Source organism: Flavobacterium sp. 21.1 (assembly GCF_057801535.1).
The window spans coordinates 401,925-517,267 of sequence record NZ_JBYNXA010000002.1; the positions used below are offsets into that span (position 1 = coordinate 401,925).

A 115,343-nucleotide genomic window follows, 5' to 3' on the forward strand; every position below is an offset into this window, starting at 1 on the left:
GCGTGACTGGTAAATTACCTGACGGTAAATCAGTTGTTGATAAAAAATCTTTCCGTATCAAGAATATTCCTGCTCCAATGGGTGCTATCGGAGGAACTACTGGTAGTGCAAAAGGTGCTAAATCTAGATTGGAAGTATCTCAGATTTCTGCTAAGCTTGAAGATTTCGCATATGACTTACAATATCAAGTTACTCAGTTTACATTTAAAGCTCCTGGACAGGCTGCTGTAATTGTAAATGGTGACAGAGTTAATGCTCAGTGTAAAGCAGCTATGTCTAAAGCAGGTAGAGGTGATGTGATTACTATCTCTGATATTAAAACTAAGATTATTGGTGTTTCTGGGATTATACCTCCTAGAGTTTCTCCAGTAGTTTACGAAATTCAATAATCATTTAAGTACAGTAACTTAAATAACTTTAATTTTAGAACATGAAATTGAGAAATTTTTTAGTAGTCTTTTTTGCAATGGCAGGAAGCTATGCATCTTTGGCACAGTCTAACTTGTTGAATGCTAAAACTCCAGCTGAAATAGGGAAGAAAACTGCTGCGCAAATGAATGCCGATAACGATAAGCCATTGCCTTACGGGTATGTGCACGATCGCGATATCTTAATGGGTAAAGCAATCTGGGAAGTGATTGACCTTGATGAAAGGGTTAACTTTCCTTTGTATTATCCTATTGACTCGGTAAACATTGGTAGCGACAGACGTTCTCTTTTTGATGTTCTTTTAAAAGGTATTAAAACCGGTAAAATTACAGAAGTTTATACTGATGACTACTTTAATACTAAGAAGACATTAAAAGATATGGCTTCGTCTTTCACTTACATTGATACTACGCAGGCAGGTCGTGATGAGATCAATACTTATTATGATGACTATTTTCCGAAAGCGAAAACTGTTAAAAAGAAAGTTGACGGTAGATGGGTAACTGAAACGGTTCCTGGAACTCCAACTAAAGTTTTGGATCCTCAGTATATCGATAAGAGAGAATTGACAGGAATTGATATTTCCGGTTACAAAATTAAAGGTTACTGGTATTTTGATAAAAGACAGGGTGAATTGAAATACAGAATGTTGGGTATTTGTCCAGTGGCTCCGGAAGCGAGAGAGATTGGTGCAGAAAACCCTGACGTGATCGAATTGTTCTGGGTATACTTCCCGTCAATCCGAAATGAATTACATGAAGCCAAAGCTTTCAATGACAAGAATTCAGCTATGCCGCTTACGTTTGACCACTTGTTAAATGCACGTCGTTTCAGCGCCGTAATTTATAAAGAAGAGAATGTATACGGAGATAGAAAAATTGAAGACTACATGAAAGAGAACTCTCAGATGCAATTGTTAGAATCTGAGCGTGTAAAAGAAAAAATCCGCAACTTCGAACAGGATATGTGGAACTACTAGTAGTAAATTCTTTTTAATTATATAAAAACTCTCACCATAACGGTGAGAGTTTTTTATTTTTGTACCATGATAGATTATTTAATTGTTGGGTCCGGTATCGCCGGAATTTGTTTTGCCGAAACGGCGCTTCAAAATGGTAAATCATTCCTTGTTGTAGAAGATTATTCCTCTTCCTCTTCAAATGTGGCAGGGGGGCTATATAATCCGGTTATTTTAAAGCGTTTCAGTCAGGTTTGGCAGGCAAATGAGCAATTGGAGTATGCACTGCCGTTTTATGCTAAAATCGAAGATCGACTCCAGGTTGTTTTTGATTATAAAATACCGGTTTATCGCAAATTTGCTTCCATTGAAGAGCAAAACAACTGGTTTCAGGCTGCCGATAAACCTTCACTGTCACCTTTTCTGTCTACAAAACTCATTCAGAAACAATACAAATCGATTTCATCTGAATTTGGATTCGGGGAAGTTTTGCATACAGGTTATGTGGATACAGCCACTTTTATAACCTCTTATGTCGAATATCTGCAAAAGAATAATCTGATCGTAAACGAAACGTTTGATTATGCTCAGATAGACATTCTTGAGGAAGCGGTGAAGTATAAAGACATCGAAGCGAAGCATATTATTTTTGCTGAAGGATTCGGATTGCGTAACAATCCCTATTTTAATCAATTGCCTTTAGACGGTACAAAAGGAGAATTGCTGATAATCAAAGCGCCGGAATTGAATCTGGATGTGGTTTTGAAGGCCAGTATTTTCATATTGCCAATAGGGAACGATTTGTTCAAGGTGGGTGCGACGTACAATTGGGACGATAAGACCGATACGCCAACCGAAGAAGGAAAGCAGGAATTAATAAATAATTTAAAAGAACTAATTGATTGTGATTTTGAAATCATAGATCATTTTGCCGGGGTGCGTCCAACGGTAAACGATCGTCGACCATTAGTGGGAACGCATGCAGAATTTAATAGGTTGCATATCCTGAATGGACTTGGAACCCGAGGCGTAATGCTCGGTCCTTTTTTAGCAAGGGAATTGTACAGTCACATTGAAAATGGCAAAACATTGGACATGCAGATCGATATCAAACGGTTTGTAAAAAAGAAGAGATAATTACTTATTGTTTTTCCAGTCTTTGTCGAAATGGATGAAGATGTTGATCCAAATGTTTCGGGACAACCTCATGATGACCGGCATAAAGCCAATTAATGTGGCAATTATAGCAATGAAAGAGGTCTTAAGATTTGCATGTAAGAATAGGTGCGTGATTACAAAGGATGCAACTCCAAACGCAATTCCAACACCGTAACTCACATACATCGCGCCATAAAAAAAGGAAGGTTCGATTTTATATCGCGTTCCACAATGGCTGCAGGTCTCATGCATTTTTAGAGTATTCGATAAATGGTACGGGTTTTTGTCAGAATACATGCTCTCTTCCTGACATTTAGGACAACTTCCTGTTAAAATGCTGTTTAGTTTGGATCCTTTTTTTAACATTTGCAAAAAAATTTATGTAAAGGTAAATCATTTGTTGATTTGCCTTGGTAACATCAGTACTATATTATGCTTAATATTCACAATTTGTCGGTTTCTTTTGGTGGGACTTTTCTGTTTGAAGAGGTAACTTTTCGTTTGGGCGCCGGAGACAGAGTAGGTTTGGTTGGTAAAAACGGAGCCGGAAAATCCACTATGCTTAAAATTTTGTCCCGTGATTTACAGCCGGATTCCGGAAGTATTGCCACAGAAAAAGAGGTGAAGATCGGTTTCCTTCGTCAGGATATTGATTTCGTTAAAGGAAGGTCCGTTTTGGAAGAAGCGTATCAGGCTTTTGAGGAAATCAGAAATGCCGAATTAAAAATCGATGAAATCAATCACCAGCTGGCTACAAGAACGGACTATGAAAGTGCAGGCTACTCGGAATTGATTGAGCAATTAGGTGATGTTACCCATCATTACGAAATTTTAGGTGGATACAATTATGTTGGTGAAACGGAAAAAATCTTATTGGGATTAGGATTCAAGCGCGAAGAGTTCAATAACCAGACCGATACTTTTTCAGGAGGTTGGAGAATGCGTATCGAATTGGCTAAACTGTTACTTCAAAGCAATGATATACTATTGCTGGATGAGCCTACCAATCACCTTGATATCGAAAGTATCATCTGGCTGGAGAGTTTCCTTCGAACCTTTCCGGGCGTAGTGGTGATTGTTTCCCACGATAAAATGTTCCTGGACAATGTGACCAACCGCACGATTGAAATCTCCTTAGGAAAAGCATACGACTTCAACAAACCGTATACGGAATATTTGGTATTGCGTCAGGAAATCCGTGAGAAGCAATTGGCTACCCAAAAAAATCAGGCCAAGAAAATAGAAGAAACGGAAAAACTGATCGAGAAATTCCGAGCCAAAGCATCCAAAGCTTCTATGGCACAATCCTTAATTAAGAAATTGGATAAGGTGGAACGCATCGAAGTGGACGAAGACGATAATTCGGTCATGAACATTTCGTTTCCCGTTTCAATTACACCGGGACGTGTGGTTGTGGAAGCGGAGCACGTAACCAAAGCATATGGTGAAAAAACCATTCTAAAAGATATTAACCTGTTGGTGGAACGCGGAAGTAAAATCGCTTTCGTAGGTCAGAACGGACAGGGGAAATCTACTTTCATGAAAGCCATCGTAAACGAATTCGAATTCGGAGGAAGCATAAAATTAGGGCACAATGTGCAGTTGGGGTATTTTGCCCAAAACCAGGCCGAATATCTGGATGGCGAAAAAACCTTGCTGGATACAATGATCGAAGCGGCTACCGATACGAACCGTTCCAAAGTGCGCGATATGTTAGGGGCTTTTCTTTTCCGCGGGGATGATGTAGAGAAAAAGGTAAAGGTGCTTTCTGGAGGCGAAAGAAACCGTTTGGCGTTGTGCCGACTGTTATTACAGCCTATAAACGTACTTGTAATGGATGAGCCGACAAATCACCTGGATATTAAGTCGAAAAACGTTTTAAAGGCCGCTTTACAACAATATGAAGGGACTTTGTTGTTGGTGTCTCACGACCGTGATTTCCTTCAGGGGATGTCAAATATCGTATACGAATTCAAAGATCAGAAGATCAGGGAGTATTTAGGTGACATCAATTTCTTCTTAGAGCAACGTAAAATGGAAAACATGCGGGAAGTGGAGAAGAAAGATGTTGTGGTAAAAGAAACACCCAAAGAAAATAAATCACTTTCCTACGACGAACAAAAAAAGAACAAATCACTGCAAAACCGTCTGAGTAAAATTGAAAGTCAGATTCAGCAGTTGGAAAAAAATATTCAGCACGACGACAAGGCTTTGGCGGATAACTACGACAAACACGCCGGAGATGCTAATTTCTTTGCGGCGTACGAAAAGAAAAAGAAAGATTTGGATCAGTTGTTGGAAGAGTGGGAAAACGTTCAAATGGAACTGGAAACGATATGAAATGTTTTCGGAGCGAATGGCTTGGGCTAAGAATATACCATTTTCCCGCTGTTCGCTCTATCTTTTTTTGCCATTTATCAAAGCAAAAAAAGGATGCCGCTTCCATCGGGGCTAGAGAATCACTTGGGGTATTCTTTGATGGTTTTTTAGCTGCAAACTGTTACTTTCTGACCACTGCTCCTGAATACTGCGTTCTGCAACCTGCCTTCTATTTAAAAGGGTTCCGTTCCTGCCAAATCGTTTCCGGTTCGAGTGATTTGAAAATCCTGCCGGCAAAACGGTTAATCAGCGGATTCGAATGCTGAATAAAACCAACCATTTCATAAGGCTTCGCGCCTACAGAACTTTTAATTTCCAAAGCCGTTCGGGCAAAAACAATTCCTTTGTATTGTTTTTTAATGGAATAGTTGATCATATCGTAAAGCATGTTCAGATAGACCATCATTTCCTTTTGATGCTCGTCATCATATCCTAAAAAATAGGTGTCAATAACGCTACCATTTTTAATTAGTGTGTTGAACCCGATTAATTTGTCTTCCAGAAAATAGCCGTAAAAAAGGAAATTATGGCCCAATTGCTTTTTGAGTTCGTAAAAATGGTTTTCCGATAAAAAGAACGTGTTGAAAGGCGCATTCTTGGCTACATTGTGATAAAGTGCATTGAGCGTTGCGTTGTGCTGCTCAATTTCGGCCAGATTCATTTTTCGCTTTTCAATCCCGTCCAGTTTTTTATGGGCTCTTTTGTACTGGTCGCGGTATTTTTTGCTTAAAGCGCCAATGTAATCTTCTTCGGTTTTCCAGTTATCGGCTATCGAGAAAATCATATTCGGTTGGGTCGAGAACTTGTAAAACGACTGGAATTCCGGCGCTTCTAAAACATCTTTTTCGTGGGTGAAAAAATCCTTAAACGTAGTCAGGTGGACTTTTTTGCCTTTTTTCTTAAATCGGGACTGAAGTTCCAGAGCTGCTTCATGCAATAGTGTAACGCCTTCATTTGGATTAAGCTCTTTTGCGAAAATAAACGCGTTTTGACCGGTAAGCATATTGTTACCCATGAATAAGACATGAGAAGTAAAGTTTCGGAATACAAAATTTCGAACCGAAGTTTTAATGCAATTGTCGCGTTCTCCGAAAGAATCCACTAAGTTCAGATCCAGAAACTGGGAAAGGGCGATGCCTATAAGTGTCTTATCGTTAAATAAGCCAATGTAATGACAGGTCATGTTTTTTGGCGCTGATTGGTCCAATGCTTTGAGATAATCAGTCGAAAGAAAAATATTGGAAACAGCCAAAGCATCCCATGAATCAGGAAGTTCTGTTGCTGAAGAAAATATTTTATAATGATAAGGCAGCTTCATAAAGACAAAAATCGCCCTACAAATGTAGAGCGATTGTGCTATAATAAAATGTTAATTTTTATTTCCATCCGCAGATGATTGCGCCCATGATAGTTAGGGAAACAATCCAATAGCCGGCGTTAATCAACATGTATTTCCAGGATTTTTGTTCAAACAATCCATTAACGGAAGTGATTGGTAAAACAATAAAGAGCCCTGATAAGAAACCGTGAAGTGCTCCATGCTTAAATGTGCGGAAGGCATCACCATAATCCGCCATAAAAGCAGCGTAAGAGGGAAGGGCCTTGTCTGCATAAGCTGGTCCGCCTATCATCGCGAATGCTCCCATCTGATGGATTACCAGACTTGGGACAGCTGAAGAAAGCAGTAATGAATAGAAGATTGTTAATCCGAAAATTTTAAGCATGTTTCCCTGTTTGGCTTTTTCTTCAGTCATTCCCGTTTCTTGCATCCAGATCGTTCCGAAAACTTTTGGGTTGTACCATACAAATCCGACAAGCAAAGTGACCAGCGAGGCTACCAGTACTGCTGCAAAGTTAAATTCCATAAAATGTTGTTGTTTTTGGTTGATTTTCAAATCTAGTAATAAAAAGCCAAATAAAAAAACCACCAACTTTCGTTGATGGTTTTGATGTATTGTAGAAATGAATTTACTCCGCTGCGACTAACTTGCTTGCGCTTCTGTAGGTAAATTCATTAAAGATATGGCGTTTTGCAAAACGATTTGGTGATTCTGCATTGATCATTTTGATGTACGTGTTTTTCGGAACCCCAAAATATTCAAACTGATTACCGTCCAGGAAACTGATGTATAAAACCCCATTGTCCATGTAGAATTCCAAAATATTGGATGTAGTCGTAGTTTTGATGTATTCTTCCTTGTCTTTCTCAAGGGTTTCCGGTGCGATGCTTACTAAAAAGTGATAGGCTTCTATGACTAGTTTGCTTCTTTCTTCTGCCGCTAAACGTTCAACAGGGTCGGCAATGGTGTCCGGATGGTCTTCCTTCATGCTTTTTCTGTAGATTGTTTTTAATTCTTTTAATGTTGCTGTTTTAGTAACATCCAGTAATTTTCTGTATTCGGCAATTTTTTTTGTATTCATAAAGTAAAAAATAAAAGCGATTCTTTAGTGAAACGTTTTGATTAACAAGAAGATAAATCTTAAAATATAAGAAATAAGCAACTTCAGTTTATTTAAAAAAAAAGAGAACCAAAATGATTCTCTTCTTAGTAGCGGGAACAGGACTCGAACCTGTGACCTTCGGGTTATGAGCCCGACGAGCTGCCTACTGCTCTATCCCGCGATGTACGGTTTGTATTCTCAATATTTTCTTAGTAGCGGGAACAGGACTCGAACCTGTGACCTTCGGGTTATGAGCCCGACGAGCTGCCTACTGCTCTATCCCGCGATGTTTCGAGTGCAAAGGTACACCGAAATTTGACACATACAACAAAAAAGATAAAAAAACTTTAAAATTTCTTCTATTCGCTTGTTATGACTACCTTTGTAGGCTAAAATTTTTACTATGTCACACAAAGCAGGTTTTGTAAACATCATCGGAAATCCAAATGTTGGAAAATCGACACTAATGAATGCTTTCGTAGGGGAACGCCTTTCAATCATTACATCTAAGGCACAAACCACCCGTCACCGTATTCTTGGTATCGTAAATGGAGAGGATTTTCAGGTATTGTTTTCAGATACCCCGGGAATCATCAAACCGGCCTATGAATTGCAGAATTCAATGATGGATTTTGTAAAATCGGCTTTTGAAGATGCTGACGTTTTGGTGTACATGGTGGAAGTAGGTGAAAAGGAACTGAAAGACGAAGCCTTTTTCAACAAAATCATTCATTCCAAAATACCGGTGCTTTTATTATTGAATAAAATCGACAAATCCAATCAGGAACAATTGGAAGAACAGGTAAACCTGTGGAAGGAAAAAGTGCCTAATGCAGAACTTTACCCGATTTCGGCATTGGAAAATTTTAATGTGAAAGAGGTTTTTAACCGTATACTGGAATTGCTTCCCGAGTCACCGGCCTATTATCCGAAAGATGCGTTAACGGACAAACCGGAACGTTTCTTCGTAAACGAAACCATCCGTGAAAAAATCCTTTTGCATTACGATAAGGAAATCCCGTACGCCGTAGAAATCGAAACCGAAGAATTTATTGAAGACGAGGATATTATCCGAATTAAATCGGTAATCATGGTGGAACGTGATACACAGAAAGGAATTATCATCGGGCACAAGGGGTCGGCGATAAAAAGAGTAGGAATAGAAGCCCGCCAGGATCTGGAAAAATTCTTTGGAAAACAGATTCACATCGAAATGTTCGTGAAAGTCAACAAAGACTGGAGAAGCAATGCATATCAGTTGCGCCGTTTCGGGTACAATCAGAAGTAAGAAATTAGAAAATAGAGTCAGGAGACAAGAGATAAGATGTTGGAATTCACTCGAATTTCGCGTCTTAAATTATAAAAGCGTACTTTTGCGCAAAATTTAATAGAAATGAACAATATCGTAGCCATTGTAGGAAGGCCAAATGTTGGAAAATCAACCTTTTTCAACAGGTTAATTCAAAGAAGAGAAGCTATCGTTGACTCGGTGAGCGGAGTAACCCGTGACCGTAATTACGGAAAAAGCGAATGGAACGGAAAAGAGTTTTCGGTCATAGATACGGGCGGATATATTAAAGGTTCAGATGATATTTTTGAAGGCGAAATCCGTCGTCAGGTAGAATTAGCCATTGATGAAGCGGATGCTATCATTTTTATGGTAGATGTAGAAGAAGGAATCACGCCAATGGATGCCGAAGTGGCAAAATTGCTTCGTAAGGTTACCAAGCCAATTCTTATCGCGGTTAATAAAGTGGATAATGCGATGCGTGAAAAAGACGCGATCGAGTTTTATAATCTAGGGTTAGGTGAATATTTCACCATTGCTGGTATGAGCGGTAGTGGAACCGGAGAACTTTTGGATAAACTGGTAGAAGTGTTGCCGGAATTGCCGGATGCAATGGAAGAAGAAAATCCATTACCGCGTTTTTGCGTGGTAGGACGTCCTAACGCCGGAAAATCATCTTTTATAAATGCTTTGATTGGAGAAGATCGTTTTGTGGTTACCGATATCGCAGGAACAACACGTGATGCCATCGATACCAAATACAATCGTTTCGGATTTGAATTTAATTTAGTGGATACGGCAGGAATTCGTCGTAAAGCGAAAGTGAAGGAAGATCTTGAATTTTACTCGGTTATGCGTTCGGTTCGTGCCATTGAGCATTCGGATGTCTGTATCCTTATGATTGATGCTACCCGTGGTTTTGAAGGTCAGGATCAGAATATTTTCTGGTTGGCGGAGAAAAACCGCAAAGGAATCGTGATTTTGGTGAACAAATGGGATTTGGTGGAGAAAGATACTATGTCAGCACGTGATTATGAGGCGCAAATCCGCAAAGAACTTGAGCCGTTTACTGATGTGCCGATTCTTTTCGTATCCGCACTTACAAAACAGCGTTTACTTAAGGCCTTGGAAACTGCTGTTGAAGTTTTTGAAAACAGAAAACAGCGTATCACTACGTCTAAATTCAATGAAACGATGTTGCCGATCATCGAACGTACTCCGCCACCGGCATTAAAAGGAAAGTACGTAAAAATCAAATACTGTATGCAGTTACCAACGCCAACACCACAATTCGTGTTTTTCGCCAACCTGCCGCAATATGTAAAAGATCCTTACAAAAGATTCATAGAAAATCAACTGCGCCAGATCTATAATTTTTCGGGAGTGCCTATAGATATTTACTTCAGACAGAAATAGTGTGTTAAATTTTATACAATAAATAAAATTCTTACATAATAAAAACTTTATTTTGCGGTTTTAATGAGAAATCATTTTAACCGCAATTTTTATTTAATGTCCAAACAAATTTTCATTTTCGTTCTTTCGCTGTTTTCAGTGTGTGCTTTCTCCCAGAAATCCTTTTATATCAAAGGAAAAATCATTGAAGAAAATACCAAACTTCCCCTGGAGTCCGCAACGGTCTATCTTTCGATGGCCAAAGATTCTTCTCTGGTAGACTACACGATTACCGATAAAAACGGAAATTTTTCATTGCCTGTTAAAAAGATAACACAACCCGTTTTCTTAAAAATATCTATGGAGGGTTTTGAAAGCTATAAGAAAAGTTTCGATGAACTGCTAAAGACTACGGATTTTGGCTTAATTACTTTAAAAGAACAATCCAAAATGTTAGAAGAGGTCGTGATTAAAGCGGAGGCACCTCCTATCCGTATTAAAAAGGATACATTAGAGTTTAATGTGGCTTCTTTTAAGGTAAGACCCGATGCTAATGTTGAAACGTTGTTAAAGCAGTTACCCGGTGTAGAGATTGACGCAGAAGGTAAAATCACGGTCAACGGGAAAGAAGTGAACCAGATTTTGGTCAACGGTAAACCATTTTTTGATAAAGACGGAAAGGTGGCATTGCAGAATCTTCCATCGGATATCATCAATAAAGTACAGATTTCGGATACTAAAACGAAACAGGAAGAACTTTCCGGTAAGTCCGCCAGTTCCAATAACGCCAGTATCAATTTGACTATTGATGAAGACAAAAACAAAGGATTATTCGGGAAATTTATGGGCGGATACGGAACGGATGACCGTTATGAGGTCAGCGGACTGGCGAACTATTTCAAAAATAAAAGAAAGTTTAGTGTTTTGGCGTCTTCCAATAATATTAACTCGGTTGGTTTTTCCATGGATGAAATATTCGATAACATGGGAGGCGGTCGAAGCCGTTCGGGATATTACAATGATAACGGGTCATTCGGGGTCAACGGAATGCGTTTTGGCGGCGGTAACGGGATCACACAATCGGATATTGTGGGGGTTAACTATTCCGACGAATGGATTAAGGATTTTGAATCTTCGGGAAGTTACTTTTTTTCGGATCAGCATACCAAAAATAACAACAGGGTAAAACAGGCTAACTTTTTGCCTACAGGAGGAATCATAACCGAAAGTAATTCACAGACGACTTCGGATCGCTTCGGACACAATGCGAATTTTGAATTTGAATATAAGATCGATTCCACAACGTCTGTGGTTTATATGCCGAAGTTTTCAAAATCACACGGAAAAGACAGGGATAAATCGTTCCAGTCTTCAACAGATGAAAATAATGTTCTTTTGAATGAAAGCACTTCCAATACTTTTGATGAAAGCGATGGGAACAGTTTTAAAAACGCACTCTATTTCAATAAAGGCTTCAAGAGAAAAGGGCGCTATCTGAATGCCTCTCTTGATACTGAGAATAATAAAGACGAAATAAATTCCACCAATACATCCACCACCATTTTTTATGAAGGGGCAGAGCCTGACGATATCAGGGACCAGTTAAAAAAGAACAGAAATCTGAAGGATAGGTACAACGTTGGGATAAACTATTCGGAACCTGTGGTTGATTCGTTAAGTGTGAATATCGGTGTTGGAAATGAATGGAACCGAACTTCCCAAGACCGTGAAGCCTTTGATTTTGATGCCGTGTCGCAATCTTATTCTAATCCGAATGCGATCTTGACAAACTACATGTCTCAGTCCGTGAAAACAATTCGTCCAAATGCGGGATTTAGCTTGGAAAAGAAGAAAATTACCTTCAGTATGTCCGGTGGTACGGCAATTGCGCATTTTGACAATCATTCCTTTTATCTGGGAAATACAACCGATCTGAATAAAAATTATATGATTCCTTTTGGAAGTATGTATCTTAATTACAAGTTGAGTAAATCAAAATCGATTTGGGTAAATTATAATTTTGAATTTGATTTTCCTACAGCCAGCCAGGTATTGCCGGTAGTGGATTCTTCCAATCCGTTGAATACTTTTGTCGGGAACCCCAATTTGGAGCTGACTAAAAACCACAGTGTCTATCTGAATTTCAATAACTACGATTACGCTACCCGCTCAGGGGTATATCTGTACGCAGGCGGGGATTTCTTCGAAAGTCAGATTGTGTCTTATACGTTGTATGGACAGGGAGGTCAGCGCACGACTACCTATGTGAATGTTTCGGATACATATTCTTCTTATGGAGGCGCAAGTTGGAGCAAGACTGTTAAAAAGGAAGCTCATAAATACCGCTTCGGATTAGGCGTCAATTCCAATTTCGGACTGTCAAAAGGATTTACAAACGGAGAAATGTATGATGCCAAAGCTTTACGTCTGACACCAAGAGTGTTCTTTAATTATGATTATGGTGAATTGTTAACGGTTTCTCCTTCTTATAATTTCTCGTATAACGAAACTAATTATACTAATTATACGATCAGTTCTTCGGTTAACAGGATACACAGGTTCAATCTTCAGACTACAAATTACTGGCCTAAGAACTGGGTTTTCGGAAATGATTTCGGATATACCTACAATTCCAATATTTCAGATGGTTTTAAAAAGGATTTCTACCTGTGGAATACCAGTTTGTCCTACAGTTTTTACGACAAAAAGTTTACGGCAAAAGTCAAAGTGTATGACATGTTGAATCAGAATCAAAGCGCTACAAGAACGATATCGGCAACGACTATCAGAGACGAAGAAAACACGGTGCTGAAACGTTATGCCATGTTTTCCCTTACCTATAAAATTGAGAAGTTTGCCGGTAAAGAAAAACCATCCCGCGGTGGATTCCGCTAAAAAAAAAGAGACTGCTTTGGCAGTCTCTTTTCAATTAATCGAAATTTTAGTTGCTTATTTTATGTTGACAATTCATGTTTTTCTGGTTTGTCGCTATACCAATCTTTAAACTTTTTAGTGGTTTTGTAATTGTCTGTAAGCACGGTGTAAACCATATAAGGTACAAGAAAACTACCCAAAATAAATAAACTGCTTATCAATGGCAAAGGTATGTTTGTCTGACATAAGCCAGCGAAAATAAACACAAACGCCGTGGTAAACCAAACCAGTTTAATTGCATAATTTTTCATGACCTTTATAGTTTTAATAAAGGTACGCTGAATCATCGAAGTGTTGTGTTAAGGATACTACAATGAGTTCTTAATGGCTTTTAGTACGGTAAATAAGGTGAAATAAAAAAGAGATTGCAGGTGCAACCTCTTTTTGTTATCTGTTTACTGCAATCTGCCGACTGTGTTTACCAGCTTCCTCCAGCTCCTCCTCCGGAGAAGCCTCCTCCTCCAAAGCCGCCACCGAATCCGCCTCCGCCAAAACCACCTCCGGAGCTTCCGCCTCCAAAGCCTCCGCGGCCCAAGCTGCTCAGAATGATGATGTCGCCTAGGCTGGGACCGGAAAAACGACCACCGCTGCTGCCACCGCCACGCTTGTTTCTGGAAATGATCGCGATGATGATTATGAAGAGAATGACAAAGAAAATAATTTTTCCTCCGCCGGTTGATTTATCGCCTTTTCGTTCTCCTTTGTATTTTCCTTTTAAGACATCGAAAATAGCATCAGCACCTTTGTTTAAACCATTGTAATAACTTCCGGCTTTAAATTCAGGAATGATGACGTTACGAACCAGTTCACCGGTGATTCCGGCCGTCAGTCGGTCTTCAACGCCATACCCCGGAGCAATCCATATTTCTCTGTCGTTTTTGGAAAGTAAAACCAAAACACCATTGTCTTCCTTGGCCTGCCCGATACCCCATTCATGGGCCCATTTTGGCGTCAGAATACCAATGTCTTCCCCCTTTAGGTCTTCAATGGTGATGACCACAATTTGTGTCGTGGTCGAGTCCGAATACCTAACCAGTTTGTCTTCCAGTTGTTTTTTTTCCGTGGAACTTAACAAATTAGCGTAATCGTAAACACTAGTCTGAAAACTTGGTTTTTCAGGAATTGTAAACTGCGAAAAAGCAAAGCCGCTGGTAAAGAGTAAGGAAAAGAGAAGGATGACTTTAAAAATCCTTATGGAATTTGAAATTTTCATGATCTGGATTTTTTAGTAACTATCCTTTGGATATTTCGTTTGATAATTCGTCAGCGTCATCGTCCCTAAATGGAAAATGTTTTTTTAAGCTATCTCCCGCCTTTAGGATTCCTTCTACCAAACCTTTTTTAAACTGATTGTTTTTAAAATGGGCGATGACCAGGTCTTTGGTAGCGTTCCAGAAATCATCTTCAACGACATCGTCAATTCCTTTATCGCCCAAAATGACAAAGGAATGGTCCTGCACACCAACATAAAACAAAACACCGTTTTTGGCTTCGGTTTTATCCATTTCCAATGCGTGAAAAACCTCCTTAGCTCTTTCCATCGGAGGTTTTTCAGCATGTGCCTCTATATGAACTCTGATCTCGCCGGAAGTGTTTTTTTCGGCCAATGAAATCGCATTTACAATTTCTTTTTCGTCTTCCGGGGTTAGAAAATCTTCGGTTAACGACATTGCTTATTTGTCAAAATTAAATTCTACGTCCACTGGTTTTTCAGCTCCTGCAACGGCATCGAAGAATGGTTTTTCTTTGTATTCGCCCAAGAACCAGTTGTTAGGGATTTTAAGGATATAGTTGTTGTAGCTCTGAACTGATTCGTTAAAACGTGTTCTTGCAGTTAAGATCTGGTTTTCCGTGCTTGCTAATTCGTCCTGTAATTTCAGGAAGTTAGCATTTGCTTTTAAATCGGGATATTGTTCAACAGTTACCAATAATCTTGATAAAGCCGAAGAAACGCCACCTTGTGCCTGTTGGAACTGCGCCAGTTGCTCCGGAGTAACGTTAGAAGGGTCAATGGTTACCTGAGTAGCTTTTGCTCTTGCCTCAATAACGGCTGTTAAAGTCCCTTTTTCGAAATCAGCAGCCCCTTTTACGGTTTTAACTAAGTTACCGATAAGGTCGTTTCTTCTTTGGTAAGCCGTTTCCACATTACCCCATTCTTTACCTACTGCCTGATTTTCGCGAATAGCTCCGTTTTTGATTCCGATGTACCAAAACCCGATAATGGCCAGAATGACCACAATGATTAATATTGGTGCAAATTTTCTCATGATTTTTGATTTTAGTTGATTTTTGTTATTAGTCGATTGTTTGGTGAATTGTTACTTACAATTCGTTTTTAATATTGGTTAACTGTACTTTAATAGTTTCCAGTTTTCGTATGATTTCGAATTTGTCCAGCGTTTTTTTCTGGCCTTCTTTCAAATGGACTTTTGCTCCGTCCAATGTAAATCCGCGCTCCTTTACCAAATGATAGATCAGTTGCAGGTTTTTTACGTCTTCGGGAGTGAACATACGGTTCCCTTTAGCATTTTTTTTCGGTTTCAGAATATCGAATTCCTTGTCCCAAAAACGGATCAGGGAGGCGTTTACGTCAAAAGCCTTGGCCAGTTCGCCGATGCTGTAATATCTTTTTTCTGGTAAGTCTAAATGCATTTTTTTGTATGAGTTATGAGTTTTTCTCCAGACTCCTCTCTTTTCTATATTCTTTGTTCTATACTCTGTTTTTCTTCAGCTTAATCCAACGACTGGTTCTCCTGATTAGCAATCTGTGAAATTAAAACATATTCTTTGGCCGAAATCGAGCCGTAATAAAAATTCAGCGGATTGACCACTTTTCCGTTTTGATATACTTCATAATGTAAATGCGGCGCTTCACTTCTTCCGGTGCTGCCCACATATCCGATGACATCGCCTCGTTTAATTCGCTGGCCCGGTTTTGCCTTGTATTTGCTCAAATGAGCGTAGAGCGTTTTGTAACCATAGCCGTGGCGTATTTCAATATGATTCCCGTAGCCCGAAAGTGAGGCATCCGCTTTTTCCACGACACCGTCACCGGTAGCATAAATCGGAGTCCCGGTTCTTGCGGTGAAATCCATCCCTTTGTGGAACTTTCGCACTTTGGTAAACGGATCGCTTCTATACCCGAAACCGGAAGCCATCTGCCTTAATTCTTCATTTTTTACCGGTTGAATCGCGGGGATTGCCGCCAACAGTTTTTCTTTCCCTTTTGCTAATTTATGAATTTCATCTAACGATTTCGACTGAAAAACCATCTGGTTCGAAATAATGTCCAAACGCTTCGTGGTCGATATCACCAAATCCGAATTATTATAACCTTCCAGTTGTTTGTATCGGTTTGCACCCGGCTCTTCTCCTTTTCGTTTTTCCGCATCAATAGGCGAACTGTTGAAATAGGCGCGGTACACATTGTTATCCCTTTCTTCCAGATCACCCATCGTTTCGTTCAACTGGTCCACGCGCTTGTTCAATAGCTCATAATTGATTCGCATGTTTTCAACTTCGCGGGCCAGAATTCGGTCTTTCGGTGTTTCAAAATAGGAAGTATTCAAAAGCACTACAAAGCACAAAAAACCAAACAATGCCGAAGCTACCAGAAACAGTGCAAAATAGCCTAGCTTTCGCCCTTTTTTCGGTTTGATTTTCCGATAGGCTAATTTTTCAGGGTCGTAAACGTATTTTACCTTCGACATGTTCTAAAATATACTATTTTTGCAGCTTGTAAAATGGTGCTGATGAATCGGTTGTAGGGGTTATACGAACAAATTTAAAAAATGTTTCAAATTAATTGTTTTTTGAAGCGAAACATTTGGTTAACCATTTTACCTTTTGTAATCGAAATTGAAAATTAGTGGATTTGTTGATTTTGAGAATTTGTTGATTTGTGAATTTCCAAATAACCGAACAACCAAATAATCGAATATCCAAATCACCACATAACCAAATAAAAAAAATGAAATCACAAGACATTCGTAAGGCTTACCTTGATTTTTTTGAGAGCAAAGGACATTTGATCGTTCCTTCTGCGCCGATCGTTTTAAAAGACGATCCGACTTTGATGTTTAACAATTCCGGGATGGCTCAGTTCAAAGAGTTTTTCTTAGGGAACGGAACACCGAAATCGCCAAGAATCGCCGATACGCAAAAATGTCTTCGTGTATCGGGAAAACACAACGATTTGGAAGATGTAGGTTTTGATACGTATCATCATACCATGTTTGAAATGTTGGGAAATTGGTCTTTTGGCGATTACTTCAAAAAAGAAGCATTAGCTTGGGCTTGGGAATTCTTAACGGAAGTTTTGAAATTAGAAAAAGACCGTTTGTATGTTTCCGTATTTGAAGGTAATCCGTCTGAGAATGTTCCTTTCGATCAGGAGGCTTTCGATATCTGGAAGCAATATGTGTCAGAGGACAGAATCATCTTAGGGAATAAAAAAGACAACTTCTGGGAAATGGGCGATCAGGGACCATGCGGACCTTGTTCTGAAATCCATATCGACTTACGTACTGCAGAAGAAAGAGCTGCCGTTTCCGGTCGGGATCTGGTAAACGCCGATCATCCGCAGGTAGTGGAAATCTGGAATAACGTATTCATGGAATTCAACCGTAAGGCGGATGGTTCTTTGGAAAAATTACCGGCACAACACGTTGATACCGGAATGGGCTTCGAGCGTTTGTGTATGGCGATGCAAGGTGTGACTTCCAACTACGATACGGATGTGTTCACGCCGCTTATCGAAAAAGTAGAACAAATCACAGGTAAAAAATATACTAATAACGAAATTAAGGACATCAGCGAAGAGCAAAACAAAACCAATATTGCCATTCGCGTAATTGTAGACCACGTTCGTGCAGTAGCCTTCGCTATTGCTGATGGTCAGCTGCCGTCAAATGGTGGTGCTGGTTATGTAATCCGTCGTATTTTACGTCGTGCGATTCGTTACGGGTTTACGTTTTTAAATACAAAAGAGCCGTTTATCTATCAATTGGTTGAGGTTCTGGCAAATCAAATGGGGGCTTTCTTCCCGGAGATTGTAGCTCAGAAAAATTTGGTAGCTAACGTAATCAAAGAAGAAGAAGCTTCATTCTTAAGAACATTGGACCAAGGTTTACAGTTGTTGGAAAATGTTGTTGCTGAAACGAAAGGAAACGAAGTTTCAGGCGAAAAGGCATTCGAATTGTACGATACTTTCGGATTTCCTAAAGATTTGACTGCTTTGATCCTAAAAGAAAAAGGCATGTCCTTCAGCGAAAGCGAATTCGAGAAATCGATGGCAGAGCAAAAAGCCCGTTCACGTGCAGCTTCGGAAGTTTCTACGGAAGACTGGACTGTTTTGATCCCGGGTAATGTTGAAACCTTCGTAGGTTATGATCAAACGGAAAATGAAGTGAAAATCACCCGTTTCAGAAAAGTAGATTCTAAAAAAGACGGGAAATTATATCAGATCGTTTTAGATAACACACCGTTCTATCCGGAAGGAGGAGGACAGGTTGGTGATAAGGGAACTTTGGTTTCCGCAAATGAAACTATCGAAATTATTGATACCAAAAAAGAAAACAACTTAATTCTGCATTTCGCGAAAAACCTGCCCGAAAATGTAAACGGTACTTTGGTGGCAAAAGTAAATGCCGATTTACGTAACCATACAGCGAGCAACCACTCGGCAACCCACTTATTGCACCAGGCATTGCGTTCGGTTTTAGGAACGCATGTGGAGCAGAAGGGGTCATTGGTAGCACCAAATTATTTACGTTTCGATTTTTCTCATTTCGCAAAAGTGACGGATCAGGAATTGAAACAGGTGGAAGATTTCGTAAACGCGAGAATCCAGGAGCAATTGCCATTGATCGAAAGAAGAAGCATTCCGTTTGCACAGGCGATTGAAGAAGGTGCAATGGCATTATTCGGAGAGAAATACGGTGATAATGTGCGTGCTATCAAATTTGGTCAGAGCATGGAATTGTGCGGAGGAATCCACGTGAAAAACACAGGTGAAATCTGGCATTTCAAAATTACAAGTGAAGGTGCGGTTGCGGCCGGAATCCGTCGTGTGGAAGCGATTACCAACGATGCGGTGAAACAATTCTTCGCGGCTCAGGAATCGGCTTTGAAAGAAATTAAAGAGACGTTGAAAAATCCGCAGGATGTGATTAAGTCGGTTGTTTCTTTGCAGGATGAGAACGCAAAACTGAAAAAACAGATCGAACAGTTGTTAAAAGAGAAAGCGAAAAACCTGAAAGGGGAATTGGCTTCTCAATTACAAAATATTAACGGCGTTGATTTCTTAGCAGTTCAGGTGGATTTGGATGCTAACGGTGCTAAAGATCTGGCTTACGAGTTAGGACAGAACAAAGACAACCTGTTTTTGGTTTTAGCTACTGCAACGGATGACAAACCAATGTTAACTTCCTATATTTCAAAAGAATTGGTGGAAAGCAAAGGTTTAAATGCAGGACAGGTGGTTCGTGAATTAGGGAAATACATCCAGGGTGGTGGTGGAGGACAGCCGTTCTTCGCGACAGCCGGAGGAAAAAATGTAGGAGGAATTGCTGAAGCTTTGGAAAAAGCGGTTGAATTTGTGAAATAAAATATTTCAGGTTAATATTTAAGAACCCAAAATCATTTCGATTTTGGGTTTTGTTTTTTAAAACAATGACAATCAATAAATTATAATTTATTTAAGATTTTACTTCTGCAATAAAATTATCTTTGGAAACTTTCTTAAAAATCTTAATGGAGGAAGGCTCTTTTTAATCAGATTTTTACCTAACTAACTGATAGTTAATCGATTAAAGTCAAAAAAAATCGTTAAAAAGCACTTTTGTTACATTTTTTTTTATTCCTTTGCTAAAGTTTAATCAAAAAATCAAAAATTTATGAAAAGATTTAGTAGTGTTTTGGGGATGATTGCGATAGCGCTCCTGGCTTCGTGTTCTAATGATGAATTTGTGGATACTATTTCTGATTCAGGAAACGATGCAAAATTAAATCCAAATCTGGCACTTGTAAAACGAATAGTAGGAACTACCAATTCGGGAGCCACTGTTTCAACGGACGTTTATACTTATAGCGGAAGCAAACTGATCAAAGTAACTTCTTCGGATGGACGACATGTCAATTATACATATACAGGAAATCTGATTACCGAAAGAGATTATTATACCGACAACGTTTTGAATTCTAAAGAATTGTATGAGTACGATGCAAACAATCAGTTGATCAATTACCGAAGAACAAATGCTTCCAATACGGTTACTTACAGAGCGACTTTCAGCTACAATAGTGACGGAACCATTTCCGTTGGTGGTTATCGTGGTGATGTAGTTTCACAAACGGCCCAGATAGTAAACCGAAAAGTTTTCCTTACCAGCGGAAGAATTTCCCGTATGGAAACTTACAGAACGGTTAACGGCTCTGCTGTTACTGAAGTAAACAGTTATACTTACGATACCAAAAATTCTCCTTATAGAGGTATCCTGGGATTTGATAAGTTAACCTACCACGATGCAGCTACAAATGGTAACATGAATAATATCACATCGATTGTAACCACCGGGCTTTCGGCAGTAAATAACACAACAGACCAGATCCAGTATACGTACGATAGCAGCAATTATCCTGTAACGGCAAGCAGAGGATCAATAGTATTCCAATACTATTATTAATAATAATTGCTAAGTTTGCATAAATCAAGCTTAGTATGCATTTCAGAACCCAAATACCTGTTCCTAAAAGTAATAATCCCATTGATTATGCTTCAAGAATAGTGTCTTTGGGTTCTTGTTTTGCTCAAAACATCGGAGAAAAATTCGAGTACTTCAAATTTCAGCACACAGTCAATCCCTTCGGAATCATTTTTAATCCAGTTTCCATCGAGAAACTGATCCGGAAGTCGGTTGCAGGTAAACTGTTTTCAGAAACCGACATCTTCTTTCATAATGATTTATGGCATTCTTTTGAGGTGCATTCCGAATTGGATGCGCCGGATAAGGAAGCCTTGCTCCGTAAACTAAATGCAATTGCAGAAGATTTTCGCAAAGATTTAGCACAGGCAACTCATGTGTCTCTTACTTTGGGAACGGCGTGGGTGTATCGAAATAATAACGATGATGAAATAGTGGCCAATTGTCATAAAGTCCCGCAAAGGGAGTTTACCAAGGAATTGCTTTCTGTGGATTCGATTGAAGATAGTCTAAAAAACATCATCGCATTGGTTTCGGATATAAACCCGGATTGTAAATTCATTTTTACCGTTTCCCCGGTGCGGCATATCAAAGATGGTTTTGTTGAAAATCAGTTGAGCAAATCCCATCTTTTGACCGCTTTGCACCGAATACTGTCTACTGAACTCTGCTCACTGAACTCTTCTTATTTTCCCAGTTACGAAATCCTTATGGATGAACTCCGGGATTATCGTTTTTATGCGGAAGACATGCTACATCCCAACCAAACGGCAATCGATTATATCTGGGAACGTTTTTTTCAGACGATGATAGCCGAAGAATGTTACCCGGTTATGGAAACCGTAGCTTCGATTCAGAAAGCATTGCAGCACCGGCCTTTTAATCCGGATTCGGCACAACATCAGAAATTTTTAAAAAATCTGGATCAGAAAATAGCGGTGCTTCAACTTCAATTACCTCAAATTTCATTCTGAAAATAGGGCAATTGCCTTATTGTTCTGTTCTTCGGAAAACCGCATCTTTACAGTAAATATCCTGCAACAAATGTTACTGATACTTAAAAAGATGAAGGACGAAGTGATGAAATACGGAAACTTTAAAATCGTAATAGCGCTTATTGTGCTTTTGGTTTTATTCTGTCTGATTCTCAATCTTTATTTCATTTTTATGAAATGAAAATATAGAAGTAAAGCCTTTTCTCTAACGGATTGGACAAATGGTTAAGGCTTTTTGTGTAATTTTAGCGAAACATCCCATTATGCTGTTGCGACCTTTTTTTTACTGCTTGCTTTTTTTTATCATTGGTCCGTTAGTTTTTGCCAATAAAACTCAGGGTAAAAAAGAAATCGATTCCATCAACAACCTTCCTTTTGATTATAAAATTGCCAATACGTCCAAGACCATAAAACTGACTTTGGGAAACATTGAACATGCCCGAAAAATAAAGTATCCGAAAGGAATGGCGGACGGTTATCTCAGTTTGGGTCTGATGTATTACTACCAGGGCAAATACGATAAAAATACATTTTACATGTTAAAGGCAATTCGCGTTTACGAACAGCAGCAGGATGTAGTTTCGTTGATCAAAGCCTATGGTGATTATGGTTATCAGTTGAAAAGAAGAAGCATGCCTCAGGCACTTTCGTACATGAACAAAGCGATTAAGCTGGGGGAACAAGGCGATCATAAAACCGAACTTCAAGCTGTGTACGACAACTACGGCGTTTTAAAAGAGATGGAAACTGATTTGGACAGCGCTTTGTATTTCTACGAAAAAGCACTTCACTTTAAAGAAGCCTCCAAGGACGAATTGGGAATTCCCTACAGTCTGAATAAAATTGCCATGGTGAAAATCATGCAAAAGAAGTTCCCTGAGGCAAAGGAGCTTTTTGACCATGCTTATGCCATAAGAGTAAAGGAAGATGATAAGATTGGAATAGCAGAAAATCTGAATTTCTACGGGTATTATTATAAAAGTATCGGGGATGTAAAGGCAGCCATAGCTTATTTTACCAAAGCGCTTGAAAGGAGCAAAAAGTACGATTACATAAATCTGGTTCAGGAAAATTATCAGGCGCTTTCCGAACTTTATGAGATGAATAAGGAGTATGAGAAGGCATTAGCGCTTTATAAGAGTCACATCCAATATAAGGACAGTATCCAGAATTTGGAAATACGATCCAAACAGGCGGAACTGGATATTGAATATGAAACCGAGAAGAAGGAGCAGGAAATCCTTGACCATAAAAGCATATTGGCTGAAAAGAATTTATACCTGCTGGAAGTCGGAGCCCTTTTGATTATTTCTATATTGTTAGGTTATCTGTTTTTTAACTTCCAGAAAATTAAGAATAAGCAAATGGTAAGGGAAAACGAATTGAAACAAGCGCTTCAGTTGATCGAAACCCAAAACAAACTGCAGGAACAACGGCTTCTTATATCACGGGATCTGCACGATAATGTGGGTGCTCAATTAACGTTTATCATTTCCTCCATCGATAACCTGAAATACGGATTTACCATTGAAGACGAAAAATTAAACGACAGGCTTTCGGGGATTGGGAATTTTACCCGAAGTACAATCATGGAACTTCGCGATACGATTTGGGCAATGAATAAAGACGAGATTGCCTTTTCCGATTTAAAAACCCGAATTGCAAATTTTATTGAGAATGCTAAGGCTGCCTCCCACGGAATCTCGTTTGAATTTGATATTGATCCTGATGTTGCTGATGATTTTACCTTTTCCTCTTTAAAAGGAATCAATCTTTACAGGGTTATTCAGGAAGCGGTAAACAACTGTCTTAAATATGCCGAAGCTACAGAGGTTAGAGTGAAAATCGAAAAAGTGAATGATCAGTTTGCAGTTATTATCTCGGATAACGGAAAAGGATTTGATGTCAATCAGGTGACATTTGGAAACGGAATCAACAATATGAAAAAAAGAGTAGCTGAAGCTGGTGGGGAATTTGCCATAAATTCAATTCGGGATAAGGGTACAGCGATAAAAGTATTCATTTCTTAAAGTGTAATTATGAGTCAGAAAATAAGAATAGCCATTGCAGAGGACAACACCTTTTTGTTAAAAGCCATTTTCGAAAAATTGTCTTTTTTTGAGGATTTGGATGCACGATTTCATGCGCATAACGGAAAGGAACTATTGGATAAATTCAGGGAGAACAATGCGGTCGATTTGGTTTTGATGGATATCGAAATGCCGGAAATGAATGGGATAGAAGCCACGGAATTGCTTAAAAAGAAATACCCTCAGATTAAAGTGATCATGCTGACAGTTTTCGATAACGATGAGAATATTTTCAAAGCCATTAAAGCCGGAGCTGACGGTTACCTGCTGAAGGAGATTGATGCCAAGGAACTTCATGACGGGATTGTGGAAACCTTAAACGGGGGTGCGGCCATGACGCCATCCATTGCTTTGAAAACGTTACGTTTGCTAAGAAATCCACTGGATATAAATAATATTAAAGTTGCCGATGAGGTAAAGTTGTCGGAAAGGGAAATCGAAGTTTTGGAGCAGTTAAGCAAAGGCCTGAGTTATACCAATATCGCAGAAAATCTCTATTTATCGCCCAGCACCATTAGAAAACATATTGAGAATATCTACAAAAAACTACAGGTCCATTCCAAAATCGAAGCGATTCAGAAAGCAAAGGATAATAATCTGATTTAAGTTTTTGCTACCTTTATAGGAAATTTAGTAAACTATGGCTACCCGAAGAAATTCGTCCGCAGAAACCGACTTAAAAAATATGCTTGTGCCTTTGGTTCAGGTTTTAGGCCGTTCCCGTAAGTTCATCTGGTTGATCATCCTGGCGGTTGTCGGCGTAGTTCTGTTTAAGTACTTCACATCCGAAAAACCTACGGAAACAACGGAATATAATACGGATTTAATCGAACAACAGATAAAAAATGTTGGGAAATTGGTTGTTACTGAAGGTCATTATTCTCAGGTGATGACCTATAAAGATCAGCAGAAATACATGATGAACCTACTGACGTTTGAGAAAAAAGCGCTTATCATCATCAATGCCGATGTTACGGTTGCTTACGATTTGAGCAAGGTGAAATACGACATCGACGAAAAAAACAAAACCATTAACATTGTCAGTATTCCCAAGGAAGAAATAAGAATCAGTCCGGACATCCAGTTCTATGATGTGGATCAAAGTACCTTAAATCCTTTTACCGGCGACGATTACAATAAAATCAATAAAAAAGTAAAAGCTGATCTGGCGAGAAAAATTGCAAAGTCAAAATTGAAATCCAATGCTGAAAACCGCTTTGTGAGCGAATTGGCAAAAATTCTGATCGTCACCAATGCGTTAGGCTGGAAACTAGAATACAAAAACCAAGTTATCCAAACGGAAAATCAGATGAACAAGACCATCAAATTATAAAAGAAAATCCCGCCAATGAAGCGGGATTTTTTAAAAAATTATAGTTTGCGTTGTAAACTTTCCCAACCGCCGCCGTTTATAGCTTCGATTCCGTTTTGTTTTAATAGGGAAGTAGCCTGACCACTTCGCATTCCGGAACGACAGCACGCAATTACCGGGCTGTTTAATTTTTTGATTTCCTCTATTTTTGATGCAATCGTATCTAACGGAATGTTTTTGGAGCCTTTGATGTGTCCCGCAGAAAATTCACCGGTTGTTCGCACATCGATAATCACGGCTCCTTTGGTGACAAATTCCTGAATTGCCTCCGATTTGTTGCCTAATCCTAAAAGATCTAATAATCCCATGTTGTTCTAATTTTAAACAAATGTACGACCGGGCGCCGAATTAATTTGTAGCAAATGTTACCAAACCTGAAATAAATTCTAATTTTGCATCCGATGAAATCACTGGACAGAAAAACTGAAATAGTAACCATAGCCGCTAAGCTTTTTAAGGAAAAAGGATATAGCGCCGTAACCATGCGTGATATTGCGCAAGCGATGGATATTAAGGCGGCCAGTCTGTACAATCACATCAAATCCAAACAGGAAATCCTGGTATTGATCATCATTGAAATTGCCGAAGAATTCACCAATGTGATGCAGGAAATTGTTCTTTCCAACGAAACGGCCATTCAGAAAATTGAAAAAGTGATTCAGCTGCACATTGATATTACGGTTCGCGATTCCGATGCATTGGCATCTTTGAATGCCGACTGGATGCATTTGGCTGATGCGGAGCTGGCCTATTTCATCAAAATGCGTGAAGAATACGAAGAGAATTTTCGCAAAATAATCGTGAAAGGCATGGATGACGGGGAGTTAAAAAAACTCAATCCCGAATTGATCAGTTTTTCCATGCACTCCACATTACGAACGCTTTACCTTTGGTATGGTAAGAAAAAAAGCCTGAATGCTTCGGTTTTGAAAGCCGACATGACACAGGTTCTACTCCACGGAATCGTTTAAGGTTTCATCAGAATTGGCTGTTCAAATTCGACCATTCTGTTAAGATTTTCCATTTAATTCCATTTTTTTAATCCCGTTACGATTACGTATTGAAATATTACTTATTTTTGCACTACAAACTAACAAGTGTTAGTTAAAATTAACAGGTATTGCAATGACTAAATTTCACAGTATAAAAGTTTCGGATATTTATAAAGAAACTAAAGATTGTTCTGTTATTTCATTTGAAATTCCGGAAGAATTGAAACATGATTTTGTATTCAAACAAGGGCAGCATCTTAACGTAAGAACTATGATCGACGGTGCTGAAGTACGTCGTTCATATTCATTATGTTCGAGCCCGGTAGAAAATAAATGGCAGGTTGCAGTTAAAAGAATTAATGGAGGTTTATTTTCGGGTTTCGTTAATGAGACATTAAAGAAGGGAGATTTTCTGGATGTAATGGCACCGGCCGGAGTTTTTTATAAAGAGGTCAACCCGACAGTTGCCAAAAATTATGTTGTTTTTGCTGCCGGAAGCGGGATCACGCCTATTTTATCAATCATCAAAACGCACCTTGCTTTAGAGCCTGAAAGTACTTTTCAATTGTTTTATTTGAACAGAACAGTAAAATCAATTATCTTTAAAGAGGAAATTGAAGCGTTGAAAAACAGATACTTAGGTCGTTTTGAGATTTATTACTTCCTTTCCAAAGAGTTTCGTAATGTGGAATTGTTCAACGGACGTTTTACAAAAGAGAAACTACAGGTTCTTACCTCTAAAGTTATTGATGTTCCCTCGGTGGATGAATGTTTTATCTGTGGTCCGGAAGAAATGATCTTCCTCATTCGGGATGAAATGGTTGCGGCAGGTTTGTCAAAGGATAAGATTCATTTCGAATTGTTCCACACCGGAAATTCCGAAGCAGACAAAGAGCGAACCAGCAAGATTTTAGAGAAAAAAGTGGAAGGTACCGAAGTGACCATTCTGGATGGTGGAAAAGAATTCCACTTTACAATGGATGATGATTTCGATAATATTCTGGACGGAGCATTAGCTGCAGGTGCCGACTTGCCTTTCGCATGTAAAGGAGGAGTTTGCAGTACATGTAAGTGTAAGGTTTTGGAAGGATCGGTTGAAATGAAAATCAACTATGCTTTGGATGAAACCGAAGTGGAGAAACACTATGTGTTAAGCTGTCAGGCGGTTCCGACTTCCAAAAAAGTAGTGGTCGATTTCGGCGTATAATAGAAAATAAACAGTTTTCAGTCGCAGTTATCAGTGAAAAATCTAAAATCTGCACTATAAATAAAAAAGTTATGTCAGAAAAGGAAATAAAAAACTTAGAAGAAATCTTCGATTTGCGCATTGCAAACGATGAGAAAATCGAGCCGAAAGACTGGATGCCGGAGAAATACCGTCAGACGCACATTCGTCAGATTTCACAGCATGCCCATTCTGAAATCGTGGGTATGTTGCCAGAAGGAAACTGGATTACCAGAGCGCCTTCTTTACGTAGAAAAGTAGCCTTACTGGCAAAAGTTCAGGATGAGGCCGGTCACGGTCTGTATTTGTACAGCGCATGCGAAACCCTTGGTGTGTCCCGTGAAGAATTGTATGAGCAATTGCATTCCGGAGCTGCTAAGTATTCAAGTATTTTTAACTATCCGACCATAACCTGGGCAGATATGGGTGCTATCGGATGGTTAGTGGATGGTGCTGCCATTATCAATCAGGTGCCGTTAACTGCGACTTCTTATGGTCCTTATGCCCGTGCGATGGTACGTGTGTGTAAAGAGGAAAGTTTCCACCAACGTCAGGGATTTGAAATCATGATGACATTGGCAAACGGAACTCCGGAGCAGAAAGAAATGGCACAAGATGCTTTAAACCGTTGGTGGTGGCCGTCTTTAATGATGCTAGGACCAACTGATGCCGCATCGGTTCACACAGAACAGTCGATGAAATGGAAACTGAAACGTAAAACCAATGACGAATTGCGTCAGCAGTTCGTAGACCAAACCGTGCCGCAAGCCGAATTAATCGGGCTTACAATTCCGGATCCGGATTTAAAATGGAACGAGGAAACCAAACGTTATGATTTCGGTCCTTTGGATTGGGACGAATTCTGGCAAGTGGTAAAAGGTCATGGTCCATGTAACAAGGTAAGAATGTCGGCAAGACAAAAAGCCTGGGACAACGGAAAATGGGTACGTGATGCCGCTATGGCTTACGCCGAAAAAAAGGAAACTAAGAATTTAGAACAAGCAATTTAAAATTTAGTTTTCAGTGGCAGTTTACAGTTTTCATGCTGTAGACTGTTAACTGTGAACAGTAAACTATAAGATTATGAAAAACTGGCCACTTTGGGAAGTATTTATAAGAAGTAAAAACGGATTGGAACACCGTCATTGCGGAAGTCTTCACGCCAGCGATGCAACAATGGCTTTGGAAAACGCACGCGATGTGTACACCAGAAGAAATGAAGGTGTAAGTATTTGGGTAGTTCCATCAGCACAAATTACAGCATCTGATCCGGATGACAGCGAAGAATTATTCGAACCTGCAAAAGACAAAGCATACCGTCATCCGACTTTTTACGAACTGCCTGACGAACTAAAACATATGTAGCATATTACCCTGCAGGTTTTTAAAATCCTGTAGGTCTTAATAAATATTCAAATGAATAACAATTTAATTCAATACATATACGGAATTGCAGATAACGCTCTGATCTTAGGTCAGCGTCTTGGCGAACTTTGCGGTCACGGTCCTAGTTTGGAAACCGACATCGCAATGACCAATATGGCATTAGACTTATTGGGACAAACCAGAAGTTATTATCAGTATGCTGCAACTTTGCTTGGCGATAATGCAACCGAAGATACCATAGCTTTCCTAAGAAGAGAAAGAGAATATAAAAATGTATTATTGGTAGAACAACCGAATACAGATTTTGCGTATTCGATCGCCAGACAGTTTTTATTCGACATCTTTCACCTTTTGCTTTTGGAAGAATTGCAAAACAGCAACGATGAAACTTTAGCGGCAATTGCTAAAAAATCGATCAAGGAAGTGAGTTACCATACACGTTTTTCTTCCGATTGGATTCGTCGTTTAGGAGACGGAACGGAAGAAAGTCACGAGAGAATTCAAACTGCCATTGACGATTTATGGGTTTACACTGATGAGTTATTCCATCAAACGGATGCTGATAAAGCGATGGTAGCGGAAAATATCGGAGTGGACGTAACCAAATTAAAAGAGGCTTTCTACAAAAAAGTAAGTGCTATTTTGGAAGAAGCTACTTTAACAACGCCTGTTGTACAATATTTCCAAAAAGGCGGAAAGCAAGGTATTCATACCGAGCACATGGGGTATTTGTTAGCCGATATGCAATTCATGCAACGCGCTTATCCAAACATGAACTGGTAAAAGAAGGTATTGCTTACATCATGACAGAACAACTTCAACATATCGATAGAAAAATACTGGACATCCTGGGAACGGTTTCCGATCCTGAAATTCCTGTGCTTTCTATTATGGATATGGGGGTGGTGCGTTCCGTACAAGTTGTAAATGATATCATCGAAGTAGCGATTACGCCAACTTACAGCGGCTGCCCTGCGATGGATGTTATTGGCGATGACATCAAAAAAGCATTCAAAGAAAAGGGATTGGAAGCTAAAATCAGTTTGGTGCTTTCACCAGCCTGGACAACCGATTGGATCACCCCAAAAGGAAGAGCTGAACTGGAGAAATATGGTATCGCTGCCCCGTTGGATGCAGATGCTGATAAAGAAGCGCTGCTCGGGAATAAAAAACTGGTTAAATGTCCGCAATGCGGTTCGTTTAACACGAAATTGATCAGCCAATTCGGTTCGACGGCCTGCAAGGCACTGTTTCAGTGTGAGGATTGTCTGGAGCCGTTTGACTATTTTAAATGTTTAAAATAAATACAACCCGCAGGGTTCTTCCTTGCGGGTTTTTAAATAAAATTAGGTATGAGCTCAAATTCAATTGAGGTTAAGATTGAAAACAATGTTGCGTGGATTGCACTCAACAGACCTGAAGTATTCAACAGTTTCAACAGAGAAATGGCGTTGTCGCTTCAGGATACGCTTGAAAATTGTGCTGCTGACTCAAATGTTCGCGCCATCGTACTTACCGGAAACGGAAAAGCATTCTGCGCCGGACAAGACTTAAAAGAAGTAACAACCCCGGAAATTAACCCAGGGTTCAGAAAAATACTGGAAGAGCATTACAATCCGATCATCCAGAAAATCAGAACGATTGAAAAACCGATTGTAGCTGCCGTAAATGGTGTGGCTGCAGGTGCGGGTGCTAACATTGCTTTGGCTTGTGATATAGTTGTAGCAGTAGAATCGGCAAGTTTTATTCAGGCTTTCAGCAAAATCGGATTGGTTCCGGATAGCGCGGGAACGTTTTTCCTTCCACGATTAATCGGTTTTCAAAAAGCATCAGCCTTAATGATGTTGGGTGATAAGGTTTCAGCCGAAGAAGCGGTAAATATGGGAATGATCTACAAAGCCTTCCCAGCTGATACTTTCGAAACAGAAGTGAAAAAAGTAGCCGAGAATTTGGCGCAAATGCCAACATTGGCTTTAGGCTTGACCAAACGCTTACTTAATCAATCCATGACAAATTCACTGGAACAACAATTGGCGTTAGAAAGCGATTTGCAGATTGAAGCAAGTTCTTCATCTGATTACAATGAAGGCGTAAACGCTTTTGTGGAGAAAAGAAAACCGGAATTTACAGGGAATTAATTTAGAATCAGAAATCAGAATTCGGATTTTAGATTTTAAAATTTCGGATTTCCAACAAAATAAAATGAAAGTAGCAGTTATAGGCTCAGGAACAATGGGAAGCGGTATTGCACAAGTGGCAGCCACAGCAGGATGTTCCGTAAAATTATACGATACCAATCAGGAGGCGCTTGCAAAAAGTGCTTCCAATCTTGAAACTACCTTGTCCAAAATGGTGGAGAAGGGGAAAATTGATGAGGTAGAGAAATCAAGAATTATCAATGCCACGTCTTATGTAAGCGCATTAAAAGATTTGGCGGATTCGGATTTGGTTATTGAAGCCATCGTCGAAAATCTGGAAATCAAAAGAAAAGTGTTTTCGGAATTAGAAACTTATGTTTCAGCCGAAACGGTTTTAGCGTCAAACACTTCTTCGTTATCCATCGCTTCGATTGCCGCTTCATGCCAGAAACCGGAACGCGTTATCGGAATTCATTTCTTCAACCCGGCGCCATTGATGCAGTTGGTTGAGGTAATTCCGGCTGTTCAGACAAGCGAAGCAGTGACTCAGAAAATAACGCAGACCATTTCCGATTGGAAAAAAGTGGTAGCGGTTGCTAAAGATACACCGGGGTTCATTGTGAACCGTGTTGCAAGACCTTTCTATAGTGAAGCATTACGTCTTTATGAAGAAGGTTTTGCGGATTTCGCTACCATCGACTGGAGTATGAAAACTATCGGAGGTTTCAGAATGGGGCCTTTTGAATTGATGGATTTCATCGGACACGACGTAAATTATACCGTTACGGAAACCGTTTTTACATCCTTTTATTTCGATCCGAGATACAAACCATCGTTTACGCAAAAACGTTTAACCGAAGCCGGTTTCTTAGGTAGAAAATCAGGAAGAGGATTCTACAATTACAGCGAGGAAATGCCAAAACCAACCGAAGATACGGCGATGGCTAAAATTATTTTCGAACGCGTAATCGTAATGCTTATCAATGAAGCGGCCGATGCTTTATTTTTAAACATTGCGTCTGAAAAAGATATAGACAATGCCATGACTAAAGGGGTGAATTATCCGAAAGGGTTATTGGCTTGGGCAAACGAATTAGGTATCAACTGGTGCGTTGAAAAGTTAGACGAACTGTACAACGAATACCACGAAGACCGTTACCGTTGCAGCCCGATCTTACGAAAATTGAACAGAGAGAATAAAGTATTTAGTGTGTAATAACTGATGGAAGAGATTCTAAATTCCAAATCAAAAATGCAAGGAGAAAAAATACCTTTTAAAATGCTCTCACTCGATCCGTTCAGTCAATGGCTGGGTATCGAGATTCTGGAATGCGAAATCGGAAGATGCAAGTTGGGTATGACCGTCCGCAAAGAAATGCTGAACAGTATGGGCAAAGCGCACGGCGGAATTACTTATTCGTTAGCGGATACTGCTTTTGGGTTTACCGTAAATACAAACGGAAGATTTGCCGTATCCATCGAAACATCGATTAACCACATTGAAGCGTTGGAAGAAAACGATTATATAGTAGCCGAGGCCAGTCTGGAAAGCCTGAAAAATAAGTTGGGTTTTTACATTGTTGAGATTAAAAAAGGAGATCTTTTGGTGGCGCTTTTTAAAGGCGTAGCCTTCCGAACTCCGAAAGAATGGGAAGAATAAAATATTCTGGAGCAAATGTCACGATAGCTATCGGGATGGTCATTTTTAATAGAAATAAAAGTTTTAAACAAACATAAAATATAAATAGAGGTCAGTTTTCAGAACCTGAAATCTGCAATCTAAAATCTGTAATCTGAGTATGGAAGCATATATCATAGACGGAGTACGTACTCCAATAGGAAGTTATCAGGGAACCTTAGCAGCAGTTCGTCCGGATGATTTAGGAGCTTTGGTAATCAAAGCGGTAACGGAAAAAAATCCAAATATCCCAACAGACGCTTATGACGATGTTATCTTGGGATGTGCCAATCAGGCGGGAGAAGATAATCGTAACGTAGCGCGTATGTCGTTGCTTTTGGCTGGGTTGCCATATACTGTTCCGGGAGAAACCGTAAACCGTTTGTGCAGCTCCGGATTGTCAGCGATCATCAGTGCAAGTCGTGCTGTTAAAGCAGGAGACGGACACGTTTTTATCGCAGGTGGCGTGGAAAACATGACCCGCGGACCATTAGTGGTATCGAAACCATCGGCAGCATACGGAACCGACAGTAAAATGTACGACAGCAGCTTCGGATGGCGTTTCGTAAACCCGAAAATGCATGCGATGTACGGTACCGATGCGATGGGGGAAACGGCAGAAAACTTAGTGGATAAATATTCGATTTCCAGAGAAGATCAAGATGCCTTCGCGTTGAACAGTCAACAAAAAGCTGTTGCGGCACAAAACTCAGGTCGATTGGCAAAAGAAATCGTAACCGTTGAAATTCCACAAAGAAAAGGTGAACCAATCCAGTTTTCGAAAGACGAGTTTGTGAAACCGTCAACGTCAATGGAAGGGTTGTCTAAATTGCGTCCGGCTTTCAGAAAAGACGGAAGCGTAACAGCAGGAAATGCATCGGGATTAAACGACGGTGCGGCTGCGACCATCATAGCTTCTGATGAAGCGGTTAAAAAATACAACCTAAAACCGTTAGCACGTATCGTAAGTTCAGCGGTAGTTGGTGTGGAGCCAAAAATCATGGGTATCGGACCGGTTGATGCGACTAACAAAGCATTGGAAAAAGCAGGTTTGACTTTAGATCAAATCGATATCATCGAATTAAATGAGGCGTTCGCGGCACAAAGTATCGCTTGTATACGTGAATTAGGATTAAAAGATAACGATCCGCGAATCAATCCAAACGGAGGTTCTATTGCAATCGGACATCCGCTGGGTGTTACCGGTGCAAGAATCGCTTATTCTGCGGCATTGGAATTACAACTGACAGGTAAACGTTATGCTTTAATTACCATGTGTATCGGAGTAGGCCAAGGGTACGCAGTAATTATTGAAAGAGTATAAAAAATCAAACTTAGCGTCCCGATAGCTATCGGGATTGCGGTTAAATAAAATAGGTATGAGCAAAATAGAAAATTACATTTTAGGAAATTGGACATCCGGTTCCGGAGAAGGGGTACCTTTATTTGACTCGGTAACGGGTGAAATTATCGGTAATGCATCGACTCAGGGTATTGATTTTGCCGAAGTGCTTCATTACGGAAGAACTAAAGGAGGCGAAAAACTTCGTAAAATGACATTCCAGGAACGTGGAAACATGATCAAAAGCCTGGCGATGTATTTAAACAAACGCAAAGAACAGTTCTACGAAATAAGTTACAGAACAGGAGCAACGCGTGTAGACAGCTGGATCGACATCGAAGGTGGATTCGGAAATCTGTTTGCCAATGCTTCGTTACGAAAATTATTCCCAAACCAACCCTATCATGTAGAAGGAGATCCGATTGATTTATCAAGAGGAGGCCGCTTTATGGCGCACCACATCTTGGTTCCGAAAAGAGGTGTTGCAGTGCATATCAATGCCTTCAACTTCCCGATTTGGGGTATGCTGGAAAAGTGTGCGGTTAACTGGATGGCAGGTGTTCCGGCGGTTGTGAAGCCAGCGACATCGACGTCCTATTTAACCGAAGCCGTTGTTAGGGAAATCATCAAATCCAATATTTTGCCGGAAGGCGCGCTGCAGTTGATCTGTGGTTCGGCTCACACATTACTTGATACGATTGAAAGTCAGGACGTGGTAACTTTTACAGGTTCGGCATCAACCGGACGTATGTTGAAATCGCATCCGAGAATCATCAGCGAGGCAGTTCCGTTCAATATGGAGGCCGATTCATTAAACGCTTCCATCTTAGGAGAAGACGCTGTTCCGGGAACTCCGGAATTCGACTTGTTTATCAGTCAGGCGAGAAGCGAAATGACCGTGAAATGCGGACAAAAATGTACGGCTATCCGTCGTATGATCGTTCCAGAAAGCCTTGTGGAGGATGTTCAGATTGCCCTTGGAAAAGCATTAGATAAAGTAACTGTTGGAGATCCGAGACTTAAAGAAGTTCGTATGGGATCTTTAGTGAGCAAAGACCAGGTGCAAGAAGTAAAAGACCGGGTAAAAGAAATTGCAAAAACAGCTTCAATTGTATACGGAGATTTCGATAAGTTAGACCTTGTGGGCGCTGACGATAAAGGCGCTTTCATTACGCCGATGTTACTTCGCGAAGACAATCCGTTTGAAAACCTTACGGTGCACGAAACGGAGGCTTTTGGTCCGGTTTCAACTATTATGCCATATAAGAATATAGACGAAGCTATTGAACTGGCTCAAATGGGTAAAGGTTCCCTGGTTTCTTCTATTGTTACGAATTCCGATGAAATTGCAAAAGACTATGTAATCAACGCTGCGACTCACCACGGTAGAATCTTAGTGTTGAACAGAGAAAATGCAAAACAAAGTACGGGTCACGGTTCGCCGCTGCCTTTATTGGTTCACGGAGGTCCGGGTCGTGCCGGAGGTGGAGAAGAAATGGGTGGTGTACGCGGAATCAAGCATTATATGCAGCGTTGCGCTGTTCAGGGATCGCCAACAACCTTAACGGAAATTACCGGTATTTATCAGCCAAATTCAAAATACAAAGAGACACCACAGCATCCGTTCCAATACCACTGGGAGGATATTCAACCGGGGATGTCGCTTAAAACACACAAGCGTACGGTTACCGATACGGATATTATCAATTTCGCCAATTTAACGTGGGATCATTTCTACGCGCACACTGATATCACTTCTTTGAAAGGAAGTATTTTCGAAAAGCGTACCGCTCACGGGTACTTTATTTTGGCAGCAGCAGCAGGATTATTCGTTTATCCGAACAAAGGACCGGTAGCTGCAAATTACGGATTGGAAGAATGTCGTTTCGTTCGTCCGATCTATCACAATGATACTATTTATGTTCGTTTAACGTGTAAACAGAAGATAGAGCGTGACAGCGTAGGAAAAGAATTGCCATGCGGAATCGTGAAATGGTTTGTAGAAGTATTCGACCAAAATGACGAATTAGTGGCAATCGCGACAATTCTGACGATGGTTCAGAAGAAATCACCGTTCGTGCAGATCGACAGAAGTAACATCCAAAACTACTTAGCGAAATTAACCGAAAACGCTACGGCTAAATGGGGAATGATGAAGCCGCAGCACATGGTGGAGCACCTTGAAAAATCTTTGAGAATTGCCTCAGGTGAGATTCAGGATTTTGAAATTTCCACGCCGGAAGAACATTTGGCGAAAGTAGTCGAAATGGTATTCAATCATAAACCAATGCCGAAAGATTTCAAACATCCATTAATGGAGAAAGAAAGTACAGATGCTTTGATTCATCCGGATTTGGCTACAGCGAAACAAAAACTGATTGAAGCTTATGATGCTTTTGAATTGTATTTCAAAGAAAATCCGGAAGCGACAACTAAAAATGCCGTATTCGGGATCTTGGATAAATTTGAATGGGATTTAATGAATGTTAAGCATTTTAATCATCATTTTGAACAATTCGGAATTTTGTAATAGCCCACAGATCGTAACGGATTAAACGGATTAACACAGAATAATTCGTAAAAATCTGCTTAATCCGCGTCATCTGCGTGCCATTTAAATGAAAAAATAATATGACAGAAGCATACGTAAAACACGACATACAAAACGGAATCGCTACTATAGAGTTTTTCCACCCGGAGCAAAATTCATTGCCGGGAACTATTTTAGCACAATTAGCTGAAACGATTACCACTGTTGGAAACAACAACGAGGTAAAAGTAATTGTTTTAAAAAGCGGTGGCGACAGAACTTTCTGCGCCGGAGCCAGTTTTAAGGAATTAATCACTATCAACGATGAACAAACCGGGAAAGTATTTTTCTCAGGTTTTGCAAACGTAATCAATGCCATGCGCAAATGCCCGAAATTCATCATCGGAAGAATTCAGGGGAAAACCGTAGGAGGTGGAGTAGGTATTGCCGCTTCAACCGACTATTGTATGGCGACTCAATTCGCAGCGGTAAAACTAAGCGAACTTAACGTAGGTATCGGTCCGTTTGTGGTAAGTCCTGCGATCGAAAGAAAAATGGGAGTTTCCGCTATGTCGCAAATCGCTATTGATGCTAATTCGTTCTATGATGCATCGTGGGCGAAAGACAAAGGATTGTACGCGAATGTATATGAAAGCATCGAAGCTATGGATGAAGCAGTTCAGAAGTTTGCAGAACATCTGTGTACTTACAATCCGGAAGCTATGCTGGAAATGAAAAAAATATTCTGGAGAGGCACAGACGACTGGGATACGTTATTGGCAGAAAGAGCAGCCATAAGCGGAAGACTGGTACTGTCGGACTTCACTAAAGAAACACTGAAGAAATTTAAGTAAAAGAAAATAGAGCAAAGAGAAAAGACAATAGACAAAATCGAAAAGTCTCTTTTCTATGTTCTATCATCTATATTCTGAAGATTATGGTTTACGAATTCAAAGGTTTTATACCGGTTGTTCACGAAAGCAGTTTTATCCATCCGCAGGCCGCGGTTACGGGGAATGTGATTATCGGGAAAAATGTATATGTAGGACCGGGTGCTGCCATTCGCGGAGACTGGGGTGAAATTATCATCGAAGACGGTTGTAATGTACAGGAAAATTGTACGATTCACATGTTTCCAGGAAAAAGTATGGTACTGAAAGCCGGTGCGCATATCGGTCACGGAGCCATTATCCACGGAGCCAATATCGGTGCGAACTGTCTGGTTGGAATGAACGCCGTAATCATGGATAATGTTGAATTGGGCGATGAATGCATAGTAGGTGCTTTGGCGTTTATAAAAGCAGATACGAAAATCCCCAACCGAAAAATGGTTGTCGGAAATCCGGCTACGATCATTAAAGATGTAAGCGATGAACTGATCGAATGGAAAACTAAAGGAACGGCTTTGTATCAGCAATTGCCTAAAGAGTGCTACGAGACTTTAAGAGCAGTAGAACCTTTACGCGAAATTCCGGCGAACCGACCAACGCAGGAGGAATTTTATAAAACATTAGGAGAATTTAAAAAGAAGTAATTAGTCGTTAGAAATTAGTCGTTGGTTTTTTTGACTTTCGACTTTCGACTTTCGACTGTAAGACTAAAATATGTCAATAGTAGAATTCAAAATGCCCAAAATGGGTGAAAGTATATCGGAAGCGACCATCATTAGCTGGCTGAAAAATGTTGGTGATACCGTGGAAGCAGAAGAAACCCTGTTGGAAGTAGCTACCGATAAAGTGGATAGTGAAGTTCCGGCGCCTTGTTCGGGGGTTATCACCGAAATCCGTTTTCAGAAAGACGATGTGGTGGCTGTTGGTGAAGTGCTGGCATTGATTTCATCGGACGGAAAATCGGAAGTAAAAACACAAAAGAAAGAAGAAGTAAAAGTTAATGCTCCGCAGTCGTCAGCTCCGCAAAGCGCTCCAAAACCTTTGCAGTTAAAGAGCAATCCGGATGCTTTTCTTTCTCCGTTAATTATCAGCATAGCTCAAAAAGAAAATCTGTCCTTGGAAGAAGTACAGAGTATTCCGGGTTCGGGTGCTGAAGGAAGAATACAAAAAAGTGATGTTTTCAACTATCTGAAAACCCGAAAATATCCGCTTCAGCGCAATTCGCAATTCGCAGCGCCTAGCACGCCTGCTTCGACTTATCCTAAGCCGGTAATCAATTTCGTGGAAGGCAAAGACCGCATCGTGGAAATGGACCGCATGCGCAAAATGATTGCCGATCACATGGTGTATTCCAAACAGACTTCACCTCACGTAACGTCTTACATCGAAGTGGATGTTACAAATCTGGTGAGCTGGAGAAATGAAGTTAAGGATAAATTCCAGGAAAAATACAACGAGAAGCTGACGTTTACGCCCATTTTTGTGGATGCGGTGGCCAAAGCGATTCAGGATTTTCCAATGATCAATGTTTCGGTTGACGAGAAGAAGATCATCGTTCACAATGATATCAATATCGGAATGGCTACAGCTTTACCAAGCGGAAACCTGATAGTTCCGGTGGTGAAAAACGCTAATGAAAAGAGCTTGTCGGAATTGGCAGCATCTGTAAATCATCTGGCGGACAGTTCCCGAAACAATAAATTAAAACCGGATGAGGTTCAGGGAAGCACGTTCACGATTTCGAACGTAGGTACCTTCGGAAGTTTAATGGGAACACCGATTATCAATCAACCGGAGGTAGCTATTTTGGCTCTTGGAATCATCAAGAAACGACCGGAAGTAATTACTACTCCGAAAGGAGATGAAATCGCCATCCGCAGCATGATGTATCTGTCGCTTTCGTTCGATCATCGTGTGGTAGATGGATTCCTGGGAGGATCATTCCTGAGAAAAGTGGGTGATTATTTAGAGCAATTTGATGCAAATACAGCAATATAAATTAGAAAAAAACAGACTATGTCTTACACTATAAAAATAAATCAAGTGGAGTCCTCAAACGTGAGCGAAGTGGATATCAACAACATCGCGATGGGGAATGCTTTTACGGATCACATGTTTATTTGTGATTATGAAAACGGAGCGTGGATCAACCCAAGAATCGAGCCTTTAGCAGCTATTGCAACGCATCCTGCTGCGATGGCATTGCATTACGGGCAAGCGATTTTTGAAGGAATGAAAGCGACTTTAGGTAAAGATAATGTGGCTTTGTTGTTTCGTCCGATGGAAAATGCAAAGCGTTTGAATTTCAGTGCCGACAGAATGGGGATGCCGTCATTTCCGGAAGATTTGTTCGTGGAAGCATTAAAGCAATTGGTTGCTCTTGAAAAAAACTGGATCCCATCTGAAGAAGGGGCCGCTTTGTATTTGCGTCCTTTCATGTATGCGGATGAAGCGTTCATCGGAATGCGTGCGGCTACAAGATATAAGTTTATCGTTATCGCATCGCCTGCAGGACCGTTTTTCAGCAAGCCGATCAAATTATACGCAGAAACAAAATACATCCGCGCCGCTATCGGTGGAACGGGAGAAGCTAAAGCAGCCGGAAATTATGCCGGAGCAATCCGTCCAACGGAAATCGCCAAAGCAAAAGGCTACGATCAGGTACTTTGGTTGGATGCTAACGAATTTGAATACATCCAGGAAGTAGGAACAATGAATGTTTTCTTCAAAATAGGAGGAAAGTTCATTACTCCGGATTTAAGCGGATCGATTTTGGCCGGAATTACAAGGATGTCAGTAATCGACGTGCTTCGCGATAAAGGTTTTGAAGTAACCGAAAGACCGATCAAAATCTCTGAAATTATTGAAGCATCGCAAAACGGAACATTGGAAGAAGCTTTTGGTGCCGGAACAGCGGTTGGAATTGCGATGATTGAAGAAATCGGGTATAAAGACATGAAAATAACCTTTCCAAAAGAAAATCCGGTTTCACATGAGGTGAATGGTACGTTGAACGCTATCAAAACTCAAAAAGCGGAAGATAAATTCGGTTGGATAGTGCCGGCGGTTAAGAACTAGCCTTGTTAATAATGCTGAAGAAAGAAATAATGAATACGATAGATATGCCAGTACTTGTAGATAAATCAACCCTTAAAAAAGCATTTTCGACAATGGCTGCTGCCAAGGCGATGGCCACTTTGTATGAAGAAAATTTTAAAGTGGTTTCCAAATACGTTCACGCTACGTCACGCGGACACGAGGCGATTCAGATTGCTGTGGGAATGCAGTTGTTACCACAGGATTATGCGTTTCCGTATTACCGTGATGATGCGATGATGTTGGGAATCGGGATGCAGCCTTACGATATGATGTTGCAGTTGATGGCAAAGAAAGACGATCCTTTTTCGGGGGGAAGAACCTACTACTGTCACCCAAGTTTGCGCGATGCCGACAAACCTAAAATTCCACACCAGTCCTCAGCGACGGGAATGCAGGCGATACCGGCAACGGGTGCAGCTATGGGATTCTGGTATAAAGAAAATGTAGGTCTCGATGATACGACAATAAATGAAAAACCAATTGTGGTTTGTTCGCTTGGAGATGCTTCCGTGACCGAAGGTGAAATTGCTGAAGCCTTCCAGATGGCGGCGTTGAAACAATTGCCGATTCTGTATCTGGTACAGGACAATGGTTGGGATATTTCGGCAAATGCTGCTGAAACACGTGCCCAAAATGCATTTGAATATGCGAAAGGATTCCACGGAATTGAAGCAATTACAATTGACGGAGCTAATTTTACGGAAAGTTATTTAGCGATTCAAAAGGTGTTGAAAACCATGCGTGAAGAGCGTCGTCCTTTTTTGGTTCATGCGAAAGTTCCGTTGTTGAATCACCATACATCGGGTGTGCGAATGGAATGGTATCGTGATGATTTGGAAGAAGCGCATTCAAGAGATCCATACCCTGTTTTGTTGAAGCAAATGATTGATGCCGAATTCACTTTGGATGAGATTGCAGAAATGGAACATGCGGCTACAGAGAAAGTAAAAAGAGATTACGAAAAAGCCTTAACAGCAGAAGATCCTCAGCCGGAAGATTTATTCACGCACGATTTTGCCCCAACCCCTATCACTGAGGAAGCAGGTGAAAGAAATCCGGAGCGTGAAGATAAAGTGGTGATGGTGGACTGTGCTTTGTTTGCTGTGGAAGAACTGATGCGAAAACATAAAGAATGTCTTTTGTACGGTCAGGATGTTGGAGGACGATTAGGAGGTGTTTTCAGAGAGGCCGCTACGTTAGCACAGAAATTTGGAGACGAGCGTGTATTTAATACTCCGATTCAGGAAGCTTTCATCGTTGGTTCTACCGTAGGGATGTCGGCTGTAGGTTTAAAACCAATTGTAGAAGTACAGTTCGCCGATTATATCTGGCCGGGATTGAATCAGTTATTTACTGAAGTAAGCCGTTCTTGTTATCTTTCTAACGGAAAATGGCCGGTGAGCATGATCTTGCGTGTGCCAATCGGTGCTTACGGAAGTGGTGGGCCTTACCATTCTTCTTCCGTGGAAAGTGTCTTGGCAAATATCCGCGGAATTAAAATTGCTTATCCAAGTAACGGAGCTGATTTGAAAGGATTATTGAAAGCTGCTTATTACGACCCAAATCCGGTAGTGATTTTAGAGCATAAAGGATTATACTGGTCTAAGGTAAAAGGAACGGATGAGGCGCGTACAAATGAACCGAGCGAAGATTATGTTTTGCCTTTCGGAAAAGCGAACATCGTTCAGGAAATTTGGGAACAGGAAACAAGAGAAACTATTTCTGTTATTACTTACGGGATGGGAGTACATTGGGCTTTAAATGCATCGACAAAAATCAAAGATCAGGTGGAAATTATCGATTTAAGAACGATAAATCCTTTGGATGAAGAAACGATATTGAAATCGGTTAAAAAGACTAAGAAATGTCTTGTGGTGACCGAAGAGTCTATCAATAATTCTTTTGCAAGAAGCTTAGCCGGAATGATTCAGGAAAAATGCTTTAAGTATTTAGACGCTCCAGTGATGACGATTGGTTCGGAAAATATGCCGGCCATTCCGCTGAACAGTGTTTTGGAACAGACTATGATTCCTTCTTCTGAAAAAGTGAAGGTAAAAATAGAAGAGTTGTTAGCGTACTAACGATTTTTAATTGAGATAAAAAAAGAACCGTGTCATATAGCACGGTTCTTTTTTTTATTTGTTTTCAGCCATTAGCTGCTGATTTTTGCTGGCCCTGTCTTTTAGGATGTTGAGGTAGCGCAAGGCGAGTCTGTCTCCGTAGTCGCTGTAGGATTTCGAAGCCCAATTTACTGCTTCATCCAAATTTCCGTTTATTTCATTTATGATGGCCATGTTATAACAGGCTCTTCCTGCGATGGTAGGGTCTGGATTGTTTACTTCTTTAGCCCAAAGTTCGGCGGCTCCATCCCAGTTCCCGGTTTGTGCACGACGTCTTCCGATTTCGAAATTCGGAGTTCCTTTTACGTAGTAATCACGGGAGACCCTAATTTTGTACGGTAATGTTTTTAAAGCGTATTCAGAGCCTAAATGATTGCTCATTTTTAAAACATTTTGTTTTCTGTTCATTACGGCTTCTGCTGCGGTTACAGGATTGATTCCCCTTCCGGAGGAATTGATGACATTGTTGGAGGCGATTTCATCGACAATTTCCCTGTTTTTGACATCGTAGATGCGCCACCCATTTTTGATCATCGTAGTGACGTTAACCTGATGTTCCAGGACCGGGATTTTAATTCCTACTACATTTGCTTTTTCGACAGTAGCAGTTTTGTAATCAAACTTAGTATCCGTGTCATAGAAAGACAATTCGAAAAGATAATCCACCTGATTTTTTTTGGCTATTTTTTCAACGCTTTCCCATTGGATAGGAGCCGGGAAAACACTTAGGCCAATGCTTTTTAAATTCTCGTCTTCAATCGTTTTTACGGCAACAAAACCATTGTTTTTGGTGAGCTCGTTCTGTAAGCCTAAAACGGATTCGATTGCGCCATCCTTGTCCAGGTCTTTTCCTTCTACGGAAAGGATTTTGTCAATGACATCGATAGCTTCGTTTTGTTTGCTGGGTAAACTTCGGTTAATGATACCAACCGATTTTCCCTGTGAAGGGATATAAATGGGTGCGGGTTCCGTTACGCTTAGCGTCAAAAGATTGGTTGAACTGCACGAAAACAAAAAACCGGAAAACAGTAAGCCTAATGTTAGTTTAGAGTAGTTTTTCATCATGATTTGCAATTAGTTAGATTGGGTTTTAAAACAGACTACTGCAAAATAGTTAAAAAAACAATGTGAAATACTTAGGTCAGTGGTTTTTGATTGGCATTTCGGAAATATTCTATTTTGTAGTTGAACATCTCTGCCATTTTTCCCGCGCGCCACTTGGATTCATCGGCGATCGGGCCAACAAATTGTTCGTCAATATTCTGGGTAAAAATAGCCATCCATCGGTCGAAATGTTCTTTCTGTATCGGAAGACGGGCATGTGGAGGGAACGGGCTCCCGGAATAGGCGTGGACATCAAGCAAAACGGTCTGCCAGAATCCGTACATTTTTTCCAAATGGATTTCCCAGCGGTCCTGGATCTGTTCGTCGAAAATCGGTCCGATGAACTCGTCCTGTCGCACTTTGGCATAGAAAGAATTTACCATTTGTTTAATATCGTCGAGGTTCTGAATGTCTTGCATAATTTTAATTTCTACAAATTTAAGGGGTTTAAACTTTTTTCTGTATGACAATTGTTATGTGAAAAGAAAAAAGCAGCCATTACAGCTACTTTTTATCTTTTTTTCCTTTTGGTGCTTCCGGTGGAAACTGCATTAGGATCGTGTTGACAAATTCATTAATACGTTGTTCTTTTTCGCTCATTTTTTCGGCTAAAAAACCAACGCCGACGCCTTGCCACACGAGTTCTTTTTTCTTAGCATCGATCAGGTCGATGTATAAGGTTCCTTCAGTTGAGGTATAAGCGTAAGGAGGACCATAGTAGTAAGGATAATATCCCCAATACCCATAATACCCCCAGTAGCCGTAATAGTAGTTTACATCAATGTAATCCATTTCCTTGGTGAAAAAGTTCACCAGTAAATCAGGTGTTTCACTTTTGGTGTAACCTTTGGCCTGCATCTGATTGTCAATCGCATTGAGAATTCTTTTTTTATCCAAATCGGAAATCTCAACTTTGGCAATGCCGTCTTTCATAAAAGCATAGGTTTTATACTTGCTGAAATCTGTGCCTTTCTCATAATCTGCGTCTACTTTTATAGGGCTACATGCTCCTGCTGTCATGATCAGCAAAAGCATCAACAGTTTTATTGTTTTCATAGTAGTACATTTTCCTGTTTAAGAACTTTAAGTTTTAAATCTCAATGCACTACCGAAACTTAAAACTAATCGTTTAACAACGCATCATCCACTAAATTCGGAATCGTTACTTTTAATAGCGGTTGGGTCTCCATTGCGCGTTTTATCGCGAAAAGAGCACCTTCGTTTCTGGCCCAGCCTCTACGGGAAATCCCGTTGTTCACGTCCCAGAAAAGCATTGATTCTAAGCGTCTTGAGGCATCTTTACTACCATCAAGAACCATACCAAAACCACCATTTACAACTTCTCCCCATCCTACACCGCCACCATTGTGGATCGATACCCAGGTAGCGCCTCGGAAACTGTCTCCAATAACGTTCTGGATGGCCATGTCAGAAGTAAAACGTGAACCATCATAGATGTTTGAAGTTTCTCTGTATGGAGAATCCGTTCCTGAAACATCGTGATGATCACGGCCTAAAACCACATAGCCAATTTCTCCTTTGGCAATAGCCTGATTAAAGGCCTCGGCGATTTTGATTCTTCCTTCCGCGTCAGCATAAAGGATACGTGCTTGAGAGCCTACTACCAATTTATTTTGTTGTGCTCCTTTAATCCATTGGATATTATCTGCCATTTGCTGTTGGATCTCGGAAGGTGAGTTTTTCATCATTTCTTCCAATACTTCGCAGGCAATTTTGTCTGTTTTTGCTAGATCTTCAGGGTTTCCTGAAGTACAAACCCAACGGAACGGTCCGAAACCAAAGTCAAAGCACATTGGTCCCATAATGTCCTGTACGTATGAAGGATATCTGAAATCGATTCCGTTTGCTGCCATTACGTCGGCTCCCGCGCGGGAAGCTTCCAGTAAGAACGCATTTCCGTAATCGAAGAAATAGGTTCCTTTTGCTGTGTGTTTGTTTATTGCTGCTGCATGACGACGCAGTGTTTTTTGAACCTCGATTTTGAATTGTTCCGGATTGTTTGCCATCATATCATTGGATTCTTCAAAACTATATCCGGTAGGGTAGTAGCCACCTGCCCAAGGATTGTGCAATGAAGTCTGATCTGATCCTAAATCTACGTGCAATCCTTCTTCATCGAATCGCTCCCAAACGTCAACGATATTTCCTAAGTAGGCAATAGAAACAATCTCTTTGTTTTCCATTGCTTTTCGAACTCGGGCTACCAATAAGGTAATGTCTTCCACGATTTCGTGGATCCAGCCCTGTTCGTGGCGTATTCTGGTGATTTTCGGATTTACTTCGGCACATACCGTTACGCAACCTGCGATAGTTCCTGCTTTTGGCTGAGCGCCACTCATTCCTCCAAGACCTGAAGTCAGGAATAAGTTTCCGCTAGGGTTCTTTTTAATTTTTCGGAATCCGTTTAAAACCGTAATGGTTGTTCCGTGTACGATTCCTTGTGGGCCTATGTACATGTAACTTCCGGCTGTCATTTGTCCGTATTGCGTTACGCCCAGTGCGTTGAATTTTTCCCAGTCGTCCGGTTTGGAGTAATTTGGAATCATCATTCCGTTAGTTACTACCACTCTCGGCGCTTCTTTGTGGGAAGGGAATAAACCCATCGGATGTCCGGAATACATAACCAAAGTCTGCTCGTCGGTCATCTCGGACAGATATTTCATGGTTAGAAGGTATTGTGCCCAGTTGCTGAAAACCGCTCCGTTTCCACCATAGGTAATCAATTCGTGTGGGTGTTGTGCCACAGCATAATCCAGGTTGTTCTGAATCATTAGCATGATTGCCTTTGCCTGTTCGGTTTTTCCGGGATATTCTGAAATTGGTCGTGCATACATTCTGTAGTCCGGACGAAGACGGTACATGTAAATGCGTCCGTATTTTTCAAGTTCTTCTTTGAATTCCGGGATTAGTTCGGCGTGGTGTTTTGGTTCGAAATAACGAAGTGCATTGCGAAGTGCTAATTTTTTCTCGTCGTCTGATAATATTTCTTTACGTTTTGGAGCGTGATTGATATTGGTTTCGTACGGTTTTGGTTGTGGTAAAACCGATGGGATTCCTTGTCTTATTTGTTCTTGAAATGTCATTTTTTAAGTTGCTAAGGTTCTGAGTTGCTAAGGTTCTGAGTTTTGAAACAGAAATCTGGACAACTGAGAATCGTTTTTTAAATTTAAGGTATTGAATAGTGATTACTCTTTCGATATGTTCAGAATGATACCTAGGGATAGCGGATATCCGACCTGTGGTAGGACTTGTAAATTTTGATTCGGTAATATTGTAAATGGATGTCCATTTTATATTGTTGTGTTGTTAGTTGTCGTTTCGCGTGAGGGATTCCTTCGGCAGTCGTTTTGCTCGTGTGGAGCAAGTACCGTGTACTGCGGACAGCCCGACCCACAGGGGCACGCCCACCTATTTTTTCTTAGTTATCTCACCTGTTTTTTTATCAAATCCGTAAGGACAGTGGCGGCATCCGCTTTTGCAGCAGTAGCCACGTTTCAGGTGGTATTTTTCCGTGAAACATTTGTAGCCTTCGGGCGTATAATAAAAATCTTCCCCCTCTTTTAAATTATTTGGGTCAATTTGGTTATTCATGGGAACAAATTTAGGAACTTTACGGTTAATGATAATACTTGTAATTAAATATTTAACGCCTAAAGGGTTTCGTGGGATTACACTTTTTCCGTTTATTCTTCTTACCCGGAAAGAAGACCGGGAAGATAGGGTAATGATTAACCATGAAATGATACATATCCGACAGCAGTTGGAAATGCTGATTATACCTTTTTTTCTTTGGTATGGTATGGAATTTCTGGTTCGTCTGATGCAATTTAATGATAGACATTTGGCGTATCGGAATATCAGTTTCGAAAGAGAAGCCTATGCCAATGAAAAAGACCCCGACTATTTGAAGCAGAGGTCTTTTTGGAAGTTTTTGAAGTATGTCTGATTTAGAATTTTACTATCGAGACTTTAAAGGCCGTGTTTGGTGGATTTACGCTTGCGCCACTTAAGTTTAGGAAACGTACGGATACAGTATCTGCAGCGCTTACCCATGCTTGGTAATCTAAACGTCCATCCGTCATTACACCTGCTGGAATTCCTAAAATTACAGGATCGCCCGAAACTGCGCCAGAAACGGTAATGGTAAGTATTTCAGAAGCTCCATTTGCAATGTTTCCAAAATTTAGGTTTGCTGAGCCAGTTAATGTTTTAGCAAGGGTGTACCTTGTTCCAGCTGAAGTAACAAAGTAGTTTGTTCCATCATATTCTACCGCACCGTTTTCCGGGGTTGTTAAATTGGTTCCGCTTGTTAACTTTAGTGGAGCCGTACTTGCGGCGGCAGTACCAGCTGCCAATGTTAATTTTGCGGATGGGCTAGTTGTGCCGATACCTACATTTCCAATCTGGTCAATTCTCATTCGCTCTAAAAATAGTTCGGAGCCGACAGTTCCCACACTAAAAACCATGGGTCTGTCACCCGATGCCATTTGGTAAAATCCTTTGCCGCCAAAACCCGAAGCACCACCAGTATTAACATAGCCAATGTGACCTCGATAAGCAGTGTTCTGAAGAAAATATACTCCACTAAAACCACCAGATGTTGCATTGTCGATGGACATTACCCCACCACCATCCTGATCATTGCGAACGGATAGTTTGTAAGATGCAGCGCTTGTTCCGATACCAACATCACCATCCAATTCTACTCGCATTCTCTCAGTGCCAGCTGTTGCGACTCCCAGGATATCAGCTCCGGGGCTGAATAGTCCTGTGTTGGTGTCGGTTTGCCAGGAATAGGTTGGGAGTGCGGCGGTTCCTAAAGAGTACGATTGAAGTTGACCGCTGTTAGCGTTCGAAATGTTCCAGCGATCAACTCCTCCAACACCTGTTTTGATTCGCAAGTCTTGGGCATCCGTAGTTCCGATAAAATTAGTTCCTGCTGTTGTACCGGCGTTACCGGTAAGCGACCAATCGGAGTTTTTTCCGGTAGACAACGCTATCCAAAGCGATCCGCTCCAGTAGTAGTAGCCCGGATTGACTCCGTTTGCTCCGCCTACCGTAGCTGTGTTGTATATTAATTCTGAAACTGTCGGCGTTGTTACCGGAGCTGCAATATTATCTGCTGTAAGTGCAACACGGGGTATTAATAGACCGTCATTTGTAGATGTAATGTCTAAAGCTCCTGAAGGTGAAGTAGTTCCGATTCCAACCTGTGCGGAGACATTTTGAATTTGAAACAGTATCAATACCGTCGCGAAAAGTAATTTAATTCGTTTCATATCTTTTGTTTTTTAATTATTTCAAAACTTTACAGATACAAACGTCTTTTTCTTGGGGGGTTTTTGGAAACATAAATTTAAAGCAATTTTTTGGCGATTGGTTCTTTTCTTGTTAAAAAGTAGTTGAATGGTGATGTGTTGCCGATGATTGTTCTTTTTTGAATTAATCGAATTACGAATAGTGCTGAGAAAAAATGATTGCAAACAAAAAGCCCTGCAGTTCTTTGCAGGGCTTGATAAAGTGAACTTGAAAAAGCTTATTTTTTAGGATTTTGTTTCTTTTGGTAATGCATTAAACTCTCCGGAATTCTTTCGAATTTAACATTTTGTCCGTCAAAGTAAATTGGAGTACCTTCTTCTGTGCCACCGTCGTTTGTCATCACGCCATCCATTTTCTTATCGAAATCTTTAGCTAAGATCGTGCTTGATATTTCTACGCCATTTTCATATCCTTTTCTTGCAGAAATTGCTGTCCAATTAAACGAAGCATTGCTTGTTCCGTTTAGGTTTTCTTTGATATAAAAACCTGTTGAAGTTACTTGGCTAACATAAACTCCTTTTGTAGCGCCGGTAGGAGTGATGGTAATATTAATCAGTTCCTCATTTGTGTTTGCAAGCGCAAGGAAATTGTTGTCGAACGCAACAAAGGCTTCTCCGTTATTTAGTTTTGCTTTTCCTCTTGTTGAAACATCTACAGTTGTTGAAGCAGTCATGTATGTTGCAATTCTTGTGTTTTCTTTTTCGGTTAACTGAACGATTGGTTCGTTTACGATGGTGTTGCCCTGAACATACATACCAAACTCTTTTCCTTTTGTCATCAAACCGTATTGGTTTCCTTTCACGTAACCTCCCATGAAACTACCGTTGATTCCGATACCGACATGGTTGTTTGGTTCTTGTGTGTTTCCTGCTCTTCCCGTGTTTCCAGCTCCGATCGATTGGTTTTGATTACCGCCATAAACACTGAAAGTTGTTCCGGATTTAGTTTTATATCCTAGTATTCCAAAACCTCCGGAGGAATTTGTTCCTAACACCCCGCCCGACGCATCAGGTTGTCCGGCTACACCCAAAAGCAGGATGTCACCAACGACACCAAATTGAAAAGAATTTGTAGAGGAGTTAGAGACTCTGGTAGCATAATTTCCATATACAGAACTCGTTGCAGGTGCACTTGAATTGTATGCACCCCCGCCAAGACCGGTTCCTACTGTGATGTTATTGTTTTCACCCAATACAGGAGTTGCTGTCTGTAAACCTGCACTTGTTTCGTCTATAATTCCGTGAACACCTATTGGGATAATTGAAACACCTGTAGCCCCTGAGGTCTGACCTAATACACCTTCTCCTGTCTGAACGAAAGAGGATATTGTACTTGGTTGCGTAAGTCCGACAACACCATATCCTGTTCTGTTCGCATATCCGAAGATACCCATTCCGTTTGCATCGGCATATCCTGAAACGGCTCTTGCAGCGGTAACGTTTGGATATCCGGTAATGTTGCTATACGACGAAGTGGACGTATGTACGGATAATTTATCTCTTGAATCTTCTCCGGAAGCTTTTCCAATTACAGATTGGCCTTCAATTCGTACTCCGTTTGCTGGTGCCGCATTTGCAGCAGCGTAAGTCGATCCAATTGTGGCATTTGCTGCAACAGACAATGTACTTGCTGGTGTGGTAGTACCGAAGCCGGTATTTCCTGAGCTTAAGATTCTGAATCGTTCTGTTCCGTTTGTTTTTCCGACGAAGTCAATTGCGTCAGTAGTTCCGATAAAATTTGTTCCTGCAACTGTTCCTGAGTTTCCTGTTGTTGTCCAGTCGATGCTGCCTCCGGAAGAAAGTTTAACCCAAAGCGATCCGTTCCAATAGTAAAAACCAGGGGTCACCTGATTTGGACCTGCAGCTGAAGTATTTGTATTGTATACTAATTCTGAGGTGGTTGGGGTAGTAACTGTTGCAATGTTTGTTGCTGATAATGAGATTCTTGGGATTAATAGACCATCAGTGGTTGATGTTACGTCCAATGCTCCATTCGGTGTAGTGGTTCCAACACCTACCTGGGCAAAAATTGTAGTTGGTGCCGCAGATAATGTTAGAATTAATAATAGTCTTTTTAAGTTCTTCATTTTTAACAAGTTTGTGGGTTATTTTAGTGGCAATGCAAAAATATACGTTTTTGTAACATATACAACATATATTGTTAAAAAAATGAAAAAAATTTAAAACATAAAAAAAGCCCTGATAAACAGGGCCTTTACTATTGTTGGGGGACAATATTTAATAGATCACTTTTTTGGTGATTATTGTATTGTTTTCAAGCGTAACCTTCACAACTAAGGTTGAGTTAGTAGGTGATAACGTTGAAGCTGTGAACTCATTGGAATTGACTTTTTTGTTGTTTACAAGCAAGCGTCCCAATACGTCATAAATAACAATTTCTTTTATCGGTTCTATAGTGGAATTAACTTTAAGTTTTTCATCCGTGTAAATCACCACCGAATTTTCAAGTAAGGTGTTGTCTTGGTTGCCTAAAGTGTTTTCAGTATAGCGAAGTATAAATCGATTATCAAATTCGCCTGCAGCAGATGTAAAACTATATGGTGCTAGTTTTAGATCGTGTACGATATTTAACATTTTGTCTTCCAGATAAATATTCTGATTGTCGAATTCGTCATCCAGATGGTCAATGCCTATAGTGTAATTTCCTTGTGCAGTAGATTTAAATCCTAGAGGGATTAAATCAGTAGCGACAAATGGCCAAGGTCGTCCTTGAATGGTTAGTTTCTTATCAGCTCCCAAGGAGTAGAATTTAGTTGCATTTCCAGCTAAAGCTTCTCCGTCTAAACCTCTGTCCCAAGATAAGCTTGCTCCTTCCGCGTAGCCTACAAGAATCTGACTGAAACCATCATTGTTATTTGACAGGTTTAACCAAAGGCGTTGTTTGTTGAACCCGTTAGCGTTAAAATTATTAGCGGCATTTTCAGAACGGTAGAAGTTACTGTTGTTATTGGTTACGCGCATGCTGTTGTTAAACGTGACATTGCCAGTGGTACCATTTGCCATCGCATCATCTGCACTGATGAAGAACGATTGTCCTGATGCAATGTAGCGGGTAGGGGCAGTTCCTCCTGTAGTCGCTGTAGTTGTTGAACCTAATGAGTTAACCGTTGCATAGTCGTTAACTGTATAATTATACACGTAATTACCATAGAAAGGATCTACTTCAGCATTGCTTGGCAATGTGTTGTGCGTCCATAAATAAGCCGTACCATCTATAACCGGAGTGTTTGCTGGTAAGTTTAAGAAAGTAACAATGTCAATAGCCGATGGATATGGATTTCCGATAAGATTCCATTCGTCATCTGAGTCTAAAATAATTGTTGAATTTCCCGGAACAGTGCTTCCCATGTTGGCATTTGTTCCTTTCTTGATCGGCATTAAAATGTTACCATTGTTTGGCGTTCCCGTAAAATTAACCGTATAAGTTTGTTTTGCTCCTGAAGCAGGGAAAGTGCTAGGTGCTCTGGCAATGATTCCGTAAGTAGGATCCATCGCTGTCGTTGTGGCAACTTGTGTCCACGTACCATTTCCGTTTGCAACAGTTGGTGTGTATTTAAAGATATAGTTCGTTCCCGAAGTCAAATTACCAACTGCAAAATTAGAGGCAAGGGTAACCGGAGAGTTCCAGTACGAGTAGTCCAAATTATACATCGGTGAAGAGGTTCTCTTAATATGAGCCGTTCCGGTATTTGCGACATTATTCGTTTGTACTAAACTTGCGTCATCTTCTAAGATTAAGTCACCTCCCGCATTAATGTTTACCGTATTTACAATTGAAAGGTTGTTGTTAGGATTTACGGTTAAAACTGCACCATTGTTGATTACAATGCTGTATCCTAAACCTACATAACCTGAACCACTGATAATAGGGTCGTTTGTTACATTCGGAATTATAATGCAATCTGCTGCAGTTGGTACGCCTGATGGAGTCCAGTTGTTAGCTTTAGTCCAGTCCGTATCTACGGAACCGTTCCACACTTTACTGTTGGAAACTGTTACAGTGGTTTGTTCTGTTTCTTTCAGCGTGCTTCCATTACAAAGAGTGTAGGTTACTTCCGCTGTGTAGGTTGTTGTAGAAGTCGGACAAACGTTTATTGTGTCGGTGTTTCCAACTACTGGGCCAGTTGTTCCGGCTCCTTCATACCATTTGATGGTTGTGATTGAAGCACCTGATGGAACAAATCGCCAAGCTTCATTGGTTACAGACCAGTTGGTGTCTAAACCATTTCTTGCAGGAGCAGTTGTCGCAACAGTACCTGACGCATTCTGAACACCTATTATAGCATTTCCGTCATTCCAAGTGGAACAAATGTCTTTTTTCTGAACATATACTTCTATGATGTTTGTGTTCTCGTAAAGTACCATCATTCCTGTGTATAGCATAGAATTACAAGAAGATGAGAACATTGGGATATCTTTCCAGGAAGCAACTAAAGCTCTACATCCTGAATTTAAGGTAATCAATTCCCAGCCAACTTCCCCTCCTTTGCTTGGGTCAATGTCTTGATAAACACCGAAAATAGTGTTTTTGAATAAGGATGTGTCAGGAAGGCCGGTGGCAAAACTCCAAGCCGAAAATCCTCCGGACGTGTTGCTGGTCAAATCGAAAGTCAGTACTCCATTAGAGCCGATTAAACATTGGTTGTAGTTTGATCCGTAGAAACAAAAGTTGAAAGGAAGATTAATTACCGGAGACCATACGTCATCCGTATTAACACTTACCGGATTGGCCAAACATCCGAACTGATATGGAGGTGAATAAGCAATGCTTTGCGCAGTGTAACTTGTTGTCTGCCCTAATTGTAAATAGGTAGCTTCTAAATCTACACAGTTTGAAGCTGATGAGCAGGTAATTGCTGCCGGATCTGCTCCGTTCAGCCCTAAACCACCCGAAACAACAGAAGGGCATCCTAAAGTTGATGTACCTACTCCGCTTCCTATGGCACAGTTAGGGACATAGAAATTTATTGGGCCAACCCAGGCACCTTGTCCTAATCCGCCACCGCAATTTGAGCGAACCCAAATGTAGTATGTGGTTCCGGATGTTAATCCGGTAAGGTTCGCTGTTGTTACCCCTGCAGCAGTGCTCCCAGAAGGCGTTGTGCCACTTGTCGGAGCAGTATTGCTTGTTGAGTAATAATATTGATAACCATTGGCAGGAGCTGGTGTTGCAGCTGTCCAGTTTACTGTTGCAGTAGTTAACGAAGTTACTGTAACCGTTATTGCGGAAGGATTGCCTGAACAAGGAAGTGGACCTAAGCAGGTTACTTTGTAATCTTCTGTTTCACCATACGCATGATCACCACAAGCTGGAGCAGGGTTGCTTAAATAAGCATTTCTGATTCTCATTCTGTAGTTTCCGGCCGGAGTTCCTGCAGGAATGGTTACAGATCCTACTGATGCTGGAGAACTTAAGTATCCTGTTGTTAAAACGCTTTCGCCGCTATCCGAGAAATCACCGTCATTATTCCAGTCAACCCAAACCGTATATCCATAAGTACTGGAAGGGTGGGTTGCGGTGATAGTAAAGCTTAAACCTGCATTTTGTGATACAAAATGAGTTGCAGTATAATCTATATAGCCGCCCGCACTGAAAGTAGTACCATTATTTGAAATATTGGCAGCTCCACCAGCTGTTGTAACGCCACTGATGTAGTAAGTTGTGTTAGTGCTGTTGTTTGCAGTACAATAATAAAATGGAACTACTGCATTTCCGGTTGCCGGTGATGTCGTCTGATAAAGTGGTCCACCACTACAAACTGCATTATTGGAGAAAATAAAGAAGTAGTAAGTTACACCTCCTGTTAATCCTGTTAATGAGAACGTTGTGTTGTTGTCTGTATCTGCAACTGTATTTCCTGCGCCAACTGTACCTCCCACTGTATATGTGGTTCCGTTTACCGGTGAAGGTGTGGTGCCTGTTGTGTTGTAAACTACTAAATAGTTAGTTGGTGCCGGGCTGGCAGCTGTGAATGAGCCATTAATCGAACCATTCGCAGGTTGAGTCAATACCAATGCGCTTGGCTGGGAAGTTGGGGTAGTACAAGCCGCAGTTGCCGTTACTACAAACGTATAATCTTCAGTTTCACCACTAGAAATTGATCCGCAGGCCGAAGGGTCAGTCGCTAAATAATTAGCAACAATTCTCATTCTGTGACTGCCTACAGGCGCTGTTCCCGGTACCGCAATAGATCCGGTAGCAGAACTTACATAGGCTCCTGAGGAATATACTTTTTCACCCGCGTCATTAAAATCGGCATCGTTATTCCAGTCAACCCAAATGTTGAATCCAAAAGTGCCTCCTGTGAAAGCGGTTGAAAAGTTAACACTTGCAAACTGTTGTTGTGTAACGGTTTGTGCCGTGAAATTACCATATCCCGTAGCAGAGTAACCCGATCCGTTATTGGTAATATTAGTAGAACCTAATGTTGTCGAGAAGTTATTGATATAGTAGGTTGAACTTGTAGATGTTGAAGAACAGTAGAATACTGGAGTGGTCGCATTTCCGGTTAATGGGGATGTCGTTAAGTATAGTGGACCTCCGGTGCAAGTGATACCATTGTAAGAATATACAAAGAAGTAGTAGGTAGTGCCTGCACTTAATCCTGTAATGGAGAATGTTGTATTTGTGTCGGTGTCCACAACAGTTCCTCCTGTGATACTTCCGCCAATAGTGTAGGTAGTACCGTTTGTTACCGTAGGGGCCGTTCCGGTAGTGTTATAAACAACTAAATAGTTAGTAGGTGCAGGTGATGCCGCGGTAAATGAGCCATTTATCGTGCCATTTACAGGTTGTGTCAAAACTAATGTTGTTGGCTGGGCAGTTGGGGTAGTACACGGGGTACGTGTTGAGGCACAAATTCCGAATGTTCCATTGTTGTCATTACCGTATTCCCATACACGAATGTAGATCGTTGTTCCAGGGGTTAGCCCTGTAACTGTTGCGGAAGACATGTTACCATTGGCACTACTGTCGTCGTCACAGGCGATTTGCGTCAAAGATCCGCAGGCACCTGTGTAAATTGCTAGTCCACTGTCAAGCATTACACCGGTTTGTGTATCTATTGTTACTTCTCCGGTTGCCGGAACTACAGCACTGAACCATACGTCTCCGCCTGAATAGGTTGAACAACTTGGTGCCGATACTCCAGAACTTCCAGTTGCATAAGCGTTTGTGTAAGTAGTATAGGAGCAGCTCGTATTTACGGTTAGAGCAATAGCTCCTGCGCAATCGTCATTTGACGGGGGAGCTGTAACACAAAGGCTGTTAAGTGTCATGTTGTTGTTGTTTCCAACGTTTGACACTTTTACATAGTAGGTTCCATTTGCCAGAGTTGCAGATATTGTTTCTGTTTGAGCACTGTTTGTGTTGGTGTCCGCATTCGCACACGCAACTTGTGCTAATCCTACACAAGTTGATGTCTGTGATATCAACTGTAAATACAGGTTTCTGTCTCCTGTACTTGCTGTTATCACGACTGGAGTTGGACCTCCCGTCACGGTAAAGGAATACCATCCTTCTCTTCTGAAAGTACCTGTAGTACAGCCAGAACCAACATTTGGAGAATGTTGTCCCGTGTCTGTGATAGTTCCGCTCGCACACGCGCCATTAATTGTTATTGGGGTCGCTGAAGCACAATCTGTTCCCTGTGAAAATCCAAAAAGGCTAGTTAGTAGGAAAAAAATAGAAAAAGCTGCCGACTTCCAAAGTTTGTTTGGTGAAGGGTACTCGCAATCTACTGAGTTTTCAAACGCATTCCTGCTAGTTTGTTTTAAGAATCGGTTAATAAAATAATTTTGTTTCACAATTTTCTTGGTTTTTGTGTTGGTTGTTTGGAAAAAATGAATTTTTGGCTGTATGTAAAAATAACAAAAGTGTCGATAAAACAACTAATTTGTTCGACGAACTATGATTTTGTTGTAAAAATGCTGAAAAAAATTCAGAAAAATCGCAAATTGCCCGTTTATTAACTAAATTACGTTAAAATGTTATATTTATGTTAACTGTGTTAAATTGTTGTAAAAAGCACCTTTTTTTTAACCATAAAAAAAGCCTCGAATTTTCGAGGCTTTTAGTGTTTTTGTAAGGTTTTTTAGAAAATTATCTTTTTGGTGACTACAGCACCATTTGTCAGTTCTGTTTTTACAATGAGGGTTTTAGTTGTCGGATTTAAGTTCTTAACTTCAAAATCGTTACTGTTTACTTTTTTGTAGTTACCCAATGTTCTTCCTAATACATCGTAAACCGTTATTTCTTTTATCGGTTCTAATGTCGATTTGACATTGATCTTACCATTGTTGTATACAAGCAGCGAATTTTCAATTGCATTGATTTCGTCATTGCTTAATGTGTTTTCTGTATAGCGCAATACAAAACGGTTGTCAAAAGTTCCCTGTTCTGAAGTGAAGCTGTACGGACTACGTTTTAAATCGTGAACTATATTTAAAGTTAAGTCTTCAAGATAGATGTTCTGGTTGTTGAACTCCTGATCAAGATGATCAATACCAATTGTGTAATTATCTTGTGCTGTCGTTTTGAAGCCCAGCGGTACAATGTCTTCCTGAACGAACGGATAAGGACGTCCCTGAATAGTTAGTTTTTTATCTTCAGTAAAGGAATAGAACTTAACGGCGTTGCTGGCTAAGGCTTCTCCGTCCAATCCTCTGTCCCATCCAAGTGTTGCTCCCTCGGCATAACCCACTAATATCTGACTGAATCCTCCGTGGTTGTTTGATAAGTTTAACCAAACTCTTTGTGCCGAGAATCCGTTAGGTGTAGACGGTTCGTCTCCTGTTCTGAAGAAATTATTATTGTTATTCGTCACACGCATGCTGTTGTTGAAAGTTGCATTGGTAGTGGTTCCGTTGGCTACTCCTGCAGCAGGTCGGATAAAGAATGATTGTCCGGCATTAATATATCGAGTAGGCGTTAATCCTCCTGTAGCTGCCGTACTAGTTGCTCCTAATGAATTTACAGTTGCGTAATCGTTCGCGGTATAATTCAGAACATAATCGCCGTAGAAAGGATCCGGAATGGCTGACGATGGAACAGTATTATGTGTCCAAAGATATACGGTTCCGTCGACTACCGGTGTGTTTGCAGCATTGTTTAGGAAAGATACAATGTCAATTGCAGACGGGTAAGGGTTTCCGATTAAATTCCATTCATCATCCGCATCTGTGATGATAGCACCGCCTACCGATGTTCCAATGTTGGCGTTTGTTCCTTTAGAAATTGGCATAGTGATGTTTCCATTGTTCGGTACTCCGATGAAATTCACTGTTTGGGTTTGTTTTGCTCCGCTGGTAGGGAAGGCCAGAGGTGCTCTGGCAATGTATCCTCTTGTCGGGCTCATCACTGTGGCAGCGCTTTGGTTTGTCCAAATTCCGTTTCCACCCGCTTGCGTAGTGGTGTAATTCCAAATGAAGCCGGTTGCAGTGGTCAGATTGCCTAAGGTGTAACCTGAAGCTGCTGTAACAGGTGAGTGCCAGTAGGTGTAATCCAAACTATACATTGGTTGCGAGATTCTCTCCATGTTCATGTTGCCGGTATTGGCAACATTGTTGATTTGTACTAAGCTACCGCTGTTTTTGATGTTAAAGATTCCTCCTTCATTTTTCACCCACTCGGTAATTGTTAAGTTGTTGGAGGATTGTAACTCAAGATTACCGGTATTTTTAATGGTAAGGTTTTTTCCGTAAGCATTATAGCCGCTTCCTGAAATTATTGAATTGGCCGGGATGATTACACAAGTGTTTGCGTCGGGCACTCCAACAGGGGACCAGTTATTCGGATTATTCCAGTCTGTTGAAACGGTTCCTTTCCATACTTTGGATTTGTTTGTGATTGTAATCGGTGTACTGGCAGAACATCCGTTTGCTAATATAGCACTCGCAGTAAATGTATACGAGTTCATTTCTAATTGGGCCAATGTTGGTTTTACGTAGACCGTTACTGCCGGAGTTCCTGCAACGTAAGGGATAGTACATGCCGGATCCGAATATGCATCAGGTAATGAAGCGCCTGACCAGTTGAACGCCGTGTTTAAAGGTTTTGTTCCGTACAGGTCTATATTGTCAATGGCAACACCATCACACCATTCTCCGTAATAGCGTACTCTTACTTTTAAATTGGCTTGGTTAACATACGCGTTTAAGTTATAGGTTTTGGTGATGAATTTTGTTCCGAAACCTACATCCGCTGTAAATCTTTCTAACTCGGTCCATGATCCTCCGCCGTTAGTTGAAACATCAACGGTAACATAATCCAGTGTTAAGTTTGCTCCGTCGATATAGTATCTTGAGTAGAACATTTTTAAACTCAACGTTAAATCGGTAAATGAAGTTGAGTTAACCGTCGGTGAAATTAACGCATTGTGAGTTACGTAAGAACCTACATCGGAAGTGGCCATAACAAATTTATTGGCGCCAAAACCGGATGAGATTGCAGGGAACCATACCTGTTCAGCAGGTACAAAAGTACTTGTTCTGTTTTGCCACATCGTTTTTCCGTTGATCGTGGCGCTGTTACTAACAATGTTTTGATTTGTAAAGACCCCTAAGCCGCTATTGAAAGCCTCATTGATAAGGTATACTTGTTCTGTATCTCCTGAAGCAGTTAAAGCCAATACGATATTTTCTCCACAAACCTCTGGGGTAGTTGGAGTAAAGCTCAAAGTTGGTATTGGGCTTACTTTTGCTACAATAGGAGTTCTTACCAATGATTCACATCCATTATAGGCAGTCACATAATAGGTAGTTGTGCTTGATAAAGAAGGTGTTGTCCATGTTCCGGTAGCTGTTGTTGCCACAAGGGAGCCTCCGGTAAGTGCATTGTACCATCTGAATTCTGTCGGTGCGCCTGAACCGGTAGTGTTTAAGTTTACAGTTCCTGTTCCGCAGGTGTTTCCGTCAGTAACTGAAGTGATTAGTGCTGAACAGCTTGCTACAACCCTAAAAAGATAGTCTTCTGTTTCTCCGTAATAATTAATATTCTGACACTGGTCAAAAGTTGAGATTGCATCCGGGTCAATTGGGAAAACAGAGTCGTCTTTGCTTATACGGATACGTACTCTGTAGTTTCCGATCGGCTGAGCTGAAGGAATTACGAAACCGAATGTTGTTGAGTAGGACGCAATTCCTCCTACGTCATACACCTTTTCCCCTGCGTCTGCAAAGTCACCGTCATTGTTCCAGTCTACCCATGCTTTAAGGTAACCTCTATTGGTTGTTTGGGTTGATATGTTGACACCTTCACCTTGTGCTTGCTGTGCAATAGTTCCAAGTCCGGTAAAATCCTGATATCCTCTTGGTGATGAAGAGTAAGTAGAGTTGTTTGATGTGTCGTTCAATGTTCCTACAAAACTGATGTTAGTGAAATAGGTCAAACTTTCAAAACCGGCACCCACGGACGGCGTACAATAGACCGGTGACGCGGCTGTTGTTGTGGTTGAGCCATTTAATGGTGTAATTGTTCTGTAAATAGGACCGCCAAGACATAAATTATTGTATGAAAAAACAAAAATATAGTAAGTGGTTAGGTTTGATAAACTTCCAACTGAAAAAGAAGTATTGCTATCAGTATCTACCACCGTATTTCCTGCGCCCACTGTGCCGCCAATAGTGTAAGTTGTACCGTTAACAGGTGATGGTGCTACACCAGTAGTGTTGATTACCACTAAATAGCTGTCAGCAGGTGGTACGGCTGCAGAGAATGAGCCTGATATTGTTGTTCCGGTAGGGGTTAATGTCAAAGCGGTTGGCTGTGCAGTAGGTGCAGCACAAGCAGAACCTAATAGTACATTGACTTTATAGTCCTGAACATCAGTTAAGCTGTTTGTGTTACAAGGGGCTGCTACACCTTCTGTATCGAAAGCTAATTCAACACGAAGTCGGCTTACGTTAACTACAGCTGCGATAGGAACTGTAAAGGTGTTTGTTAAAGTGACGCTCTGAGCTGAGGCTACAGTGGAACTTGTGGATAATATAGTTTCGCTGGCGATATCGTATACACCATTATTGTTCCAGTCAATCCATGCTGATATGTTTTTCTTAGAAGTAGTTTGGTTCCAAATCTGCACACTGATCGTGTAATTAATTCCTTGAGTAACGTTCGTAGATACAGTAGGGTAGTAATCACGATAGCCGCCCCATGCTGCATTATTTTGGTTGATGGTGTTTAAAGTTACATTGGAGATATAAGAAGTTGCGGCTGTACCACCTCCCGCAGTACAATAGGTGTAACAACCCGGTCCGATTGGAGTTGTTAGTACAACCGTGTCAGATATATTGCCACAAGATCCGTTTGCTATGGTCCACTGCAAAGTTGCTGAACTTCCCGGAACCAATCCTGTAACCCCTGAAGTAGGGGATGAAGGTGTTGTTATGGTAGCTGTGCCCGAAACCAATGTCCATGTTCCTGCTGCTCCGGTTGGAGCTGCATTTCCGGCTAACGTAGCGGTTGTTGCGCAAGTAGTTAAAGTTTGATCGGGACCTGCATCTACGGTTAGGGTAGGACAGGTGTAGGTGAATTTAATCTGACCAGCACCGCCAGTTCCTCCAGCATTACCGGAGCCTCCTGATTTTCCATATCCACCTGAGCCACCAGCTCCTGGTGTCGACCCGGGGTTTCCGGTGCCTGTAACATTGTTTTTGCCATTAGCTCCTGCAGCTCCACCAGTGAAGCCTCCTGGGACACCGGCACTTCCGCCGGCAAGACCTCCTGAGTTTCCTCCGTTGCCTCCTCCTCCTCCGGAGCCGCCACCGCCTCCTGAAATTGATCCTAAAACTCCTGCCGCTCCATTTCCTCCATTTGAAGTGAAATCTCCAACGCTGCTTGTTGCTAATCCTCCATTACCACCAGCACCAGAGTCACCTTTTGCTCCTCCTTTTCCGCCGTCTGCCGTAATGGTTACGCCATTGATGGTGGCAGTAACTGTGGTTCCGTCACCTCCGTTTGAAGCTGCTGCGCTTGTTGCTGCAGGTGAAATTGTAAAATTGTAAGTTGCTCCGGGTACTACAGTAATACTGTTCCGTCTGGCATAAGCCCCGGCTCCACCACCGCCACCGGCCGAGCCATTGGCTGGATTTGAACCTCCTCCGGCGCCACCGCCTCCCCACGCTTCCACGCGGACTGACGTAACTCCGGCTGGACAAACCCATGAACCCGATGTGGTGTATGTGTTAACCTGAGCAGATAGTTGGTCTGCAGATAAAATCAATAAGATCAAAATAAGAAATGAAGATATTTTACCTGAGAGGGTAACGGCTTTCATTTTTTGAATCGCTGTAGAAAGGCAGGATCTTTCTTGCTCAGTTTTTGGAATTCGATTTGCGTAATTTTTCTTCATAACGTAGGTTTTAAATCTCATATTTGTAAATATATAGCAAAAAGCTTTAATTGTAATATATTCTTCAAGGTTGCGTCTTGTTTGTTAAAAATATCGCACAATTGTTTTCCCTTCTTTAAGGATAATTCAAAACCGCTTTATAGCGGTGATTTTGTGGTTTTCGTCGATTTATTTTTTTTTAAGAAAATCTTTTTTAAATTGCAAAAAATAACAAAATAACAGAATAAAGTTATTTTTAAAACTTAATTTGAAAGAATTAACTTGTTAAAAAATAATATAATGTAGGTTTTGTAGTGCAAATAGTTTTGAAAAAAATAACGCTTTGCATCTTATCTGTGTAAAAGAGATATTTCGCTAAAAATGCTGAAATTCAAACTGTAAGTATTGTCTGAAAAACTTTTAATCGTTTTTTCAAAGATTTAATCGATTTAAAGTAATATGTGTAAAAGTTTTGTGAAAATAAATTATATTTGTGAATCAATAGTATAAGTAATCCCAAATACCCAAAGTCTATGAAGTCAAAATTACTCAAAGGAACATTATTGCTAGCTGTGGTAATGTTCAATCAATCAGAGCTTTTTGCTCAAATGTATGTTAGTCCTAACAGTTACGTGTTCGTAAGTAATGAGCAGTTGTTTGTTAAGGGGGATGTCGAGTTAAATGCGGCAACTAGTAATATGTATCTGAGAAATGATGCGCAATTGCTTCAAGGGACGGTTGCTTCAGGAGCCAATAAAGGAGTAGGTAGCCTTTCCGTATATCAGGAAGGAACTGCTGATGGTTTTGATTATAACTATTGGTGTTCGCCAGTAGGGAATGTGCTTTCTGCGACCTCGGTCAATAATCCTTTTGGAATTACACAACTAAAAGATATTACAGGTTTGATTACCTCGGCTGATCCGGCGATAACATCCGGTTATAACGGGACGGCCTCTCCATTTACAATTTCCAATCAATGGATATACAAATTTATAACTTCCAATGCCTATTCAAATTGGGTTTTTGTCGGAAGTGCAAATACTATTGATGCAGGTCAGGGTTTTACCATGAAAGGGACCGATGGAACCAGTATTAATAATCCGGGTGCAAACCAGCGTTACGATTTCCGTGGAAAACCAAATGACGGTAATATCGGAATCACGGTAGCGGCAAGTATGAGAACTTTGACCGGAAATCCTTATCCTTCTGCTATTAACCTTAATCTGTTTTTAAGAGACCCTGCGAACTTGGCGGTTACCAATGGCTCGGCTTATTTCTGGGAACACAATGATGCAGTAAATTCTCATATTTTAATTGATTACCAAGGAGGTTATGGAGTATATGTGGCAAATAACGGTGATTATTCCCCGGGAACTTATACTGCAGCAACATGGAATACTTATAATCCTGACGGAACATTAAATACTAGTGGTGTTTCTACAGGCAGTACATATAAAAGAATGTTCAGTCCGATCGGTCAGGGTTTTATGATTGAAGGAACCGGAGCGGGTACGGTTCAGATGAAAAATTCCTATCGCGTTTTTGTGAAAGAGGGAGCTGCTAACAATTCACAGTTTGAAAGAACTGCAAACGATGGAAGATGGCAGGAAATACAAAATGTGGCCGGAGTTGATTATACACAGTATTCTAACAAAGAATTACCTCAAATTAAAATCCATACCACTTTAAATAATCAGTATACAAGAGAGGTGGCATTAGCGTTTAAAGGTGATGCTACAGATGGATTTGATATGGGGATGGATGCGAAAGTTCCGGAAGATAATTTACCAAATGATGCTTATTTCCCATTGGATGCAACTAGTCAGTATGTTATTTCTACACTTCCGTTCGGTATCGAGAAAAGAATTCCGTTCGCTTTCAAAGCGGCAGGTCAGACTACATTTAAAGTTACTGTAGGGAATGTGATTAATTTTACAGATGCTGAGAATGTTTATTTGTATGACAAGTCCACAGGTTTGTATCATGATATTAAAAATAATTTCTTTGAGATTACATTACCGGCCGGCAACGTAAAGGATAGATTTGAAATTACTTTCAGAGACAATACATTGTCGTCTCAGGATAATGCACTTGCCGGAAGTCTGACTGTATATCAAAACAATGGTGTTAAAAGTCTGAACATTGCCAACCCTCAAATGATCGATCTGGCATCGGTTGCGGTTTATGATATTGCTGGTAAATTAGTGTTTACAAAAAGCAAATTAGGCGCTAATGCAGAATATTCATTCCCAACATCGAATTTGAGTGATGGGGTGTATGTTGTTAGATTGAATTCTAGCGATAATAAAGAAATGGGCGTAAAAGTGTTGGTGAAAAACTAATACAGTTCAAAATGAAAGAATATAAGTGCAGCTGTTAAGGTTGCACTTTTTTTGTTTATATATATTATCTTTGGGCGATGCAATCATACAATCAGCAAATTACTATTTCGGACACAAAAAGGATTTTACTTTTTTTAAAGCGGGAAGATTTGCTTGATCCTGAGATTTCGGGGAATAAATTTCGGAAGCTAAAATATAATCTTGTTGCGGCTGAATCAAAAGGATTTAAAACACTCTTGACATTTGGAGGTGCATTTTCCAATCATATTGCTGCCGTTGCGGCCGCTGGTAAGAAATATGGCTTTAAAACTATAGGGATTATCAGAGGAGAAGAACTAAAGGGTAAAATTGATGAAAATCCTACTTTGTCGTTTGCAAGACAAAACGGTATGGAGTTTATTTTCCTTTCGCGTGAGGATTTCCGTCAAAAAGGAACTCCGGAGTTTGCGGAAAATTTAAAATCAGTATATGGAGATTTTTATCTCTTGCCGGAAGGAGGGACGAATGAGCTCGCGGTAAAAGGTTGTGAAGAGATTTTAACAGAGGAAGATGCTCGGTTTACCCATGTATGTTGTGCTGTAGGAACAGGAGGGACTTTATCCGGGATAATCAATTCACTGAATGAAAATCAAAAAGCGATGGGATTCCCTTCGTTGAAGGGGGATTTTTTATCGGATGATATTCGTAGATTTGCAAAAAATAATGATAACTGGGAATTAATCACTGAGTATCATTTCGGAGGATATGGCAAGGTGTCTGAAGAATTAATACTTTTTTTAAATGAGTTCTATGATACCTACGGGATTCCTTTAGATCCGATTTATACCGGGAAGATGATGTTTGGAATTTTTGATTTAATAAAAAAAGGGTATTTTGCTGATGGTTCCCGAATACTTGCTGTTCATACAGGTGGTCTACAGGGATGTAAAGGGATGAACCTCCTTTTGGAAAAGAAGCGTTTACCACTGCTAAACTATATATGATATTGAAACGGATTTTTATTTTATTTCTTTTTTTAGCGATTTGCAGTTGTGGCTCGACTACTAAAGTACGAACTACCTCGACACGTCCTAATAAAACCAAGGCCGTAACGGCGAAAAAGCCTGTAGTTACTGTTAAACAGAATGATAAGCCAACTCAAGGAGGAAGCAGATCTGAAGTTCTGGAAGCGACTTCCAAGATTTCGGTGACTCCGGAATTGGTTCGGGAATATATCGAACAATATAAAGAGATCGCAAAAGATAACATGCGTAAACACGGAATACCGGCCAGTATTACTTTAGCACAGGGGGTTTTGGAATCAGGCGCCGGAACAGGTGTTCTGGCTCAAAAAGCGAATAATCATTTCGGGATTAAATGCCATGCAGGATGGACCGGAGAAAGTGTTCGTCATGATGATGATGCCGAACAGGAATGTTTCCGTAAATATGAGCAGTCTGCGGAATCGTACCGTGACCATTCTTTGTTTCTGACAACCCGAAGCCGCTATGCCAATCTGTTCAGGTTAGATAAAGGAGATTATGTCGAATGGGCCAAAGGTTTACGCGCTGCGGGTTATGCCACAGATGTAAAGTATCCTGAAAAACTTATAGGGCTTATTGAGCGTTATGAACTGTATAAAGTAGACGAAGAAGTTTTGGGATCGGGTTATAAACCAATTGCAAAAACGCCGGTAGCGCAAATGGATGATAAGTCGTACAGGGTTTCACAGGGAGATACATTGTATTCTATCTCCAGGAAATTTAATATTACCGTTGATGAGTTAATAAACATGAATAAACTTTCGGATAATTCAATAGCCATAGGTCAAATTCTTAAAATAAAATCATAATAATGTTATATCAGAGAAGTAGTCAGCTATTTGTCGAGGCTGCAAAAGTAATTCCAGGTGGTGTCAATTCTCCAGTAAGGGCTTTTAAAGCAGTAGGGGGAACTCCTATTTTTGTAAAAGAAGCCAAAGGTCCTTATTTGTATGATGAAGACGGAAACCGATTGATCGATTATATCAATTCCTGGGGGCCAATGCTTTTAGGACATGCTTTCGAGCCTGTAGTAAGTGCTGTTATCGAAAAAGCAAAAAAAGGAACTTCATTTGGGATGCCAACCGCTTTGGAAACTGAAATCGCCGCTCTGGCAGTTTCAATGGTTCCGAATATTGATAAAATACGTTTTGTGAATTCAGGGACAGAGGCATGTATGAGTGCTATACGACTGGCCCGCGGATATACTAAAAGAGATAAGATTGTTAAGTTTTCGGGATGTTATCATGGTCACTCGGATTCGTTTTTGATTCAGGCGGGAAGTGGTGCTGTAACTTTCGGTTCGCCGAATAGTCCGGGCGTAACAGCCGGGACTGCAAAAGATACGCTTTTGGCTCGTTATAATGATCTTGAAAATGTGAAGCAATTGTTTGAAGCGAATAAAAATGAAATTGCTGCGATCATCATTGAACCGGTTGCCGGTAATATGGGATGTATTCCGCCGAAAAAGGGGTTTTTGGAAGGTTTACGTCAACTTTGTAATGAAAATGGCGTGTTGCTTATTTTTGATGAAGTTATGACCGGATTTCGTCTGGCTAAAGGGGGTGCACAGGAATTATTCGGAATCACTGCTGATATTGTTTGCTTCGGAAAAGTAATTGGAGGCGGTTTGCCGGTAGGCGCATTTGCAGCCCGAAACGAAATTATGGATTATTTAGCTCCGGTTGGTCCGGTTTACCAAGCCGGGACATTGTCGGGGAATCCATTGGCAATGGCGGCTGGTTTGGCAATGCTTCAGGAAATTAATTCGGATGCCGGATTATTTACCCGTTTGGAAGAGAAAACTGCTTATTTGGAAAATGGAATTGCGAAAGTTTTAACCGATAATAACGTTGTGTATACTATAAATCGTGTCGGATCAATGATTTCAGTGCATTTTGATGCTGAGCCGGTTTATGATTTTCAAACCGCAGGGAAGGGTGACAATGAAACTTTTAAAAAGTTTTTCCACGGATTGCTGAGAGAAGGAGTTTATATTGCGCCTTCTGCCTACGAAACATGGTTTATTACTGATGCGCTGACGTATGAGGATTTAGATTTTACGATCAGCGTAGTAAATAAGGTAGCAAAAGAATTATAATAAAAAAAACCACCAGTGAAATGGTGGTTTTTTTATGCTTGTTCAGAAATTATTTTTTCTTCTTAGCTGTTGCAGTTTCAGCAGGTACTTGTGCAATCATCTGAGCGTAAAGATCTTTGTGTTTTTCTAAAGTAATCATCTGATCGTTTGTTAAAGAAGATCTCAATTTAGCATCGATGATTGAAGTGATTTCAAGTCTTCTTGCTTGTGTCATTTCAGGAGCATCTAATTCCTGGTATTTTTTTATGAACAAATTGTAGATTGCCATTTGCATGTTGTTGTCAAGCTTAACAACATTCATCAGTTGTTCAAGATCTTTCTTGGCGCTGATTTCGTATCCAACAGATTTGTCTTGAGCTGAAGCGTTTATTGAAAAAGCTAAAAACAATACAAAAAGGGTAATTATTTTTTTCATAATTTTTATTTGTGGTTAATAGTTATATTCCCCAAAACTAAATAAAAATGTATGAAATCCAAAATTTAAGTGAAATAATTATCGGTTTAATGATTTTTGTGATATCTCATCTGTTTTCTTTCCTTCATCTGTTCCATCCTGTCTTCTTTTAGCTCCTTCCATTGCTCCATCTGTTTTTCGGAAAGGATTTTTTTCATTTCCGCTTTAAAAGCGATTTGATCATCCAGCATTTTGCTCTTCATGGCGAACATCTCATCGTTGGTTGGTTTCTTGTCAGAATCCTTCATTTCCTGATGTTTCGCCCTTGCTTCCTGACGTTTTTTATTTTGCTCGGTCAAAAGCTTTTTCATGTCTTTTTGCTGCTTGTCGTTTAAGTCCAATTCCAATGTCATTTTTTTTACCTGTAATTCGGCTTTTTGTTCAGCAGTAAATTCTTCCCGGTGCATTTTTCTGTCCTGTGCAAAAGTTGCCACTGAAATCATAAGGGCAACTGCAATAATCACGTTTTTCATCTCTTTAGTTTTTTTGTGTTACGGAGGTAGGACAATCCAAAGTTTAAAAGGTTTAATCGGAAAATAAAAAAGGAGCTCAAAATGAGCTCCTTACTGACTATAGATGTTCTTGTGGTTTTAGTCTTTCAAGGCAACAAACTTGCTGTCGCCGTTTACAGTTACCGATGTTAATCCGTGTTGCGCTAACGTTTTCATGGCTTTATCCCATTTTTTGCTACTAAGAGAAGCTTTGATCTTAAGTTCAGACAGTTCCATTCTGTTTTCGTGTTTTTGAAGCAGTTCCACAATCAGTTTCTCTTCGACTTCCAATTCAATCTGGATTGTTTTTTTCTCCGGACGCATTTGCGGGAAGAACAAAACTTCCTGGATTGAAGCATTGTTAGTTAAGAACATGATCAAGCGGTCCATTCCGATACCTAAACCTGATGTAGGCGGCATCCCATATTCCAATGCTCTTAAGAAATCTTCGTCGATAAATTGCCCTGCTTCATCATCACCTCTTTCTGATAGTTTTAATTGTGCTTCAAAACGCTCTCTTTGGTCAATCGGATCGTTCAATTCCGAGTAAGCATTTGCGATTTCTTTTCCGCATACCATTAATTCAAAACGCTCAGTCAGTTCCGGATTGTCACGGTGTGATTTACACAATGGTGACATTTCTTTCGGATAATCCGTGATGAAAGTTGGCTGTATAAAGTTTCCTTCGCATTTCGCGCCGAAAATCTCATCAATCAGTTTCCCTTTACCCATGGTATCATCCACTTCGATTCCCATTCCTTTCGCTGCGTCGAATAATTCCGCTTCCGATTTTCCGGAAATGTCAAAACCTGTAAATTGTTTGATCGCGTCGGTCATCGTAACTCTGGCATAAGGTGCTTTGAAGTTAACTTGGTGCTCACCAAAAGTTGCGTCAGTGGTTCCGTTCACTTGTAATGCGCAGTATTCCAAAAGGTTTTCCGTGAATTCCATCATCCAGTTGTAGTCTTTGTAAGCTACATAGATTTCCATTGCAGTAAATTCAGGATTGTGCGTTCGGTCCATTCCTTCGTTACGGAAGTTCTTCGAAAACTCGTATACTCCTTCAAAACCACCTACGATTAATCTTTTTAAATATAGCTCATTGGCAATTCGCATATATAAAGGAATGTCCAATGAATTGTGGTGTGTGATAAATGGTCTTGCCGATGCTCCACCCGGAATCGATTGCAGTACAGGAGTTTCCACTTCCATATAACCGGCTCCGTTAAAGAAGGTACGCATTGCAGTGAACAGTTTTGTTCGCTTCATGAATACTTCTTTTACCTGCGGGTTCACCACCAAATCCACATAACGCATACGGTAGCGCAATTCCGGATCGGTGAATGCGTCAAATACATTTCCTTCTTCGTCCATTTTCGGTAAAGGCAACGGGCGTAAAGTTTTGCTTAAGAAAGTAAAATTAGAAACGCGGATACATTTTGCTCCCACCTGAGTCGTGAACAATTCACCTTCAATTCCGATAAAGTCGCCTAAATCCGTCAGTTTTTTGAAAACGGTATTGTAAAGCGTTTTGTCATCACCTTCGCAAATCACATCACGGTTAAAATAAGCCTGAATTCGGCCTTCGCTGTCCTGAAGTTCGGCAAAAGAGGCTTTCCCCTGATCGCGTACACTCATTAAACGCCCGGCTACCACAACCTTCTTGCCTTCTTCAAAAGCGTCCTTTATCTGCTTCGACGTATGGTTTACGGGAAACAAATTTGCCGGATACGGATTGATGCCAAGTTCTCTCAACTTGCTCAATTTCTCTCTTCTGATGATTTCTTGTTCTGAAAGTTGCATAATTCTTATGTTTATTTTAAGGGTGCAAAGATACTATATAAGTTTCAAAGTCGCAAAAGTTGGAAAGTTGCAAAATTGTTCGTGTTGGAAATTGTAAAGCTTGTTTTCAGGAGCGGAATGGTTCGGGAATTTTTGTGATCCATGTTCCTGCTGTCTGCTGTATCTTTTTTAATGTTTGAAAAAAACATTTAAAAAAGGATGCCGCTCCCATCAGGGCTATTCGTGAAGTATTTTGTATTTTTGAGAAAATTTTTTGAAATGAAAAAAAGAATACTCTTGCTTCTTGTTGCTTTTGCTGGTTCCATGACAAGTTGTGTCATTACGGAAAGCGTCAATTTTAATGCAGATAATTCCGGAAAGATCAATTATCGATTCGATATGTCTAAAGTGATGTCGATGGTCGGTAAGGAAATGGGGGGAATGGGGTCGTCAAAGAACGGAAAGTCGAAAGATATTGATTCTACTTTTGCAATGGCTTCGATTTATGCTTCCAAAAAAGACAGTATTGCCAAACTGCCGAAAGAAGAACAGGAGAAAATCAAGAAGATGGAAAAATTTACCTGCCACATGGTAATCAGTGAAAAGAAACAGGAGTTTCTTTTTGATATGTATTCCGATTTTAAAAACATAACCGAACTTCAGAATATGGTTTCTCCGGTGAATGCGCTTTCAGATGTTCAACCAAAGAGTAAAAATCCGGTACAGGGTGCTACGCCAAAGAACGACGGAGTGACCCAATATGCATTCGACGGGAAAAAATTCAGTAAACAAGTTACTGTGATGACCAAAGAAGAGCTTCAGGCAGAATATGCAAAAAGTTTTGCTAAGGAAGGGGTTAGTACAGAGGACGCGGAAGCGCTTTCAAACCAAATGGCGCAATCGATGGAAATGATTTATCAGGAGTCGAATTATATTATGAAAGTTACTTTCCCTAGAAAGGTGAAGAAGATTTCCGTTCCTGATGCAAAAATTGGTGACGACAAAAGAACGGTGATATTATCTTACCCTATGAAAGAATACATGGAAAGTAAGAATCTGAATTTTGAAGTGGAATTAGAATAAGTGAATTATGAATAAGAAAGTACAGTTCCAAGATCTGGGATTTAAGGATTATAAAGAAACCTGGGATTTTCAGGAAAACCTGTTTCAGGAAATTCTTGACATCAAAATTAAAAACAGAAGGGAAGAATCTGCAATTGTTACGCCGAACCATTTTTTATACGTGGAACATCCGCATGTATATACGTTAGGGAAGAGTGGGGATTTTTCAAACTTACTTCTGTCAGAAAAACAATTGGCTGAAAAAGGTGCGACCTTTTATAAGATTAACAGGGGTGGAGATATTACCTATCATGGTCCCGGTCAGATTGTGGGTTATCCGATTTTGGATCTGGAGAATTTCTTCACCGATATCCATAAATATCTTCGATTGCTGGAAGAAGCGATAATTCTGACCTTAGCCGAATACGGATTGTCCTGCGAACGAAGCGAAGGGGAAACCGGAGTTTGGTTGGGTGTAGGTACGCCATTTGCGAGAAAAATCTGCGCTATGGGGGTTCGTGCTTCCCGTTGGGTGACCATGCACGGTTTTGCACTAAACGTTAATGCGGATCTGGGTTACTTTGATAATATTATCCCATGTGGCATAAAGGGTAAGGCGGTGACTTCAATGCATGTAGAACTTGGAAAGGCGGTCGACGAGCAGGAGGTGAAACAGAAAATTGTGAAACATTTTGCTGATTTGTTTGAAGCGGAAATCGTTTAGCTGTGAAGGAATAAGTAAAAAAGGAAAGCGATTTTTTGATTATATAATAGGTAGGAATTTTTGATTCCTGCCTTTTTTGTTTTAAAGTTCTAACTTTAGTTGTTCGGGTAATAAACGGAAGGAAATGCGGTGGTATTTTGTTACACCATATTTGCGAATCGCTTCCCTGTGTTCTTCGGTTGGATAGCCTTTGTTTTTTTTCCAGTTGTACATTGGGAACTCTTCGTGGATGCGGTCCATGTATTCATCCCGGTAAGTTTTTGCTAAAATGGATGCTGCGGCAATGCTTAGGTATTTGCTGTCTCCTTTTACAATGCAACTGTGAGGAATATTGTTGACCGGTTTAAAGCGGTTGCCGTCTACAATAATGTACTCCGGAGTGGTTTTTAGATTAATGATACATTCCTGCATGGCTTTGATGGATGCATTTAGGATGTTGATCTTGTCGATGATTTTTGGTTCCAGGTGAACTACTTGGAAAGCAATTGCTTCGTTTTCAATAAGGGGTTTGAGTCTTTCTCTTGTTTTTTCTGAAAGTTGTTTGGAATCGTTAAGTAATTCGGAAGTGAATCCTTCAGGGAGAATAACGGCAGCTGCGGTAACCGGTCCGGCCAAACAGCCTCTCCCGGCCTCGTCGGTACCTGCTTCCAAAATAAAATCGGAAAAATTCTTGAGTAGCATTCTTTTATTTTTTTGCAAAAATATAAAAATAGGGGTTGATTATTAAGATGTTTGTCTTTTATTGAGGTGTTTCTTGTTTATTTCGTTTTTATTTCGTAAATAATTTAACACGTGGTTGATAGTATTATTCTGTAGTAATATTTGGTTATTTAAGAAATTATTAAGAAGTTTGCGAAATAACTAACTCAAATAAATTTAGTATGAGATCGAAGTTTAAATGGATTTTTGCGCTATTGCTGGCGTTTTCAATGCAGTTTTCCTTCGCACAGGAGAAAACTATTACTGGTACAGTAACCGAGGGTGGTTTGCCGTTGCCAGGTGTGAGCGTTGCCGTTAAGGGTACAACACGCGGAACACAAACTGACATGGATGGTAATTATACCATCAAAGCTAAAACTGGCGAAGTTTTAGTGTTTACTTTCATTGGTATGAAAGAATCTTCGATGACCGTTGGGGCATCGAACAAAGTTAACGTTCAGATGGCTAGCGAGTCTAAAGCGTTAACGGAAGTTGTTATTACTACAATGGGTATTAAGAAAAGACAAGATCAGATCACGTCTTCTAACCAGGTGGTAAAAGCAAAAGAATTAACACAAGCTGCTAACCCGAACGTTGTTCAGTCATTAGCAGGTAAGGTAACAGGTTTGCAAATTAACACTACAAATAATGGTGTAAATGCTACAACACGTATCGTATTACGTGGTACCCGTTCAATTTCTGGTAACAACCAGGCGTTGATTGTTATTGATAACGTTGTTTCTACAGCTAGTATCTTACAATCAATGGCTCCTGAGATGATCGAGTCAACTAACATTTTGAAAGGTGCTCAAGGAGCGGCTCTTTACGGAGATTTAGGGGTGAACGGTGTAATCGTTGTTACGACTAAAAGAGGTGCAAAAAGCGGTAAGTTAAACGTTTCTGTTAACTCAGCTATTGACTTCGAAGAAGTATCTTTTGTTCCTCAAAGACAAGAGCGTTACGGACAAGGATGGAACGGACAACACGTTTCTTACGAGAACGGTGGTTGGGGTGCTGAAATGGACGGTGTAGTTAGACCAGTAGGTTTAGCTCAGGCAGATGGTTCTTACATCATGTCTCCATATAGCCCAATCAAAGATAATATCAAAAAATTCTTCAACACTGGAACAATCCTTCAAACAGGTTTTGCAATCAGTGGAGGTGATATCGAAAACGGATATGTTTCCCTTTCTGCTAACAGACAAAACACTGAGTTTGTTGTTGAGGGTGATATGTTAATGAGAAACTCTTTTATCTTTAAAGGAGGTAAGAAAATGGGAAGATGGACAGTAGAAGGTAATACAAATTATATTACTCAAAAATCTAGTCAGACTTCTTCTAACTTGTTTACAGACTTATTACAAACGGCTTCAAACATTCCTGTTGAGCGTTTCGAGAACTCAGGTCAGGATGGTCACTGGACTTCTTACTACAATAACCCTTACTGGTTAAGAGATAACGTACGTAATGACAACAGATCTGACTATTTCAGTGGTATCGTTACTTTAAACTACGAGTTAAATAAAAACATTAACTTTGTATTTACTCCAAGTATCCAGGTTACTCAATCTAATGCAAGAAGTCATACTAATGCATGGGTAGATTTGATTCAAGTTGGGGGTGGTGATCACAATGTGGTTTCCTCTTTCGATGCAAGTAATTCTAATTCAAGAAGATTCTACAGTGATTTCTTAGTGAACTTTGATTACAAATTGACTCAGGATTTAGATTTAAAAGCTAATCTTGGTAACAACATTCAGGATCTTTACACTCAAAGTGTTAGTGTTGGTGGAGATAACTTAACTATCCCTGGTTTGTATAACATTTCAAACGTTACAGGTGAGGTTAGAAGATCTAACAGTTATACAAGACAAAGAAGATTCGGTTTCTTCGGAAACGTGGATTTAAGCTACAAAGAATTCTTGAACTTGAACTTAACAGGAAGAAATGACTGGAACTCTGTTTTACACGGTGCTGAAAAAGATAACTATTTCTATCCTTCAGTAGGGGTTTCATTCATTCCTACAAAGGCATTCGAAGGTTTGAAAAACAACAAAGTGTTGAACTATGCTAAAATCTATGGATCATGGGTAAAAGTAGGTAACTCATCTAATATTGGTGTTAATGATATTAATGATCTTTATGTTGCGGGAACTGGTTATCCGTTCGGAAGCTTGAACTCGTTTACATATAACAGAACTCCTACTGATTCTAAGATCAAACCTGAGTTTATGGCAACTTTAGAGGCTGGTTTAACATTAGGTTTCTTTGGTGATAGATTAACATTTGATGGATCTTTCTACCAAACAAAAACTACTGACTTGATTACAAACAGATCGGTTTCTGCTGCTACAGGTTTTAATACGGTTAGAGGTAACGTAGGGGAAATGACAACTACAGGTTATGAGTTGGAATTAGGTTTTATCCCTGTTAAAACTGAGAACTTGATCTGGGAAAACAGAGTAGGTTATACGCACAGTGAGTCTATCGTAGACAAAGCTGCACCAGATGCTAAATCAGTTGCATTAGTTAACTTCTCTGGAAACGGAGTAGGTATCTTCGCAGAAGAAGGAGAAGAGTTCCCATTAATTAAAGGTATCGCTTACGAAAGAGATGATCAAGGTAGAGTAATTATTGATCCTAATACTGGTAACCCAGTACGTACAACTGAGTACAAAACATTAGGTAAAGCTACTCCTGATTACATCATCAACTATAATACTTCAGTTGAATACAAAGGTATTCGTTTAGCTGCGGTAATGGATTACAGAACAGGTCACCAATTCTGGGCTGGTAACAAAGACTGGATGTCTTGGTCAGGTCACTTAGTGGAGTCTGCTGAAAACGGTCGTTCAGGATTCATTTTCCCTAACTCTTCTGTTGATACAGACGGAGATGGTGTTTATGAGGCAAATACATCTGTTGTAACTGGAGGTAACACTTATACTTCTTATTTGAACTATTTCTCAAATGAGTACAGAGCTGTTCAGGAAAATATGGTGTTAGATGCAACTGCGTTTAAAGTTAGAGAGTTGTCATTAAGCTATTCTTTACCATCAAAAATGATTGAAAGAGCTGGTTTATCTTCTTTGCGTTTTGGTGTTAATGCAAGAAATCCGTTCATTGTTTTACCTAAAGAAAACAGAGGTTACCACGATCCTGAGCAATCTAGATCTAGTGGGAATGATCAAGGTTTAGCGGTAACAGGTCAGTATCCTGCTACTAGAACTTTCGGTTTCAATGTTAATCTAACTTTTTAATTGAAAAGAAATGAAGAGAATTAAATTTATATTACCGTTAATAGCTGGTTTCATGCTATTTTCATGTAGCGATTATTTGGATGTGAATGATTCATCCGATAATGCTGATGCTTCTTTGGTTACGCCAAACTTGTCGCTTGCGGCAGCTCAGTCGGATTCATACAGAAACTTAACTAGACGTATGAATGAATATGGAAACGTATTTATGAACAACTGGGGAGCGAACGTAAACTCTTTTACAGGAGGTTATGCTGAAGAATTCGGAATCTTTTTAAGTAACAACTTCTATGATGATATCTGGGATGGTGTTTACAGAGGAACCGGAGAATTCACAAGAATTATCAATCACCCTGCTCCAAACTTTGAGAATCATAAAGCTATTGCTATGATTTGTAAGACATTCTACTTCCAATATTTGGTAGATTTGTATGGAGACGTTCCTTATAGCCAGGCTCATTTATTTTTAAATAATTTGTCGCCTGCTTATGATGATGATAAAGCGATCTATAGAGATTTAGTAGTACAGTTAGAAACTGCTATTCACATGATTGATAACCCAACTTCTTCTACAAGATCAGTTGGAAGTGAGGACGTTATTTTAGGTGGAGATATGGCAGGTTGGAAAAAATTTGCTAACACTTTGAAACTTAGAATCTTGTTAAGACAATCTGAGTTGAATGATGCTGAAACTACAACTTATTTAGCTAATGAATTTGCTGAGTTGTCTTCTGCGTCTTTTGTTGATCAGGATGTTACAATCAACCCTGGTTATTCAAATGGTAGCGACAGCAGACAAAACCCTTGGTATAACTTGATGTATGACCTTAAACCGGTAACTGATCCAACAAGAGCTGAAAGAACGGCTTTCCGTTTCAGAAGAGCTTCTGCTTACATCGCTGATCAGTTGAATGTTGGTCCAACGGATGCTAGAAGAGGAAGACTATTCGCTCCAATCGGTGGAACTATCGTTGGTGTTGAGCAAGGTGATGCTTCAGTTCCAGAAGGAAATGCACCAACTAACATTTCTTCTTTAGGCCCAGGTTTGGTTATCAGCTCTGAGCAAGATGGTTACATGATGTTATTGTCAGAAAGTTTGTTATTGCAGGCTGAAGCGGTTCACAAAGGTTATTTAGCCGGTGACGCTCAGACATTATTTGATGCTGCAATCGCTGCTTCTTACAATCAGTTAGGTGCTGGTGATCCAACGGCTTACATTAGCTCTGTTAACCTTGTAGCTGGAAAAGGATATGGTGCAATCGGTGCCACTCCTGAACAACAATTGGAAGCAATTTTCTATCAGAAAAGTATCGCTTTAAATGGTATCAATGGAGCTGAGATCTTTATCGAGTATACAAGAGCTCGTAAAGGTGGTATTCCTCTAATCGATGCTAATATTCCAATGCCTTTGAATTCGGTAACTCCGGATGGAAACCACAAACCTCGTAGATTGATGTATCCAATTTCTGAGATTTCAAGCAACACGGCTAATGTGCCTGCACAAACAGTTACTGACTGTTATACTTCAGGTCCATTCTGGTTTGCACCATAATATAAACACAAAAATTATAAGTTATGAAAAAGTTAATGTCTTTATTAATCTTAGCAGCTGCTACAGTTGCCTGTACTGATGATGATATCAAAACAGAACAGGATTTTTCGAATGGTCCTAAAGTTGTAGGTTTTGCCTCTTCTTTTGAGTCAGTTGCTTATTTTGAAGATTTAGGTGCTGTGGAAAGAGGTTTCCCGGTATCTGTAATCGGTACAGGAAACGGTCAAAATCCTACGTCTCCAATTACGGTTCATTATGAAATCGATCCTGCTTCTACAGCTACTGAAGGAGTTGAGTTTGATTTTGTTGATCAGTCTGGTATTGTTACGATTCAACCTAACGGTACATTTGCTAACTTCCCATTATTGGTGAACACAGGGCAATTGAACCCTACTGCAAAAACTGAGTTGATCTTAAACCTTACAGGAGCAGAAGGTGCTGTTGTTGGTTCTCAGTACAACAGATTAAGAATCGTTTTCGTTGGATGTCAGTCTCAATTGGCTGGTAACTACCAAACAAGATGTACTAGAAATGACGGTTTTGTTAGAAATTTCCCAGCTCCTGAAGCAATCACTTTAGTTGATGTGAATACATTCAAAACGGTTACAACTGCTACTTATTTACCAGGTACAATTGCACCAGATCAAGGATATAACTTCATTGACATCTGTGGTGACATGACTGTTCCTCATCAAAATTTAGCTCAAGGTACATATTCAAACGAAGTTTATGGCTTGACTACGGATGGTACAGATGGTCATATGATTGATGCGAACACTTTTGAAATCAGATATGAAGTAACATTCACAGCTGGTAACAGACAGTATGTAAGCAGATATACAAGAATTAATTAAAAAATAATGACAATGAGAAAACTATTTAATTATAGATTCGTTTTTGCTGCTGCTGTCATAGGTTCTCTTGTATCATGTAATGATGATGAAAACGAGACTGCAGATCAAAGAACGTTCAAACCAACAGTTACTGTTGAGGAAACTAACTTTACGGTTGAAGAAGGTGAAGTGGTAAACCTTGTGTTGAACACAGACACTCCACTTAACAAAAGAATGGATTTTAAACTTGAGTTAGTTGGTGGTACTGCAAACTTCAGAGACTATACAGTTGAGGGAGATGCAGATCCTACTACTGATGATGAAACAAACATCGATGATGGATGGGGATTGATCGGACATAAAGTGTTCTTCCCTGCTTATGCATCAACTCATACAGTAGACGTTACGCCTATTTTTGATTTATTGCCGGAAGGAACTGAGACTATCAAGTTGAAGTTAATCTCTATGGGTAACGCAAACGGTAAAGTTGATCCAGCTTCTGAGATCATCACCATCACAGTTAACAACAAAACTTCAAATGACTTTGTTGCTGTTGCTGACTGGACTCAAACGGTTGCAAATTCTCATGGTACTTTAGTTCCTGCTGTTTACAAAGATGATAGCGGTGCTAATGAGCATGATTTATGTACATTTGACTTCGACTTAGAATTATATGATCAAGGATTCAATGTTGTTGCTGACGATTATACTGGTTGTCCTGCTACATTAACGCTTCCTGAAACTGCTCCTGACGGAGTTTACTTCATCGTTCCAAGTTTCTGGTCTAACGCTACGCCTTCTACAGATGTACCTGCAGAAGACATTCTATTCAAAATGAAAGTTACTATGGCTAAGCCTGGTGTTTGGATGCATGAAGTTAACATCGATGATGTATTTAAATACAGTTTAGGTGGAGCAAACGAAGGTTTTGCTGATGCATACCAACTTGCTGGTGTTTTAATCAAAACTGGTAGCACTTATGAGTTACAAGATGCTGATGGAAACGTTTTAGCTCAAGGTAGAATGGCTGATTTCAAATTGAAATCAAGAAAAAACAGAAAATAATTATTTCTGAAAAATAATTAAAGCCTCACTTCGGTGGGGCTTTTTTATTTTAAAAAGTTATGTAAATCTGATTACCTTTGTGCTCTAATCAAAATTTATGAGACATAGTCTTTTCTGTTTGTTATTTTTATGTGCGTTGTCTGCCTATGCACAGGATGATGATTTGCAGTTGCAGAAGAATGCTGCAAAAGGGAGTGCTGAAAAGAAAGCGACCGTTGATTTATATAAAATCATTTCCATAGAAAAAGACACTACCATTGTAGATACGGCACTTACCATTAAACGTGAGTACAAAGCTAATTACCTTCGGAAAGATATATTCGGACTATTGCCGTTTCTTAACGAAGGACAGACATATAATACTTTGGATTTCGGAATGACTCATTTTAACCCTTTTCCGGAATTCGGATTTCTCGGAAAGCACTTTAACTATCTTGAAGTCCGCGATATTAGTTATTACAATGTTCCAACCCCTTATAGCGACCTTTATTACAGATCGGTTATGGAACAAGGACAAAATCTTGATGCATTCCTTTCTGCCAATATAAACAAGAACCTTAATATAGCTGTTGGGTATAAAGGGCTCCGTTCCTTAGGGAAATACCAAAACCAGCTTTCCAGTACAGGGAACTTCAAATTTATTACAAGTTATAACACCACTGATAAACGTTATTTTCTGAGGGCGCATATCACCACGCAGGATTTTACGAATCAGGAAAACGGAGGAATACAGGTGCTTTCGCAATTTGAAAGTGGAGACGATCTGTATCGTGAGCGATCACGTCTTGATGTATATTTCTACGATGCTCAATCGCTCCTGAAAGGAAACCGCTTCTTCGTAGATCATTCCTTCAAGCTGAACAAGACGCCAAGCAGCATTGTGTTGAACCACCAGTTCAACTACGAATATAAGTTCTTTGAGTTTTCCATGGGGCCCAGCAGTCGTTTCGGCGAAAGCTATACCTCGTTCATTAACGACAAGACACGTTACAACCGAATATATAACAAGATTGGAGCCGCTTACTCGCATAAGATTTTAGGTGACTTTAATTTCTTCGTTGAAGATTATCAATATAATTATTATTATCACAGAACTGTTATTCAGTCTTCAGGCTTTTTTATTCCTAATGCGAACAGTGATAAGATCAATACCTGGGGAGGCCAGTATGTATACCAAAAAGATAAATGGAAAGGAACATTTCTGGTGTCTAACTCCATCACAAACCAATCGCTTTCCAATATTGATGCCACCCTTCGCTATACATTGAACGAAAACAACGTCTTCTCGTTCCGATATCAGAAAATGAATAAATTACCTAACCTTAATTACGTGCTATACCAAAGCGATTATAAAGAATATAACTGGTATAATAGTTTTAAGAACGAAAAGATCAATAACATCGAAGTCGAAGCAAAGACCAAATGGTTTGATATTTCGGCACAATATTCCGTGTTGAACGATCATTTATATTTTGCCAATTTTAACCCAACCTATAACGCTGAAGGAATCGCAGATCAGTTAATTGTTAAGCCTTTTCAATATGATAAAACGATCAACTATTTATCAATTAAGGCGGCCAATGAATTCAAGTTTGGTAAATTCGCTTTAGATAACACCTTTCTTTTTCAACAGGTTCAACAATCCGAGTATATTCTGAACGTACCGCAATTCACTACCAGAAACTCCCTTTATTTTAGCGAGTATTTCTTCGGTAAGGCGTTGTTCCTTCAGACCGGTGTCATATTTAATTATTTCACCAAATACAAAGCAAATGACTATAATCCGTTGTTAGGCGAATTCTATATCCAGAATCAAAAAGATGTTGGTGATTTTCCTATGCTGGATTATTTTATAAATGCGAAAATACGAACGTTTAGGCTTTTCCTGAAGGCAGAACACTTTAACTCCGGTTTTTCTGGATATAACTACTATACAGCACCTAATTATCCATATCGTGATTTCATGATCCGTTTCGGCGTAATCTGGAATTTCTTCAGTTAAGTTTAGAAGCGAATGTTCCGATAGTTTAAGGAATGGGTATTTTGAAATCGGTATTCCCGTTGACTATTCTATCCATCCCGTTTTTGGCGGGAGGGATGCCACTGGCATAAGGGCTAATAGGGAAACTTTTTTCTCTTTTGGAAACTTTCTATAAATCAATATCTTTACAGACCAAAAAACGACAGGTAAATTATAAATAGAAATGAAATACGCAAAAAATATATTGGAAACCATCGGGAATACACCCATGGTAAAATTGAACAAGATAACCTCCGAAATCAATGCTTTGGTTTTGGCAAAAGTAGAATACTTCAACCCGGGCCATTCATGTAAAGACCGAATGGCACTTAAAATGGTAGAAGACGCGGAAGCAGACGGCCGTTTAAAACCAGGGGGGACCATCATTGAAGGAACATCCGGGAACACTGGTATGGGATTAGCTTTGGCAGCGATTGTTAAAGGCTACAAATTAATTTGTGTTATTACGGATAAACAATCCAAAGAAAAGATGGATATCCTACGCGCGGTGGGGGCAAAAGTAGTGATCTGTCCTACGGATGTGGAACCAACCGATGCTCGTTCCTATTATTCGGTTTCAAAACGCTTAGCTGAAGAAACTCCGAATTCATGGTACGTTAATCAATACGATAACTTGTCGAACACGCAGGCAAACTACGAGCAAACCGGACCGGAGATATGGGAACAGACAGATGGTAAGGTAACGCATTTCGTTGTAGGTGTTGGGACCGGCGGAACGATCTCGGGTGTTGCTAAATTTTTAAGAGAGAAAAACCCAAACATCAAAATCTGGGGTGTAGATACCTATGGTTCGGTTTTCAAAAAATACAAAGAAACCGGAATCTTTGACGAGAATGAAGTGTACTCGTACGTAACAGAAGGAATTGGAGAGGACATTCTTCCACAAAACGTAAACTTCGACCTGATCGATGGTTTTACAAAAGTTACCGATAAAGATGCGGCGGTATATACCCGTAAATTGGCTTTAGAAGAAGGTTTGTTTGTCGGAATGTCTTCCGGATCCGCAATCAAAGGTTTACTGCAGTTAAAAGACGAATTCGGGCCGGACGATGTAGTAGTGGTTTTATTCCACGATTCAGGATCGCGTTATGTAGGTAAGATCTTCAATGATGATTGGATGCGTGACAGAGGCTACCTGGAAGATGAAGTGACAAAAGCAGAAGACCTAATTAAAGAACATATTGATAAACCGTTGGTGGTTGTTCGTACTGAAGAATTGGTTTCTCATGCGATTGATCGCATGCGCAAGCATAAAATCTCTCAAATCCCTGTAATTGATATTAACGGATTTGTAGGTTCAGTAGATGAAACGGACTTATTCCAAAGCTATGTGGCCGATAAAAACGTGGCGGAAAAACCAATCCGCGAAGTAATGGGAGCTGCCTTTCCGATAGTGAAATTAGGGACTCCGGTAGAGGAAGTGTCTAAACTGATCAATAAAGACAATCAAGCCGTATTGGTAGATTTAGGAAACGGGAAACACCATATTATCACGAAACATGATATTATCAACTCGATAAAATAAGTAATAAAAAAAGCCACCGTTAAACAGTGGCTTTTTTTATTTTAATTTCCAATCAATACTCCTGAAACGTTCCATGCGCTGAATCCGCCCCCTTCCGGAGCTCCCTGAGGTATTTTTACCCGGATGGTGTGTTTCCCTGTTTTTAAATCGCCTAAATCAATAAGGTTAGGATTGGTAACCATACCGGGACACCAATTCGAACGGCTATAGTCCGACGACGATAATCCGTTAGGGAAATTCCCGGAAGCCGGATTAAACAATCGGTAGGAACCGCAATCCTGTCGCCACGGAATAAAGGAGAAAACCTTTTTGTCATCTAAAAGAATGGTGTTTTCTTTCTGTACAAATTCGTCTCCGTTTTCCCATCCACCATGACCGGTCGTGGTGTAACGCAGTTTTGCATTCTTCACATCTTTGTCTAGGGTGAAAGTAACCAACAGCCCATTTTCATTATCAAACATCGTACTGTATTCCTGTGACGCCATTTCCATAATATTGGTAGTGTTGAAAAGCGGCAACGCAAAAGTGTTTTTTACAGGCTGGTTCTCTTCATCGTGAATGGTGATATGCATCGAAACCTTATGTCCGCCCTTGTCATAGTTTCCGATAAACGTTCCTACCCAAAGTTCTTTATTGCTAAGCTGCGAATACAATTCGGAAATGTCCTGACGGTAAGGAACGATCTCATGCCATTTTTTGTCTTTTAACTCAATATGATTGTACTGTTTGATTCCAAAAGGAGTAAAGAAGCGCATTAGTTCCAAAAGAGGGGTGTATTCCTCCGTCCTTACGACACCCTGATATTGTTTTCCGTTTCCGTTTTCATAAATAGGAAGCGTTTTGGCACCGTTTTTTAAACCGTCCATAAAAGACTTTTGTTTGTCCGTAGGGATTATGAAAACAGAGCCGGTACGGTCATAAGCATCTCCGTTAGACTGCTCGGCGACATCCACAAAAATCTGACTTCCGCTTTTGATCTCCGGGAATTTTACTTTTTTAATGATGATGGTCCCATTGGCGAATCGCAAAATACTGTCATTTGATTTTGAAGCATCGGAAAAGTTGATGACCTCATTTTCAAAAACATTAATAGTGGTGAAACGGCTTTTCCATAGCAAATCACGATAGGTTAACGGATCTACAGATGTTCCTGTATTTGAAACAAGTTGTGAAGGGCTTACATTCTTCAGTTTTTCGATTTTGGAAGCCGATACGATATAATTTCCATTACGCACCATCTCCAATACCAATCCGATCTTCTGACCTAAAACGGTCGGAGCACCTTTCACTTTCAATTCATCTGTATACCAAAGTTCAATTGTGTTCGAGTTGATAATGGTTTTTGCTTTTTTGCATTTATAACCTAAAATGGTTTTAGTGTCATTCAAGGTTTCAAACGTCTGTTTTTCTATACTAACGGTGTCGATCGTCGAAGTGGTTTTTGACGGGGAAAGACTGGCAACCAGAACCAATTTGTTTTTTGGTCGACTGATCAATGTCTGTTCAAAAGGAAAAGATGCCTTTTTAGTGTAGGTCTTCTCGGTGGTGATAACCGTTTCGTTTTCATTTGTAAAAACCAGAATCGGATCTTGGTTTTCAGTCAGTTTTCCGTTGGAACTCTTTAAATACGTTATTTTAAAACCGTTTGTGGCTCTTGATTTATTTTGTCCAAACGCCGTTAGAAGGGTGAGGAAAAACAAAATTGTAAGATTTTTTTTCATTTTTTTTAATCGTGTTGGTTCACAAAGATAATTTTTTTCATACATTCGTCTTTCATTTTATACGCCATGCACGAAGAATTTTTACACCACATCTGGCAATACAGAAAATTTGCCTATGAAAAACTACAGACTTTTAAAGGAGAGGAACTTCAGATTCTCCGTCCCGGTCACTATCTGAAACAGGCCGGACCTGATTTTTTTAATGCTCAGATTTATATCGGAGGTCAGAAATGGGCCGGCAATATTGAAATCCACATCAAATCATCTGATTGGTATTTGCACCATCACGAGAATGATCCGGCTTATGATGCTGTCATCTTGCATGTGGTTTGGGAACACGATACCAATGTTTTTCGGGCTGATAATAGCGAGATTCCTGTTTTGGAACTGAAGAATTATGTTTTCAAAGATGTTTTGGAAAGTTATATTTCACTTTCGGTAGCCAAGTCATGGATTTACTGTGAAAAAGATCTGGCTTCGATTGATGGATTTGTTTTGAAAAAATGGCAGGAACGCTTGTTTTTTGAACGGCTCGAACGGAAAGCACTACCTATGCAAGAGCATTTGCATCAGAATAAATATGATTGGGAGGAAGCGTTGTTTTGTTTTTTAGCTAAAAACTTCGGTCTGAATTCAAATGGTGATTCCTTTTTTGCCATTGCGAATTCCATTCCGTTTTCCGTTATCCGAAAAGAAAAGGCTGAAGTTGAAAATATTGAGGCGCTTTTTTTTGGAAGGGCTGGTTTACTGGATGAAGAAAAGCAGGATGTTTACTATAATGACTCGAAAAACCGCTGGCATTATTTGTCTGATAAGTACCGACTGGGAAAGAGTAACATTGCACCTGTGCAGTTTTTTAAACTTCGCCCCGATAATTTCCCAACGATTCGTCTGGCACAACTGGCTCAGTTATACCATCAGCAGGACAATCTTTTTTCGAAAATTACGGCTGCTGATTCGGTTTCGGCTTTCTACAGTATTTTTGATGTGAAGGTTTCGGAATATTGGCAAACCCATTATCAGTTCGATAAAGAAAGTCCGAAGAAACGGAAAACGCTGACATCTTCATTTGTTGATTTGCTGGTTATGAATACGATTGTCCCAATGAGGTTTTCTTATGCAAAACATATTGGAAAGGAAGTGGCTGATGATCTAATTGGCTTTCTGGAAGAGATTGCTGCCGAGAAAAATGTTGTAATAGACAAGTTTTCCGGTTTCGGAGTCTATGCGGAAAATGCTTTTGATTCGCAAACGCTTCTACAGCTGAAAAACGAATATTGCAATCGGAAAAAATGCTTGCAGTGTGAAATTGGTATTGAATTGTTAAAGAAATAATTACATTTGTACTATGGGATTGATAACCAATATACGCCACTTTTTTGAGAAACACGGTTTCGAAGTGTCTTCCCGTTTAGCGGATCGTCTGGGGATGAGAACTACCAGCGTTCGCCTTTTCTTTATTTACATTTCTTTTTTCACGGTCGGACTTTGGTTTGGTGTGTATTTGACACTGGCTTTTTTATTCAAGCTAAAGGACATGGTTTATACCAAGCGCAGTTCCGTTTTTGATTTGTAAATCCCTTAATCATGAAAATTACGTCTGATTTTAAATACACCCGCGAACAGCGGAGTGGCATCGTCGCACTTATACTGCTGATGATTTTAATTCAATTGGTTTACTGCTTTTGTTTTTCCGATATGGGATTTTCAACGCCAACGGCAAGCAGAGAAGAAAAGGAATGGTTGGCTCTGCAGTCCGAAATAGACAGTCTTAAAGGTGCAAAAGGGGTAGAGAAACATAAAATTTATCCGTTCAATCCCAATTTTATTTCAGATTACAAAGGATATGTGCTGGGCATGTCGGTGACTGAAATTGATCGTCTTCATAAATTCCGGGAGGAAAACCGATTTGTAAATTCGGCTGCCGAATTTCAGCAAGTGACTAAAGTTTCCAATGAGTGGCTTGCCGGTGTGTCGCCTTATTTCAAGTTTCCGGATTGGGTTAAAAATAAAAGAAAAGATAGTTCTTTTACAGGCTATCCAAAACAAGTGACTGATAAAAAAGAAAAAATTACGGTTGCGGATATCAATCTGGCGACTCAGGAAGATTTGATGAAGATATACGGTATCGGGCCGGCACTTTCGGAACGAATTCTGAAAGAGCGCGAAAAGTTTGGAGCGTTTGTTTCTATGAAGCAGTTGGAAGATGTGTGGGGTTTGTCGCCTGAGGTCCTTGTGAATGTCAATAAGCGGTTTTCAATTTTCGCTGTTCCGAACATCCGAAAGCTTGACATCAATGAAGCCTCTGTTAAAGAATTAATGCAATTTCCTTTTTTTAAATATGCTTTAGCCAAGGAAATAGTGACTTACCGCAGTATGAATGGTGAAATTAGATCCAAGGAAGATTTGGCAAAAATTAAGAATTTTCCACTTGAAAAAGTCGATATAATTGCCTTATATTTGGGCCTTAATTAATTAATATCAACTATATACTATAGTAATAATATTTCAAACTGTATGAACTCAATATATTTTACAGAAGAGCATCAATTATTTAGAGAAAGTTTACGTGATTTTTTGCAAAAAGAAGTCGTTCCTCATATTGAAAAATGGGAAAAAACCGGGACTATCGAACGTTTTATATGGAAGAAGTTCGGGGAAATGGGCTTTTTTGGTTTAAGATATCCTGAGGCTTATGGTGGATTAAATCTGGATTTGTTTTACACGGTTATCTTTTTAGAGGAACTTCAGAGAATCAAATCAGGAGGTTTTGCTGCAGCTATGTGGGCGCACACGTATTTAGCGATGACACATTTAAATGCAGAAGGGGATGAGCGAATCAAACAAGAGTATTTGGCAGCAAGTATTTCCGGGGATAAAATCGGAGCTTTATGTATCACAGAGCCTTTTGGAGGAAGTGATGTTGCAGGGATGCGTTCAACGGCCATAAAAAAAGGGGATAAGTATATTATTAACGGTTCTAAAACATTCATTACGAACGGTGTTTATGCTGATTACTATGTTGTGGCAGCCAAAACAAATCCGGAACTTGGAAATAAAGGGATCAGTATGTTTTTGGTGGACAGCAATCTTGCAGGAATATCCGCTACCAAACTTGATAAATTAGGATGGAGAGCTTCTGATACGGCTGAAATTGCATTTGATAACGTAGAAATTCCTGTTGAGAATTTAATGGGGGAAGAAGGAAAAGGGTTTCCGTATATCATGCAGCATTTCGCCTTAGAGCGATTGATCATGGCGATAAATGCTCATGCTAGTGCGGAGTATGCAATTGAGTATACGATTGACTACATGTCAGAACGTGAAGCATTTGGAAGAACCATTGATAAGTTCCAGGCCTTAAGGCATACAATGGTGGAGCACGCAACAGATGTGGAGCATTGCAAACTGTTTAATTATGCAGCGGTAGCAAGATTGGATAAAGGCGAATATGTGGTGAAAGAGGCTACTATGGCTAAACTGAAATCAACGAAAGTCGCCGATGATACAATTTACAGTTGCCTGCAGATGTTGGGAGGTTATGGTTATATGGAAGAATATCCGTTAGCGCGTTTATTGAGAGATAGCCGTTTAGGGCCTATCGGAGGTGGAACTTCGGAAATTCTTAAGGAGATTTTATCTAAAATGGTAATCGACAAACAAAATTACAAGCCGGCTGTGAAGCATTAAGAGGTGAAGTGATTACAAAATAGAGAAAAGAGCCAAGAGACAAGAAATTGTGACTTGGCTTTTTTGTTTCGCAATATGTTGTAAATAGGCGTGGAAAAATAAAATTCGTAATTTATAATTCGTAATTCGTAATTTTTTTATAAGTTTGCGGCCTAAATGAGAGGAGGTGTCTAAAACATGTTAATTATCCCAATTAAAGACGGAGAAAATATCGATAGAGCATTAAAGCGCTATAAGAGAAAATTCGACAAAACAGGAACTGTTCGTCAGTTAAGAGCACGTCAGGCGTTTACTAAGCCATCTGTAACAAGAAGAGCTCAAATTCAAAAAGCACAATACATTCAAGGATTAAGAGATTCTTTAGAAGCTTAATACTTTTTTGAATGCTACTATAACCGTTAGTATGCGAAGTTTTATAACTTTGTGGCTAACGGTTTTTTTATGATTACAAATCAGCTTGCGTATCGCGATTATCTTCAGAAAGAGAAAAATTATTCTCCGCATACACTTACGGCATATCTAAATGATGTGGCTGAATTTGAAAATTTCCTGAAAACACATGATGCTGATTTGGTTTTGGATGCTGTCGGTTATTCACAGATCCGTAGCTGGATTGTTTCTCTGGTGGAAAATAATGTTTCCAATACTTCCGTAAACCGTAAAATTTCGTCTCTAAAATCGTTTTATAAATTCCTTCTGAAAACGAAACAGATTGAGGTGAATCCGTTGCAAAAACATAAATCTTTAAAAACGCCTAAGAAGGTGCAAATCCCTTTTTCAGAAAAGGAGCTGGAGCTGGTGTTTGAGGAAAATGATTATCCGGATGATTTTGAAGGAATCCGCAATCGTCTGATCATTGAGCTGTTTTATACTACCGGTATGCGTCGTGCTGAATTGATTGCGCTCGAAATGGGTAATTACAGTGCTTATGGTAAAACATTTAAGGTTTTGGGGAAGCGGAATAAGGAGCGTGTACTTCCGCTTTTGGACTGCACGGTTGAGTTATTAAATCGTTATCTTATTGAAAGAAACGGGCTTGCGAATATCGAAAATGGCAATTTGTTAATATTGAATAAAAACGGTCATAAAATAAGTGAATCGTTTGTTTATCGATTAATAAATGATTACTTTAGTACTGTCTCTGAAAAAACAAAAAAGAGTCCCCACGTTCTTAGGCATACATTTGCAACCCATTTGCTAAATAATGGTGCCGATTTAAATTCAGTAAAAGAATTGTTAGGTCATGCAAGTTTATCTTCCACTCAAATCTATACCCACAGCAGTTTGTCTGAATTGAAGCGAGTTTATCAAGATGCACATCCGCGAAACCGAAAATGATTCGAAGTTTAACTAAATAAAATTTTTATTATGAAGGTAAATGTTCATGCTGTTAATTTTAACATTGACAGAAAATTAGTTGATTTTGTTCAGGAACGATTAGATAAGTTGGAAAAGTATTATGACAGGGTAGTGTCTTCTGATGTTTTTTTGAAATTGGATAACACGAGTGATAAAGAGAATAAGATAGTGGAGATTAAGGTGATGGTGCCGGGCGACGATTTTATAGTTAAAAAGCAGTGCAAGTCCTTTGAGGAGGCAGTTGATTTGTCTGTGGATTCTTTGGAACGTCTTTTGTTGAAAAGGAAAGAAATAATCAGGGCGCATGCTTAAAAAATAAAAAAAAGATAAAAAATATTTTGATTAAAAAATAAAATCCCTACATTTGCAGTCCGTTAGAAATAGCGGACTTTTTTTATTGTAGTCGCCGGTGTAGCTCAGCTGGCTAGAGCAGCTGATTTGTAATCAGCAGGTCGTGGGTTCGAGTCCCTCCATCGGCTCAAGTTTTTAAGTGACTGTAAGTAAGAAGAGTTGGGGAGATACTCAAGCGGCCAACGAGGGCAGACTGTAAATCTGCTGACTAAGTCTTCGCAGGTTCGAATCCTGCTCTCCCCACAAAATCATCAAAGCAATGCGATGATTGTCGAATTAGGGAATTAGAAATAAGAATTTGATTTTGAAATTCTGAAAACTGGCTCCTGAATGCACAAAAGCCGGTGTAGCTCAGGGGTAGAGTGCTTCCTTGGTAAGGAAGAGGTCACGGGTTCAAATCCCGTCATTGGCTCAATTTTGAATATTTGAACACTAATTATATAACTAAGATTAAATTATTAAATCATGGCAAAAGAAACCTTTGATCGTTCGAAGCCCCATTTAAATATCGGAACTATCGGACACGTAGATCACGGAAAAACAACTTTGACTGCTGCTATTACTAAAGTATTAGCTGATGCTGGTTTATCAGAAGCTAAATCATTCGACCAGATTGATAACGCTCCTGAAGAAAAAGAAAGAGGTATTACTATCAATACTTCTCACGTAGAGTACTCTACAGCTAACCGTCACTACGCTCACGTTGACTGTCCAGGTCACGCGGATTACGTTAAGAACATGGTTACTGGTGCTGCTCAGATGGACGGTGCTATCCTTGTAGTTGCTGCTACAGATGGTCCAATGCCACAAACTCGTGAGCACATCCTTTTAGGACGTCAGGTTGGTGTGCCTAGAATGGTTGTATTCATGAACAAAGTAGACATGGTTGATGACGAAGAGTTATTAGAGCTTGTTGAAATGGAAATCAGAGATTTATTGTCTTTCTATCAGTATGATGGTGATAATGGACCAGTTGTTAAAGGTTCTGCATTAGGAGCTTTAAACGGTGAGCCTCAATGGGTTGCTACAGTAATGGAATTGATGGATGCTGTTGATAACTGGATTGAATTACCAGCTCGTGATGTTGATAAGCCTTTCTTGATGCCAGTTGAGGACGTATTTACAATTACAGGTCGTGGAACTGTTGCTACAGGTCGTATCGAAACTGGAGTTGCTAATACTGGAGATGCTGTTGAAATCATTGGTATGGGTGCTGAGAAATTGACTTCTACAATTACAGGAGTTGAGATGTTCCGTAAAATCCTTGATAGAGGTGAAGCTGGAGATAACGTAGGTTTATTATTACGTGGTATCGATAAAGCTGATATCAAACGTGGTATGGTTATCATTAAGCCAGGATCTGTTAAGCCACACGCTCACTTCAAAGCTGAGGTGTATATCTTGAAAAAAGAAGAAGGTGGACGTCACACTCCATTCCACAACAACTACCGTCCACAGTTCTACGTACGTACAACTGACGTAACAGGTACTATTTCTTTACCTGCAGGAGTTGAGATGGTAATGCCAGGTGATAACTTAACAATTGATGTTCAATTGTTGAGCCCAATCGCTTTATCAGTAGGTTTACGTTTTGCTGTTCGTGAGGGTGGTAGAACTGTAGGTGCTGGTCAGGTAACTGAAATCTTAGACTAATTCATAGTCAATTATAATAAAAACCAGCGGTTCGCTGCTGGTTTTTTAAACAAACGGGCGTAGTTCAAGGGTAGAATAGCGGTCTCCAAAACCGTTGATGGGGGTTCGAATCCCTCCGCCCGTGCAAAAGAAATATATAATGGCAAAGGTTGTTAATTACATATCGGAAGCATTTGAAGAATTAAAATCAAATGTTACTTGGCCGGAATGGGCTGAAGTACAAAAGTTAACTATAATAGTAGCTTTATTTTCTATTTTATTTGCATTAGCAACTTGGGGAGTAGATTCTACTTTTGCTAAAGCATTAGGGTTTTTCTTTAATTGGTTAAAAGCTTAATTTTTTTTTGATATGACTGATAATAATATCAAAAAATGGTATGTAGTTAGAGCGGTTAGCGGACAGGAAAACAAGGTGAAAAACTATATTGAAACGGAAATTAGCCGTTTGGGTATGGCGGATTATATTTCACAGGTATTGGTTCCTACTGAAAAAGTAGTGCAGGTACGTGATGGAAAGAAAATCAGCAAAGACCGTGTTTACTTTCCTGGATACGTTATGATCGAAGCTAACTTAACCGGAGAAATCCCTCACATCATTAAATCGATTACAGGTGTAATTGGTTTCTTGGGTGAAACAAAAGGAGGAGAAGCTGTGCCGTTAAGACAGGCAGAAGTAAACCGAATGTTAGGAAAAGTGGATGAGTTATCTGTTAAGGTAGATCAGGGAGCTATTCCTTATTCTGTTGGTGAAACCGTAAAAGTAATTGACGGGCCTTTCAATGGTTTCAACGGAACTGTTGAGAAAGTGAATGAAGAAAAGCGTAAACTTGAAGTAATGGTGAAGATCTTCGGAAGAAAAACACCATTGGAATTGAGTTTCATGCAAGTTGAAAAAGTATAATATCGTTACATGTATAAATCCACATCAATCGCTTCCAATTGAGAGATGTGCTAAATTTTTTTAAAAATGGCTAAAGAAATTAGTAAAGTAGTTAAACTACAAGTTAAGGGAGGTGCCGCGAATCCTTCGCCACCGGTTGGACCTGCTTTGGGGGCTGCTGGGGTTAATATCATGGAGTTCTGTAAGCAGTTCAATGCTAGAACACAAGATAAACCTGGCAAAGTTTTACCAGTACAGATTACTGTGTATAAAGACAAGTCTTTTGACTTTGTTGTTAAAACGCCACCGGCTGCAATTCAATTATTAGATGCAGCTAAATTAAAGTCTGGTTCAGGGCAACCGAACCGTAAAAAAGTAGCTAACGTTACTTGGGATCAAATTAGAGCTATCGCTGAAGACAAAATGGCTGACTTGAATGCTTTCGAAATCGAAAAAGCAATGAGTATGGTTGCCGGAACAGCTAGATCTATGGGTATAACAGTATCAGGAACAGCTCCTTTTTAATTCTAACAAAGTATTAAGACATGGCAAAATTGACAAAAAAGCAAAAAGAGGCTGCAGCAAAAATTGAGAAGAACAAATTATATTCTTTGAAAGATGCATCTGCATTAATTAAAGAAGTTGCTTCTGCAAAATTTGATGAGTCTGTTGATATCGCAGTAAAATTAGGGGTAGATCCTAGAAAAGCGAATCAAATGGTAAGAGGCGTTGTTACTTTACCTCACGGTACTGGAAAAGATGTTAGAGTATTAGCATTGGTTACTCCGGACAAAGAAGCAGAAGCTAAAGCAGCTGGTGCAGATCACGTAGGTTTAGATGACTATTTACAAAAGATCAAAGACGGTTGGACAGATGTTGATGTAATCATCACTATGCCTGCTGTTATGGGTAAATTAGGTCCTTTAGGACGTGTTTTAGGTCCAAGAGGTTTAATGCCAAACCCTAAAACCGGTACTGTAACTATGGATGTAGCGAAAGCTGTTGAAGAAGTTAAAGCTGGTAAAATCGACTTTAAAGTTGATAAAACAGGTATCGTTCACGCTGGAATCGGAAGAATTTCTTTCGACGCTCAGAAAATCACAGAGAACGCTCACGAAATTATTCAAACATTAATCAAATTAAAACCAACTGCAGCGAAAGGTACTTACATTAAGAGTATCCACATCTCATCTACGATGAGCCCTGCAATTGCTTTAGACCCTAAAGCAGTTTAATTGGTAGTTAAAAATTTTTAGTATGACTAGAGAAGAAAAATCAATCGCGATTGAAGATTTAACTGCACAGTTGGCTGGTAGAAATGTTGTTTATTTAGCGGACATTTCTGGACTTAATGCAGAGACTACTTCAAACTTAAGAAGAGCTTGTTTTAAAGCAGGTATCAAATTAGAGGTTGTTAAGAACACATTACTTGAAAAAGCAATGGAAGCTTCTGAAACTAACTTCGGTGATTTGGCTACAGTTTTAAAAGGAAACACTTCTATATTAATTGCAGATACAGCTAATGCTCCTGCAAAAATTATTAAAGAATTCCGTAAAAAATCGGATAAGCCTTTATTAAAAGGTGCTTACATCATGGAAGAGATCTACATCGGAGATAACTTACTTGATTCATTAGCATCTCTTAAATCGAAAGAAGAGGTTATCGGAGAAATCATCGGATTACTTCAATCACCAGCTCAAAGAGTTATTTCTGCTCTTAAAAACCAATTCAAAGACGAAGAGGGAGCTGAATAAATATTGCACTAATTAATTATTATATTTTACAAATCATTTTAAAAGATAGAAAAAATGGCAGATTTGAAACAATTCGCAGAACAATTAGTTAACTTAACAGTTAAAGAAGTTAACGAGTTAGCAACAATATTAAAAGACGAGTATGGAATCGAGCCGGCTGCTGCTGCTGTAGTAGTTGCTGCAGGTGGAGGTGATGCTGGTGCTGCTGAAGAGCAAACTGAATTCACTGTAGTATTGAAAGATGCTGGAGCTTCTAAATTAGGAGTTGTAAAAGCTGTTAAAGAATTAACAGGTTTAGGACTTAAAGAAGCTAAAGATTTAGTAGATTCTGCTCCAACTAACGTTAAAGAAGGTGTTTCTAAAGACGAAGCTGAAGGTCTTAAGAAAGCATTAGAAGAAGCAGGAGCTGTAGTTGAGCTTAAATAAGCTAAACTAAAAAAATAAGCTAGGTTTAGGCCTTTGGGATTCTTTCCCAAGGCCTAAACCATTTTGCGTATAATAAATTATTGTTACAATTTGTCTTAATAATAGTTTGAAATACGAAAAAAATAGTCAATACGAAGAAAGAAAATGAAATTATAACTTTCTGTTCATTTTCAAAGATGTATCGGTTATTAAGAAGAAAGTAAAATAAAACTGTGTATTTACACAAAATCTACTTTTTTTAATCAAAATTTTGTCCATTGATGTTAGCAAATCAGACTGAAAGATTAAATTTCGCCTCGACGAAAAACATCCCTGATTACCCGGACTTTCTGGATATTCAGGTAAAATCTTTTAAGGATTTTTTCCAATTGGAAACCAAATCCGACGAAAGAGGAAACGAAGGTCTTTATAATACCTTCATGGAAAACTTCCCAATTACTGATACAAGAAATCAGTTCGTATTGGAGTTCCTTGACTACTTTGTTGATCCACCCCGTTATACAATTGAAGAGTGTATAGACAGAGGTTTAACGTACAGTGTGCCATTAAAAGCACGTTTGAAATTATACTGTACTGACCCTGAGCATGAGGATTTCGAAACAATTGTACAGGATGTATATTTAGGTACTATCCCATACATGACACCAAGCGGTACGTTTGTTATCAATGGTGCTGAGCGTGTGGTTGTATCTCAGTTACACCGTTCACCGGGTGTATTCTTCGGACAATCTTTCCATGCAAATGGAACAAAACTATACTCTGCCAGAGTAATCCCTTTTAAAGGTTCTTGGATTGAATTCGCTACCGATATCAACAGCGTAATGTATGCGTATATCGATAGAAAGAAAAAATTACCTGTTACGACTTTATTCCGTGCTATCGGTTTTGAGCGTGATAAAGACATCCTTGAAATCTTTGACCTTGCTGAAGAAATCAAAGTTTCGAAATCAGGTCTTAAAAAATATATTGGTCGTCGATTAGCTGCTCGTGTATTGAATACTTGGCACGAAGATTTCGTGGATGAGGATACAGGAGAGGTTGTGTCAATCGAACGTAACGAAATTATCTTGGATCGTGACACTTTGTTAGATAAAGATAATGTGGAGGAAATTGTAGACGCTAACGTGAAATCGATCTTGTTACACAAGGAAGATAACAACCAGGCGGATTATGCAATCATCCACAATACGTTGCAAAAAGACCCTACAAACTCTGAAAAAGAAGCTGTAGAGCATATCTATCGTCAGTTGCGTAATGCAGAACCGCCTGATGAGGAGACAGCTCGCGGTATCATCGATAAATTGTTCTTCTCTGATCAACGTTATAACTTAGGTGAAGTTGGTCGTTACAGAATGAACAAAAAATTAGGTTTGGATATCCCAATGGAAAAACAGGTTTTGACCAAAGAGGATATCATCACTATCGTGAAGTATTTGATCGAACTTATCAACTCTAAAGCAGAGATTGATGATATCGACCACTTATCAAACCGTCGTGTTAGAACAGTTGGAGAGCAATTGTCGGCACAGTTTGGTGTTGGTCTTGCACGTATGGCAAGAACAATCCGTGAGAGAATGAACGTTCGTGATAACGAGGTGTTCACGCCAATCGATTTGATCAATGCTAAAACATTATCATCGGTTATCAACTCTTTCTTCGGAACCAACCAGTTGTCTCAGTTCATGGATCAAACGAATCCATTAGCAGAGATCACACACAAGAGAAGATTGTCTGCGCTAGGACCTGGAGGTCTTTCGAGAGAGAGAGCCGGATTCGAGGTGCGTGACGTTCACTATACGCATTACGGACGTTTATGTCCGATTGAAACACCAGAGGGACCAAACATCGGTTTGATTTCATCGTTGGGTGTTTACGCGAAAGTAAACGGAATGGGCTTTATCGAGACTCCTTACCGCAAGGTAACTAATGGTAGTGTAGATTTAGTTTCTACTCCTGTTTATTTAAGTGCAGAAGAAGAAGAAGGTAAGTTGATTGCTCAGGCAAACATCGAGATGGACCAGTCTGGTAAGATTACCGCTGAGAATGTTATTGCTCGTGAAGAGGGTGACTTCCCGGTTGTTGAGCCAACAGCGGTTCACTATACCGACGTAGCGCCAAACCAGATCGCTTCGATTTCGGCTTCGTTGATTCCGTTCTTAGAGCATGATGATGCGAACCGTGCGTTGATGGGATCAAACATGATGCGTCAGGCTGTACCATTGTTACGTCCTGAAGCACCGATTGTTGGAACTGGTCTTGAGCGTCAGGTAGCTACCGATTCCCGTGTACTTATCAATGCTGAAGGAGAAGGAGTTGTTGAGTATGTTGATGCAAACATGATCACTATCAAATACGATAGAACTGATGCAGAGCGTGCTGTTAGCTTCGATCCGGATGAGAAAACATATCAGTTAATTAAGTTCAGAAAAACCAACCAGAGTACATCTATCAACTTGAAGCCTATCGTTAGAAAAGGTGACCGAGTTACTAAAGGACAGGTACTTTGTGAAGGTTATGCAACGCAAAACGGAGAGCTTGCTTTAGGTAGAAACCTACAGGTAGCGTTCATGCCTTGGAAAGGGTACAACTTCGAGGATGCGATCGTAATTTCTGAAAAGGTAGTTCGTGATGATATCTTTACTTCAATCCACGTAGACGATTATTCATTAGAAGTTCGTGATACGAAATTGGGTAACGAGGAATTAACGAATGATATTCCAAACGTTTCTGAAGAGGCTACTAAAGACTTGGATGAAAACGGTATGATCAGAATCGGAGCAGAGGTTAAACCTGGCGACATTCTAATCGGAAAAATTACACCAAAAGGAGAATCAGATCCAACTCCGGAAGAGAAATTGTTAAGAGCGATCTTCGGAGATAAAGCGGGTGATGTGAAAGATGCTTCATTAAAAGCTTCTCCATCTTTACACGGTGTTGTTTTAGACAAAAAATTATTCGCGAGAGCGGTAAAAGATAAACGTAAGCGTTCTAAAGATAAAGACGATTTAGCAGTTCTTGAAACGCAGTTTGAAGTGAAATTCAACGAGTTGAAAGATAAGTTAGTTGAGAAACTATTCGAAATCGTTAACGGTAAAACGTCTCAGGGTGTAATGAATGATTTGGGTGAGGAAGTATTGCCAAAAGGTAAGAAATACACGCAAAAAATGCTTTATGCTGTTGAAGACTTTGCTCACTTGACAAAAGGACAGTGGACTACAGATGACGAGTCAAATGCTATGGTAAATGACTTGATCCACAACTATAAAATCAAGTTGAACGATTTACAAGGTGCATTACGTAGAGAGAAATTCACGATTACTGTTGGAGATGAATTACCATCAGGTATCTTGAAATTAGCTAAAGTATACATCGCTAAGAAACGTAAACTGAAAGTGGGAGATAAGATGGCAGGTCGTCACGGTAACAAAGGTATCGTTGCGAAAATCGTTCGTCAGGAAGATATGCCATTCTTAGAAGACGGAACACCGGTAGATATCGTATTGAATCCACTAGGGGTACCATCTCGTATGAACATCGGGCAGATTTACGAAACGGTTCTTGGATGGGCAGGTAAGAAATTAGGAAGAAAGTATGCAACGCCAATCTTTGATGGTGCTACTCTTGACCAAATTAATGAACTGACAGACGAAGCAGGCGTTCCAAGATTCGGTCATACCTATTTGTATGACGGAGGAACTGGAGAGCGTTTCCACCAGCCGGCAACCGTAGGTGTGATCTATATGTTGAAATTAGGACACATGGTTGACGATAAGATGCACGCACGTTCTATCGGTCCATACTCATTGATCACGCAGCAGCCTTTAGGAGGTAAAGCACAGTTCGGAGGTCAGCGTTTTGGAGAGATGGAGGTTTGGGCTCTTGAGGCGTATGGTGCTTCAAGTACTTTGAGAGAAATCTTGACAGTGAAATCGGATGACGTTATCGGTAGAGCTAAAACTTACGAGGCAATCGTGAAAGGTGAAACTATGCCGGAACCAGGATTACCTGAATCATTCAATGTATTGATGCATGAATTGAAAGGTCTTGGATTAGACATCAGATTAGAAGAATAACAAAAAAAAGCAGTTTTCAGTCCCGATTTTTTCGGGGCTGATTACTCATTTATAGAGTTTTTAAGGATTTATACCCGTAACCCGTTCCGATTTTTTATACTAATGCAGGGCATTGTGTAACTAGCACTTCAGGTGAGAGTCTGAAGTTTAGAGAAGTAATTCGAGGTGGCAGCGTAATGATTTGACTCTTTCTTAAGAGTAAATTATAAGTCTAAAATCAATTTTTAATTGCAAATAAATCAATAGTAAAAACTATGATGAATAATAGAAATAAAGATAAAAACACGATCAAGAGATTTAATAAAATTTCAATCGGTTTGGCATCTCCGGAATCTATCTTGGCCGAGTCAAGAGGTGAGGTTCTAAAACCAGAAACAATCAACTATCGTACCCATAAACCAGAGCGTGACGGTCTTTTCTGCGAACGAATTTTCGGTCCTGTAAAAGATTTCGAATGTGCTTGTGGTAAATACAAAAGAATCCGTTACAAAGGAATCGTATGTGACCGATGCGGGGTTGAAGTTACGGAGAAAAAAGTACGTCGTGACCGTGTAGGACACATCAATTTGGTGGTGCCTATTGCTCACATCTGGTATTTCCGTTCACTTCCGAACAAAATTGGTTATATCCTTGGATTACCGTCCAAGAAATTAGATATGATCATTTACTACGAGAGATACGTAGTAATCCAAGCGGGTATCGCTAAAGGTCCGGACGGAGAATCTTTAAATAGATTAGATTTCTTAACAGAGGAGGAGTATTTGAATATTTTGGATACCCTTCCGATGGAGAACCAATATTTAGATGATACAGATCCAAACAAATTCATCGCTAAGATGGGGGCGGAGTGTATCATGGATTTGTTGGCTCGTACGGATTTAGATGCTTTGTCGTATGAATTGCGTCACGCAGCTAATAATGAAACATCTAAACAAAGAAAAACAGAAGCGTTAAAACGTCTTCAGGTAGTAGAGTCTTTCCGTGAAGCAAATACGAACAGAGAGAACCGTCCGGAGTGGATGATCATGAAAGTTATTCCGGTTATCCCACCTGAATTACGTCCGTTAGTGCCACTAGATGGTGGTCGTTTCGCGACTTCGGATTTGAACGACCTTTACCGTCGTGTAATCATCCGTAACAATCGTTTGAAGCGATTAATGGAAATCAAAGCGCCTGAGGTGATCTTGAGAAACGAAAAACGTATGTTACAGGAATCTGTTGACTCGTTATTCGATAATACAAGAAAAGCTTCTGCTGTTAAAACAGAATCAAACAGACCGTTAAAATCACTTTCTGATTCCTTAAAAGGTAAGCAAGGTCGTTTCCGTCAGAACTTATTAGGTAAACGTGTGGATTATTCTGCGCGTTCGGTAATCGTCGTTGGACCGGAAATGAAATTGTTCGAGTGTGGTCTTCCAAAAGATATGGCTGCTGAACTGTACAAACCATTCGTTATTCGTAAGTTAATCGAAAGAGGAATCGTTAAGACAGTTAAGTCGGCTAAGAAAATCATCGACAAAAAAGAGCCGGTAGTATGGGATATCCTTGAAAACGTAATCAAAGGTCACCCGGTATTACTAAACCGTGCTCCTACTTTGCACCGTTTGGGTATCCAGGCGTTCCAGCCAAAATTGATCGAAGGAAAAGCGATTCAATTACACCCGTTAGTGTGTACGGCGTTCAACGCGGATTTCGACGGTGACCAGATGGCGGTTCACTTACCATTAGGTCCTGAGGCTATTTTAGAAGCGCAATTGTTAATGTTGGCTTCTCACAATATCCTTAACCCTGCCAATGGTGCGCCGATCACGGTACCTTCTCAGGACATGGTTCTTGGTCTTTATTATATGACCAAAGAACGTTTGTCTACACCTGAGCACAAGATTTTAGGGGAAGGTTTAACTTTCTATTCTGCAGAAGAGTGTAATATCGCTTTGAATGAAGGAAGAGTTGAGTTGAATGCCCGTGTTAAAATCAGAGCAAAAGACTTCAACGAAGAAGGTGAGTTGGTATACAAAATCATCCAGACTACTGCGGGTAGAGTATTGTTTAATGAAGTAGTACCTGAGGCTGCGGGATATATCAATGAGGTATTGACCAAAAAATCGTTGCGTGATATTATCGGACACATTTTAAGTGCTACTGATGTACCTACAACGGCTGCCTTCTTGGATAACATGAAGGATATGGGATACAAATTCGCTTTCAAAGGTGGTTTGTCATTCTCATTAGGAGATATCCGTATTCCGGAACAAAAACAACAATTGATTGCAGACGCCAGAGAACAAGTTTCTGGTATCTCAATGAACTATAACATGGGTCTTATTACCAATAACGAACGTTACAACCAGGTTATTGATATTTGGACTTCAGCGAATGCTCAGCTTACCGAGTTAGCAATGAAAAACATTAGAGAAGACCAACAAGGTTTCAACTCGGTGTATATGATGCTTGACTCAGGGGCGAGGGGTTCGAAAGAGCAGATTCGTCAGTTAACCGGTATGCGTGGTTTGATGGCTAAGCCTAAAAAATCAACTGCTGGTGGTGGTGAAATTATTGAAAACCCGATTTTATCGAACTTTAAAGAAGGTCTTTCGATCTTAGAATACTTCATCTCTACGCACGGTGCTCGTAAGGGTCTTGCGGATACGGCCCTTAAAACGGCGGATGCGGGTTACTTGACTCGTCGTCTACATGACGTATCTCAGGATGTTATTGTAAACTCTGTAGACTGTGGTACTTTAAGAGGTGTTGAAGTTTCTGCTTTAAAGAAAAACGAAGAGATTGTAGAATCTTTAGGAGAAAGAATCTTAGGGCGTGTTGCTTTACAGGATGTGATTAATCCGTTAAATGGTGAAATTCTTGTTCATGCAGGAGAACAGATCACAGAAGCAATTATGAAAAATATCGACGCTTCTCCGGTGGAGAAAGTGGATGTTCGTTCACCGCTTACTTGTGAGGCTCCGAAAGGAATCTGTGCTAAATGTTACGGTCGTAACCTGGCAACAGGTAAGATGACGCAAAGAGGTGAAGCAGTTGGAGTTATTGCAGCGCAATCCATTGGTGAGCCGGGTACACAGTTAACACTTCGTACGTTCCACGTTGGAGGGGTTGCTGGAGGTATCTCTGAAGAGTCAAGCATCATCACTCGTTTTGCTGGTAGATTGGAAATCGAAGATCTTAAAACGGTTAAAGGAGAAGATAACGAAGGAAACGCAGTGGATATCGTAATCTCCCGTTCAACTGAATTGAAATTGGTTGATGAGAAAACAGGAATCCTGTTAAATACACATAACATTCCTTATGGATCAAGCATCTTTGTTAAAGATGGTCAGGTCGTAAGCAAAGGAGATGTGATCTGTAAATGGGACCCTTATAATGGTGTAATCATCTCTGAATTTACAGGAAAAGTTGCTTACGAAGATATCGAACAAGGACAAACGTTCATGGTTGAGATCGATGAGCAGACAGGTTTCCAGGAAAAAGTAATTACAGAGGGTAGAAATAAAAAATTAATCCCTACTTTATTAATCTATGGTAAAGACGGTGAACTTATCCGTTCATACAACTTACCGGTAGGAGCTCACTTAATGGTTAACGACGGTGAGAAGATTAAAGCAGGTAAAGTATTGGTGAAAATCCCGCGTCGTTCTTCGAAAGCAGGTGATATTACCGGAGGTCTTCCTAGAATTACCGAGTTGTTAGAGGCTCGTAATCCTTCAAATCCTGCGGTAGTTTCTGAAATCGATGGTGTAGTTTCTTTTGGAAAAATCAAAAGAGGTAACCGTGAGATTATCATCGAATCTAAATTCGGTGAGATTAAGAAATACTTGGTAAAATTGTCAAGTCAGATCTTAGTTCAGGAAAATGACTTCGTAAGAGCAGGTGTGCCATTGTCTGACGGAGCAATCACTCCGGATGATATCTTAAGAATCAAAGGACCTGCTGCTGTTCAACAGTACTTGGTAAATGAGATTCAGGAGGTATACCGTTTACAAGGGGTAAAAATCAATGACAAGCACTTTGAGGTTGTAATTCGTCAAATGATGCGTAAAGTACAGATCCAGGATCCGGGAGATACTCTATTCTTAGAAGATCAATTGGTTCACACGTCTGACTTCATCATCGAAAATGACAAGTTATACGGAATGAAAGTGGTAGAAGATGCAGGTGACTCTGAGAGTTTAAAAGCAGGTCAGATTGTTTCTCCTCGCGAGTTAAGAGATGAAAATTCGTTGTTAAAGCGTAATGACAGAAATGTAGTAGTGGCAAGAGATGTAGTTCCGGCAACGGCAACTCCGGTTCTTCAGGGTATTACAAGAGCTTCGTTACAGACTAAATCATTTATCTCTGCGGCATCGTTCCAGGAAACAACAAAAGTATTGAATGAAGCTGCTGTTGCAGGTAAAGTTGACGGATTGGAAGGATTGAAAGAAAATGTTATCGTTGGTCACAGAATCCCTGCTGGTACAGGTATGAGAGATTACGACAATATTATCGTCGGTTCTAAAGAGGAGTTTAACGAACTTATGGCAGTTAAAGAAGAATTTAATTACTAAGAATTAAATTTCTCACTATATTTATAAATCCTAACAGTGTAATACTGTTAGGATTTTTTTATTTTAGCGTAATAATTAAAAAGTACAACAATGAGTGATAAGAACAATCCACAAGGACAAATCAACATAGAATTAGATGAGCAAACGGCTGAAGGAACTTATTCCAACCTGGCTATCATAAATCATTCGAATACCGAATTTGTAATCGATTTTGTAAGTATAATGCCTGGTGTGCCAAAAGCTAAAGTGAAATCGAGAATTGTCCTAACACCGCAACATGCTAAAAGACTTTTAATGGCTTTGGGTGAAAATATCCACCGTTTTGAAACTGCGCATGGCGAGATAAAGGAAGCGGAACAAACCCCGATCCCCTTTAATTTTGGACCGACAGGACAAGCATAATGGATGTCTTTCCCAGTTAAGATTTTAAGATTTCCTTAAAGAAAAAACAACCCCCAAAATACTGCTCAATGAATCTACCTTACTCCAGACAAAGGCTGAAGTACAGTTTTGTGCTTATGCTTATGATTGTGTTTTCAGCAAATGCCCAGGTTTCTTTTTCAACAAATTTGTCAGGCACTACTTCTGAAATTTGCGCCGGATCGTATAAGAAATTATCGGTCAGTGTATTAAAAGGAACGTGTGCCGCCTTTTTAGGTGATGTTAATTCAGTAACCTTCGATTGGGAAATCGAGTCCGCTCCGGGAATCTGGGTTTCCAAAGATAGTTATAGTATCCCGGGAGTGACCTATAGTATTGAAAAAAGAATCAATTCAGGAGGAACTGTTATTACGAATATTCTAACCGTAAACACAACAAGTGCAACGCCTGAAACCGTTTTGAAATACCGCGTTTCGACTCGTGGTTCCGGAGGTTGTCCGGCCATATTATCTGCCAAAGAATTAGTTGCTGTTAAGTACTACAGATGGGTAGGAACTGTTGATGGTGCTTGGGAAAACCCCTCTAATTGGAGTTGTGGTAAACTGCCTCCTTCCACAAGTGTAGTGATCATTCCACCGGCGACTAATCCAGCGGTGGTTTCTTCGGCCGTGACAGTCAGAGAGATTATTGTAGAAGATGGAGGTAGTCTTTCTGTTAATTCGGGAAATAACTTTACGGTAAATGGTCCTGTTACAGTGCAGGGAACAGGTAATTTTGAATTGCAGAACAACGCAAACCTCATGCAATCTTCTTATATCGGTCCTAATTCCGGAAAAATTAAGGTTGGTCGTAACAGCTCGGCATTAGTTCGTTTGGATTATACGATGTGGTCGTCACCGGTAAGTGGACAAAATTTGCTTGCCTTTTCGCCAGCAACTTTAACCAATCGTTTTTATACCTATAATTCAGATACGAATCTTTACAATGTGATAACGCCTTCTTCAAATGATTTTCAAATCGGGAAGGGTTATCTAATACGCACATCTAATGTACATCCGACAACTCCAACAGTTTGGAACGGAGTTTTTACCGGTGTGCCCAACAATGGTGATGTTCCGTTAACCATGTACAACGCAGGAGTAGGGAAACGCTTTAATGCAATTGGAAATCCATACCCTTCTCCCATAAAAATGAGTTCTTTCGTTACATCCAATATCGGAAAAATGACCGGAACCATTTATTTTTGGAGAAAGAGTAACAGTACAACAACGGAGCCGGGATATTGTACCTGGACCTCTGCCGGTTTTGTCAGCAATGGGGAAGCTCAGGTTTTTAATCCCAACGGTATTATCCGAACAGGACAGGGTTTCTTCGTAGAGATGGCCAATGCTGAAACCAGCATTGTTTTTAATAATTCGATGCGAATTGCCAATAATGCAGATCAGTTTTTCAGAACTAGTGAGGAGGATCAATCCGAAGAAGGAATAGTTGCAGGAGACAAAATAAAATTGAATATAAAAAGCTCTGATGGCTACAAAAATCAAATGCTGTTAGGTTATTTTGATGGGGCAACAAAAGGAGTTGATTTTGGTTATGACGGCAAAAAGATGGAAAGCTATCCTATAGCGTTGGTAACCGACATCGATAATGAAGAGTTTTTGATCCAAGGCCGTCCTTCCTTTGAAAAATCAGATGTGGTTGCTCTGAAATTCAAAACAGAATCAGCAGGTGAATTCGAAATTGCCATAGAAGAACTTGAAGGTGTTTTTTCAAAAGACCAAGACGTTTTTCTAAGAGATAAATTTTTGAATAAAGTCCATGATCTTAAATTTTCAGGATACCGATTTGCTTCTGATTCCGGAACCCATGCAGACCGTTTTGAACTGTTCTTTGATGTGAAAAAAAAAGAACTGAATTCGTCTCATGAAGAAAATCAGCTTATTGTTTATAAGGAAAGAAATCAGTTGGTAATCAAATCGGATAAATTAATAAGCAATGTTCAGGTTTTTGATATAAAGGGACGATTGTTGGCCGAAGTTGATAATTTAGGCAAGGCAGATCATAATTTATATTTGACGGCCAAAAACGAAGTGTTATTAGTTAGGGTAACCACTCAGGACGGAACCATTTTAAATAGAAAAATTATTTTTTAAGATATAAGCCCCTTCTTCTGAAGGGGTTTTTTATTGTGAGCTATGAACGTATCTTTGCGGTCTAAAGTAGCCTGAAGGAATGTTGTTTGTCGATTTTTATCGGAAAAAGATGAATTTGATGTTCTAAATGGTTAACTTTAAGACGCTATGTTTAATCAAGTATGCCATTATGCATGAAGGGAAAATTACTATGTTAAAAAAGAGCAGTGATAAAAACGCCATTACAAATTTATTGTTGTTTTTCTTTCTGTTTTCTGTAAATTGTTTTTCACAGTCAATACAGGTAACCAGTGTGGTTCCTAACCCTGTCTGTGGAGGAGAATCGGTTTCAGTTACTTTTGATGCTACCAATGGAAACGGTCCAAACAGAAGATATACTTCCGGTACAAATTTTATTGCTTATTTAAGCAGTAATACCGGTGGCGCTCCTTATACTTCATTAGGACCGCTAACGATGTTGCCGTATACTTATTCAACTTTAAATGGCGCGGTTAACAGCAATGTACAGGGAACGATAGTGCTTCCGGCAAATGCAGCAGGTACCTATAAGATAGCGGTCGGATCAACCAATCCTGTTTTTATTGCAGCCAGCGGAAATGGAGCCTCTCCGAATTTTACCATCAGAGCAGCTCCAAATGGGGGTACGATTTCTGGAAGTGCAGTGGTTTGTCCCGGAACAAACAGTACGACCCTTACATTAAGTGGTCATGCAGGAAACATTGTTAAATGGCAGTCATCCCCTTTAAATGATTTTTCAGCTTCAGTGACCGATATTCCTAATTTAGCCGCAAGTCTAACCGTTACTGATCTTTCGTCAACAACATACTATAGGGTTGTGCTGACCAATGGAATATGTACTGTGAACAGTCCAATTGCATCAATAACAGTAGATCCAACAGCTGGGACGGTATCAGGAGATCAGAGCATTTGTGAAGGATCACAACCGACAGATATAGTGCTCTCGGGTAGCAATGGAGTAATTCAGTGGCAAAGATCAACGGATAATGTCAGTTTTTCGGATATTGTTGGCGCAAATGCGACTACACTGACTTCAGCTCAAATGGGGGCGCTTACGGTTACGACCTATTATAGAGCTCAGTTAACAGGAGGCTGCGGCGTGATAGCTAGTCCGACCGTTACTGTTGTGGTAAGTCCGGCGACGGTAGGTGGGACAGTTACACCTGATGCAACTGTTTGTTCCGGAAATAATTCAACCCTATTGACATTAACGGGACACACGGGGAGCGTTGTAAAATGGCAGTCGTCAACGCAACCGAATTTTAATACATTCGTCGATATAGCTAATACTACAAATACGTTACTTGTTACTAATATTACAACGACGACTTATTATCGGGCAGTAGTGCAAAGCGGAACTTGTGCTCCGGTGAACAGTGCGCGAGCCAGACTGATGGTGATAAATTCTCCAAATGGAGGGACATTGTCGGGAAGCGCTACGGTTTGCTACGGAATAAACAGTACAACATTAACATTGGCAGGATATACCAATACGATTCAGAAATGGCAGTCTTCCCCCGTTAGTGATTTTTCATCGGGTGTTGTGGATATAGCCAATATAACTGCTTCTTTAACAGTAACCAATTTAACTGCGTCGACTTATTACCGAGTGGTTGTTGTTAATGCAAATTGTACGTCTTACAGTACGATTGCTGCAATTACAGTAAATCCGATGCTTACTGCTACGATAACTGGTAATAACAGTCCGATATGTATTGGTTCCAACGCTGTTTTCAATTTGACGGGTACAAATGGTGCAACTGTGACCTACACAATTAACGGCGGAACGAATCAAACAGTTGTTTTAACCGCAGGAGTAGCCACAATTACCATAAATGGACCGGTTTCTAATCAAACCTTAAATTTGGTTTCGGTAACCCTGGGTCCTTGTTCTCAAACGGTAAGCGGAACATCTACAGTTACCGTAGGAACTTCAAATACTTGGACCGGAAGTGTAGACAATCAATGGAGTACGGTCGGGAATTGGAGTTGCGGCACATTGCCCACAGCAAATACAAACGTGATCATTAATTCGGGTACTGTTGTTGTTTCCGGAATTAATGCGTTAGCCAATACACTTGCTATAAATGGGACATCAGCATTAACGGTCAATTCCGGCAATAACATTTCGGTTACCGGAGCAGTTACTATTGCAAGTGGAGCAAACATGACGCTTCAGAATAATGCAAATCTTTTACAGATCAACAACGTAGCAAATTCCGGATCTATTGTTGTCAATAGAAAGAGTTCTGCTTTAATGCGTCTGGATTATACCTTATGGTCATCACCGGTTGCTTCTCAAAACTTACTGGCTTTTTCGCCCTTGACAGTAGCTACTCGTTTTTATGTATACAATTCGGCCACAAACGTTTACAGTGTTATTACACCAAGCTCTAATAGTTTTCAATTGGGGAAGGGGTATTTAATTCGTATGCCTGATAATCATCCTACCACGCCTACCAAATGGGATGGGGTTTTTACCGGCGTGCCGAATAATGGTAATGTGAATTTCAGTGCCTATAATGGTGGTGCCGGCCTTCGTTTTAATGGAGTGGGAAATCCCTATCCTTCACCGGTCGACCTGACCAGTTTTGTAAATGGAAATGCAGGGAACATAACGGGAACGCTTTATTTCTGGCGTAAGACAAACAACGTTGCTACAGATCCGGGTTATTGCACATGGACGACCGCCGGTTTTGTAAGCAACGGAGAAGCCCAAGTTGTGAACCCGAACGGGATTTTAAGAACCGGACAGGGTTTTATCGTAGAAATGAGCGGTGGCGCAACCACTGTTTCGTTTACCAATGCCATGCGTGTGCCTGATAACGCAGATCAGTTTTTCAGAAACAGTGATTTAAACGAAAAACAGGAGTTAACGGGCGATAGAATGTGGCTGAATGTAGTAAATGGTTCCGGAGCAAATAACCAAATGCTTTTAGGCTACTTTCCAACTGCTACCTTGGGCGTAGACTTCGGAATAGACGGAAAAAGTTTTGAAGATGCGCCTGTTTCATTGACCATGGACATTGAAGGTGCCGATTATTTGATTCAGGGACGACCTGTATTTGATGTGTCGGACATTGTTCCGTTGCGATTTAAGACTTCCTATACAGGCACGCATACCATATCGATCGATCATCTTGATGGCCTATTTTTAGCCAGTCAAAATATCTATTTGAAAGATAATCTACTCAATCTAACTCATGACTTAAAAGCATCGGCTTATTCATTTGCTGCTAATGCGGGAACTTTTACCAGTCGTTTTGAAATTGTTTATCAGACTTTATTGGGTGTGAATCAAACTAATTTTAACGGAGAAACGGTTGTAGTTTTCAAGGATGAACAAAAGAATTTATCCGTAAATGCGAATGGTGTTACAATAGATGCAATTGAAGTGTATGATGTACGTGGAAGAAAATTGAGTAGCAAGATCGGGATAAATGATTCGTCGGCTCTGATTTCTGATATAAAAGAAGAGAATGCAGTTTTATTTGTGAAGGTCATTTCTGTCGATGGCAGAATCGTAAATAAAAAGATTGCTTTTTAATTATTACAATGTGTGTAAAAAAAATCCACCAAATGGTGGATTTTTTTATGCGGTTTTGTTTTTTCTGTTTCGGAAATAATTAAAGGCTAATGCAATTCCAAAAAGAGCCAACCAGAATAATTTTCCGTTTATTGGCGCCACAGGCGGATCCTCGCCTTCAAGTCCACCGCCACCGTCATCCGTTCCGGGCTGTGCGAACATTACAAAATCAGACAGAAATAAAAAGCTGAAAATGTAAATTTTAAATAAGTTAGACTTCATGTTAGTTTAGTTTGGAGATATTATTTTGTTGGGATGTGAAAATAATAATTATGTTTCAAATGCCAATTTTAAAAATGTTAATTAGTCAAATTCTGATGTGAAAAGCAATTTAACGCTAGGATATTTGCTTTGTGACATCTGGATCGAGAAATCAGAATCGGCCAGGAATACCAACTGTCCGTATTTGTCTTTTGCCAAAAACTTCTGTTTTATACGTTTGAATTCGGCAAATTCTTCGTTTTTGGGATCTTCCGGTTTTACCCAACATGCTTTGAAAGCCGGGAAGTTCTCATACGAACATTTTGCACCATATTCGTGTTCCAAACGGTATTGGATTACTTCGTACTGAAGTGCTCCAACGGTACCGATAACTTTACGGTTATTCATTTCCAAAGTGAAAAGCTGAGCTACTCCTTCGTCCATCAACTGATCTACACCTTTTTCAAGTTGTTTTGCTTTCATAGGATCGGCGTTGTTGATATAGCGGAAATGTTCCGGAGAGAAACTCGGAATTCCTTTAAATTGCATCAATTCGCCTTCTGTCAGTGTATCACCGATTTTGAAGTTTCCGGTATCATGCAATCCCACGATATCGCCCGGATAGGAAATGTCTACGATTTCTTTTTTCTCAGCGAAGAACGCATTCGGACTCGAGAATTTCAGATTCTTGCCTAAACGAACGTGCAAATAAGGTTTGTTTCTTTCGAATGTTCCGGAAACAATTTTTATAAAGGCCAAACGGTCACGGTGTTTCGGATCCATATTGGCGTGGATTTTAAACACAAACCCGGAGAATTTATTCTCGTCCGGTTTTACTTCACGGGTATCGGAATCTTTCGGTCTTGGCGTCGGTGCGATTTCAACAAAACAATCCAATAATTCACGTACTCCGAAATTATTCAATGCCGAACCGAAGAAAACAGGCTGCAAATCGCCGTTCAAATAACTTTCGCGGTCAAATTTCGGATAGACTTCCTCTACCAATTCCAATTCTTCGCGCAATTTATTGGCTGGTTTTTCGCCGATGATCTTATCCAGCTCAGGATTGCTTACATCGTCAAAAGCAATGGTTTCTTCAATATTTTTACGACTGTCGCCTTCAAAAAGATTAATGTTTCTCTCCCAGATGTTATAAATCCCTTTGAAATCATACCCCATACCGATTGGGAAACTCAAAGGTGTTACGTGAAGTTTTAATTTCTTTTCCACTTCATCCATCAAATCGAAAGCATCTTTACCTTCACGGTCTAATTTATTGATAAAAACGATCATTGGGATGTTACGCATACGGCAAACTTCAACCAGTTTTTCCGTTTGTTCCTCAACCCCTTTGGCAACGTCGATTACAACGATTACACTATCTACTGCGGTTAAGGTGCGGAAGGTATCTTCAGCGAAATCCTTGTGACCCGGCGTATCCAGAATGTTGATTTTTTTGTCTTTGTAGTTAAAAGCCAATACGGAAGTAGCCACGGAGATTCCCCTCTGACGCTCAATTTCCATGAAATCGGACGTAGCTCCTTTTTTGATCTTATTGCTTTTCACGGCTCCTGCTTCCTGGATCGCTCCTCCAAATAACAACAGTTTTTCTGTTAAAGTGGTTTTACCGGCATCGGGGTGAGAAATAATCCCGAACGTTCTTCTTCTCTGTATCTCTTTTTGAAAACTCATCAGACAAAATTTTGTGGGTGCAAAAGTAACTATAATTTGTGAAACTTATTTTATTATCAAAAAAATAGGGTTTTGATAGTTATGTTGAATTTTGCGCATAATTTTTTGTTAATAGTTTTTTGTATGGTTGGATAATAGGTTTGAATTGTTATTTTTGTTGGTTGCAAATCAAATGTTCTGTAAATAGTACGGATCTTTTTGAAAGCAACTAAAAAACTAACCCATTCAAACTAAATAGTGTTAAAAAAGAAATGAGATTAAAACAGATTCTATTAGGTCTTTTTATGACTGCCAATGCAGTTTCCTTTGCTCAGGACAATAAAAAAGAGGTTCTTTTTACCATAGATGATAAACCATTTTATACTGACGAATTCGCAAGAGTTTACAAGAAAAACCTTGAGTTGGTGAAGGATGATTCTCAAAAGGATCTGAATCATTATCTGGATCTTTTCATCGGATATAAGTTAAAAGTTGAAAAAGCGAATAAGTTAGGTCTTCAGAATAATACTGCTTATCAGAATGAACTTAAGTCATACCGAGCACAACTTTCCAAAAGTTACGTAACCGATACAAAAGTGACGAAAGAGCTTATCGAGGAAGCTTACAAAAGATCTTTGAAAGAAATCAAGGCATCTCATATCTTATTTACCCTGGATGAAAATGCGGAACCTGCCGATACGTTAAGAGTTTATAATCAGGCGATGAGTGTTCGCAAGAGAATCATTAACGGCGAGGATTTTGAAACACTGGCAATGCAGAATTCCCAGGACCCGTCGGTAAAAGATAACAAAGGGAATTTGGGATGGTTTTCCGTATTCAGAATGGTTTATTCATTTGAATCTGGGGCCTACAAAACTCCTAAAGGTGAAATTTCCATGCCTGTCAGAACCCGTTTTGGCTACCATTTGATCAAAGTTTATGATGTTCGTGAAAACCGCGGGCAGGTAACGGTATCGCATATCATGACATTAAACGGGCAGAATCCGGTGGAAGCGGCAGCAGCAAAAACTACCATTGATGATGTTTATAAAAAACTTAAGCAGGGGGAATCTTTTGAAAGTCTGGCGCAACAGTTTTCACAAGACAAATCGTCTTCAGGAAAAGGCGGACAATTACAACGTTTCGGTTCTGGCGAATTGAGTTCGGAAGAATTTGAGAATGTTGCCTTTTCGTTGAAAAAACCGGGTGATATTTCGGAGCCTTTCCAAAGTCAGTTCGGATGGCATATCATCAAATTAATCGAAAAACATCCGGTTAAGTCATTGGAAGAGACCGACGTTGATTTTGACAGTAAAATCAGAAAAGATGACCGTTCCCGTCTTATCAATGCTTCGCTGAACGAAAAACTTAAAAAGAAATATACTGTAAAAAGAGACGATAAACTTTATAAGAAAGTAATGCCGCTTGTAACTGATAAGTACTACAAACAGGAATGGGAACTTCCGGCAAACATGAAAGAACTGAATCATAAGTTGTTGACAATCAATAATGACAGAACGGTTAACGCTCCGGTTTTCTTAAATTATCTTTATGCACAGCAAAAAAACAACAATAGCACGAAACCAATCGGAAAATTGGTTGATAAGCTGTATGCTAAATTTGTTGAGGAACAATTGGTAAACTACTATAATGACAATCTGGAAAAAGAATTCCCTGAGTTTTCTTATGTAATGGATGAGTACAGAGACGGTTTGTTGTTGTTTGATCTTATGGAAAAAGAAATTTGGAACAAGGCAAAAACAGACTCGCTTGGTTTAAAGAATTTCTACGAGGCTAATAAGGCAAATTATCAGTGGAAAGACAGAGTGGAAGCAAATGTATTTTCATCAACAAAAGAAGATGTGATAAAAAAGACAGAGCAATTCCTTAAAAAGAAAAAGTCGGTTGAGTTCATCAAATCGAATCTAAATAAAAACGGAGCTGTTGACGTGATGGTTAAATCAGGAATTTTCGAGGTAGGAAATGATGCCTTACCTAAGCACCAGAACTTTAATGTCGGACTTACCGATATCAGCCACGAGGGCAATTATTATTTCATTACTCAGGTATTCAAAAAAATAGAGAAAGGTCCTAAAAAACTGGAAGATACTAAAGGAAAGGTAATCAACGATTACCAGCAATATCTTGAAGCGCACTGGGTAGATGAATTGAAAAAAGAATTTACCGTAAAAGTAAATCAGGATGTTTTTGACCGAGTGAAAAGTCAGTTGCAGATCAAATAAACCAATATAATTTAACAAAAGTAAAATACCAATTAATAAGAGAAACATGAAGTTGAGTAACAATAAAATTGCCCTGATTTTCGGATTTATAATCTGTGCTTTCAGTTCAATACATGCACAAAAAAGTCAGAAAAAGAAAATTGATGGCGTAGTTGCTGTTGTTGGTGATTATGTGGTTTTGGATTCCGATATCGACAAGACATTTTTGGAATTGCAGGCGCAAGGCGTTGACACAAAGAATATACCGAGATGTGAGATGCTAGGTAGTTTACTTGAGGATAAATTATATGCACACCAGGCTATTCAGGATAGTATAGTGGTAAGTGACTCGGAAGTAAACGAGTTTATGAACTCCCAATTGGATCAGATGGTGGAACAGGTTGGATCAATAGACAAGGTAATTCAGTTTTACAACAAAAAGAATTTAGAGGATTTTAAAGCCTATTTCTTCGATGTTGTTAAAATGAATAAGCTTACTTCTCAAATGCGTTCGAAAATAGTTGAAGACGTTGAGATTACGCCGGAAGAGGTGAGATTGTTCTTTAATAAAATTCAGAAAGACGAGTTACCGGTTTTCGGTGCCGAAATGGAAGTAGCTCAAATCGTTGTGAAGCCGGTCATTACGCAGGTTGAAAAGCAAAAGGCGATTGATAAACTGAAACAATTGAAAAAAGAAGTACAGGAAGGTTCAAGTTTTTTCAGCCGTGCGGTTCTGTATTCTGAAGATCCGGGGTCTAAATCGACCGGAGGATATTATAAACTGACTAAAAAAACCAATTTCGTAAAAGAGTTTAAAGATGTCGCTTTCAGTTTACAGGAAGGCGAGATTTCGGATCCTTTTGAAACGGAATTCGGGTATCATATCATCTACCTTGAGAAAGTACGTGGGCAGGAATTGGATGTCCGTCATATCCTGATTTCTCCTAAAGTGACTGATGAGGCTCTGGCAGAAGCAAAAACTAAGATCGAAAACATTCGCAAAAGAATTGTAGACGGACAGATTTCTTTTTCAGAAGCAGCTAAGCAGTATTCTGATGAAAAAGAAACCAGAAATAGTGGTGGTATATTAATGAACCCGAGGACTATGGATACTCGTTTTGAGTTGACAAAAATGGATCCTTCGTTATATGCTGAAGTTTCAGAATTAAAAGACAATGCGATTTCTTTACCATTGGTAGATCAAGAGCAAAACGGTAATAAGAAATACAAACTGATAACGGTAACCAACCGATACGAGGAACATACTGCTGATTTTGCGACCGATTATCTTAAGATCAAAGAATTGGCCTTAAAAGAGAAACGACTGAAAGCAATCGCTAAATGGACCGGAGAAAAGATTAA

Annotated in this window: 90 protein-coding genes and 6 tRNA genes (2 of these 96 cut by a window edge); 67 read left to right on the forward strand and 29 right to left on the reverse strand. The window is 39.9% G+C overall.

What is annotated here, in order from left to right; all coding sequences use genetic code 11:
• The 3 genes from porM to AC3E9U_RS05175 form a co-directional block, all read left to right on the forward strand.
• A protein-coding gene (gene porM / locus AC3E9U_RS05165; RefSeq protein ID WP_488745844.1) for a type IX secretion system motor protein PorM/GldM crosses the window boundary here: on the forward strand, positions 1 to 389 show its 3' portion. The gene continues 1,162 nt to the left of window position 1, outside the view; 389 of the gene's 1,551 nt are visible here — the last part of the coding sequence; the start codon falls outside the window, past its left edge; the stop codon is at positions 387 to 389.
• Positions 390 to 430: 41 nt separating this feature from the next.
• On the forward strand, positions 431 to 1,408 hold the full coding sequence (gene porN / locus AC3E9U_RS05170; protein WP_488745845.1) for a type IX secretion system ring subunit PorN/GldN: 978 nt from the start codon (positions 431 to 433) through the stop codon (positions 1,406 to 1,408).
• Positions 1,409 to 1,474: 66 nt separating this feature from the next.
• Positions 1,475 to 2,524 (forward strand): NAD(P)/FAD-dependent oxidoreductase, encoded by a 1,050-nt coding sequence (locus AC3E9U_RS05175; RefSeq protein ID WP_488745846.1) that lies wholly within the window; start codon positions 1,475 to 1,477, stop codon positions 2,522 to 2,524.
• On the opposite strand, the gene AC3E9U_RS05180 is transcribed toward AC3E9U_RS05175, so the two are convergent.
• Positions 2,525 to 2,911: a DUF983 domain-containing protein gene (locus tag AC3E9U_RS05180; RefSeq protein WP_488745847.1), complete on the reverse strand. Its 387-nt coding sequence runs from the start codon at positions 2,909 to 2,911 to the stop codon at positions 2,525 to 2,527.
• A 66-nt stretch (positions 2,912 to 2,977) separates the two neighbouring features.
• Between AC3E9U_RS05180 and AC3E9U_RS05185 the strand changes: the two genes are divergently transcribed.
• Positions 2,978 to 4,885: an ABC-F family ATP-binding cassette domain-containing protein gene (locus tag AC3E9U_RS05185; protein ID WP_488745848.1), complete on the forward strand. Its 1,908-nt coding sequence runs from the start codon at positions 2,978 to 2,980 to the stop codon at positions 4,883 to 4,885.
• Positions 4,886 to 5,093: 208 nt separating this feature from the next.
• On the opposite strand, the gene AC3E9U_RS05190 is transcribed toward AC3E9U_RS05185, so the two are convergent.
• The 5 genes from AC3E9U_RS05190 to AC3E9U_RS05210 form a co-directional block, all read right to left on the reverse strand.
• Positions 5,094 to 6,242 (reverse strand): 8-amino-7-oxononanoate synthase, encoded by a 1,149-nt coding sequence (locus AC3E9U_RS05190; protein ID WP_488745849.1) that lies wholly within the window; start codon positions 6,240 to 6,242, stop codon positions 5,094 to 5,096.
• A gap of 58 nt (positions 6,243 to 6,300) precedes the next feature.
• A complete protein-coding gene (locus AC3E9U_RS05195; protein WP_488745850.1) occupies positions 6,301 to 6,789 on the reverse strand; it encodes a DUF1761 domain-containing protein in 489 nt (162 codons plus the stop codon).
• Positions 6,790 to 6,892: 103 nt separating this feature from the next.
• A complete protein-coding gene (locus tag AC3E9U_RS05200) occupies positions 6,893 to 7,345 on the reverse strand; it encodes a KTSC domain-containing protein (protein WP_488745851.1) in 453 nt (150 codons plus the stop codon).
• A gap of 129 nt (positions 7,346 to 7,474) precedes the next feature.
• Positions 7,475 to 7,547 (reverse strand) — tRNA-Met (locus AC3E9U_RS05205).
• A gap of 32 nt (positions 7,548 to 7,579) precedes the next feature.
• Positions 7,580 to 7,652 (reverse strand) — tRNA-Met (locus AC3E9U_RS05210).
• 117 nt (positions 7,653 to 7,769) lie between these two features.
• Between AC3E9U_RS05210 and era the strand changes: the two genes are divergently transcribed.
• From era to AC3E9U_RS05225, 3 genes are all read left to right on the forward strand, one after another.
• A complete protein-coding gene (era, locus tag AC3E9U_RS05215; RefSeq protein ID WP_244340212.1) occupies positions 7,770 to 8,654 on the forward strand; it encodes a GTPase Era in 885 nt (294 codons plus the stop codon).
• Positions 8,655 to 8,759: 105 nt separating this feature from the next.
• On the forward strand, positions 8,760 to 10,070 hold the full coding sequence (gene der / locus AC3E9U_RS05220; protein ID WP_488745852.1) for a ribosome biogenesis GTPase Der: 1,311 nt from the start codon (positions 8,760 to 8,762) through the stop codon (positions 10,068 to 10,070).
• Positions 10,071 to 10,166: 96 nt separating this feature from the next.
• Positions 10,167 to 12,944 (forward strand): outer membrane beta-barrel protein, encoded by a 2,778-nt coding sequence (locus AC3E9U_RS05225; protein ID WP_488745853.1) that lies wholly within the window; start codon positions 10,167 to 10,169, stop codon positions 12,942 to 12,944.
• A 59-nt stretch (positions 12,945 to 13,003) separates the two neighbouring features.
• On the opposite strand, the gene AC3E9U_RS05230 is transcribed toward AC3E9U_RS05225, so the two are convergent.
• The 6 genes from AC3E9U_RS05230 to AC3E9U_RS05255 all read right to left on the reverse strand — a co-directional run bounded on the left by AC3E9U_RS05230 (position 13,004) and on the right by AC3E9U_RS05255 (position 16,693).
• A complete protein-coding gene (locus tag AC3E9U_RS05230) occupies positions 13,004 to 13,234 on the reverse strand; it encodes a hypothetical protein (protein WP_488745854.1) in 231 nt (76 codons plus the stop codon).
• Positions 13,235 to 13,401: 167 nt separating this feature from the next.
• Complete coding sequence (locus AC3E9U_RS05235) at positions 13,402 to 14,196, reverse strand: TPM domain-containing protein (RefSeq protein WP_488745855.1); 795 nt, start codon at positions 14,194 to 14,196, stop codon at positions 13,402 to 13,404.
• 19 nt (positions 14,197 to 14,215) lie between these two features.
• The gene (locus AC3E9U_RS05240) at positions 14,216 to 14,653 is read right to left on the reverse strand and encodes a TPM domain-containing protein (protein ID WP_488745856.1); all 438 of its coding nucleotides are present in this window, start codon (positions 14,651 to 14,653) and stop codon (positions 14,216 to 14,218) included.
• A gap of 3 nt (positions 14,654 to 14,656) precedes the next feature.
• Positions 14,657 to 15,250: a LemA family protein gene (locus tag AC3E9U_RS05245; RefSeq protein WP_488745857.1), complete on the reverse strand. Its 594-nt coding sequence runs from the start codon at positions 15,248 to 15,250 to the stop codon at positions 14,657 to 14,659.
• Positions 15,251 to 15,305: 55 nt separating this feature from the next.
• On the reverse strand, positions 15,306 to 15,635 hold the full coding sequence (locus tag AC3E9U_RS05250) for a MerR family transcriptional regulator (RefSeq protein WP_488745858.1): 330 nt from the start codon (positions 15,633 to 15,635) through the stop codon (positions 15,306 to 15,308).
• 80 nt (positions 15,636 to 15,715) lie between these two features.
• On the reverse strand, positions 15,716 to 16,693 hold the full coding sequence (locus AC3E9U_RS05255; RefSeq protein WP_488745859.1) for a M23 family metallopeptidase: 978 nt from the start codon (positions 16,691 to 16,693) through the stop codon (positions 15,716 to 15,718).
• A gap of 260 nt (positions 16,694 to 16,953) precedes the next feature.
• Between AC3E9U_RS05255 and alaS the strand changes: the two genes are divergently transcribed.
• From alaS to AC3E9U_RS05285, 6 genes are all read left to right on the forward strand, one after another.
• The gene (alaS, locus tag AC3E9U_RS05260) at positions 16,954 to 19,590 is read left to right on the forward strand and encodes an alanine--tRNA ligase (protein ID WP_488745860.1); all 2,637 of its coding nucleotides are present in this window, start codon (positions 16,954 to 16,956) and stop codon (positions 19,588 to 19,590) included.
• 289 nt (positions 19,591 to 19,879) lie between these two features.
• On the forward strand, positions 19,880 to 20,668 hold the full coding sequence (locus tag AC3E9U_RS05265; protein WP_488745861.1) for a hypothetical protein: 789 nt from the start codon (positions 19,880 to 19,882) through the stop codon (positions 20,666 to 20,668).
• A gap of 35 nt (positions 20,669 to 20,703) precedes the next feature.
• The gene (locus tag AC3E9U_RS05270) at positions 20,704 to 21,660 is read left to right on the forward strand and encodes a GSCFA domain-containing protein (RefSeq protein ID WP_488745862.1); all 957 of its coding nucleotides are present in this window, start codon (positions 20,704 to 20,706) and stop codon (positions 21,658 to 21,660) included.
• 284 nt (positions 21,661 to 21,944) lie between these two features.
• Positions 21,945 to 23,711 carry a tetratricopeptide repeat-containing sensor histidine kinase gene (locus tag AC3E9U_RS05275; RefSeq protein WP_488745863.1) on the forward strand — a complete coding sequence of 589 codons (1,767 nt, stop codon included), beginning with the start codon at positions 21,945 to 21,947 and terminating at the stop codon, positions 23,709 to 23,711.
• Between the two features lie 9 nt (positions 23,712 to 23,720).
• Complete coding sequence (locus AC3E9U_RS05280; protein ID WP_488745864.1) at positions 23,721 to 24,377, forward strand: response regulator; 657 nt, start codon at positions 23,721 to 23,723, stop codon at positions 24,375 to 24,377.
• A 79-nt stretch (positions 24,378 to 24,456) separates the two neighbouring features.
• On the forward strand, positions 24,457 to 25,104 hold the full coding sequence (locus tag AC3E9U_RS05285; protein ID WP_488746136.1) for a DUF4230 domain-containing protein: 648 nt from the start codon (positions 24,457 to 24,459) through the stop codon (positions 25,102 to 25,104).
• Between the two features lie 38 nt (positions 25,105 to 25,142).
• Here AC3E9U_RS05285 and AC3E9U_RS05290 read toward each other — a convergent pair whose 3' ends face one another.
• Positions 25,143 to 25,451, reverse strand: coding sequence for a rhodanese-like domain-containing protein (locus tag AC3E9U_RS05290; protein ID WP_488745865.1), 309 nt, complete (start codon positions 25,449 to 25,451; stop codon positions 25,143 to 25,145).
• A 93-nt stretch (positions 25,452 to 25,544) separates the two neighbouring features.
• Here AC3E9U_RS05290 and AC3E9U_RS05295 point away from each other — a divergent pair, with 93 nt between their 5' ends.
• The 16 genes from AC3E9U_RS05295 to AC3E9U_RS05370 all read left to right on the forward strand — a co-directional run bounded on the left by AC3E9U_RS05295 (position 25,545) and on the right by AC3E9U_RS05370 (position 42,504).
• The gene (locus tag AC3E9U_RS05295) at positions 25,545 to 26,114 is read left to right on the forward strand and encodes a TetR/AcrR family transcriptional regulator (RefSeq protein ID WP_488745866.1); all 570 of its coding nucleotides are present in this window, start codon (positions 25,545 to 25,547) and stop codon (positions 26,112 to 26,114) included.
• Positions 26,115 to 26,268: 154 nt separating this feature from the next.
• Positions 26,269 to 27,342 (forward strand): 1,2-phenylacetyl-CoA epoxidase subunit PaaE, encoded by a 1,074-nt coding sequence (paaE, locus tag AC3E9U_RS05300; RefSeq protein ID WP_488745867.1) that lies wholly within the window; start codon positions 26,269 to 26,271, stop codon positions 27,340 to 27,342.
• A gap of 71 nt (positions 27,343 to 27,413) precedes the next feature.
• Positions 27,414 to 28,370 carry a 1,2-phenylacetyl-CoA epoxidase subunit PaaA gene (paaA, locus tag AC3E9U_RS05305; RefSeq protein ID WP_488745868.1) on the forward strand — a complete coding sequence of 319 codons (957 nt, stop codon included), beginning with the start codon at positions 27,414 to 27,416 and terminating at the stop codon, positions 28,368 to 28,370.
• A 70-nt stretch (positions 28,371 to 28,440) separates the two neighbouring features.
• Positions 28,441 to 28,725 carry a 1,2-phenylacetyl-CoA epoxidase subunit PaaB gene (gene paaB, locus AC3E9U_RS05310; RefSeq protein ID WP_488746137.1) on the forward strand — a complete coding sequence of 95 codons (285 nt, stop codon included), beginning with the start codon at positions 28,441 to 28,443 and terminating at the stop codon, positions 28,723 to 28,725.
• A gap of 51 nt (positions 28,726 to 28,776) precedes the next feature.
• Complete coding sequence (paaC, locus tag AC3E9U_RS05315; protein WP_488745869.1) at positions 28,777 to 29,529, forward strand: 1,2-phenylacetyl-CoA epoxidase subunit PaaC; 753 nt, start codon at positions 28,777 to 28,779, stop codon at positions 29,527 to 29,529.
• Between the two features lie 20 nt (positions 29,530 to 29,549).
• Positions 29,550 to 30,050, forward strand: a complete 501-nt coding sequence (gene paaD, locus AC3E9U_RS05320; protein ID WP_488745870.1) for a 1,2-phenylacetyl-CoA epoxidase subunit PaaD — start codon at positions 29,550 to 29,552, stop codon at positions 30,048 to 30,050.
• A gap of 48 nt (positions 30,051 to 30,098) precedes the next feature.
• Positions 30,099 to 30,884, forward strand: a complete 786-nt coding sequence (locus AC3E9U_RS05325) for an enoyl-CoA hydratase-related protein (protein ID WP_488745871.1) — start codon at positions 30,099 to 30,101, stop codon at positions 30,882 to 30,884.
• Positions 30,885 to 30,948: 64 nt separating this feature from the next.
• Positions 30,949 to 32,100: a 3-hydroxyacyl-CoA dehydrogenase NAD-binding domain-containing protein gene (locus AC3E9U_RS05330; protein ID WP_488745872.1), complete on the forward strand. Its 1,152-nt coding sequence runs from the start codon at positions 30,949 to 30,951 to the stop codon at positions 32,098 to 32,100.
• Between the two features lie 36 nt (positions 32,101 to 32,136).
• Positions 32,137 to 32,544 (forward strand): PaaI family thioesterase, encoded by a 408-nt coding sequence (locus AC3E9U_RS05335; RefSeq protein ID WP_488746138.1) that lies wholly within the window; start codon positions 32,137 to 32,139, stop codon positions 32,542 to 32,544.
• A 139-nt stretch (positions 32,545 to 32,683) separates the two neighbouring features.
• Complete coding sequence (gene pcaF, locus AC3E9U_RS05340) at positions 32,684 to 33,886, forward strand: 3-oxoadipyl-CoA thiolase (RefSeq protein WP_488745873.1); 1,203 nt, start codon at positions 32,684 to 32,686, stop codon at positions 33,884 to 33,886.
• A 55-nt stretch (positions 33,887 to 33,941) separates the two neighbouring features.
• Positions 33,942 to 36,434 (forward strand): phenylacetic acid degradation bifunctional protein PaaZ, encoded by a 2,493-nt coding sequence (paaZ, locus tag AC3E9U_RS05345; RefSeq protein ID WP_488745874.1) that lies wholly within the window; start codon positions 33,942 to 33,944, stop codon positions 36,432 to 36,434.
• 101 nt (positions 36,435 to 36,535) lie between these two features.
• Positions 36,536 to 37,288: an enoyl-CoA hydratase/isomerase family protein gene (locus tag AC3E9U_RS05350; protein WP_488745875.1), complete on the forward strand. Its 753-nt coding sequence runs from the start codon at positions 36,536 to 36,538 to the stop codon at positions 37,286 to 37,288.
• Positions 37,289 to 37,371: 83 nt separating this feature from the next.
• On the forward strand, positions 37,372 to 37,968 hold the full coding sequence (locus AC3E9U_RS05355; protein ID WP_488745876.1) for an acyltransferase: 597 nt from the start codon (positions 37,372 to 37,374) through the stop codon (positions 37,966 to 37,968).
• 70 nt (positions 37,969 to 38,038) lie between these two features.
• Positions 38,039 to 39,322: a dihydrolipoamide acetyltransferase family protein gene (locus AC3E9U_RS05360; protein ID WP_488745877.1), complete on the forward strand. Its 1,284-nt coding sequence runs from the start codon at positions 38,039 to 38,041 to the stop codon at positions 39,320 to 39,322.
• 18 nt (positions 39,323 to 39,340) lie between these two features.
• Positions 39,341 to 40,402: a branched-chain amino acid aminotransferase gene (locus AC3E9U_RS05365; protein WP_488745878.1), complete on the forward strand. Its 1,062-nt coding sequence runs from the start codon at positions 39,341 to 39,343 to the stop codon at positions 40,400 to 40,402.
• Between the two features lie 11 nt (positions 40,403 to 40,413).
• The gene (locus AC3E9U_RS05370; protein WP_488745879.1) at positions 40,414 to 42,504 is read left to right on the forward strand and encodes an alpha-ketoacid dehydrogenase subunit alpha/beta; all 2,091 of its coding nucleotides are present in this window, start codon (positions 40,414 to 40,416) and stop codon (positions 42,502 to 42,504) included.
• A 54-nt stretch (positions 42,505 to 42,558) separates the two neighbouring features.
• Here AC3E9U_RS05370 and AC3E9U_RS05375 read toward each other — a convergent pair whose 3' ends face one another.
• From AC3E9U_RS05375 to AC3E9U_RS05395, 5 genes are all read right to left on the reverse strand, one after another.
• On the reverse strand, positions 42,559 to 43,608 hold the full coding sequence (locus tag AC3E9U_RS05375) for a DUF6340 family protein (protein ID WP_488745880.1): 1,050 nt from the start codon (positions 43,606 to 43,608) through the stop codon (positions 42,559 to 42,561).
• Positions 43,609 to 43,679: 71 nt separating this feature from the next.
• Positions 43,680 to 44,066 (reverse strand): group III truncated hemoglobin, encoded by a 387-nt coding sequence (locus AC3E9U_RS05380; RefSeq protein ID WP_488745881.1) that lies wholly within the window; start codon positions 44,064 to 44,066, stop codon positions 43,680 to 43,682.
• Between the two features lie 85 nt (positions 44,067 to 44,151).
• Entirely contained in the window at positions 44,152 to 44,703 is a 552-nt protein-coding gene (locus AC3E9U_RS05385; protein ID WP_488745882.1) for a DUF4136 domain-containing protein, read from the reverse strand.
• Positions 44,704 to 44,768: 65 nt separating this feature from the next.
• A complete protein-coding gene (gene hutU, locus AC3E9U_RS05390) occupies positions 44,769 to 46,751 on the reverse strand; it encodes a urocanate hydratase (RefSeq protein ID WP_488745883.1) in 1,983 nt (660 codons plus the stop codon).
• Positions 46,752 to 47,076: 325 nt separating this feature from the next.
• Positions 47,077 to 47,259, reverse strand: a complete 183-nt coding sequence (locus tag AC3E9U_RS05395; protein WP_488745884.1) for a C1orf53 family protein — start codon at positions 47,257 to 47,259, stop codon at positions 47,077 to 47,079.
• 28 nt (positions 47,260 to 47,287) lie between these two features.
• Between AC3E9U_RS05395 and AC3E9U_RS05400 the strand changes: the two genes are divergently transcribed.
• Positions 47,288 to 47,614, forward strand: coding sequence for a hypothetical protein (locus tag AC3E9U_RS05400; protein ID WP_488745885.1), 327 nt, complete (start codon positions 47,288 to 47,290; stop codon positions 47,612 to 47,614).
• Between the two features lies 1 nt (position 47,615).
• Here AC3E9U_RS05400 and AC3E9U_RS05405 read toward each other — a convergent pair whose 3' ends face one another.
• The 4 genes from AC3E9U_RS05405 to AC3E9U_RS05420 all read right to left on the reverse strand — a co-directional run bounded on the left by AC3E9U_RS05405 (position 47,616) and on the right by AC3E9U_RS05420 (position 62,356).
• Positions 47,616 to 48,947, reverse strand: a complete 1,332-nt coding sequence (locus AC3E9U_RS05405; protein ID WP_488745886.1) for a hypothetical protein — start codon at positions 48,945 to 48,947, stop codon at positions 47,616 to 47,618.
• A 257-nt stretch (positions 48,948 to 49,204) separates the two neighbouring features.
• Complete coding sequence (locus AC3E9U_RS05410; RefSeq protein WP_488745887.1) at positions 49,205 to 51,073, reverse strand: hypothetical protein; 1,869 nt, start codon at positions 51,071 to 51,073, stop codon at positions 49,205 to 49,207.
• Between the two features lie 151 nt (positions 51,074 to 51,224).
• Positions 51,225 to 56,813 carry a DUF8693 domain-containing protein gene (locus AC3E9U_RS05415; protein WP_488745888.1) on the reverse strand — a complete coding sequence of 1,863 codons (5,589 nt, stop codon included), beginning with the start codon at positions 56,811 to 56,813 and terminating at the stop codon, positions 51,225 to 51,227.
• 287 nt (positions 56,814 to 57,100) lie between these two features.
• Positions 57,101 to 62,356, reverse strand: a complete 5,256-nt coding sequence (locus tag AC3E9U_RS05420; RefSeq protein ID WP_488745889.1) for a DUF8693 domain-containing protein — start codon at positions 62,354 to 62,356, stop codon at positions 57,101 to 57,103.
• 512 nt (positions 62,357 to 62,868) lie between these two features.
• On the opposite strand from AC3E9U_RS05420, the gene AC3E9U_RS05425 reads away from it, so the two are divergent.
• The 4 genes from AC3E9U_RS05425 (at position 62,869) to hemL (ending at position 67,797) form a co-directional block, all read left to right on the forward strand.
• Positions 62,869 to 64,677, forward strand: a complete 1,809-nt coding sequence (locus tag AC3E9U_RS05425) for a T9SS type A sorting domain-containing protein (RefSeq protein ID WP_488745890.1) — start codon at positions 62,869 to 62,871, stop codon at positions 64,675 to 64,677.
• 77 nt (positions 64,678 to 64,754) lie between these two features.
• On the forward strand, positions 64,755 to 65,660 hold the full coding sequence (locus AC3E9U_RS05430) for a 1-aminocyclopropane-1-carboxylate deaminase/D-cysteine desulfhydrase (RefSeq protein WP_488745891.1): 906 nt from the start codon (positions 64,755 to 64,757) through the stop codon (positions 65,658 to 65,660).
• Positions 65,657 to 66,508, forward strand: coding sequence for a glucosaminidase domain-containing protein (locus AC3E9U_RS05435; protein ID WP_488745892.1), 852 nt, complete (start codon positions 65,657 to 65,659; stop codon positions 66,506 to 66,508). Before AC3E9U_RS05430 ends, AC3E9U_RS05435 begins: the two co-directional genes overlap by 4 nt.
• Before the next feature lie 2 nt (positions 66,509 to 66,510).
• Positions 66,511 to 67,797, forward strand: coding sequence for a glutamate-1-semialdehyde 2,1-aminomutase (gene hemL, locus AC3E9U_RS05440; RefSeq protein ID WP_488745893.1), 1,287 nt, complete (start codon positions 66,511 to 66,513; stop codon positions 67,795 to 67,797).
• A gap of 49 nt (positions 67,798 to 67,846) precedes the next feature.
• On the opposite strand, the gene AC3E9U_RS05445 is transcribed toward hemL, so the two are convergent.
• From AC3E9U_RS05445 to lysS, 3 genes are all read right to left on the reverse strand, one after another.
• Positions 67,847 to 68,212: a hypothetical protein gene (locus AC3E9U_RS05445; protein ID WP_488745894.1), complete on the reverse strand. Its 366-nt coding sequence runs from the start codon at positions 68,210 to 68,212 to the stop codon at positions 67,847 to 67,849.
• Between the two features lie 86 nt (positions 68,213 to 68,298).
• On the reverse strand, positions 68,299 to 68,724 hold the full coding sequence (locus tag AC3E9U_RS05450; protein ID WP_488745895.1) for a DUF4890 domain-containing protein: 426 nt from the start codon (positions 68,722 to 68,724) through the stop codon (positions 68,299 to 68,301).
• Between the two features lie 117 nt (positions 68,725 to 68,841).
• Positions 68,842 to 70,545, reverse strand: coding sequence for a lysine--tRNA ligase (lysS, locus tag AC3E9U_RS05455; protein WP_488745896.1), 1,704 nt, complete (start codon positions 70,543 to 70,545; stop codon positions 68,842 to 68,844).
• A 258-nt stretch (positions 70,546 to 70,803) separates the two neighbouring features.
• Here lysS and AC3E9U_RS05460 point away from each other — a divergent pair, with 258 nt between their 5' ends.
• Together AC3E9U_RS05460 and lipB are read left to right on the forward strand one after the other, a co-directional pair.
• On the forward strand, positions 70,804 to 71,607 hold the full coding sequence (locus AC3E9U_RS05460) for a hypothetical protein (RefSeq protein WP_488745897.1): 804 nt from the start codon (positions 70,804 to 70,806) through the stop codon (positions 71,605 to 71,607).
• Between the two features lie 7 nt (positions 71,608 to 71,614).
• Entirely contained in the window at positions 71,615 to 72,310 is a 696-nt protein-coding gene (gene lipB / locus AC3E9U_RS05465) for a lipoyl(octanoyl) transferase LipB (RefSeq protein ID WP_488745898.1), read from the forward strand.
• 81 nt (positions 72,311 to 72,391) lie between these two features.
• Here the strand turns inward: lipB and rnhB are convergent, their stop codons facing one another.
• Positions 72,392 to 72,991 (reverse strand): ribonuclease HII, encoded by a 600-nt coding sequence (rnhB, locus tag AC3E9U_RS05470; protein WP_488745899.1) that lies wholly within the window; start codon positions 72,989 to 72,991, stop codon positions 72,392 to 72,394.
• Between the two features lie 200 nt (positions 72,992 to 73,191).
• Here rnhB and AC3E9U_RS05475 point away from each other — a divergent pair, with 200 nt between their 5' ends.
• From AC3E9U_RS05475 to AC3E9U_RS05500, 6 genes are all read left to right on the forward strand, one after another.
• Positions 73,192 to 76,269, forward strand: a complete 3,078-nt coding sequence (locus AC3E9U_RS05475; protein WP_488745900.1) for a SusC/RagA family TonB-linked outer membrane protein — start codon at positions 73,192 to 73,194, stop codon at positions 76,267 to 76,269.
• 10 nt (positions 76,270 to 76,279) lie between these two features.
• A complete protein-coding gene (locus AC3E9U_RS05480) occupies positions 76,280 to 77,818 on the forward strand; it encodes a SusD/RagB family nutrient-binding outer membrane lipoprotein (RefSeq protein WP_488745901.1) in 1,539 nt (512 codons plus the stop codon).
• Positions 77,819 to 77,841: 23 nt separating this feature from the next.
• Positions 77,842 to 78,672, forward strand: coding sequence for a hypothetical protein (locus AC3E9U_RS05485; RefSeq protein WP_488745902.1), 831 nt, complete (start codon positions 77,842 to 77,844; stop codon positions 78,670 to 78,672).
• A gap of 12 nt (positions 78,673 to 78,684) precedes the next feature.
• A complete protein-coding gene (locus tag AC3E9U_RS05490; RefSeq protein ID WP_488745903.1) occupies positions 78,685 to 79,716 on the forward strand; it encodes a hypothetical protein in 1,032 nt (343 codons plus the stop codon).
• A gap of 97 nt (positions 79,717 to 79,813) precedes the next feature.
• Positions 79,814 to 81,718: a putative porin gene (locus AC3E9U_RS05495; protein ID WP_488745904.1), complete on the forward strand. Its 1,905-nt coding sequence runs from the start codon at positions 79,814 to 79,816 to the stop codon at positions 81,716 to 81,718.
• Between the two features lie 202 nt (positions 81,719 to 81,920).
• Positions 81,921 to 83,282, forward strand: a complete 1,362-nt coding sequence (locus AC3E9U_RS05500; RefSeq protein ID WP_488745905.1) for a pyridoxal-phosphate dependent enzyme — start codon at positions 81,921 to 81,923, stop codon at positions 83,280 to 83,282.
• Positions 83,283 to 83,323: 41 nt separating this feature from the next.
• Here the strand turns inward: AC3E9U_RS05500 and AC3E9U_RS05505 are convergent, their stop codons facing one another.
• On the reverse strand, positions 83,324 to 85,003 hold the full coding sequence (locus tag AC3E9U_RS05505; protein WP_488745906.1) for a PNGase F N-terminal domain-containing protein: 1,680 nt from the start codon (positions 85,001 to 85,003) through the stop codon (positions 83,324 to 83,326).
• Between the two features lie 66 nt (positions 85,004 to 85,069).
• On the opposite strand from AC3E9U_RS05505, the gene AC3E9U_RS05510 reads away from it, so the two are divergent.
• The 23 genes from AC3E9U_RS05510 to AC3E9U_RS05620 all read left to right on the forward strand — a co-directional run bounded on the left by AC3E9U_RS05510 (position 85,070) and on the right by AC3E9U_RS05620 (position 109,848).
• Positions 85,070 to 86,338 carry a DUF2851 family protein gene (locus tag AC3E9U_RS05510; protein ID WP_488745907.1) on the forward strand — a complete coding sequence of 423 codons (1,269 nt, stop codon included), beginning with the start codon at positions 85,070 to 85,072 and terminating at the stop codon, positions 86,336 to 86,338.
• Positions 86,339 to 86,351: 13 nt separating this feature from the next.
• A complete protein-coding gene (locus AC3E9U_RS05515; RefSeq protein WP_023573621.1) occupies positions 86,352 to 86,579 on the forward strand; it encodes a hypothetical protein in 228 nt (75 codons plus the stop codon).
• Between the two features lie 11 nt (positions 86,580 to 86,590).
• Complete coding sequence (locus AC3E9U_RS05520) at positions 86,591 to 87,478, forward strand: ComEA family DNA-binding protein (RefSeq protein WP_488745908.1); 888 nt, start codon at positions 86,591 to 86,593, stop codon at positions 87,476 to 87,478.
• 42 nt (positions 87,479 to 87,520) lie between these two features.
• Positions 87,521 to 88,693, forward strand: coding sequence for an acyl-CoA dehydrogenase family protein (locus AC3E9U_RS05525; RefSeq protein ID WP_488745909.1), 1,173 nt, complete (start codon positions 87,521 to 87,523; stop codon positions 88,691 to 88,693).
• 177 nt (positions 88,694 to 88,870) lie between these two features.
• Positions 88,871 to 89,065 carry a 30S ribosomal protein S21 gene (gene rpsU / locus AC3E9U_RS05530; RefSeq protein ID WP_023573624.1) on the forward strand — a complete coding sequence of 65 codons (195 nt, stop codon included), beginning with the start codon at positions 88,871 to 88,873 and terminating at the stop codon, positions 89,063 to 89,065.
• 69 nt (positions 89,066 to 89,134) lie between these two features.
• Positions 89,135 to 90,031: a tyrosine-type recombinase/integrase gene (locus AC3E9U_RS05535; protein ID WP_488745910.1), complete on the forward strand. Its 897-nt coding sequence runs from the start codon at positions 89,135 to 89,137 to the stop codon at positions 90,029 to 90,031.
• A 30-nt stretch (positions 90,032 to 90,061) separates the two neighbouring features.
• On the forward strand, positions 90,062 to 90,364 hold the full coding sequence (hpf, locus tag AC3E9U_RS05540) for a ribosome hibernation-promoting factor, HPF/YfiA family (protein ID WP_488745911.1): 303 nt from the start codon (positions 90,062 to 90,064) through the stop codon (positions 90,362 to 90,364).
• Between the two features lie 93 nt (positions 90,365 to 90,457).
• Positions 90,458 to 90,531, forward strand: a tRNA-Thr gene (locus AC3E9U_RS05545).
• A gap of 33 nt (positions 90,532 to 90,564) precedes the next feature.
• A tRNA-Tyr gene (locus tag AC3E9U_RS05550) sits at positions 90,565 to 90,646 on the forward strand.
• A 97-nt stretch (positions 90,647 to 90,743) separates the two neighbouring features.
• A tRNA-Thr gene (locus tag AC3E9U_RS05555) sits at positions 90,744 to 90,815 on the forward strand.
• 53 nt (positions 90,816 to 90,868) lie between these two features.
• Positions 90,869 to 92,056, forward strand: coding sequence for an elongation factor Tu (tuf, locus tag AC3E9U_RS05560; protein ID WP_488745912.1), 1,188 nt, complete (start codon positions 90,869 to 90,871; stop codon positions 92,054 to 92,056).
• A gap of 53 nt (positions 92,057 to 92,109) precedes the next feature.
• Positions 92,110 to 92,180 (forward strand) — tRNA-Trp (locus tag AC3E9U_RS05565).
• Between the two features lie 15 nt (positions 92,181 to 92,195).
• Positions 92,196 to 92,393, forward strand: coding sequence for a preprotein translocase subunit SecE (gene secE / locus AC3E9U_RS05570; RefSeq protein WP_488745913.1), 198 nt, complete (start codon positions 92,196 to 92,198; stop codon positions 92,391 to 92,393).
• Between the two features lie 12 nt (positions 92,394 to 92,405).
• Positions 92,406 to 92,957, forward strand: a complete 552-nt coding sequence (gene nusG / locus AC3E9U_RS05575; protein WP_488745914.1) for a transcription termination/antitermination protein NusG — start codon at positions 92,406 to 92,408, stop codon at positions 92,955 to 92,957.
• A gap of 66 nt (positions 92,958 to 93,023) precedes the next feature.
• A complete protein-coding gene (rplK, locus tag AC3E9U_RS05580; RefSeq protein WP_325201873.1) occupies positions 93,024 to 93,461 on the forward strand; it encodes a 50S ribosomal protein L11 in 438 nt (145 codons plus the stop codon).
• Between the two features lie 20 nt (positions 93,462 to 93,481).
• A complete protein-coding gene (gene rplA, locus AC3E9U_RS05585) occupies positions 93,482 to 94,171 on the forward strand; it encodes a 50S ribosomal protein L1 (RefSeq protein WP_325201874.1) in 690 nt (229 codons plus the stop codon).
• A gap of 22 nt (positions 94,172 to 94,193) precedes the next feature.
• Positions 94,194 to 94,691, forward strand: coding sequence for a 50S ribosomal protein L10 (gene rplJ, locus AC3E9U_RS05590; RefSeq protein WP_488745915.1), 498 nt, complete (start codon positions 94,194 to 94,196; stop codon positions 94,689 to 94,691).
• 54 nt (positions 94,692 to 94,745) lie between these two features.
• Positions 94,746 to 95,117 carry a 50S ribosomal protein L7/L12 gene (gene rplL / locus AC3E9U_RS05595; RefSeq protein ID WP_488745916.1) on the forward strand — a complete coding sequence of 124 codons (372 nt, stop codon included), beginning with the start codon at positions 94,746 to 94,748 and terminating at the stop codon, positions 95,115 to 95,117.
• A 260-nt stretch (positions 95,118 to 95,377) separates the two neighbouring features.
• Positions 95,378 to 99,190, forward strand: coding sequence for a DNA-directed RNA polymerase subunit beta (rpoB, locus tag AC3E9U_RS05600; protein ID WP_488745917.1), 3,813 nt, complete (start codon positions 95,378 to 95,380; stop codon positions 99,188 to 99,190).
• Between the two features lie 254 nt (positions 99,191 to 99,444).
• Complete coding sequence (gene rpoC / locus AC3E9U_RS05605; protein WP_488745918.1) at positions 99,445 to 103,749, forward strand: DNA-directed RNA polymerase subunit beta'; 4,305 nt, start codon at positions 99,445 to 99,447, stop codon at positions 103,747 to 103,749.
• A 90-nt stretch (positions 103,750 to 103,839) separates the two neighbouring features.
• Complete coding sequence (locus AC3E9U_RS05610) at positions 103,840 to 104,151, forward strand: DUF3467 domain-containing protein (protein WP_488745919.1); 312 nt, start codon at positions 103,840 to 103,842, stop codon at positions 104,149 to 104,151.
• Between the two features lie 68 nt (positions 104,152 to 104,219).
• Positions 104,220 to 106,283, forward strand: a complete 2,064-nt coding sequence (locus AC3E9U_RS05615) for a DUF8693 domain-containing protein (protein WP_488745920.1) — start codon at positions 104,220 to 104,222, stop codon at positions 106,281 to 106,283.
• Positions 106,284 to 106,473: 190 nt separating this feature from the next.
• The gene (locus AC3E9U_RS05620) at positions 106,474 to 109,848 is read left to right on the forward strand and encodes a DUF8693 domain-containing protein (RefSeq protein WP_488745921.1); all 3,375 of its coding nucleotides are present in this window, start codon (positions 106,474 to 106,476) and stop codon (positions 109,846 to 109,848) included.
• Positions 109,849 to 109,893: 45 nt separating this feature from the next.
• Here AC3E9U_RS05620 and AC3E9U_RS05625 read toward each other — a convergent pair whose 3' ends face one another.
• A complete protein-coding gene (locus AC3E9U_RS05625; RefSeq protein WP_488745922.1) occupies positions 109,894 to 110,109 on the reverse strand; it encodes a hypothetical protein in 216 nt (71 codons plus the stop codon).
• Between the two features lie 81 nt (positions 110,110 to 110,190).
• A complete protein-coding gene (locus AC3E9U_RS05630; RefSeq protein ID WP_488745923.1) occupies positions 110,191 to 111,780 on the reverse strand; it encodes a peptide chain release factor 3 in 1,590 nt (529 codons plus the stop codon).
• Positions 111,781 to 112,031: 251 nt separating this feature from the next.
• On the opposite strand from AC3E9U_RS05630, the gene AC3E9U_RS05635 reads away from it, so the two are divergent.
• A complete protein-coding gene (locus tag AC3E9U_RS05635; protein WP_488745924.1) occupies positions 112,032 to 114,002 on the forward strand; it encodes a peptidylprolyl isomerase in 1,971 nt (656 codons plus the stop codon).
• A gap of 46 nt (positions 114,003 to 114,048) precedes the next feature.
• Positions 114,049 to 115,343, forward strand: partial view of a peptidylprolyl isomerase gene (locus AC3E9U_RS05640; RefSeq protein ID WP_488745925.1) — the 5' portion only. The gene runs 70 nt beyond the window's last position; the window shows 1,295 of its 1,365 coding nt (coding positions 1-1,295); it begins with the start codon at positions 114,049 to 114,051; its stop codon lies off the right edge, out of view.

What these genes read in the sequence shown, in the direction of transcription:
- AC3E9U_RS05325 (WP_488745871.1), top strand. Translation starts at nt 30,099, where the DNA reads ATGAGCTCAAATTCAATTGAGGTTAAGATTGAAAACAATGTTGCGTGG.
- rplJ (WP_488745915.1), top strand. Translation starts at nt 94,194, where the DNA reads ATGACTAGAGAAGAAAAATCAATCGCGATTGAAGATTTAACTGCACAG.
- AC3E9U_RS05480 (WP_488745901.1), top strand. Translation starts at nt 76,280, where the DNA reads ATGAAGAGAATTAAATTTATATTACCGTTAATAGCTGGTTTCATGCTA.
- era (WP_244340212.1), top strand. Translation starts at nt 7,770, where the DNA reads ATGTCACACAAAGCAGGTTTTGTAAACATCATCGGAAATCCAAATGTT.
- AC3E9U_RS05410 (WP_488745887.1), bottom strand. Translation starts at nt 51,073, where the DNA reads ATGAAGAACTTAAAAAGACTATTATTAATTCTAACATTATCTGCGGCA.
- rpoB (WP_488745917.1), top strand. Translation starts at nt 95,378, where the DNA reads ATGTTAGCAAATCAGACTGAAAGATTAAATTTCGCCTCGACGAAAAAC.
- AC3E9U_RS05515 (WP_023573621.1), top strand. Translation starts at nt 86,352, where the DNA reads ATGGGATTGATAACCAATATACGCCACTTTTTTGAGAAACACGGTTTC.
- AC3E9U_RS05435 (WP_488745892.1), top strand. Translation starts at nt 65,657, where the DNA reads ATGATATTGAAACGGATTTTTATTTTATTTCTTTTTTTAGCGATTTGC.
- AC3E9U_RS05285 (WP_488746136.1), top strand. Translation starts at nt 24,457, where the DNA reads ATGCTTGTGCCTTTGGTTCAGGTTTTAGGCCGTTCCCGTAAGTTCATC.
- AC3E9U_RS05420 (WP_488745889.1), bottom strand. Translation starts at nt 62,356, where the DNA reads ATGAAGAAAAATTACGCAAATCGAATTCCAAAAACTGAGCAAGAAAGA.
- AC3E9U_RS05245 (WP_488745857.1), bottom strand. Translation starts at nt 15,250, where the DNA reads ATGAGAAAATTTGCACCAATATTAATCATTGTGGTCATTCTGGCCATT.
- AC3E9U_RS05615 (WP_488745920.1), top strand. Translation starts at nt 104,220, where the DNA reads ATGAATCTACCTTACTCCAGACAAAGGCTGAAGTACAGTTTTGTGCTT.
- AC3E9U_RS05275 (WP_488745863.1), top strand. Translation starts at nt 21,945, where the DNA reads ATGCTGTTGCGACCTTTTTTTTACTGCTTGCTTTTTTTTATCATTGGT.
- paaA (WP_488745868.1), top strand. Translation starts at nt 27,414, where the DNA reads ATGTCAGAAAAGGAAATAAAAAACTTAGAAGAAATCTTCGATTTGCGC.
- AC3E9U_RS05635 (WP_488745924.1), top strand. Translation starts at nt 112,032, where the DNA reads ATGAGATTAAAACAGATTCTATTAGGTCTTTTTATGACTGCCAATGCA.
- paaE (WP_488745867.1), top strand. Translation starts at nt 26,269, where the DNA reads ATGACTAAATTTCACAGTATAAAAGTTTCGGATATTTATAAAGAAACT.
- AC3E9U_RS05265 (WP_488745861.1), top strand. Translation starts at nt 19,880, where the DNA reads ATGAAAAGATTTAGTAGTGTTTTGGGGATGATTGCGATAGCGCTCCTG.
- AC3E9U_RS05290 (WP_488745865.1), bottom strand. Translation starts at nt 25,451, where the DNA reads ATGGGATTATTAGATCTTTTAGGATTAGGCAACAAATCGGAGGCAATT.
- AC3E9U_RS05350 (WP_488745875.1), top strand. Translation starts at nt 36,536, where the DNA reads ATGACAGAAGCATACGTAAAACACGACATACAAAACGGAATCGCTACT.
- AC3E9U_RS05240 (WP_488745856.1), bottom strand. Translation starts at nt 14,653, where the DNA reads ATGTCGTTAACCGAAGATTTTCTAACCCCGGAAGACGAAAAAGAAATT.
- AC3E9U_RS05495 (WP_488745904.1), top strand. Translation starts at nt 79,814, where the DNA reads ATGAGACATAGTCTTTTCTGTTTGTTATTTTTATGTGCGTTGTCTGCC.
- paaC (WP_488745869.1), top strand. Translation starts at nt 28,777, where the DNA reads ATGAATAACAATTTAATTCAATACATATACGGAATTGCAGATAACGCT.
- AC3E9U_RS05485 (WP_488745902.1), top strand. Translation starts at nt 77,842, where the DNA reads ATGAAAAAGTTAATGTCTTTATTAATCTTAGCAGCTGCTACAGTTGCC.
- AC3E9U_RS05535 (WP_488745910.1), top strand. Translation starts at nt 89,135, where the DNA reads ATGATTACAAATCAGCTTGCGTATCGCGATTATCTTCAGAAAGAGAAA.
- pcaF (WP_488745873.1), top strand. Translation starts at nt 32,684, where the DNA reads ATGGAAGCATATATCATAGACGGAGTACGTACTCCAATAGGAAGTTAT.
- AC3E9U_RS05360 (WP_488745877.1), top strand. Translation starts at nt 38,039, where the DNA reads ATGTCAATAGTAGAATTCAAAATGCCCAAAATGGGTGAAAGTATATCG.
- AC3E9U_RS05230 (WP_488745854.1), bottom strand. Translation starts at nt 13,234, where the DNA reads ATGAAAAATTATGCAATTAAACTGGTTTGGTTTACCACGGCGTTTGTG.
- AC3E9U_RS05510 (WP_488745907.1), top strand. Translation starts at nt 85,070, where the DNA reads ATGCACGAAGAATTTTTACACCACATCTGGCAATACAGAAAATTTGCC.
- AC3E9U_RS05445 (WP_488745894.1), bottom strand. Translation starts at nt 68,212, where the DNA reads ATGAAAAAAATAATTACCCTTTTTGTATTGTTTTTAGCTTTTTCAATA.
- AC3E9U_RS05460 (WP_488745897.1), top strand. Translation starts at nt 70,804, where the DNA reads ATGAAAAAAAGAATACTCTTGCTTCTTGTTGCTTTTGCTGGTTCCATG.
- AC3E9U_RS05335 (WP_488746138.1), top strand. Translation starts at nt 32,137, where the DNA reads ATGCAAGGAGAAAAAATACCTTTTAAAATGCTCTCACTCGATCCGTTC.
- AC3E9U_RS05375 (WP_488745880.1), bottom strand. Translation starts at nt 43,608, where the DNA reads ATGATGAAAAACTACTCTAAACTAACATTAGGCTTACTGTTTTCCGGT.
- AC3E9U_RS05525 (WP_488745909.1), top strand. Translation starts at nt 87,521, where the DNA reads ATGAACTCAATATATTTTACAGAAGAGCATCAATTATTTAGAGAAAGT.
- AC3E9U_RS05405 (WP_488745886.1), bottom strand. Translation starts at nt 48,947, where the DNA reads ATGAAACGAATTAAATTACTTTTCGCGACGGTATTGATACTGTTTCAA.
- hemL (WP_488745893.1), top strand. Translation starts at nt 66,511, where the DNA reads ATGTTATATCAGAGAAGTAGTCAGCTATTTGTCGAGGCTGCAAAAGTA.
- rpoC (WP_488745918.1), top strand. Translation starts at nt 99,445, where the DNA reads ATGATGAATAATAGAAATAAAGATAAAAACACGATCAAGAGATTTAAT.
- lysS (WP_488745896.1), bottom strand. Translation starts at nt 70,545, where the DNA reads ATGCAACTTTCAGAACAAGAAATCATCAGAAGAGAGAAATTGAGCAAG.
- AC3E9U_RS05365 (WP_488745878.1), top strand. Translation starts at nt 39,341, where the DNA reads ATGTCTTACACTATAAAAATAAATCAAGTGGAGTCCTCAAACGTGAGC.
- AC3E9U_RS05380 (WP_488745881.1), bottom strand. Translation starts at nt 44,066, where the DNA reads ATGCAAGACATTCAGAACCTCGACGATATTAAACAAATGGTAAATTCT.
- AC3E9U_RS05625 (WP_488745922.1), bottom strand. Translation starts at nt 110,109, where the DNA reads ATGAAGTCTAACTTATTTAAAATTTACATTTTCAGCTTTTTATTTCTG.
- alaS (WP_488745860.1), top strand. Translation starts at nt 16,954, where the DNA reads ATGAAATCACAAGACATTCGTAAGGCTTACCTTGATTTTTTTGAGAGC.
- AC3E9U_RS05195 (WP_488745850.1), bottom strand. Translation starts at nt 6,789, where the DNA reads ATGGAATTTAACTTTGCAGCAGTACTGGTAGCCTCGCTGGTCACTTTG.
- AC3E9U_RS05520 (WP_488745908.1), top strand. Translation starts at nt 86,591, where the DNA reads ATGAAAATTACGTCTGATTTTAAATACACCCGCGAACAGCGGAGTGGC.
- rplL (WP_488745916.1), top strand. Translation starts at nt 94,746, where the DNA reads ATGGCAGATTTGAAACAATTCGCAGAACAATTAGTTAACTTAACAGTT.
- AC3E9U_RS05235 (WP_488745855.1), bottom strand. Translation starts at nt 14,196, where the DNA reads ATGAAAATTTCAAATTCCATAAGGATTTTTAAAGTCATCCTTCTCTTT.
- AC3E9U_RS05490 (WP_488745903.1), top strand. Translation starts at nt 78,685, where the DNA reads ATGAGAAAACTATTTAATTATAGATTCGTTTTTGCTGCTGCTGTCATA.
- AC3E9U_RS05370 (WP_488745879.1), top strand. Translation starts at nt 40,414, where the DNA reads ATGCTGAAGAAAGAAATAATGAATACGATAGATATGCCAGTACTTGTA.
- AC3E9U_RS05185 (WP_488745848.1), top strand. Translation starts at nt 2,978, where the DNA reads ATGCTTAATATTCACAATTTGTCGGTTTCTTTTGGTGGGACTTTTCTG.
- secE (WP_488745913.1), top strand. Translation starts at nt 92,196, where the DNA reads ATGGCAAAGGTTGTTAATTACATATCGGAAGCATTTGAAGAATTAAAA.
- paaZ (WP_488745874.1), top strand. Translation starts at nt 33,942, where the DNA reads ATGAGCAAAATAGAAAATTACATTTTAGGAAATTGGACATCCGGTTCC.
- AC3E9U_RS05430 (WP_488745891.1), top strand. Translation starts at nt 64,755, where the DNA reads ATGCAATCATACAATCAGCAAATTACTATTTCGGACACAAAAAGGATT.
- AC3E9U_RS05270 (WP_488745862.1), top strand. Translation starts at nt 20,704, where the DNA reads ATGCATTTCAGAACCCAAATACCTGTTCCTAAAAGTAATAATCCCATT.
- AC3E9U_RS05255 (WP_488745859.1), bottom strand. Translation starts at nt 16,693, where the DNA reads ATGTCGAAGGTAAAATACGTTTACGACCCTGAAAAATTAGCCTATCGG.
- AC3E9U_RS05620 (WP_488745921.1), top strand. Translation starts at nt 106,474, where the DNA reads ATGTTAAAAAAGAGCAGTGATAAAAACGCCATTACAAATTTATTGTTG.
- AC3E9U_RS05295 (WP_488745866.1), top strand. Translation starts at nt 25,545, where the DNA reads ATGAAATCACTGGACAGAAAAACTGAAATAGTAACCATAGCCGCTAAG.
- lipB (WP_488745898.1), top strand. Translation starts at nt 71,615, where the DNA reads ATGAATAAGAAAGTACAGTTCCAAGATCTGGGATTTAAGGATTATAAA.
- rnhB (WP_488745899.1), bottom strand. Translation starts at nt 72,991, where the DNA reads ATGCTACTCAAGAATTTTTCCGATTTTATTTTGGAAGCAGGTACCGAC.
- hutU (WP_488745883.1), bottom strand. Translation starts at nt 46,751, where the DNA reads ATGACATTTCAAGAACAAATAAGACAAGGAATCCCATCGGTTTTACCA.
- hpf (WP_488745911.1), top strand. Translation starts at nt 90,062, where the DNA reads ATGAAGGTAAATGTTCATGCTGTTAATTTTAACATTGACAGAAAATTA.
- AC3E9U_RS05280 (WP_488745864.1), top strand. Translation starts at nt 23,721, where the DNA reads ATGAGTCAGAAAATAAGAATAGCCATTGCAGAGGACAACACCTTTTTG.
- AC3E9U_RS05385 (WP_488745882.1), bottom strand. Translation starts at nt 44,703, where the DNA reads ATGAAAACAATAAAACTGTTGATGCTTTTGCTGATCATGACAGCAGGA.
- AC3E9U_RS05355 (WP_488745876.1), top strand. Translation starts at nt 37,372, where the DNA reads ATGGTTTACGAATTCAAAGGTTTTATACCGGTTGTTCACGAAAGCAGT.
- tuf (WP_488745912.1), top strand. Translation starts at nt 90,869, where the DNA reads ATGGCAAAAGAAACCTTTGATCGTTCGAAGCCCCATTTAAATATCGGA.
- AC3E9U_RS05505 (WP_488745906.1), bottom strand. Translation starts at nt 85,003, where the DNA reads ATGAAAAAAAATCTTACAATTTTGTTTTTCCTCACCCTTCTAACGGCG.
- AC3E9U_RS05180 (WP_488745847.1), bottom strand. Translation starts at nt 2,911, where the DNA reads ATGTTAAAAAAAGGATCCAAACTAAACAGCATTTTAACAGGAAGTTGT.
- AC3E9U_RS05175 (WP_488745846.1), top strand. Translation starts at nt 1,475, where the DNA reads ATGATAGATTATTTAATTGTTGGGTCCGGTATCGCCGGAATTTGTTTT.
- AC3E9U_RS05475 (WP_488745900.1), top strand. Translation starts at nt 73,192, where the DNA reads ATGAGATCGAAGTTTAAATGGATTTTTGCGCTATTGCTGGCGTTTTCA.
- AC3E9U_RS05610 (WP_488745919.1), top strand. Translation starts at nt 103,840, where the DNA reads ATGAGTGATAAGAACAATCCACAAGGACAAATCAACATAGAATTAGAT.
- rpsU (WP_023573624.1), top strand. Translation starts at nt 88,871, where the DNA reads ATGTTAATTATCCCAATTAAAGACGGAGAAAATATCGATAGAGCATTA.
- porN (WP_488745845.1), top strand. Translation starts at nt 431, where the DNA reads ATGAAATTGAGAAATTTTTTAGTAGTCTTTTTTGCAATGGCAGGAAGC.
- der (WP_488745852.1), top strand. Translation starts at nt 8,760, where the DNA reads ATGAACAATATCGTAGCCATTGTAGGAAGGCCAAATGTTGGAAAATCA.
- AC3E9U_RS05450 (WP_488745895.1), bottom strand. Translation starts at nt 68,724, where the DNA reads ATGAAAAACGTGATTATTGCAGTTGCCCTTATGATTTCAGTGGCAACT.
- AC3E9U_RS05200 (WP_488745851.1), bottom strand. Translation starts at nt 7,345, where the DNA reads ATGAATACAAAAAAAATTGCCGAATACAGAAAATTACTGGATGTTACT.
- paaD (WP_488745870.1), top strand. Translation starts at nt 29,550, where the DNA reads ATGACAGAACAACTTCAACATATCGATAGAAAAATACTGGACATCCTG.
- AC3E9U_RS05250 (WP_488745858.1), bottom strand. Translation starts at nt 15,635, where the DNA reads ATGCATTTAGACTTACCAGAAAAAAGATATTACAGCATCGGCGAACTG.
- AC3E9U_RS05225 (WP_488745853.1), top strand. Translation starts at nt 10,167, where the DNA reads ATGTCCAAACAAATTTTCATTTTCGTTCTTTCGCTGTTTTCAGTGTGT.
- rplK (WP_325201873.1), top strand. Translation starts at nt 93,024, where the DNA reads ATGGCTAAAGAAATTAGTAAAGTAGTTAAACTACAAGTTAAGGGAGGT.
- AC3E9U_RS05425 (WP_488745890.1), top strand. Translation starts at nt 62,869, where the DNA reads ATGAAGTCAAAATTACTCAAAGGAACATTATTGCTAGCTGTGGTAATG.
- AC3E9U_RS05630 (WP_488745923.1), bottom strand. Translation starts at nt 111,780, where the DNA reads ATGAGTTTTCAAAAAGAGATACAGAGAAGAAGAACGTTCGGGATTATT.
- AC3E9U_RS05330 (WP_488745872.1), top strand. Translation starts at nt 30,949, where the DNA reads ATGAAAGTAGCAGTTATAGGCTCAGGAACAATGGGAAGCGGTATTGCA.
- rplA (WP_325201874.1), top strand. Translation starts at nt 93,482, where the DNA reads ATGGCAAAATTGACAAAAAAGCAAAAAGAGGCTGCAGCAAAAATTGAG.
- AC3E9U_RS05395 (WP_488745884.1), bottom strand. Translation starts at nt 47,259, where the DNA reads ATGAATAACCAAATTGACCCAAATAATTTAAAAGAGGGGGAAGATTTT.
- AC3E9U_RS05400 (WP_488745885.1), top strand. Translation starts at nt 47,288, where the DNA reads ATGATAATACTTGTAATTAAATATTTAACGCCTAAAGGGTTTCGTGGG.
- nusG (WP_488745914.1), top strand. Translation starts at nt 92,406, where the DNA reads ATGACTGATAATAATATCAAAAAATGGTATGTAGTTAGAGCGGTTAGC.
- AC3E9U_RS05500 (WP_488745905.1), top strand. Translation starts at nt 81,921, where the DNA reads ATGAAATACGCAAAAAATATATTGGAAACCATCGGGAATACACCCATG.
- AC3E9U_RS05190 (WP_488745849.1), bottom strand. Translation starts at nt 6,242, where the DNA reads ATGAAGCTGCCTTATCATTATAAAATATTTTCTTCAGCAACAGAACTT.